Annotated in this window: 115 protein-coding genes, 2 tRNA genes and 1 pseudogene (1 of these 118 only partly in view); 77 read left to right on the plus strand and 41 right to left on the minus strand. The window is 52.2% G+C overall.

What is annotated here, in order from left to right:
- Both JQ822_RS02920 and JQ822_RS02925 read left to right on the plus strand, forming a co-directional pair.
- Positions 1 to 220 carry the end of a YcbK family protein gene (locus JQ822_RS02920; protein WP_135322495.1) on the plus strand. 329 nt of this gene lie to the left of the window's left edge, so the window shows 220 of its 549 coding nt (coding positions 330-549); the start codon falls outside the window, past its left edge; the stop codon is at positions 218 to 220.
- A gap of 27 nt (positions 221 to 247) precedes the next feature.
- Positions 248 to 895, plus strand: a complete 648-nt coding sequence (locus JQ822_RS02925; RefSeq protein ID WP_213132201.1) for an MBL fold metallo-hydrolase — start codon at positions 248 to 250, stop codon at positions 893 to 895.
- Positions 896 to 1,016: 121 nt separating this feature from the next.
- Here JQ822_RS02925 and JQ822_RS02930 read toward each other — a convergent pair whose 3' ends face one another.
- Entirely contained in the window at positions 1,017 to 2,030 is a 1,014-nt protein-coding gene (locus tag JQ822_RS02930) for a phage integrase (protein ID WP_213132202.1), read from the minus strand.
- 115 nt (positions 2,031 to 2,145) lie between these two features.
- On the minus strand, positions 2,146 to 2,445 hold the full coding sequence (locus JQ822_RS02935; RefSeq protein ID WP_213132203.1) for a helix-turn-helix domain-containing protein: 300 nt from the start codon (positions 2,443 to 2,445) through the stop codon (positions 2,146 to 2,148).
- A gap of 122 nt (positions 2,446 to 2,567) precedes the next feature.
- On the opposite strand from JQ822_RS02935, the gene JQ822_RS02940 reads away from it, so the two are divergent.
- The 13 genes and pseudogenes from JQ822_RS02940 to JQ822_RS03000 all read left to right on the plus strand — a co-directional run bounded on the left by JQ822_RS02940 (position 2,568) and on the right by JQ822_RS03000 (position 10,722).
- The gene (locus tag JQ822_RS02940) at positions 2,568 to 2,837 is read left to right on the plus strand and encodes a regulatory phage cox family protein (protein WP_213132204.1); all 270 of its coding nucleotides are present in this window, start codon (positions 2,568 to 2,570) and stop codon (positions 2,835 to 2,837) included.
- Between the two features lie 4 nt (positions 2,838 to 2,841).
- Positions 2,842 to 3,081: a hypothetical protein gene (locus JQ822_RS02945; RefSeq protein ID WP_213132205.1), complete on the plus strand. Its 240-nt coding sequence runs from the start codon at positions 2,842 to 2,844 to the stop codon at positions 3,079 to 3,081.
- Between the two features lie 5 nt (positions 3,082 to 3,086).
- Positions 3,087 to 3,356: a DUF4761 family protein gene (locus JQ822_RS02950; protein ID WP_213132206.1), complete on the plus strand. Its 270-nt coding sequence runs from the start codon at positions 3,087 to 3,089 to the stop codon at positions 3,354 to 3,356.
- Positions 3,353 to 3,625 carry a hypothetical protein gene (locus tag JQ822_RS02955; protein ID WP_213132207.1) on the plus strand — a complete coding sequence of 91 codons (273 nt, stop codon included), beginning with the start codon at positions 3,353 to 3,355 and terminating at the stop codon, positions 3,623 to 3,625. The genes JQ822_RS02950 and JQ822_RS02955 overlap by 4 nt, the downstream gene beginning before the upstream one ends.
- Positions 3,626 to 3,963: 338 nt before the next feature.
- Entirely contained in the window at positions 3,964 to 4,365 is a 402-nt protein-coding gene (locus JQ822_RS02960; RefSeq protein WP_213132208.1) for a hypothetical protein, read from the plus strand.
- Between the two features lie 4 nt (positions 4,366 to 4,369).
- Complete coding sequence (locus JQ822_RS02965; RefSeq protein ID WP_213132209.1) at positions 4,370 to 4,951, plus strand: 3'-5' exonuclease; 582 nt, start codon at positions 4,370 to 4,372, stop codon at positions 4,949 to 4,951.
- Positions 4,948 to 5,874: a DNA adenine methylase gene (locus tag JQ822_RS02970; RefSeq protein WP_213132210.1), complete on the plus strand. Its 927-nt coding sequence runs from the start codon at positions 4,948 to 4,950 to the stop codon at positions 5,872 to 5,874. Before JQ822_RS02965 ends, JQ822_RS02970 begins: the two co-directional genes overlap by 4 nt.
- Positions 5,874 to 6,815, plus strand: coding sequence for a DNA cytosine methyltransferase (locus JQ822_RS02975; protein WP_213132957.1), 942 nt, complete (start codon positions 5,874 to 5,876; stop codon positions 6,813 to 6,815). The genes JQ822_RS02970 and JQ822_RS02975 overlap by 1 nt, the downstream gene beginning before the upstream one ends.
- Before the next feature lie 5 nt (positions 6,816 to 6,820).
- Positions 6,821 to 9,013 (plus strand): replication endonuclease, encoded by a 2,193-nt coding sequence (locus tag JQ822_RS02980; protein ID WP_446715004.1) that lies wholly within the window; start codon positions 6,821 to 6,823, stop codon positions 9,011 to 9,013.
- Positions 9,014 to 9,400, plus strand: coding sequence for a hypothetical protein (locus tag JQ822_RS02985; protein WP_213132211.1), 387 nt, complete (start codon positions 9,014 to 9,016; stop codon positions 9,398 to 9,400). It abuts the gene before it with no gap.
- A gap of 235 nt (positions 9,401 to 9,635) precedes the next feature.
- Positions 9,636 to 9,941 (plus strand): annotated as a pseudogene (locus JQ822_RS02990) (DUF550 domain-containing protein); the annotation flags it as partial.
- 272 nt (positions 9,942 to 10,213) lie between these two features.
- A complete protein-coding gene (locus JQ822_RS02995) occupies positions 10,214 to 10,426 on the plus strand; it encodes a hypothetical protein (RefSeq protein WP_213132212.1) in 213 nt (70 codons plus the stop codon).
- The gene (locus tag JQ822_RS03000; RefSeq protein ID WP_213132213.1) at positions 10,426 to 10,722 is read left to right on the plus strand and encodes a hypothetical protein; all 297 of its coding nucleotides are present in this window, start codon (positions 10,426 to 10,428) and stop codon (positions 10,720 to 10,722) included. The genes JQ822_RS02995 and JQ822_RS03000 overlap by 1 nt, the downstream gene beginning before the upstream one ends.
- 41 nt (positions 10,723 to 10,763) lie before the next feature.
- On the opposite strand, the gene JQ822_RS03005 is transcribed toward JQ822_RS03000, so the two are convergent.
- Genes JQ822_RS03005 through JQ822_RS03015 form a run of 3 tightly spaced genes read right to left on the minus strand, consistent with a single transcriptional unit; the run spans position 10,764 to position 13,934 of the window.
- Entirely contained in the window at positions 10,764 to 11,030 is a 267-nt protein-coding gene (locus tag JQ822_RS03005; protein ID WP_213132214.1) for an ogr/Delta-like zinc finger family protein, read from the minus strand.
- A 46-nt stretch (positions 11,031 to 11,076) separates the two neighbouring features.
- Positions 11,077 to 12,129: a phage portal protein gene (locus tag JQ822_RS03010; protein ID WP_244848752.1), complete on the minus strand. Its 1,053-nt coding sequence runs from the start codon at positions 12,127 to 12,129 to the stop codon at positions 11,077 to 11,079.
- 23 nt (positions 12,130 to 12,152) lie between these two features.
- On the minus strand, positions 12,153 to 13,934 hold the full coding sequence (locus JQ822_RS03015) for a terminase large subunit domain-containing protein (protein ID WP_213132216.1): 1,782 nt from the start codon (positions 13,932 to 13,934) through the stop codon (positions 12,153 to 12,155).
- A 159-nt stretch (positions 13,935 to 14,093) separates the two neighbouring features.
- Between JQ822_RS03015 and JQ822_RS03020 the strand changes: the two genes are divergently transcribed.
- The 24 genes from JQ822_RS03020 to JQ822_RS03135 all read left to right on the plus strand — a co-directional run bounded on the left by JQ822_RS03020 (position 14,094) and on the right by JQ822_RS03135 (position 32,012).
- Positions 14,094 to 14,921 (plus strand): GPO family capsid scaffolding protein, encoded by an 828-nt coding sequence (locus tag JQ822_RS03020; RefSeq protein ID WP_342344224.1) that lies wholly within the window; start codon positions 14,094 to 14,096, stop codon positions 14,919 to 14,921.
- Between the two features lie 63 nt (positions 14,922 to 14,984).
- Positions 14,985 to 16,067: a phage major capsid protein, P2 family gene (locus JQ822_RS03025; RefSeq protein ID WP_213132217.1), complete on the plus strand. Its 1,083-nt coding sequence runs from the start codon at positions 14,985 to 14,987 to the stop codon at positions 16,065 to 16,067.
- Between the two features lie 2 nt (positions 16,068 to 16,069).
- Positions 16,070 to 16,777, plus strand: a complete 708-nt coding sequence (gpM, locus tag JQ822_RS03030) for a phage terminase small subunit (protein ID WP_213132218.1) — start codon at positions 16,070 to 16,072, stop codon at positions 16,775 to 16,777.
- The gene (locus JQ822_RS03035; protein ID WP_213132219.1) at positions 16,774 to 17,016 is read left to right on the plus strand and encodes a hypothetical protein; all 243 of its coding nucleotides are present in this window, start codon (positions 16,774 to 16,776) and stop codon (positions 17,014 to 17,016) included. The genes gpM and JQ822_RS03035 overlap by 4 nt, the downstream gene beginning before the upstream one ends.
- Positions 17,017 to 17,096: 80 nt before the next feature.
- Positions 17,097 to 17,288, plus strand: a complete 192-nt coding sequence (locus JQ822_RS03040) for a hypothetical protein (RefSeq protein ID WP_213132220.1) — start codon at positions 17,097 to 17,099, stop codon at positions 17,286 to 17,288.
- A 96-nt stretch (positions 17,289 to 17,384) separates the two neighbouring features.
- Entirely contained in the window at positions 17,385 to 17,837 is a 453-nt protein-coding gene (locus JQ822_RS03045) for a head completion/stabilization protein (RefSeq protein ID WP_213132221.1), read from the plus strand.
- Complete coding sequence (locus JQ822_RS03050) at positions 17,834 to 18,352, plus strand: phage tail protein (RefSeq protein WP_213132222.1); 519 nt, start codon at positions 17,834 to 17,836, stop codon at positions 18,350 to 18,352. The genes JQ822_RS03045 and JQ822_RS03050 overlap by 4 nt, the downstream gene beginning before the upstream one ends.
- A complete protein-coding gene (locus JQ822_RS03055) occupies positions 18,339 to 19,070 on the plus strand; it encodes a hypothetical protein (protein ID WP_213132223.1) in 732 nt (243 codons plus the stop codon). The genes JQ822_RS03050 and JQ822_RS03055 overlap by 14 nt, the downstream gene beginning before the upstream one ends.
- Positions 19,067 to 20,203, plus strand: coding sequence for a DUF2586 domain-containing protein (locus JQ822_RS03060; protein WP_213132224.1), 1,137 nt, complete (start codon positions 19,067 to 19,069; stop codon positions 20,201 to 20,203). Before JQ822_RS03055 ends, JQ822_RS03060 begins: the two co-directional genes overlap by 4 nt.
- Complete coding sequence (locus tag JQ822_RS03065; RefSeq protein ID WP_213132225.1) at positions 20,203 to 20,655, plus strand: phage protein; 453 nt, start codon at positions 20,203 to 20,205, stop codon at positions 20,653 to 20,655. Before JQ822_RS03060 ends, JQ822_RS03065 begins: the two co-directional genes overlap by 1 nt.
- Positions 20,656 to 20,937: a phage holin family protein gene (locus JQ822_RS03070; protein ID WP_213132226.1), complete on the plus strand. Its 282-nt coding sequence runs from the start codon at positions 20,656 to 20,658 to the stop codon at positions 20,935 to 20,937. It abuts the gene before it with no gap.
- A 13-nt stretch (positions 20,938 to 20,950) separates the two neighbouring features.
- Entirely contained in the window at positions 20,951 to 21,217 is a 267-nt protein-coding gene (locus JQ822_RS03075) for a putative phage tail assembly chaperone (RefSeq protein ID WP_213132227.1), read from the plus strand.
- A gap of 17 nt (positions 21,218 to 21,234) precedes the next feature.
- The gene (locus JQ822_RS03080) at positions 21,235 to 21,405 is read left to right on the plus strand and encodes a DUF6890 family protein (RefSeq protein WP_213132993.1); all 171 of its coding nucleotides are present in this window, start codon (positions 21,235 to 21,237) and stop codon (positions 21,403 to 21,405) included.
- A 2-nt stretch (positions 21,406 to 21,407) separates the two neighbouring features.
- Positions 21,408 to 23,396, plus strand: a complete 1,989-nt coding sequence (locus JQ822_RS03085; protein WP_213132228.1) for a phage tail tape measure protein — start codon at positions 21,408 to 21,410, stop codon at positions 23,394 to 23,396.
- Complete coding sequence (locus tag JQ822_RS03090; protein WP_213132229.1) at positions 23,393 to 23,719, plus strand: DUF2590 family protein; 327 nt, start codon at positions 23,393 to 23,395, stop codon at positions 23,717 to 23,719. Before JQ822_RS03085 ends, JQ822_RS03090 begins: the two co-directional genes overlap by 4 nt.
- Positions 23,719 to 24,909: a baseplate J/gp47 family protein gene (locus JQ822_RS03095; RefSeq protein WP_213132230.1), complete on the plus strand. Its 1,191-nt coding sequence runs from the start codon at positions 23,719 to 23,721 to the stop codon at positions 24,907 to 24,909. Before JQ822_RS03090 ends, JQ822_RS03095 begins: the two co-directional genes overlap by 1 nt.
- A complete protein-coding gene (locus JQ822_RS03100) occupies positions 24,902 to 25,522 on the plus strand; it encodes a hypothetical protein (RefSeq protein WP_213132231.1) in 621 nt (206 codons plus the stop codon). Before JQ822_RS03095 ends, JQ822_RS03100 begins: the two co-directional genes overlap by 8 nt.
- Positions 25,522 to 27,624 (plus strand): phage tail-collar fiber domain-containing protein, encoded by a 2,103-nt coding sequence (locus JQ822_RS24300; RefSeq protein ID WP_244848683.1) that lies wholly within the window; start codon positions 25,522 to 25,524, stop codon positions 27,622 to 27,624. The genes JQ822_RS03100 and JQ822_RS24300 overlap by 1 nt, the downstream gene beginning before the upstream one ends.
- A 3-nt stretch (positions 27,625 to 27,627) precedes the next feature.
- Entirely contained in the window at positions 27,628 to 28,182 is a 555-nt protein-coding gene (locus JQ822_RS03110; RefSeq protein ID WP_213132232.1) for a hypothetical protein, read from the plus strand.
- A gap of 75 nt (positions 28,183 to 28,257) precedes the next feature.
- Entirely contained in the window at positions 28,258 to 28,527 is a 270-nt protein-coding gene (locus JQ822_RS03115) for a hypothetical protein (protein WP_213132233.1), read from the plus strand.
- A gap of 2 nt (positions 28,528 to 28,529) precedes the next feature.
- Complete coding sequence (locus JQ822_RS03120; protein WP_213132234.1) at positions 28,530 to 29,246, plus strand: hypothetical protein; 717 nt, start codon at positions 28,530 to 28,532, stop codon at positions 29,244 to 29,246.
- A 12-nt stretch (positions 29,247 to 29,258) separates the two neighbouring features.
- Positions 29,259 to 29,738 (plus strand): glycoside hydrolase family protein, encoded by a 480-nt coding sequence (locus tag JQ822_RS03125; protein ID WP_213132235.1) that lies wholly within the window; start codon positions 29,259 to 29,261, stop codon positions 29,736 to 29,738.
- A 10-nt stretch (positions 29,739 to 29,748) separates the two neighbouring features.
- Positions 29,749 to 30,303, plus strand: a complete 555-nt coding sequence (locus tag JQ822_RS03130; RefSeq protein WP_213132236.1) for a baseplate complex protein — start codon at positions 29,749 to 29,751, stop codon at positions 30,301 to 30,303.
- Positions 30,300 to 32,012: a hypothetical protein gene (locus tag JQ822_RS03135; protein WP_213132237.1), complete on the plus strand. Its 1,713-nt coding sequence runs from the start codon at positions 30,300 to 30,302 to the stop codon at positions 32,010 to 32,012. Before JQ822_RS03130 ends, JQ822_RS03135 begins: the two co-directional genes overlap by 4 nt.
- 597 nt (positions 32,013 to 32,609) lie before the next feature.
- Here the strand turns inward: JQ822_RS03135 and JQ822_RS03140 are convergent.
- From JQ822_RS03140 to pncB, 5 genes are all read right to left on the minus strand, one after another.
- On the minus strand, positions 32,610 to 33,140 hold the full coding sequence (locus tag JQ822_RS03140) for a hypothetical protein (RefSeq protein WP_213132238.1): 531 nt from the start codon (positions 33,138 to 33,140) through the stop codon (positions 32,610 to 32,612).
- A 215-nt stretch (positions 33,141 to 33,355) separates the two neighbouring features.
- Positions 33,356 to 34,546, minus strand: a complete 1,191-nt coding sequence (aspC, locus tag JQ822_RS03145) for an aspartate transaminase (RefSeq protein ID WP_213132239.1) — start codon at positions 34,544 to 34,546, stop codon at positions 33,356 to 33,358.
- Positions 34,547 to 34,729: 183 nt separating this feature from the next.
- The gene (gene ompF / locus JQ822_RS03150) at positions 34,730 to 35,803 is read right to left on the minus strand and encodes a porin OmpF (RefSeq protein WP_213132240.1); all 1,074 of its coding nucleotides are present in this window, start codon (positions 35,801 to 35,803) and stop codon (positions 34,730 to 34,732) included.
- A gap of 618 nt (positions 35,804 to 36,421) precedes the next feature.
- The gene (asnS, locus tag JQ822_RS03155) at positions 36,422 to 37,822 is read right to left on the minus strand and encodes an asparagine--tRNA ligase (protein ID WP_135322491.1); all 1,401 of its coding nucleotides are present in this window, start codon (positions 37,820 to 37,822) and stop codon (positions 36,422 to 36,424) included.
- A 165-nt stretch (positions 37,823 to 37,987) separates the two neighbouring features.
- Entirely contained in the window at positions 37,988 to 39,190 is a 1,203-nt protein-coding gene (gene pncB, locus JQ822_RS03160) for a nicotinate phosphoribosyltransferase (RefSeq protein ID WP_213132241.1), read from the minus strand.
- A gap of 265 nt (positions 39,191 to 39,455) precedes the next feature.
- Here pncB and pepN point away from each other — a divergent pair, with 265 nt between their 5' ends.
- On the plus strand, positions 39,456 to 42,068 hold the full coding sequence (gene pepN, locus JQ822_RS03165) for an aminopeptidase N (protein WP_213132242.1): 2,613 nt from the start codon (positions 39,456 to 39,458) through the stop codon (positions 42,066 to 42,068).
- A gap of 45 nt (positions 42,069 to 42,113) precedes the next feature.
- Here pepN and ssuB read toward each other — a convergent pair whose 3' ends face one another.
- Genes ssuB through ssuE form a run of 5 tightly spaced genes read right to left on the minus strand, consistent with a single transcriptional unit; the run spans position 42,114 to position 46,365 of the window.
- Positions 42,114 to 42,881, minus strand: a complete 768-nt coding sequence (gene ssuB, locus JQ822_RS03170; protein WP_213132243.1) for an aliphatic sulfonates ABC transporter ATP-binding protein — start codon at positions 42,879 to 42,881, stop codon at positions 42,114 to 42,116.
- Positions 42,878 to 43,669 carry an aliphatic sulfonate ABC transporter permease SsuC gene (ssuC, locus tag JQ822_RS03175; RefSeq protein WP_213132244.1) on the minus strand — a complete coding sequence of 264 codons (792 nt, stop codon included), beginning with the start codon at positions 43,667 to 43,669 and terminating at the stop codon, positions 42,878 to 42,880. Before ssuC ends, ssuB begins: the two co-directional genes overlap by 4 nt.
- 11 nt (positions 43,670 to 43,680) lie before the next feature.
- Positions 43,681 to 44,826: an FMNH2-dependent alkanesulfonate monooxygenase gene (gene ssuD, locus JQ822_RS03180; RefSeq protein ID WP_213132245.1), complete on the minus strand. Its 1,146-nt coding sequence runs from the start codon at positions 44,824 to 44,826 to the stop codon at positions 43,681 to 43,683.
- Entirely contained in the window at positions 44,823 to 45,797 is a 975-nt protein-coding gene (locus tag JQ822_RS03185; RefSeq protein WP_213132246.1) for a sulfonate ABC transporter substrate-binding protein, read from the minus strand. Before JQ822_RS03185 ends, ssuD begins: the two co-directional genes overlap by 4 nt.
- A complete protein-coding gene (gene ssuE / locus JQ822_RS03190) occupies positions 45,790 to 46,365 on the minus strand; it encodes an NADPH-dependent FMN reductase (RefSeq protein ID WP_213132247.1) in 576 nt (191 codons plus the stop codon). Before ssuE ends, JQ822_RS03185 begins: the two co-directional genes overlap by 8 nt.
- 243 nt (positions 46,366 to 46,608) lie before the next feature.
- Between ssuE and pyrD the strand changes: the two genes are divergently transcribed.
- Together pyrD and zapC are read left to right on the plus strand one after the other, a co-directional pair.
- A complete protein-coding gene (gene pyrD, locus JQ822_RS03195) occupies positions 46,609 to 47,619 on the plus strand; it encodes a quinone-dependent dihydroorotate dehydrogenase (RefSeq protein ID WP_213132248.1) in 1,011 nt (336 codons plus the stop codon).
- Positions 47,620 to 47,784: 165 nt separating this feature from the next.
- Complete coding sequence (gene zapC, locus JQ822_RS03200; protein WP_213132249.1) at positions 47,785 to 48,327, plus strand: cell division protein ZapC; 543 nt, start codon at positions 47,785 to 47,787, stop codon at positions 48,325 to 48,327.
- Here the strand turns inward: zapC and JQ822_RS03205 are convergent.
- A complete protein-coding gene (locus tag JQ822_RS03205) occupies positions 48,324 to 49,433 on the minus strand; it encodes a YcbX family protein (RefSeq protein ID WP_213132250.1) in 1,110 nt (369 codons plus the stop codon). The two genes, zapC and JQ822_RS03205, sit on opposite strands and share 4 nt — an antisense overlap.
- A gap of 98 nt (positions 49,434 to 49,531) precedes the next feature.
- Here JQ822_RS03205 and rlmKL point away from each other — a divergent pair, with 98 nt between their 5' ends.
- The 6 genes from rlmKL to rmf all read left to right on the plus strand — a co-directional run bounded on the left by rlmKL (position 49,532) and on the right by rmf (position 57,456).
- The gene (gene rlmKL, locus JQ822_RS03210) at positions 49,532 to 51,640 is read left to right on the plus strand and encodes a bifunctional 23S rRNA (guanine(2069)-N(7))-methyltransferase RlmK/23S rRNA (guanine(2445)-N(2))-methyltransferase RlmL (RefSeq protein ID WP_213132251.1); all 2,109 of its coding nucleotides are present in this window, start codon (positions 49,532 to 49,534) and stop codon (positions 51,638 to 51,640) included.
- A 12-nt stretch (positions 51,641 to 51,652) separates the two neighbouring features.
- A complete protein-coding gene (locus JQ822_RS03215; protein ID WP_213132252.1) occupies positions 51,653 to 53,560 on the plus strand; it encodes an ABC transporter ATP-binding protein in 1,908 nt (635 codons plus the stop codon).
- A gap of 14 nt (positions 53,561 to 53,574) precedes the next feature.
- Complete coding sequence (gene pqiA, locus JQ822_RS03220; protein ID WP_196209199.1) at positions 53,575 to 54,828, plus strand: membrane integrity-associated transporter subunit PqiA; 1,254 nt, start codon at positions 53,575 to 53,577, stop codon at positions 54,826 to 54,828.
- Positions 54,829 to 54,832: 4 nt separating this feature from the next.
- Complete coding sequence (gene pqiB / locus JQ822_RS03225; protein ID WP_213132253.1) at positions 54,833 to 56,470, plus strand: intermembrane transport protein PqiB; 1,638 nt, start codon at positions 54,833 to 54,835, stop codon at positions 56,468 to 56,470.
- Positions 56,470 to 57,033, plus strand: a complete 564-nt coding sequence (pqiC, locus tag JQ822_RS03230; RefSeq protein WP_135322476.1) for a membrane integrity-associated transporter subunit PqiC — start codon at positions 56,470 to 56,472, stop codon at positions 57,031 to 57,033. The genes pqiB and pqiC overlap by 1 nt, the downstream gene beginning before the upstream one ends.
- Before the next feature lie 255 nt (positions 57,034 to 57,288).
- A complete protein-coding gene (rmf, locus tag JQ822_RS03235; protein WP_003035871.1) occupies positions 57,289 to 57,456 on the plus strand; it encodes a ribosome modulation factor in 168 nt (55 codons plus the stop codon).
- 107 nt (positions 57,457 to 57,563) lie between these two features.
- Here rmf and fabA read toward each other — a convergent pair whose 3' ends face one another.
- Together fabA and JQ822_RS03245 are read right to left on the minus strand one after the other, a co-directional pair.
- Positions 57,564 to 58,082, minus strand: coding sequence for a bifunctional 3-hydroxydecanoyl-ACP dehydratase/trans-2-decenoyl-ACP isomerase (gene fabA / locus JQ822_RS03240; protein WP_135322474.1), 519 nt, complete (start codon positions 58,080 to 58,082; stop codon positions 57,564 to 57,566).
- Between the two features lie 68 nt (positions 58,083 to 58,150).
- Complete coding sequence (locus JQ822_RS03245; protein ID WP_213132254.1) at positions 58,151 to 59,911, minus strand: AAA family ATPase; 1,761 nt, start codon at positions 59,909 to 59,911, stop codon at positions 58,151 to 58,153.
- A gap of 185 nt (positions 59,912 to 60,096) precedes the next feature.
- On the opposite strand from JQ822_RS03245, the gene matP reads away from it, so the two are divergent.
- A complete protein-coding gene (matP, locus tag JQ822_RS03250) occupies positions 60,097 to 60,549 on the plus strand; it encodes a macrodomain Ter protein MatP (RefSeq protein WP_213132255.1) in 453 nt (150 codons plus the stop codon).
- 98 nt (positions 60,550 to 60,647) lie between these two features.
- Here the strand turns inward: matP and ompA are convergent, their stop codons facing one another.
- Positions 60,648 to 61,706 (minus strand): porin OmpA, encoded by a 1,059-nt coding sequence (gene ompA / locus JQ822_RS03255; protein ID WP_213132256.1) that lies wholly within the window; start codon positions 61,704 to 61,706, stop codon positions 60,648 to 60,650.
- Positions 61,707 to 62,061: 355 nt separating this feature from the next.
- The gene (sulA, locus tag JQ822_RS03260) at positions 62,062 to 62,571 is read right to left on the minus strand and encodes an SOS-induced cell division inhibitor SulA (protein ID WP_213132257.1); all 510 of its coding nucleotides are present in this window, start codon (positions 62,569 to 62,571) and stop codon (positions 62,062 to 62,064) included.
- 216 nt (positions 62,572 to 62,787) lie between these two features.
- Here sulA and JQ822_RS03265 point away from each other — a divergent pair, with 216 nt between their 5' ends.
- Positions 62,788 to 63,402 carry a TfoX/Sxy family DNA transformation protein gene (locus JQ822_RS03265; RefSeq protein ID WP_213132258.1) on the plus strand — a complete coding sequence of 205 codons (615 nt, stop codon included), beginning with the start codon at positions 62,788 to 62,790 and terminating at the stop codon, positions 63,400 to 63,402.
- On the opposite strand, the gene yccS is transcribed toward JQ822_RS03265, so the two are convergent.
- Positions 63,380 to 65,533 carry a YccS family putative transporter gene (yccS, locus tag JQ822_RS03270; RefSeq protein ID WP_213132259.1) on the minus strand — a complete coding sequence of 718 codons (2,154 nt, stop codon included), beginning with the start codon at positions 65,531 to 65,533 and terminating at the stop codon, positions 63,380 to 63,382. The genes JQ822_RS03265 and yccS overlap by 23 nt on opposite strands.
- A gap of 18 nt (positions 65,534 to 65,551) precedes the next feature.
- Entirely contained in the window at positions 65,552 to 65,998 is a 447-nt protein-coding gene (locus tag JQ822_RS03275; protein WP_213132260.1) for a YccF domain-containing protein, read from the minus strand.
- Positions 65,999 to 66,123: 125 nt separating this feature from the next.
- Between JQ822_RS03275 and helD the strand changes: the two genes are divergently transcribed.
- Positions 66,124 to 68,178 (plus strand): DNA helicase IV, encoded by a 2,055-nt coding sequence (gene helD, locus JQ822_RS03280; protein WP_213132261.1) that lies wholly within the window; start codon positions 66,124 to 66,126, stop codon positions 68,176 to 68,178.
- Between the two features lie 31 nt (positions 68,179 to 68,209).
- On the opposite strand, the gene mgsA is transcribed toward helD, so the two are convergent.
- Together mgsA and csgI are read right to left on the minus strand one after the other, a co-directional pair.
- A complete protein-coding gene (gene mgsA, locus JQ822_RS03285) occupies positions 68,210 to 68,668 on the minus strand; it encodes a methylglyoxal synthase (protein WP_135322465.1) in 459 nt (152 codons plus the stop codon).
- Positions 68,669 to 68,761: 93 nt separating this feature from the next.
- Positions 68,762 to 69,424 (minus strand): curli synthesis inhibitor, encoded by a 663-nt coding sequence (gene csgI / locus JQ822_RS03290; protein WP_213132262.1) that lies wholly within the window; start codon positions 69,422 to 69,424, stop codon positions 68,762 to 68,764.
- 172 nt (positions 69,425 to 69,596) lie between these two features.
- Here csgI and JQ822_RS03295 point away from each other — a divergent pair, with 172 nt between their 5' ends.
- Positions 69,597 to 70,010 (plus strand): CoA-binding protein, encoded by a 414-nt coding sequence (locus JQ822_RS03295; protein ID WP_213132960.1) that lies wholly within the window; start codon positions 69,597 to 69,599, stop codon positions 70,008 to 70,010.
- A 73-nt stretch (positions 70,011 to 70,083) separates the two neighbouring features.
- On the opposite strand, the gene hspQ is transcribed toward JQ822_RS03295, so the two are convergent.
- Together hspQ and rlmI are read right to left on the minus strand one after the other, a co-directional pair.
- Positions 70,084 to 70,401, minus strand: a complete 318-nt coding sequence (gene hspQ / locus JQ822_RS03300; protein WP_005123508.1) for a heat shock protein HspQ — start codon at positions 70,399 to 70,401, stop codon at positions 70,084 to 70,086.
- A gap of 57 nt (positions 70,402 to 70,458) precedes the next feature.
- On the minus strand, positions 70,459 to 71,649 hold the full coding sequence (rlmI, locus tag JQ822_RS03305; RefSeq protein WP_213132263.1) for a 23S rRNA (cytosine(1962)-C(5))-methyltransferase RlmI: 1,191 nt from the start codon (positions 71,647 to 71,649) through the stop codon (positions 70,459 to 70,461).
- A 94-nt stretch (positions 71,650 to 71,743) separates the two neighbouring features.
- Here rlmI and yccX point away from each other — a divergent pair, with 94 nt between their 5' ends.
- A complete protein-coding gene (yccX, locus tag JQ822_RS03310) occupies positions 71,744 to 72,025 on the plus strand; it encodes an acylphosphatase (RefSeq protein ID WP_213132264.1) in 282 nt (93 codons plus the stop codon).
- Here yccX and tusE read toward each other — a convergent pair.
- Together tusE and yccA are read right to left on the minus strand one after the other, a co-directional pair.
- Complete coding sequence (gene tusE / locus JQ822_RS03315) at positions 72,022 to 72,351, minus strand: sulfurtransferase TusE (protein ID WP_213132265.1); 330 nt, start codon at positions 72,349 to 72,351, stop codon at positions 72,022 to 72,024. The two genes, yccX and tusE, sit on opposite strands and share 4 nt — an antisense overlap.
- An 88-nt stretch (positions 72,352 to 72,439) precedes the next feature.
- Positions 72,440 to 73,099 (minus strand): FtsH protease modulator YccA, encoded by a 660-nt coding sequence (gene yccA / locus JQ822_RS03320; protein WP_003035917.1) that lies wholly within the window; start codon positions 73,097 to 73,099, stop codon positions 72,440 to 72,442.
- 271 nt (positions 73,100 to 73,370) lie between these two features.
- On the opposite strand from yccA, the gene JQ822_RS03325 reads away from it, so the two are divergent.
- From JQ822_RS03325 to JQ822_RS03350, 6 genes are all read left to right on the plus strand, one after another.
- On the plus strand, positions 73,371 to 74,999 hold the full coding sequence (locus JQ822_RS03325) for an ABC transporter substrate-binding protein (protein WP_213132266.1): 1,629 nt from the start codon (positions 73,371 to 73,373) through the stop codon (positions 74,997 to 74,999).
- A gap of 143 nt (positions 75,000 to 75,142) precedes the next feature.
- A tRNA-Ser gene (locus JQ822_RS03330) sits at positions 75,143 to 75,230 on the plus strand.
- 523 nt (positions 75,231 to 75,753) lie between these two features.
- Positions 75,754 to 76,590, plus strand: a complete 837-nt coding sequence (locus JQ822_RS03335) for an alpha/beta fold hydrolase (RefSeq protein WP_213132961.1) — start codon at positions 75,754 to 75,756, stop codon at positions 76,588 to 76,590.
- A gap of 213 nt (positions 76,591 to 76,803) precedes the next feature.
- Positions 76,804 to 77,814 carry a LacI family DNA-binding transcriptional regulator gene (locus JQ822_RS03340; protein ID WP_213132267.1) on the plus strand — a complete coding sequence of 337 codons (1,011 nt, stop codon included), beginning with the start codon at positions 76,804 to 76,806 and terminating at the stop codon, positions 77,812 to 77,814.
- A gap of 140 nt (positions 77,815 to 77,954) precedes the next feature.
- Positions 77,955 to 79,406 (plus strand): Na+/H+ antiporter NhaC, encoded by a 1,452-nt coding sequence (gene nhaC, locus JQ822_RS03345; protein WP_213132268.1) that lies wholly within the window; start codon positions 77,955 to 77,957, stop codon positions 79,404 to 79,406.
- Positions 79,407 to 79,418: 12 nt separating this feature from the next.
- Complete coding sequence (locus JQ822_RS03350; protein ID WP_213132269.1) at positions 79,419 to 80,630, plus strand: MalY/PatB family protein; 1,212 nt, start codon at positions 79,419 to 79,421, stop codon at positions 80,628 to 80,630.
- A gap of 95 nt (positions 80,631 to 80,725) precedes the next feature.
- On the opposite strand, the gene JQ822_RS03355 is transcribed toward JQ822_RS03350, so the two are convergent.
- The 7 genes from JQ822_RS03355 to dsbA form a co-directional block, all read right to left on the minus strand.
- A complete protein-coding gene (locus tag JQ822_RS03355; protein WP_213132270.1) occupies positions 80,726 to 83,848 on the minus strand; it encodes an efflux RND transporter permease subunit in 3,123 nt (1,040 codons plus the stop codon).
- Between the two features lie 28 nt (positions 83,849 to 83,876).
- Complete coding sequence (locus tag JQ822_RS03360; protein ID WP_213132271.1) at positions 83,877 to 85,034, minus strand: efflux RND transporter periplasmic adaptor subunit; 1,158 nt, start codon at positions 85,032 to 85,034, stop codon at positions 83,877 to 83,879.
- 165 nt (positions 85,035 to 85,199) lie between these two features.
- The gene (locus tag JQ822_RS03365; RefSeq protein ID WP_213132272.1) at positions 85,200 to 85,766 is read right to left on the minus strand and encodes a Slp family lipoprotein; all 567 of its coding nucleotides are present in this window, start codon (positions 85,764 to 85,766) and stop codon (positions 85,200 to 85,202) included.
- A 228-nt stretch (positions 85,767 to 85,994) separates the two neighbouring features.
- Positions 85,995 to 86,300, minus strand: coding sequence for a chaperone modulator CbpM (gene cbpM / locus JQ822_RS03370; RefSeq protein WP_213132273.1), 306 nt, complete (start codon positions 86,298 to 86,300; stop codon positions 85,995 to 85,997).
- The gene (gene cbpA / locus JQ822_RS03375; protein WP_213132274.1) at positions 86,300 to 87,220 is read right to left on the minus strand and encodes a curved DNA-binding protein; all 921 of its coding nucleotides are present in this window, start codon (positions 87,218 to 87,220) and stop codon (positions 86,300 to 86,302) included. Before cbpA ends, cbpM begins: the two co-directional genes overlap by 1 nt.
- A 260-nt stretch (positions 87,221 to 87,480) precedes the next feature.
- Positions 87,481 to 87,813 carry an EmrE family multidrug efflux SMR transporter gene (locus JQ822_RS03380; RefSeq protein WP_213132275.1) on the minus strand — a complete coding sequence of 111 codons (333 nt, stop codon included), beginning with the start codon at positions 87,811 to 87,813 and terminating at the stop codon, positions 87,481 to 87,483.
- A gap of 165 nt (positions 87,814 to 87,978) precedes the next feature.
- Complete coding sequence (gene dsbA / locus JQ822_RS03385) at positions 87,979 to 88,602, minus strand: thiol:disulfide interchange protein DsbA (protein ID WP_213132276.1); 624 nt, start codon at positions 88,600 to 88,602, stop codon at positions 87,979 to 87,981.
- A 380-nt stretch (positions 88,603 to 88,982) separates the two neighbouring features.
- Between dsbA and JQ822_RS03390 the strand changes: the two genes are divergently transcribed.
- The 7 genes from JQ822_RS03390 (at position 88,983) to agp (ending at position 95,389) form a co-directional block, all read left to right on the plus strand.
- Positions 88,983 to 89,345, plus strand: a complete 363-nt coding sequence (locus tag JQ822_RS03390) for a copper resistance protein (protein WP_213132277.1) — start codon at positions 88,983 to 88,985, stop codon at positions 89,343 to 89,345.
- Between the two features lie 48 nt (positions 89,346 to 89,393).
- On the plus strand, positions 89,394 to 91,274 hold the full coding sequence (locus tag JQ822_RS03395; protein WP_213132278.1) for a protein-disulfide reductase DsbD family protein: 1,881 nt from the start codon (positions 89,394 to 89,396) through the stop codon (positions 91,272 to 91,274).
- Complete coding sequence (locus tag JQ822_RS03400; RefSeq protein WP_213132279.1) at positions 91,271 to 91,894, plus strand: DsbA family protein; 624 nt, start codon at positions 91,271 to 91,273, stop codon at positions 91,892 to 91,894. The genes JQ822_RS03395 and JQ822_RS03400 overlap by 4 nt, the downstream gene beginning before the upstream one ends.
- Entirely contained in the window at positions 91,884 to 92,390 is a 507-nt protein-coding gene (locus JQ822_RS03405; protein ID WP_213132280.1) for a protein disulfide oxidoreductase, read from the plus strand. Before JQ822_RS03400 ends, JQ822_RS03405 begins: the two co-directional genes overlap by 11 nt.
- A gap of 137 nt (positions 92,391 to 92,527) precedes the next feature.
- Positions 92,528 to 93,295 (plus strand): sulfite exporter TauE/SafE family protein, encoded by a 768-nt coding sequence (locus JQ822_RS03410; RefSeq protein WP_213132281.1) that lies wholly within the window; start codon positions 92,528 to 92,530, stop codon positions 93,293 to 93,295.
- 57 nt (positions 93,296 to 93,352) lie between these two features.
- A complete protein-coding gene (locus JQ822_RS03415; protein ID WP_213132282.1) occupies positions 93,353 to 94,060 on the plus strand; it encodes an ArsR/SmtB family transcription factor in 708 nt (235 codons plus the stop codon).
- A gap of 87 nt (positions 94,061 to 94,147) precedes the next feature.
- Complete coding sequence (gene agp / locus JQ822_RS03420) at positions 94,148 to 95,389, plus strand: bifunctional glucose-1-phosphatase/inositol phosphatase (RefSeq protein WP_213132283.1); 1,242 nt, start codon at positions 94,148 to 94,150, stop codon at positions 95,387 to 95,389.
- A 37-nt stretch (positions 95,390 to 95,426) separates the two neighbouring features.
- Here agp and JQ822_RS03425 read toward each other — a convergent pair whose 3' ends face one another.
- Positions 95,427 to 95,654 carry a YccJ family protein gene (locus JQ822_RS03425; RefSeq protein ID WP_096757610.1) on the minus strand — a complete coding sequence of 76 codons (228 nt, stop codon included), beginning with the start codon at positions 95,652 to 95,654 and terminating at the stop codon, positions 95,427 to 95,429.
- Between the two features lie 20 nt (positions 95,655 to 95,674).
- Positions 95,675 to 96,271, minus strand: coding sequence for an NAD(P)H:quinone oxidoreductase (wrbA, locus tag JQ822_RS03430; RefSeq protein WP_135322407.1), 597 nt, complete (start codon positions 96,269 to 96,271; stop codon positions 95,675 to 95,677).
- A 385-nt stretch (positions 96,272 to 96,656) separates the two neighbouring features.
- Here wrbA and JQ822_RS03435 point away from each other — a divergent pair, with 385 nt between their 5' ends.
- Together JQ822_RS03435 and rutR are read left to right on the plus strand one after the other, a co-directional pair.
- On the plus strand, positions 96,657 to 96,830 hold the full coding sequence (locus JQ822_RS03435; RefSeq protein WP_135322406.1) for a general stress protein: 174 nt from the start codon (positions 96,657 to 96,659) through the stop codon (positions 96,828 to 96,830).
- A 211-nt stretch (positions 96,831 to 97,041) separates the two neighbouring features.
- Positions 97,042 to 97,680 carry an HTH-type transcriptional regulator RutR gene (rutR, locus tag JQ822_RS03440; RefSeq protein ID WP_213132284.1) on the plus strand — a complete coding sequence of 213 codons (639 nt, stop codon included), beginning with the start codon at positions 97,042 to 97,044 and terminating at the stop codon, positions 97,678 to 97,680.
- Here rutR and JQ822_RS03445 read toward each other — a convergent pair.
- Positions 97,677 to 98,072: a lysozyme inhibitor LprI family protein gene (locus JQ822_RS03445; RefSeq protein WP_213132285.1), complete on the minus strand. Its 396-nt coding sequence runs from the start codon at positions 98,070 to 98,072 to the stop codon at positions 97,677 to 97,679. The genes rutR and JQ822_RS03445 overlap by 4 nt on opposite strands.
- A gap of 58 nt (positions 98,073 to 98,130) precedes the next feature.
- Positions 98,131 to 102,093: a trifunctional transcriptional regulator/proline dehydrogenase/L-glutamate gamma-semialdehyde dehydrogenase gene (putA, locus tag JQ822_RS03450; RefSeq protein WP_213132286.1), complete on the minus strand. Its 3,963-nt coding sequence runs from the start codon at positions 102,091 to 102,093 to the stop codon at positions 98,131 to 98,133.
- A gap of 422 nt (positions 102,094 to 102,515) precedes the next feature.
- Here putA and putP point away from each other — a divergent pair, with 422 nt between their 5' ends.
- The 5 genes from putP to phoH all read left to right on the plus strand — a co-directional run bounded on the left by putP (position 102,516) and on the right by phoH (position 108,857).
- Entirely contained in the window at positions 102,516 to 104,024 is a 1,509-nt protein-coding gene (putP, locus tag JQ822_RS03455; protein WP_213132287.1) for a sodium/proline symporter PutP, read from the plus strand.
- Positions 104,025 to 104,239: 215 nt separating this feature from the next.
- Positions 104,240 to 105,073 carry an iron uptake transporter permease EfeU gene (gene efeU / locus JQ822_RS03460; RefSeq protein ID WP_213132288.1) on the plus strand — a complete coding sequence of 278 codons (834 nt, stop codon included), beginning with the start codon at positions 104,240 to 104,242 and terminating at the stop codon, positions 105,071 to 105,073.
- Between the two features lie 60 nt (positions 105,074 to 105,133).
- On the plus strand, positions 105,134 to 106,261 hold the full coding sequence (gene efeO, locus JQ822_RS03465) for an iron uptake system protein EfeO (RefSeq protein ID WP_213132289.1): 1,128 nt from the start codon (positions 105,134 to 105,136) through the stop codon (positions 106,259 to 106,261).
- A 5-nt stretch (positions 106,262 to 106,266) separates the two neighbouring features.
- Entirely contained in the window at positions 106,267 to 107,550 is a 1,284-nt protein-coding gene (gene efeB, locus JQ822_RS03470; protein WP_213132290.1) for an iron uptake transporter deferrochelatase/peroxidase subunit, read from the plus strand.
- A 518-nt stretch (positions 107,551 to 108,068) separates the two neighbouring features.
- A complete protein-coding gene (gene phoH / locus JQ822_RS03475) occupies positions 108,069 to 108,857 on the plus strand; it encodes a phosphate starvation-inducible protein PhoH (RefSeq protein WP_213132291.1) in 789 nt (262 codons plus the stop codon).
- A 192-nt stretch (positions 108,858 to 109,049) separates the two neighbouring features.
- Here the strand turns inward: phoH and JQ822_RS03480 are convergent.
- A tRNA-Ser gene (locus JQ822_RS03480) sits at positions 109,050 to 109,137 on the minus strand.
- A 236-nt stretch (positions 109,138 to 109,373) separates the two neighbouring features.
- On the opposite strand from JQ822_RS03480, the gene ghrA reads away from it, so the two are divergent.
- The 4 genes from ghrA to JQ822_RS03500 all read left to right on the plus strand — a co-directional run bounded on the left by ghrA (position 109,374) and on the right by JQ822_RS03500 (position 112,423).
- Positions 109,374 to 110,312 carry a glyoxylate/hydroxypyruvate reductase GhrA gene (gene ghrA / locus JQ822_RS03485; RefSeq protein WP_213132292.1) on the plus strand — a complete coding sequence of 313 codons (939 nt, stop codon included), beginning with the start codon at positions 109,374 to 109,376 and terminating at the stop codon, positions 110,310 to 110,312.
- A 211-nt stretch (positions 110,313 to 110,523) separates the two neighbouring features.
- On the plus strand, positions 110,524 to 111,261 hold the full coding sequence (locus JQ822_RS03490; RefSeq protein ID WP_213132293.1) for a phosphatase: 738 nt from the start codon (positions 110,524 to 110,526) through the stop codon (positions 111,259 to 111,261).
- Positions 111,262 to 111,284: 23 nt separating this feature from the next.
- Positions 111,285 to 111,839 (plus strand): TorD/DmsD family molecular chaperone, encoded by a 555-nt coding sequence (locus tag JQ822_RS03495; RefSeq protein WP_213132294.1) that lies wholly within the window; start codon positions 111,285 to 111,287, stop codon positions 111,837 to 111,839.
- A gap of 101 nt (positions 111,840 to 111,940) precedes the next feature.
- The gene (locus JQ822_RS03500; protein ID WP_213132295.1) at positions 111,941 to 112,423 is read left to right on the plus strand and encodes a DUF1097 domain-containing protein; all 483 of its coding nucleotides are present in this window, start codon (positions 111,941 to 111,943) and stop codon (positions 112,421 to 112,423) included.
- A gap of 54 nt (positions 112,424 to 112,477) precedes the next feature.
- On the opposite strand, the gene csgG is transcribed toward JQ822_RS03500, so the two are convergent.
- A complete protein-coding gene (csgG, locus tag JQ822_RS03505) occupies positions 112,478 to 113,311 on the minus strand; it encodes a curli production assembly/transport protein CsgG (RefSeq protein WP_213132296.1) in 834 nt (277 codons plus the stop codon).
- Between the last annotated feature and the right edge of the window lie 19 nt (positions 113,312 to 113,330).

Below are 113,330 nucleotides of genomic sequence, written 5' to 3' on the forward strand. Positions count from 1 at the left end.
CTATCGTTCCGTTGATACCAACAACGAACTACGCGCGCGCAGTCGCGGTGTGGCAAAGAAAAGCTACCACACCAAAGGGCAGGCAATGGATTTCCACATTGAAGGCGTTGCATTAAGTAATATTCGCAAAGCTGCGTTATCTATGCGTGCAGGTGGTGTAGGATACTACCCACGCAGTAACTTTGTGCATATTGACACCGGGCCAGCACGGCACTGGTGAGCCATAGCTTAATGAAACAGGAGCTGTATGAACTATCGTATTATTCCGGTCACTGCATTCGCTCAGAACTGCTCGCTGATCTGGTGTGAGCAAACGCGTCTGGCCGCGCTGGTCGATCCCGGCGGCGATGCCGAGAAAATCAAACAGGAAGTGGATGCCAGCGGTTTGACGCTCATGCAGATCCTGCTCACGCATGGTCATCTTGACCACGTAGGGGCGGCCTCTGAACTGGCGCAGCATTATGGCGTACCGGTCATCGGCCCGGAAAAAGAAGATGAGTTCTGGCTGCAGGGTCTGCCCGCGCAGAGCCGCATGTTTGGTCTGGGAGAGTGCGAGCCGCTGACCCCCGATCGCTGGTTAAATGAAGGCGATCGCATCAGCGTCGGCAACGTGACGTTACAGGTGTTGCATTGCCCGGGTCATACTCCGGGGCACGTGGTCTTCTTTGATGACCAGTCAAAGCTGCTGATTTCAGGCGATGTGATTTTCAAAGGTGGGGTAGGACGTAGTGACTTCCCGCGTGGGGATCACAGCCAGCTGATCGATTCGATTAAACGCAAGTTATTACCCCTGGGTGATGACGTGACGTTTATTCCCGGTCACGGCCCGCTTTCTACGCTGGGTAATGAACGCCAGCATAACCCGTTCCTGCAGGATGAAATGCCGGTCTGGTAAATGAAAGTCAGATAAATGAAAAAGGCCGCAGCAGCGGCCTTTTTAGTGGTAGGTAACATGGGCTTTCAGCGGTGCAATGCGGGTTTGCGCGGCACACAAGACCACTGAAAGCCATAATAAACTACCCCACCGTGGACACTGTGTGGACGCTCTGGGCGCTGGCACCACCCCTCAACGGATTGAGTGAAACAGCATCCTGTAAATACTCTGGGGCGAAGTGCGCGTAGACCATTGTCTGCTCTATTCGCGAGTGTCCCAGTATTCTCTGCAACGTGATAATACTTCCCCCGTTAATCATAAAGTGAGTTGCGAAACTATGGCGCAACGCATGCGTTGCCTGTCCGGCTGGCAGATCCGGTTTTACCTCTTTCAGGGTGTGCCTGAATTCCGGATATGCAGCATCAGAGAACAGAAAGCCTCTTTTGTTTTCGGCAATCAGTTTTGCCACCTCGGCAGATACAGGAACGGTGCGCGGTTTGTTCGTTTTCGTTTTAACGAACGTCACGCGGTTCTGTATTATGTGTTCTGCTTTAAGTTTCGCAGCCTCACCCCATCTTGCGCCGGTACTCAGACAGAGAACGGCAATCTTTTTGTTATCGCCGTCCAGCCGGGAAAGCAGTAGCGCGATCTCGTCCTGGGTGAGATAGCCAGTTTCTGGTTTCTCTTCTTTCAGTCTTTTTGTGCCCCGTATGGGGTGCTCACCGAAGAATAGTTCAGCCTCAATCAGTGCCGTAAACATGCCGCTGATACAGGTCAGATCGCGGTTTATGCTAGAGGGCTTTACGCCCTGACCTCTCCGTGCCGCCGTGTATTGGCTAATCAGGGTCTTCGTTATCTGAAACGCACATGGATCACCGGTAATTCTGGAAAAAATCTCGATTTTGCCCAAGTTAGATTTTCCATGCTCTTCGTGTTTACCTTTCAGATCCCACCAGATTTTTGTTAGCTCTGACAGATGCCGCTTATCTGTCGGCTTAGACAACCACTCTTTATCATGGTGGTTGTACTGCGTGTGTTTCTCAAAGGCTACCGCCTCGCTTTTCTTGTCAAACTTCCTGCGGATGCGCTTTCCGTTACGCCCGGCAGGTCTAATGTCCACTTCATATCGACCATCATCGAGTTTCTTGATTGTCATCAGAAAGCCCTCAGATTGGTTCGTTTACTTCTTTTTCTTAGCTTTTCATGCTTGTCATTCGAAAATTTTGTAACTAATAACAGGCACTTGTAATACATGTAATCGCGGTGAATTTTCAGCCAGTCTTTTGGCCGGAGTGCTGCGAGGTTGTTACATCTTGCCCATAGTGTGCGAGTGCCGGTGCGATTTGTCCGGACTCTGGAGATATTTGATCGGTCATAAACCACAACGTGTATTTCATGAAGCGCGGGTGTTGCAAGATTTTCATAGTTACATCCGTTGGAGGGGTTGTTCTTCCGCTTTCGTAGTACGTCAGCGAACTGTAAGGAACACCTGAAATTTCAGCAAATTGACGCCGATTTAGTCTTTCCGACTCTCGAATAAGCCCCAGCTTCTCACCTATTGATGTTGACATGTTATCGAAATCCTCTAATATTCACGTAATTCTCTAACTTAATGTGTGATGTTCTAATGTTCATTAAGGCACATTAGAGGACATTGAAACCCATTAGTTAGATCTAGATGAGAGGTTAACAGATGAGTAAGCAAATTGTCAGTACTACGGATGCCGTGCCTTGCCAGGAGTTTGCCCGTTTGATTGGCAAATCGTCAGCGGCTGTAAGGGGCATGATCGAAAAGGGCAAACTTCCCGTAGTGGAGATGACTGATCCTCAATCCACATCAGGCCGTGCAGGTGAATACTGGGTTTATCTTCCTGCATGGAACAACGGCATGAAACTGGCCTATGAAAGCCGCCCGAAAGAGATCCGCGAAGGCTGGCTGATGTGGCTGGGGTTAGGGGCGTAAGAATATGCACACGTTTAACAACTCTACTGAAGCGCAGCAATACGCACAGAACGTCAGCCAGGCCGCTGACGATCTTCTTTCGGCATTCAAAGGTGGCGAGTACAAAACAGCCATTGCCGTACTTGACTGGATGAAAGAAGCCGTAGCCGTCAATGCTTGCGTAATCATCGGGCCGATTGAAGGTGAATCACCTTGCAGTCAAAGCCCATCTTTTCCGGTTCGTTATTTAAAAATTAAGGATTAATAGATATGAATCAATTTAACCGAAAGTATTCAAAAAATGGATCGCATTCTGGATTCATCAAAACAGAATCAAAAGAACAGAAACACGCGGCGGTACACATTGACGAGCACACCACTATTTACCGTGGTTTTACCATTCAGCGCTGCCCGCGCGATAACCGCACTTTTAAAACACCGTACACCGTAACATGCAATGGTCATTATTATGGCCGTGACTTCACGTTAGCTGAAGCATTCCGCACTGTTAATAAACTGCATACGGAGGCCAGAAAATGAAAAAAGAATTAGCAGTAATTCATAATTCCCTGTTGGAAAGTTTTTATTTTAATAATGAAGCTAAGCCAGCCCGCAAGGATATGAATTTTAAACTCATGCAGGAGGGTATGAATCACCTGTTTTTTGTTGCTCAGTGCACAGGCGATGAAGAAGCAATGCAGTCGCTTGCAAGTGCCTGCGATGAACTCCACGCAGGAAACATCCCAGAACCATTGATGTGCTATGGGATGGAGGGTGCAACGTGTTCACGCTCAACCAACTATTATTAGGTCCAGCGATATGGCTGGCAGTTTTAATAATCCTGCTTACATTATTTTTGACTGCACTGGATAGATTCTTTTATCCGCACATTCATTACTGGTGCAGGATGAAAGAGAATTTAAAAATCATCATCAGCGTTGCATTTGGCGTAACGATATTTACGTTTCTTTCATTTGAATTGATGTTGCGAACAATAACTACCACAACATAACCAGCAGTTAGTAAACAGTTTCATTTATTCCGCATGTACATGCGGTGGGTTTTTACGCCCTGAATTTAGCAGGGCGCTTATTTAAATACCGTTTAAACACGATTTTCAAATAAGCGAATAACGAGAGGACCGATTGTGGATAGCAGGGGGAATAAATCAAAGCCCACGCCGCAATCGGGCTTTAAGCAATTTCAGGAACAGCGCAACAAACTGCGCGCGCAGCTCGATGCGCAGCGCCTGGGCGACACAGAAAGACGGTTTAACGCGCTGGGTGAAACACAGCGTAAAGCGCTTTACCTGCTGGCGAACGCTGCCGCAGCGGAGAGTGGTTTACCAGTGCTGACGCGCTCACAACTGAGGCGGGATTTCGCGGCATTCACCCGCGAAGAACAGAACACCATTCTGCTGGGCATTAAGCGCCTGGCGGAACTATCGGCGGCAATGCCGTGGTGCTGGCCAGATTACGAAGGACTGGCAGCAGACCGAATCATTGATCGCCACATCGCCAGCGATGGCAAACCTAATCAACAAGGTTAATCAAATGAACAACGTCATGATCGATATTGAAGCCCTGGACACCAAACCAACTGCCGCAATTGCCTCAATCGCAGCGGCATTCTTTGATCCGTTAACGGGAGCGGTTGGCGATACATTTTACACGCGAGTAGACATTGAAGATTCCGCGCGATTTGACGGCACCATTGGCGCATCCACTGTTAAATGGTGGTTGAGACAAAGCGCCGCAGCTCGTGCAGAACTCACATCTAACGATGCGAAAGGCATTTTCCCGACGTTGCTGGATCTGAATGCCTTTATCAATGGGGCTGACGATGCAAAAAGCGTGAAGATTTGGGCGCGCGAAACGGACTACGACCTGCCGATCATCTACTCCGCCATGCGTACTTTTGACATAGCACCGTGCTGGAGTTTCTGGAATGTGCGGGACGTGCGAACCGTGCACGAAATGGTGCTGATACTGCAAGGCCACGCATCAAGCCGCCTCGTTAGTGATGTTGCGCATCAGGCGTTATGTGACGTGCTTAACCAGATAGCGCAGCTAACTGACAACATCCGTACAATCTCTATGGATGGCGTAGCTAAAGCAATAGAGGCGTCATTATGATCCGCTCCTTCCTGAAATGGCCGGGCGGTAAAGCTCGCGTTATGCCGGAACTGGCTAAGCACCTCCCTGCTGACTATTGCCTGGTTGAGCCGTTTGTTGGCGGTGCAACCGTCTTTCTCAATACTAACTATCCCCGCTACGTCCTGGGCGACATTAACCCGGACTTGATAAATACATACCGTATAGCGAAGAACACCCCCGAACTTCTGATTGATGCCGCGTGGAATCTCTTTGAGCGCCACAACAGCAAAGCTGACTACATCTCTATAAGGGCTGAATTTAACCGTCTACGCAGCAATATCGTACTGACCCTCAAGTCCGAGGTGCAGCGCGCCGCTGCCTTTCTCTATCTGAATCGCCATTGCTTTAACGGCGTTGTACGCTACAACCTTAAAGGCGAATTCAACACGCCATATGGCCACTACAAAGCGCCATACTTCCCCGAACCGGAGATCCGCCAGTTCTCTGAAAAGGCTAACGACACAAAAACCACCTTTCTGTGTTGCTCCTTTGAAAGCACCATCCAGGCAAATCTGGTTACAGGTCCGGTTATCTACTGTGATCCGCCATATCTGCCGGCCTCAGAAACCAGCAATTTTACCGAATACTACGGCGGCTCATTTGGCGCAGACCGTCACCGCCAGTTAGCTGCCGCGCTGGTTAACGCAACAGATTTTGGTTGCCGCGTCATTTTGTCCAATAGCGACACCCCAGCTACCCGTGACATTTACCGCGCTTTCACCATGCACGAAATTGCCGTTAATCGCTCAGTCAGCGCCAACGGCAAACGCGGCAAGGCTGGCGAAGTGATCGCTTTTCGGAACGCCAGCGGCATGGATTGCCCGCCTGATGGTTGCCACTATTGCACCAGCCAAAAAAAATGCGCCGCGCTTTACTCCTCGGCTCGCGAAAGGGCTGTGTAATGGCTGCGCTCGCTTACTACAACGAAATCGATCTCTTTGCAGCGCAGTGGCTGCGCAATCTCATTGATGCAGGGCACATCGCGCCCGGCATTGTTGATACCCGTTCAATTGAGGATGTAACCCCCAATGACCTTAAAGGCTTTACTCAATGTCACTTCTTTGCCGGGATCGGTGTCTGGTCATATGCCCTGCGCCTCGTGGGCTGGCCGGACGATAAACCAATCTGGACTGGATCCTGCCCATGCCAACCTTTCAGCCCGGCAGGCAAAGGAAATGGGTTTGCTGACGAGCGGCACTTATGGCCCGCCTTCCATTGGCTCATTGGGCAGTGCCGCCCTGTCATTGTTGCTGGCGAGCAATCTGGAAGTGCTGACGCGAATGTCTGGATCGACCTTGTACAAACTGACATGGAAAGTCTGGGCTATGCCTTCGGGGCGGTCGCGTTTCCGTCTGCGGGGGTCGGCGCGCCGCACATCAGGGACAGAGCTTACTGGGTGGCCGACACCAGCGGCGAACGAATTTTTACCCAGAGATTTGGAGAGGCTGCAAGCCCGCAGGCAGGAACTGGCGAAGAAGAACGGGAACAACGGTTTTGGCTTAACCTTGGGGCAGGGAGTGGCGTTACTGGCGGGGTGGCCAACACCTGCCGCGAGGGACTGCAAGGGTGGGTATTTGGGTGGGAGGATGCGCAACGGGAAGCTATCAACGGACACGCTGGATGTGACGGCACAGATCGCGGGTGCGGCCCGGTTAACGGCTTCTGGCGATCTGCTGACTGGCTTCACTGCCGGGATGGAAACTGGAGGCCAGTTAAACCCGGACTTAAGCCGCTGGTTGATGGGGTTGCCGGACGAGTGGGAAAAATCCGCGCCTACGGGAACGCGGTAAACGCTTACGCCGCTGCTGCATTCCTCTCTGCGTATCTTCAGTCGGTGGCATAACAGTGATCCCTGCATCATTCGGCTACGGCCTGCCGCCACAACCGGAAATACAGCCCGACTATAACGGCAACCATCACGCCATTAAGGGCTGGCAGCGCACTGCATTTTCACGCGGTGCGCCGCGTGATATCTCCATCACTGAACGTAAATTGTGGGAAGTTAACAGCGAAGACCACGACTACCGCGCCCAGTTTCTCCACGGCCTGCCGGATTATCTGGCGGGCTATTTTGGCGAGCGTTACACCCGCATTTTTAAGGCCAGCAAGGCCGGTCGCCGTCATGCCAATATGTTTTTACGCACAACACTGGGTAAAAATATATTGCCACGCCTGCGCCACGTCACGAACACCTACCGCCGTGACCATTCCGAGCTTTCGCCGTTCCGCCATAATCTTGAATCCCTGCCATCTTATGACCGGGCACAGATAAAAGACTTTGCCTGGCGTGTGTCTGCGTATCTGGGGGAATGCTTCCATAGCTTCATAGATCGCAATTTTGATAACGCAGTAGCCGATGCCGAAGAACTGGAGCGCCGCGCCATTGTCTGTTGGGCCGCACTGGCCAATGAAGCAAAGGACTGCGGCACTGTGCCGCCGTACTGGTATGACTGGTGCCAGAGCACACTGACACCTCGCAAGGCTGAGTGCGGATTACTGCGCATGCTCTCGCCACGATGGTGGCAGGGTCGCATAAAGCGCCGCCGCGACACCATGCGCGAGCATCTGGCTATTTCCGTTGGACAGGTGCAGCGCGCCGCCTCTGCGTATGTCTCGCGCAGTACACTGAACGAATGGACCGAACAAAAGCGCCGTAACCGCGAATTCTTCAAAAAGTTTGAACTGGAGAATGACGAAGGCCAGCGCTTTGACATGATGGATTTAGTGGCGCGTAGCGTGGCCAACCCTGCGATCCGCCGCCATGAGTTGATGGCCCGCATGCGTGGCTTTGAAGACCTTGCTAATGAGCAGGGCTGTGTAGGCGTCTTCTACACCATAACCGCGCCGTCACGCTATCACAGCACCCACAGCAAAGGCGGTTTTGTTGAACAGTGGAACGGCTCCAGCCCGCGCGATACGCAGCGCTATCTGTGCGGCGTATGGGCGCGCATTCGCGCAGAGCTGAAGCGTAACAAGATCAGCACGTTCGGTTTTCGCGTCGTCGAGCCACATCACGACGGCACACCACACTGGCACCTGCTGTTGTTTATGCGCCCGGAACACCGGGAAGCGATGACCGGCATTATGCGCACCCACGCCTGCCGCGAAGATGCCAGTGAACTGACGAGCGAAGACGCCCGCAACGCCCGTTTTGATGCTGAGCTGATTGATCCGGAGAAGGGCACAGCAACAGGCTACATTGCGAAATACATCTCTAAAAACATTGATGGATACGCGCTGGACGGGGAAGCGGCCGACGAAACAGGCGAAAACCTTCGCGACATGGCGAAGCATGTTTCTGCGTGGGCATCGCGCTGGCGCATCCGTCAGTTTCAACAAATTGGCGGCGCACCGGTCACTGTCTGGCGCGAGCTGCGCCGCCTGCGTGACGTTACCCTTGCCGATCAGCGTATGGATGCAGTGTTAGCGGCGGCAGACGTGGGCGACTGGGCGGCATATGTGCACCATCAGGGCGGGCCGCTGGTACTGCGCCGGGATCTGGTTGTTCGTCTTACCTACAAAATCACCGAAATGGGCAACGAATACGCGGAGGACGTCCAGCGCGTTGACGGTATCTATTCACCACTCTCTATTGGGTCAGAAGTCTGCACCCGCACCACCACCTGGAAAATGGTTCCCAAAGCCGCCGCGCCAGCGGAGGCGGGTTTTTCTGGCGGCAACGCCGCCCCTTGGAGTTCTGTCAATAACTGTACGGGGGTTAAAAACCGCTCAACGGGCGATCATGCGCCACCAGAGCAAAAAACACGCGTTATGCGGGTAATTCAGTCGGCAGAAAGCCAGGGAATATCCATAACGCGGGCACAAGCCGAGTCATTAGCACGCGGCGCTCGATTAAGAGAGGGAAAAGTCATTTACCAGGTAACACCTGGCGGCGGTCTTCGTCAGCAATTACCGGGTAAATCGGAACGCCTGGCAAGCGCAATGCGCAGGGCACAGAAGCGCGGTGGAGTGTCGCCGCAAGAGGCTGGCCGGGATCCGGTTGGCCACTGGAAGAAAATTACACAGCAAGAGGTTAATTAAGTGGAAAACAATAAATTACCAGAGTTGCGAGTGAGAGAAATCGCCTATTCAGGATGGGATAGAGAGAACTGCACCTCACAAGAGGCGGCAGCACTGGGAAAAGAGGTGCTGGAGTTGCGGGAATTAAACAGCGAGCACACTGATTTCATTATGCCTTCCCGCATTTCAAATATTGAGCACCGCACCCCACTGGAGATTGAGGGTATGTACAGAGCAATGATGCGCCAAATGTTCGCCCGCGCTGGATTGCGACTACATGACCGCCAGGAGCCGGAAGAGGATTCGACCTTACCGCCTCCAGATGAATTTACCTGTAGTGAATGCGGATGTGTAACCGATGATCCAGAAGGGCGTCATTACTGCCGTGAGGATAATAGCAATGATTAATAGCCCGTTAACAGATGCAGATTTAACAGAAATACTATCCGGTGTTGTTGATGGCGTAACGCCAACATTGCAGGAAATATCAATGGCGCACGAGCTACGGGAACGCCGTAAGGCTGATAGCGCGGAGGCTATCGGCTACATTATTGAGTCGATCTATGAAGGGGGCGATGGTCGCGATATTGATTATTACGAGTCGGACTTAAAGGGGCTACCAATAGGAACCAAAGTCTACGCCGCCACGCAACCAGCACCAGAACGTGAGCGCATTCGCCGTGAACATGCCGAATGGTCGGATGCCACTTTCGGCAATGTTGGCCCTATTGGGCCACTGAAGCACCTCAGCAAAGAAGCGCTTGAAGCGGCCGCAGAACCCAATGACCTGAGCGAATGGGCTGATATGCAATTTCTGCTGTGGGATGCTCAGAGACGTATGGGGATTTCTGACGAGCTTATCACCAGGGCTATGATCGAAAAGCTAGCTGTGAATAAACAGCGCCATTGGCCGGAACCGCAAGACGGCGAGCCGAGAGAACACGTCAAAACACCATTTGCGCAGAGCATTGAGGATTTAGCCCGCGACCCGCGCAAAGTGGCGGATGAGCTAAAGCAGAAAATGAAGCCAGCACCAGAAGTGATCCACTGCTATCACTACCATGCCGAAATGGTGAAATACACCCGCGCGGGATACATCGGTACAACTAACAAGGTGCGTGACCGCGCATCATACCAGGGCCTTATGATTTTGATTGGCGAAGCCAATGATTGCACCGTTACCGCGATCTGTTCGCTTAGCTATCTGGGGGAGTCAGTGGAATGATTACTTATATTGCAATCTACCTGATCGGCTCTTTTATCAATTATGGGTTGGTGAGCCGCTACCACCCTGAGCGCGATTTCACTAGCTGGCTGCTTGGTTTTGCTTTATGGCCATTATGGTGGGTTATTCTGATCGCCTGTTACACCTTTCAGGGTGTCGTTCTTTTCTTTAATGGTTACGCAGAGCTGTGCCGCAAAGGGAGGTCGTAATGTCTAAATATATGATCAACCAGCGCCAGCCATTCCACCCCGCAAGCGGCCCCAGAATACCGGCAATGAAACCGCGCGTGATGGTGCAGATTCCGATTGAAGAGTATCAGCTCACTCTGAGCAGAACGCTCACACGTGAAGATATAGAGTTTATATTGCGTAGCGGACTGGGTGGTTACTGCAGCCACGAGTGCAGCGATGAAAGGTTAAGGGTTATGGATAAGCTAATTTTAATGCTGCGCGAGTTAGACCGATTCGAGCGGCAAACATCATTTGTCGGCGGGCGCGATTTTTAACCCGGAACCAGAAAGCAAAAGCCCCGCATCGCGGGGCTTCTTCATACTGCGGCAGGCTGAAGCAGGTCCAGCGCCATTTGTCGCTGCGCACCGCTAAGGGAACCCAGCAGGGCTTTTAGCAGGCTGTCACCGGTTTTCGCGCTGGGGCTTAGGGTGTGCGAAAAAGTGAGATTCATTACGAAGGTGTGACCGCATTCAACCTCTGAGCAGGCAAGATAAACGTCAGAGAACGTCTTATCCTTCCATACGGTTTTTTTAATGATGCACTTCGCGCCACACTCCGGGCAGTTGACCTTTAAAACTCGCATATTGCAGCGCCTTTTTGAGTTTCTTCGCCGCGATTTTAGCATGTTATTACTCACTGATACCCCCTGAGCCGCTGTTATCCTTACTATCAAGAGATAAAAAATGCAGGTGAAGCGATGGCGGAATATCTGGATCGTCGTTTACCGCCCGCATGAGGCGCCGCTGCACCGGGGCGACCTCGTCATGATGGTATGTGGCGCGAGTTTTTACCGGATCTCCCAGTCCACCCGCTGATGCCGGGATAATGCCAGCCAGGCCAGCCGGGAACCGGTGAGCGTTCAGAATGTCCTGGGCGCTGATGTTCTTGATGTTGGCGAATTCGTCCTTTGCGGAAATATCCCCCATTTCAATAAACTTGATGCCGTCTGGTCCGCCGTTCGGGATGTTGACCAGCACCGTGCGGAAGTTGCCGATCCCCTTGCTGCTTTCGAGCTGCTTTGCAATTTCCTCTTCCACTTCATCGGTCATGTTGGGATCGTTGGTGTAGAGGATGCCGCCCATGTGCGCACCATTGTGATAGTAGCGACGGCGAAAGATGGTCGCCTCACTGTTGAGCAGGGCGGAGTGAACCCCGCCGATATAATCCGGCAGGCCATAAACCTGCTGCTGCGGGTCGTATTGCGCCAGAAAAATGACATCCTCCGGGCGATAAACAAGGGGATCTGTCTCCTGGAGTACAATAAATTCACCGGTTTTGCAGCGGCGCATGTAGAGTGATGGTATCGGCAGTAAGCCGACAACCTCCCGCCAGCGGTTCCGCACCTTCACAATGGCCACGTCACCGAATGTCAGAAAATCAAAGATAGCTGCGCTCATGCGCTCATGCGTCAGTCCCCCGGACAGATAGCCAGACAGCACCATATTACTGCGGGCGTAGAGTATGCCGCCGTGTTGCCCGTTCAGGTTGGGGAGCTGCGCCAGCGCCAGCCGGTTGATCGGTGGCGTGTAATGCCCGTCATCGTCGTCATGCACCAGGCCGGAATAGTCCGTTCCGGTTGTCAGGATCGGTTCTGGCTTGCTGAAGGTAATAATACTCATCTTGCGATCTGAGTCGCGGCCCGCAGTACGCGCTGGCGCGGCAGGGCGCGCAGCCTGCTGCATGTTTCTGGGTTTATTTTTCTTGCTCATGCTGCGTTTAACAGCCTCCATCGGGATTTGGGTTTGTTCTCGTACTCCAGCGGCTCGTTATCTATGGCGTGAGAAATAGCCCAGAAGTCGTCAGCATGGCCGGTTTCAATGCTGCGGTCCGCAACAAAGGTCATTGCGTTGCCACTTTTCGTCGTGGTGCGCCGTATGGCCATAAATGCGGCCGGGATCTCTGTGTGCTCCTGGTCCCATTCAATGCGCTGGCTTTCGATAACGTCGCACGCCTTAAGTACAAGGCGGTTTTTGGTCTCCACGCCGTAATGAATGGCGGTGGCACGGTTGCGCGCGAATGCCTGAATGCTTTCAAAGACGCCCTGACCAATGCCGGTAACGTCGACGCCGATATAAGCCACGTTATACCGCCCGAAAACCTTCTTAATCTCCGCCGCCTGGTAGCGAAAATTCATTCCCTGCCAGTGATGCACCTCCAGCACCCTGAATCGCTCACCGGCAACCAGCGGCGGGGCGATAACCACCAGTGTGGAAGTATCGCCGCTGCGCGCCGGGTCATAGCCTAACCAGACTTCTCTGTTGCCGAATGGCCGCGCCGCTTTAGGGTCAAAGTCCTGCCAGGTTGCCGTGTCAACGGCGCAGCGCTCCAGATCGGAGAAAGAGAACACCGCATCCTGGCTGTCAACGAACTGACACATAAACAGCATGGCAAACACATAGGCGTTATACCGGTTGCGCAGCTTGTCGATACTGGCCAGGTTGAAGCCGCCCGCGATGGCGTCTTCCAGTGTGACGACATAGCGCCACTGTCCATCAGGGCAAAGTCTGCCGCCGTCGCGCAGCTCGTCAAATGACGGGAATTTAACAGCCTGGCGCTTTTTGTTGCCGCGCCGCCAGTCGTCACCCGTCCAGAACGCGTAAGCCTGATGTGTTTTGGCTGATGGCGTGGAAAAGTAAGTGATGCGCCATTTGTCGTGTGTGGCCATTGCGCTGGCCACATCGTTAAGATGCTTAAAGTTAGGCACCCAAAAATATTCATCGCAATACAGGTGTCCACTGTACGACTGTGCCGTGTTCTTGTTGGTGGACAGGAAGCGCAGTTCCGCGCCGTTGCTCAGTCTGATCGGGTTGCCGGTCAGTGTGATGCCGAAATACTTCTCTGCAATATTGACAATGTAGCTGCGGAAATACTCCGCCTGTGGTCTGGACGCGGAAAGGAATATCTGTGGATCGCCGGTCAGCACGGCATTCTCAAAGGCCTCGAATGCGCAGTACCACGTAAAGCCGATCTGGCGGCTCTTCAGTATGTTGCGGACTGCCTGACCGATATTGGCGCGCATGTGCTTCTGGTAGCCAAAAAGGTTTTCATCGGCCCAGGCGTCGAAATCTTCTTTTGTCAGTCCGGAAACGTCGTTTTTCCGGTATTTCCGCTTCTTGCGTGGTTCACCGTCCGGATCGGCATCCTCATCAGTACCACTACCGGACCGCGCGCCTTTGGCTTCTGCCAGTTTCTCTTTATGTTTGTTGGCCTGCGCGCGCAGCTTGGTGGCATGAGAAATGAGGATATCCATTTCCCGCAGCTCCAGATCGGTTTTACCGTCCCTGCTGGCCAGTAGCTGGTAGCGCCGTTCTATCGCCTCTTCTGTGGTTTCATAACTGAGCAGATCGGCCCAGTTAAATTTCTCCGCCCAATAGTAGATCATCCGCGCGCCGGGCAGATTAAGGTCACTGGCTATTTCTTTCGGCGTATGACGTCGCAGGTATAGCGACTTCGCAACGCCTATTAATTCTTCTGAATATTTTCCCATGCGGATAATTATGCCGCTTATTTTGGCGTTATTTTTAAAATAACTTCTCCTGTATTCGGTTTTGGGCTGATATCCGAATTAATAAGAATTCATCTTGTCGTAAGCGTTAAAAATAACATCTATTATCCTTCCTGTTGATTAGGTAAGCCGGAGGAAATAGTGTCTCAATTAATGACGCGCTGGCTTTGTATTTGTCAGGAAGGGCCAACGGTAGACAATCGCCTTATTAAGCGCGAATGGATTATTGAGGCGGCAGAGCTTTACGACTCATCCGTTTATACGGCGGAGATCTGGCCCGAACACGAAAGATGGTATGGCTCATTGGGGCACGTACTGGAAGTTAAGGCGGAAGAGGACGGTGAGGGGATAATGCGCCTTTATGCGCGTCTTTGTCCGGAACCAAATCTGATTCACGCCGTTAAAGGCGGTCAACTGGTGTTTAGCTCTGCGGAGTTTACCCCAGACGGAGACTGGCGCGGAACGGGCAAGAGTTATCTGGAAGGGTTGGGTGTAACCAACTCACCGGCCAGCGTCGGAACCACTCGATTGCAGTTCAATAAAGGGGCCAATTCACGCTTTGGCGATTACAGAGCTATCGCTTTTGATGAGTTGGCCGAAATAACTGAAAAGGATAAAAATTTGCCTGCTGATAAAAGTAAACAAACGTGGCGCAGCCTGTTTAACCTCAAAGAACGTGATCCAAAGCGTAACTTTGCAGACAATGGCAGCGGCGGCGAGCAAACGCCATCCAGCGACGATAAAGTGAACGCGCTGGCGGAAGTGGTGGACGAAATTGAATCGACAATTACCTCCCTGAATGACGCCGTTGATAAACTTAAAACGGTCATGGATACAAAGGAATTTGCCGATCTGCGTGAGAATCTCCCTCAAATTCTGTCGAACTTTAAAAAGATGGAAGAGCTGATCACCAAGGAACCGGATAAGAATCCGGCTGGCGGTTCCAATAAGGATTTTCAGTTCCTTTAATTAATAAAACTGAATACGAGTTTAATTACTTCCGTATTTATATAAATACGGACAGGGGTTTTTATGGCCTTTTTAAACCAGCAAGCCAGAGAGTTTATGAACTCATACTGTGCGGGCCTGGCAAAAGCCAACAACGCGACGGATACGTCGAAGTTTTTCACCCTCTCTAACCCGGTTGAAACGCAACTGCGCAAAGCGCTGATCGAGTCCTCCGCATTCCTGAAGGATATTTTTTGCGCTGACGTGGATCAGCTTAATGGCCAGGTTGTCGCAGTGGGTAATAACGCACTGTTTACAGGCCGTAAGGCGGGCGGGCGTTTTATTCGTACCGTAGGTGTTGATGGTAACACTTATCAACTGGTTGAAACGGATTCCGGCGCGGCACTGCCGTGGGATCTGCTGTCTACCTGGGCGAACGCGGGCGGCACGGATAAAGAGTTCTTCAAGCTGGTCCAGCAGGCAACAAACGAAGCCTTTGCGGCGGATATGTTGCGCATTGGCTTTAACGGCCTGTCCGTGGCTCCAACTACCGATCCAGAAGCTAACCCGAACGGCGAAGACGTCAACATCGGCTGGCAGGAAATTGTCCGCAAATACAATGGCGGCTCACAGATTGTTATTGATGACGTGACGCTGGGTAAGGGCGGTACTTATGCCACTCTGGACTCGATGGCCGCAGATCTGGTCAATACGCTGATTCCGCCGCAGTACCGCAATGATCCGCGCCTGGTTGTGCTGGTTGGTAGCGACCTGGTCGCCGCTGAGCAATACCGACTCTATCAGGAAGCGATTACCCCAACAGAAAACCTTGCCGCGCAGATGCTGAGCAAGACTGTTGCAGGTCGCAAGGCGTTTGTGCCGCCGTTTATGCCGGGCAAACGCATGGTCGTGACCACGCTGAAAAACCTCCATATCTACACGCAGCGCAATACCCGCCAGCGTAAGACGGAGTTTGTGGAAGACCGCAAGCAGTACGAAAACAAATACCTGCGTAACGAAGGTTATGCGGTTGAGTATCCGGAGCTGTACGCGGCATTCGACGAAAGCCATGTAACCATCGGCGAAGTTGGCGAGCCAGTGCTTGAAAGCATGGCGGAAAGTCTGGAAGAGATCGCCGAAAACAGCGCGCCGGTCGCGGAGGTTTAACAATGCTGTCTCCCGCCCAGAAACACAAAGAGCGCGTCATGCTGTCGCAGGCGCTGGCCAGGCATCAGCCGGTTACATCCGGTCACAGCCTGCACGTGCAACTGCGTGAACTGGAGCGGGACATTGCAGCGTTACGTACGCAACCGCGCACCTGTGACCGCGTGGAAATGAAGCGCACCATATTGCTGCCAAAGTGGCTACCCACTGCGCAGCAGTACCTGGATGCTGGCGAGGTTTACCAGAATCTGGTGTTTTCGTGGTGCATTGTCTGGCTGTTTGACGTGGAAGAGTTCGATCAGGCGCTGGACTGGGCTGACATAGCCATCAGTCAGGGACAACAGACACCCGATCGCCTTAAGCGAACGTTTACCGCCTTTGTGGCCGACTCAATTTTTGCATGGGCCGCAACCGCCACCGAACTGGGGGAGAGCGTGGAGCCGTATTTCTCCCGCACCTTCCGGAACGTGGCAGAAAAATGGCGGCTCCATGAAGAGATTTCCGCCAAGTGGTACAAGGCGGCGGGTCTTTTGCTGCTGCGTGATGACGCAGGCGCGCCGCGCGCCACCGCAGTGGACGATGTTGACACGCTTAAGAAGGCTGACGCCTTGCTTGAGAAAGCTGCAGCCTTTCACCGCGCCATTGGCGTGGGAACAATGAGAAAGCAAATTGCCGCCCGGATCAGGGCGCTGGAAAGTGGAAAAGCAGAATGAAGCGTAAAGGGTTATTTGAAGCCATCGGCATGATTTTTGCGGGGATCTTACTCCTTGCTCTGCTCGTGGCTATATCCATTGGTCTGGTTTATGGCTTTATCTGGGTCTGGTCGTGGGGCGTGACGGTTGCCGGGTTTGCCTCTCTGGCCATTCCGGTGACATGGAAGCTGGCATTTATTATCTGGCTGTTTATCGCCCTTGTCAGGCTGATATTTTGGCGAAAACGGCAAGATAAATAGCGGCTACCGCAAGCCAGTGTATGCAGGCAGAAACAACGAATACCACCGGCGCATTTCGCGCCATCCATCAGGAGATTCACATGTCTAAAGAATTTAAGTACCCGCTGGGTATCGTTGTAAAAGCAACAATCAGTGGTGAAAAAGGCCATATCAAAGGCCGCGCCGAGTACACGAATACCGAAAATCAGTATTACGTCCATTTACTTGCCGCAGATGGCCGCGCCATTGATCGCTGGTTTGATGAAAGCGAACTGACGCAAGCAGAACTGTAACGACTACCGACAGCCGGGCGGTCGCGGTGGAGATGAATCACTCTGGTGCATTGCATCGTGGAAACCGGTCAGACCGCCTTTTTCGGGAGCTTAAGCATGTTTAGCGGAACACCCATTGATTACCAGGACGCCACATTAACAAATGATGGGTTCTGGCCAGATTTGAGCCTGAAAGAGTTTCAGGAACAGCGCAGTATTCCACCCGATATTGATGCCGGGACGGTTGGCCAGGCACTGATAACCGCTGCGGGTGAGGTCAACAGTAAATTGCAGTCAGTCAGTGACAGCAACATTGGCAGCGGGTACGCAACCGCCGCCGCTGTGCCGGGGATCGTTATCGACGGCACTAACCTGCTGTGTGGCCAGTACAAAAAAGCGGTCTACGCGCTGGCAAAAGCCGATCTGATGGGGGAGTTTGCCAGCATTGGCAGGCGCGAGTCACACCCAGGGCAGGAAAGTGCGGACACGCGCAACGGGCTGATCGCGGAAGCATCAATGGTTATTCGCGCAGTTAAGGGACTGCCGCGCGCAACGGTGAGAATGATATGAGCACAGCACAATCACGGCTGGATTCACTGACAGCATTCTTTACCGACAATCTGCCGGAACGGGCAATGATGGCGTTTACATCCGAAATGGATGATCTGCAGGTGATACCCGCCCAGAAGAATCTGGGGCTGAATCAGTACCGGTTATCCATCCTCAAATATGACGCCATTTTTACCTGGGAGCGTTTCCCGTACCGGATATGTGATCCGCGCCTGCTCTTTGCGCTACTGACGGCATGGTCAGACGAAGAGACGCAGAACTTAATGTCACAGGTTGGCATTTCAGAGAGTGAGCCGGACTGGGATATTTCCCTTGATACGCAGGAATACGCCACTGTCGCGTTAACGGTGCCGCTGGCTGAGGAGTTGTGCATTGTCCAGGACGAAGACGGGGTGATTCCGTTTGATAGTAAGCGCTGGTCACTCGTTGATCCGCAGGTCTGGACCGCCACGGGCGGCACGGTATTTGGTGCTGGCATGGCTGGTGCGCCGGTAGTGCCTGATGATCGAGTTTAAAGGCGAGATTAGCCGGACGCAGCTTAAACAACTGCGTAAGGCGCTGGCGGAGCTGGCGCTGCCTCCCGCAAAACGTCAGCGCCTGTTGTGGCGTCTGGCCAAATATGGCGGGATTGCTGCCGCAAAGCGCCACGTCAGGCAGCAGGCCAGCCCGGACGGGCAGGCATGGGAAAAGCGCAAAACGAAGCGCAAAGGCAAGATGCTGCGCGGCATGCCAAAGCATTTGCATATTCGCGATCTGAAGCAGCAAAGCGCTGTGCGTATTTATCTTCAGGGTGGTGCATACCGTAACGGAGCCAAAAAAGTACCCGCGGGCATTGTGGGCGGCGCGCAGCAAAATGGCATGAGCGCCACCATAAGCAGGCGGCAGGTAACGCGCAGTACGCAGGCCGCAGCGGAACGTGATGAACCGTGCACGATTCGCCAGGCTAAACGCCTGCGGAGTCTGGACTACAAAGTCAAGAAGGGTAAGCGCTGGCGAAAGCCCGGATACAAAGAGATCCAGGAGAAGCTGACGAAGGCGCAGGCTGGCCTGATCATCAACAAGCTGACGACTGAAGAGGGCAAGCCCCCCAAAGCGTCATGGGCGGTCACACTCCCGCCACGCCAGTTTCTGGGCATGAGTGATGAAGAGTTTAACAACGCGCTGGCGCGCCAGCTTCAGGCCATAGGCTACGGCTGGGACGTCAAAGCGCAGGATGTGAAGGGGAAGGTATGACATGGCCCGCCGTGGTTGTCGATCAGGCTAATTTATTGCAGGGGTCGTCAACCAGTATTGAAAATAAGGTGCTGTTTGTTGGCCATGCCAACACCAACACCGGGAAACTGATTTCCCTGAATGCGCAAACGGATTTTGATGAAGTGTTCGGGGAGGAAGACCACGAACTTAAGCGCGGTGTAATGGCGGCAATGAATAACGCCACCTCCGACTGGAGCGCATGGGCCGCAATCCTTGCGCCGGATGATACCGATCCGGACGACTGGGTTGATGCTGTGATCGCCTCGCAAAAAACAGCGTCATGCGCCGGGATTGTCTTTAGTGGTGAGTTTTCCGATCCGGAGATTATCAACACCGCCGCTACGTTGCGCACCACGCTGATTAATACCTACAGCCGTTGGTGCTGGATGGTGATGTCTGTTAGTGGTCCGCAGGATGCTGAATCATGGGATGACTATATCGTCCGCATGACGGCTTTGCAGGATGGTATTGCAGCCTATTCGGTGCAGCTCGTACCACTCCTGTGGAAAAACGATCCGGGCGCGCTGGCCGGTCGTCTGTGTAAGTCCTCCGTCACCGTGGCGGACAGTCCGGCGCGTGTGGCAACGGGGCCGCTGGTCAGTATCAGTCAGTCCACGCTGCCGGTTGACGGCACAGGCAAAGAGATTGAGCTGTCGCACCTTCAGGCGCTCAATGAGGCGCGCTTCAGTGTGCCGATGTGGTATGTCGATTACGATGGTTGCTACTGGGCCGATGCGGTAACGCTCGATGTTGAGAACGGGAATTACGGCATCATTGAAAATGTCCGCGTAACGGACAAGGTATGCCGTCAGGTGCGCCTGAAAGCCATCCCCAAAATCAAAAATCGCTCACTGAACAGCACACCAGGCAGCACCGCCGCAAATGAAACCTACTTTGCAGGCGTGATGCGGGATATGTCAAAGAGCGTCACCATTGACGGTGTCCAGTTCCCCGGAGAAGTGCAACCGCCGCTGGATGGCGACGTCACGATCTCCTGGGTGGATTCAAGCCATGTAAATATTTATCTGGTTGTGCGCCCGTACAACTCCGCAGCGGTTATCAATGTCACCGTTGCGCTGGATACCAGCATTACCACTACGGAGGCCGCATAATGGCGCAGCGTATTTCGGGTCAGTCAATTGATGTTTATATCGGTACCGAACTGGTCCACCTGGAAAAAATCGGCCTGGACATTACCGACAATACCGCCGCCGCTTCCACGCGCGGTGTGCCTGATGGCTGGGTCGCTGGCGATGTTTCCGCATCCGGTGATATCGAGATCAGCACCAAAGAGTTTAAAAAAATTATCTCTCTGGCGTCTTCTGCCGGTTCTTATCGCAGCATCCCGGAACAGGATCTGATGTTCTACGGCGAAGCGGGAGACGAAGAGTTGAAGATTGAAGCCTTTGGCTGCAAGTTCCTGATCACCACACCGCTGGATAACGATCCAAAGGGCGGCAGTATTCTGACGCATAAATTTAAGTATCTGGTGACAAGTCCGGATTTCGTGAAAATTAACGGCATCCCGTATCTTGAATCGGAACTGGTTAATAAGGTGGCGTAATTGCAGTCAACAGCGAAAGATATTCTTTTGTTGTTATCGGTAGGCGCATTTATTCAGATTGGTAAGTTACTTAACAATCACGAAAAGATTACACCGGGGCTATTTATCGGGCGCGTAATTCTGGGGTCGTTTTTGTCCCTGTCTGCGGGCGCTATTCTGATTAAATACCCCGACGCCTCACCGCTGGCAATATGCGGGGCAGGTTCCGCAATGGGTATCGCCGGTCATCAGATTATTGAAATCTGGATCCGGCAAAAATTTAAAGTCGATAAAACAAATTAACGGGAATTAAAAAATGGATAAAGCAAAGGGTATTATTCTGGCTATTGCCGGGAAAGATATTGCCTTCAACCCAAATGAGGTTGCATATAACAAGTTCATCAATGAAATGCAGATGGACAATAAAGTTGCACCCGCGCACAGCTACTTAATGCGCATTGTCTGCAAAGAGGATAAAGAGGCACTGGGCGAAATTCTCCGCCATCCCGGTGCCGCGCTTCAGATTGTTGGCGAGGTCAACAAAGAGTACGCACCGCAGCTTGAAATTTTCGTAAAGAAATAAGCGCCCGCCTGGCATCCGTGGAGCGCAACGGCTTAGAGCAGTACATGCAGTTGCGCCGCCATTATCTGCCAGGCCAGCCAGACACAACGGAAAATCTGGCCGCAGCTATCTGGCTGGATAACCGCTACTGGCAGAACATGAAAACCACCATTGCAAACGGCATCGCCCTGGCATTCAACGGATCGTAAGCGTGAAAGAACTCGACTTTACCATTGCACTGATCGACAAGGTGACGCGCCCGCTTAAGCAGATTGAAGGCTCAATGATGGGCTTTGGCAAAGTGGCCAAGCAGTCGTTTCTGGATATTGGCGCGGGGGCGATGGTGGCATGGGGCGCTATTCAGTCCGCTGAAGGTTTAATGTCTCCGGCGCTGGAAATGCAGCAGGAAATGAAGAAAGCCGCCGCTATGGGCGTGGATGACACCGCGCTGAAGCAGGCGCATGACGACGCGCTTAACTTCAGCATGGCCTACGGCAAGAGCGCAACGGAGTTTGTGCAGTCCACGGCGATGATTAATTCTTCCATCAACGGCCTGACCGATCAGGAGTTACCCAAAGTGACCTATGCGGCCAATCTGATGGCCGCAGCGGTGGGCGGCTCAACGGAAGAGGCTTCCGGCTTTTTCCGTCAGATGTTTGGCCAGTTCGCAACCTACGCGGACAGCATGGGCAAGTCTAAATTTGCGGAAGAGCTGACCGGAAAAATGGCCTATATGAAACAGGCTTTCGGTACATCGATCGCGGATATGCAGGACATGTTGCAGGGGGCGCACGGTGCGGGAACGTCGCAGGGCGTTGGGCTTGATGAGCAGTTCGCCGTGCTGGGCCAGCTTCATAAGACAATGGGCAATGAAGCCAGCGGATCCTATGAGGCGTTCATGCAAAGTGCGACCAGCGGCATGCAAAAGCTCGGACTGGCAGCAACAGACAGTAGCGGCAAGCTGCTGCCTATGATGACCTTGCTTCAGGAGATTCAGGGCAAGTACGGCAAAAGCATTGAGGGCAACGCCAAAGCGCAAGCCGATCTGAATGCCGCCTTTGGTTCCGGTGCGCTGGTTGTCTCTCAGCTTTATGGCAATACGCAACAGCTTGAAAATTCGATGCGTGAGCTGGGCGGCAGTGACAGTATGCGCCGCGCAATGGATATGGCCGCAGCACAAGCCAGCACCATGGACCGACTGAATAAAACCTATGACGCCATCAGGATCACCATTGGAGAAACGCTGCTACCGGAATTCAATAAGCTGGCCGGAGGCGCAGAAGATACTGCGAAAGAATTTGAGCGTTGGATGACGTTATTTCCCAATATCGCACATGTTATTGGTCTGGTCGCTACAGCGGCCATCGCATCAGCGGGCGCGTTTGCCGTCTGGAAGGTATCGGCGGGACTGCTCAAGGCAGCATTATGGCCGCTAAATCTGGTTATTAAGATGCTCACTTTCAGCATGACAGAGGCAACCATTGCCGAGCGTCTGATGGCAATTGTCACTAATGTTTGCGGCTTCCTCATGAAGCTGTGGCGCGGAGAGGTCACACTTACAACTGCTGTTACGTGGCTTTTCAATACGGCATTGGACGCCTGTGCCGCAGCTATGACTGCAATTGACTGGCCAATACTTCTGGCCGTTGTTGCTATTGCTGCGCTCGCCTTTGGCGCATACGAACTCTATAAGCACTGGGATGAACTGAACGCCGCGATAGCCAATACCGCAGTCTGGCAGGCACTGGTTGCTGCCGCTAACTGGGTCGGTGAGTCTTTCGCCGGTCTCTGGCAGTGGATCGTCCAGGGCTGGGACTGGCTGGTTGCCGCCTTTGGCAATTTCTCGCTAACGGGCGTATTCACCTCAATGATTGAGTCAATCAAAGGGTTGTTCTCAGGGCTTTGGGAGTGGATTAAATCCAGTTTTTCCGGCGCATGGAACTGGATAGCAGAAAAGCTAAATAACATTCCGGGCATCAATCTGGATGTGTCAGCGCCTGCGCCACCGTCGCCAGTGTCAAATACGCTGTCAACCGGAACAGATTTACAGGGCGTTGCACCAGGTGGGATTAACGGGCAAATAAATAACAATAAATCAGCCGTTGATAAAAGTAAGCACATTGGACAGGTAAATATTTACCCACAACAACCACTGACGCCAGCGCAATTAATGGAATGGCAGGAGGTACAACCGTTATGAGTGAGATTCTCTATGTTGATTTATTAATTGAAAATGGCGACTTTGTTCTTAATTCAGGTAATGAGCCAATACTCTGCAATAACGACCAGAGTATTGCACAGGACATTGTGCACTCCATTATTGAGAGCGGCCTTGCTACCGCATTAGTTAAAGAGCGTAGCCCAACAATGCGTGGCGATATTTTTACGCAAATGGAATTGCTGGTTGAAAGTGATGAACGAATTATTCCCGGCTCAGTAGTCATCAATGAAGAGTCGGAAGGGCGGTTATGGGTGACGGCTTCGACTTATGATTTTGGCAACGTATCGGTAACGGTGGATTAATGGCGACAAATGATATTCCACAGGTAGATTTCGAAGAGGTCTTAGAAGGCGCCGGAATGCCGGTCACACCTGATGAAGCGAACGCCGAGTTTGAAAAGGCCGTTGAAGCACAGGGGATGATCACTAACACCTCGTCAATGTCGCCTTTCTGGCGTCTGATTACCGTCATTGTCACAACGCCGGTGATGTGGATTAAGGATGCACTGGTCAACGCCATCATGCCTGGCATGTTTGTGGCCACCGCGACTGGAAAATTGCTGGACCTGCTCGCCTGGGGTTTGCGCCTTAGTCGTAAGCAGGCCACCGCCGCAAAGGGTACGATTTATTTTACCAAGCAGGATGCCACAGCGGTGGTGACAGTACCTGCGGGAACTGTCATCCAGACGGAGCGCATTAACGGCGTGATTTATTCCGTCACGGCAGATGCGGATTACACCATTGATGCCGGGTCAGACGGTGCAGAAATCCCGGTTACCGCCACCGGAACCGGGACAGCCTACGATTTAGCGCCGGGCTATTACCATATTCTGCCTACTGCGGTGGACGGTATCGCATCTGCGACCAATGACGATAACTGGCTGGTAACACCGGGGGCAGATCAGGAGAGTGACGACGAGCTGCGCGAGCGCTGCCGCAACCAGTACAACCTGTTGGGCAACTATCACACTGACGCCGTATACCGCAGCATGATAGCCAGCGTTGCCGGGCTGTCTATTGATCGCGTGTTCTTCGAGCATGACGCCCCGCGCGGCCCCGGAACGGCAAACGCCTACTTACTTCTGGACACCGGCGTTGCGTCCGATCCGTTTATCGCCGCCGTTAACACGTACATCAATGACGAGGGACACCACGGCCATGGGGATGACATGCAGTGCTTTGCACTGCCGGATACGCAGCAGGATTTGACCGTAACGCTGTATGTGGCAAGCCCCGACAACATGACCGATGGACAGCAGTCCGAGCTGAAAACCAATGCAGAAAACCTTGTTCGCTGCGCATTCCGTGAGAACGCCGATTACGACGTTGAAAAGACGTGGCCATATTCACGATTTTCATTTTCAAAACTCGGCCAGGCGCTGCACCGCAATTTTGCCGTACTGGATTCAGTCGAATTTTCGCTAACGGATATTGTCAGCGATCTGAACGTCCCGCGCCTGAATTCGCTGTCGCTGGTACTGGCCCATGACTGATTACCTGACCACGCTGGCGCAACAGCTTAAAAGCCTTAGCCTGCCGTCATGGATGAGCAAAGGCGAACCGGTAAAGCTGCTTAACGCCTGCCGCCTGTACTGGGAACGTATGGCCTTCTGGGTGCAGTACCCGCTGCGTCAGTTCAATGCACTGACCTGCGACGAGCGGATCCTTGACCTGCTGGCCTACGAGCGTGACATATCGCGAATGGACGGTGAGCCGCTTAGTCTTTATCGCAAGCGCGTGTTTTATGCGATGGATAACGCGAGGGATGCGGGAGAAATAGCGGGCTTTATCAGCATCTTTAAGCGTCTGGGGATTGGGTATGTTGAGCTTGATGAGCGCCAGCCCGATCTGGACTGGGACATTATCACTGTCAACGTCAGTGACAGCCAGCTTGCTGACAATAGCGATCTGATGATGAACATCATCCAGATGTACGGGCGAACCTGCCGCCGCTATCGCTTCCAGGTGATCACCGTTCTGCCGCTGGCAATGCGCTGCGGCGTCATCAGTGGCGAGTATCAGTATTTTCCGGCATCACTGCCGGTCGCAGCTTCCACCGCCAGGAGTCTGCAGAGTTCAACAGTTTTTAGTGCGAGAATTCAATAATGTCACAGTCAGCTATTACCACTGCCTTTGAGGGCTACCTGACGCAACAGGTTGCCAGCGGTGGTGCAGTTACGCTTGATCAGTTCATCTTTGCCAATGTTCCCGACCTCGATCCAGACGTCCCAATTGACCGCAGCGAGCAAATACCGGTTGATTACATTGTTTATCAGCAGGCCGTAACCCTGCCGGGTGTTATCAACAATAACGAAGTGGTCTACTCCGTGACCATGGGCGCTGAAGTGGGCGACTTTGATTTCAACTGGATCGGTCTGGTTAACAGCGCAACCAGCCTGCTGGGTATGGTGACGCATGCGCCGGTACAGCAGAAGTTTAAAAACGCTGATGGCCAGCAGGGTAACACGCTGACGCGCTCCTTTTTGATGGAGTATGACGGCGCAGCAACGGCGACCTCTATCACCACCCCGGCAGAGACATGGCAGATTGATTTTACCGCCCGACTGGCTGGAATGGACGATCGCCAGCGTCTGGAGAATATGGACATTTACGGCTACGGTGCGTTTTTCGGTGACGGGTATCTGGTATGGGGCAACCCAACGGATGGTTATACGATTGATGCGGGCGTTGGTTATGTTGATGGGCTGCGCGTCCAACTGAATGCCGATCAGTCCCTGAATGTGACCGCGAAGCCCATCAGTGTATATGTTGACGCTTGCTGGAAAGGCACACTAACCAGCGTCTGGAATGTGCAGCAACAAATCACACTGGCCAGCGATTTGAGCAATTACACCGATGCAGACGGAACGGCGCACTATGTCTTTGCGGTTGCCAGCATTGATGCAAATGGAGCGGTAACAGATCTGCGCCCGTCCGGCTCAAAGGATAACCAGGCACTGTCCGGCTATTTGCAGACCAAAAATAATTTAGCGGAAATAGCTGACGCTGGCGCAGAGGCGCAGGCCGAAGCCAGGGCAAACACCGGCTGCGGCACAGCAGCAACGGGAACACTTACAACGTCAACAACTGATTCCACCCTGTGGCGTGTTTTGACGGTTGGTGACCACGGGGTTGGTAATGCCGCTATCTTGGCGGTAGATACGGCTCTTTCGTCTCCTGCTGGCTATCCCTCCGGATTTTTTTTGCAGAATGGCAGTCCTGACAATAATCGCTACGGTAGCTACGGAGCAGGGGTGCATTTACTGTACACAACCAATCCTGAAGCCGGGGCATACTCGGGTAATCTATTTGTGCGTGCTGACGGCCACGTTATTGGAGAATGGTTGCAGATTAACGCTGACGGCACTATTTCGGCACAGCGTGTAAATGAGCTTTACGGAACGCTGAATAAACCAACTGCCGAAGATGTATCCGCACTGGCTTTGTCAACAGCAACATTTTCTATAGGGACTGATTTTAACGACGCGCCATCAGGTTCGACATCGTTTGTATATAACGAGGCGTTAAATGCTCCGCCAGCTAACTGTGCTGTAATCGACTGGTGGGGGCTTAGCCCTAAATCTGCTGAATACACCGGATACAGGGGGCAAATAGCTGCGGATTACGCTAACGGGCGTTTGTATTTCAGGACGTTCAACGGTGACAACAATACATCCACTCCGTGGGATCTGTTGTATTCAGGCAGGAATCCACCTGGACCGTTGGATACCGGCGCAATGCCGCTTTATCCGTCCCCCCTGACCGTTGACCTGAACACGCTGGGCGCAAGTTCGTCTGTGGGCGTCTATAGCCAACAGATGGATGTTTACGCCACGCCGGAATTGCACTATCCAACGCAGCAATCCGGTACGCTGTTAGTTACTCCCTCTGCTTATGGTTGCCAGCAGGAATATACGACTTTTAATTCGGGACAAAAATTCACGCGAGGTCTTTCAGGTAATTTTGATGGAAGCGGCCCATGGCTTCCATGGGTTCCTCAATATTCACCCGGTAATCCACCACCATCTGTAAGCAGTATTCGTATGGCTAACTACGGCATAAATGGTAGTGAGGGCGTATATGATTCGTCCCAGCGAATATTAACAGGCATATATGCAACAAATGGTTGGGACAACCCATCAACACAGGAATCCAGACAGATGCAGTACGAAATTAACGGATCTTTTTATAACGTAGCCTGGGTATAAATTATGAACCATTTTAATTGTACAAAAAGAGAAAATATCTATGTGCAACCAATTGAAAACGCCCCACCGTTATTGGTGAGTGGTTCTCTAAATGCGGACGGAGAAAATTACTACGATTTTCAAAAGACAATTACGCAGCCTTATACCTGCGTTGTAAGTACCTCAACGGGAATAGTTCGTTATATAGATGCCGACCCGTCCACTATTGCTCCGCATGTTGGGGAAAGTGTTTTCGGTATTGATGAATACCCGGAAGGCGTCACATTTGATGGTGTATGGCGATATGACGAAGGCACAGGGGAGTTTTATCAGGATGGGGAACTCGTTACTGCAAAGGTGCTGGCAGAGAATGCCGGGTTGCGAGCTAAATGCGCCGTCATTGCCACTTCAGCTATCGCAACTTTACAGGCTGGCATTGATGGAGGCCGCTCTCTGGATGGTGATACTGACCTGATGGCGTTGTGGCAGGATTATCTTTGCGACCTTCGCACAATGACGCCAGAAGATTTGCAGCAATTACCAGCCGCTTTTCCGGCGCAACCGAATTCTGTTATTTGATTTATTTACGCTACGGACAGCGTGAATTAATAAACGCAATGATGCGGAAGATATTAACTTTGTAAGGCCATTAATATGAAACCGTTATTTATTCCCGTAATTATGGGTGCTTTGCTTATGTCTGCCTGCGCCCCGCATGATTTATTACAACAGCAGGCTAACGAAAATAAAGCGCTGGCAACGCTTCATCAGGCCGAGCGTGAAGACGCAAGGGCTAATCAGACAGGTGTTGCGGCGAAAGCGGCGGCGGTTGCTGCGAGCCAGCACGCCACCGCTACGCAGCAGCAGGCCGAGGCCGCGCAGGCCAACTTTGAACAGGTAATGAACCAGAGCGGGAAAGAGTAATCATGAGCTGGCGCGATGCTGATCTTATCTTTTCTGATGCACTGCCTGCGTTAAGTTGCTCAATGGTTCCGGCACATCCCTATATTTACGGGTTGGGGCAGGAGACGGGTAACGGCAATTATCTGAGTCCGGCAAATGCCTGTCAGTATCTGGCGGGCAAGCTGGCCAGCACAGGCGGAACGTTTGACACCATCGTTATGATGGTGGCCAGCTCATCGCACAGCGAATTTATGGCAGCACTCAACGCGCTGGCTGATGTATTCCCCACACCATCATTTACCCAGACTGCGAGACTGGCGCAATCAATGGCCACACTCGCAACAGACAAGATGCAATTACCGGATAAACCGCGCAACGCACTGCCTGAAGCGCAACTGCTGTCTGTTACAACAGCCCGTACCATGTCGGCATCATCAGCCATTACAGCGGCACAAGAGGCGGCAGCAGCGCCCGCCAGTGTGGCGGATATTGAGGCGGCGATAGCCAGCTTTGCCACCACATGCCAGCAGATAGCAGAGGACGCGGCGACAGCGGCGGGGGATCTGATCGCCAAAAGCGCCAGAATTCACGCCTTCTCAATGTCGGGCGATCTGGTAACAACCGCATCAGAACTGGTTAAGGGTGTACCTGATAGCGCGGCGGGCTATACCGCCGCAATGATGTTTGTTGCGCCGGATTTATCGGCCATCAACGCAATGATTCACGATATTGGCAATTAATTGAGTACCGCTATGAAACAGCGTAACGAATCGCAAATCATCCCCTTGTTAAGACAGGAAGAAGGGATCCGCTATAACCCATATATTGACAGCCTGGGATATCCGACAACAGGCGTTGGCTTCAAACTGGGGCCATCAGGCGCGCCGTTGAGCCATTACACTTTTTCGCTGAGCGATAACACCATCAACGCCTGGTTGCAGGATAACGTAAACGGAACGCTGGCGAGCATGCAGAGCAACAGTGAAATCGCCACTGCTCTGGCACATTGTAACCAGGAGCGAAAAGACATCCTCACCAGCATGGCCTATCAAATGGGTGTTTCAGGTCTGGCGGGCTTCCACTGTGCGCTTTCTGCTATGGCGGCAGAGGACTGGGCGGAAGTTGCAACCCAAATGCTGGATAGCTCCTGGGCGCGCCAGACGCCGGAACGCGCGCAGCGTCATGCAGACGTTATGCGCTCAGGGCAGTGGCAACCGACATATGATTTTTAAGGGGTGAATTATGTCCGCAGCAAACATTAACTTAGCCCTTAACGGCGAGCCGGTCCCGCTGAAAAACCTGAAGGTGACAATATCAATGAAGTTGCCGGATAAGGATCAGTCCGGTCAGTCGTCCAGTACTACCGCATCAGAGCAGGGGACAAAGGCGAAGGAAATGCGGGTTGCGGGCATAGTGCCTTTTACCGATCCGGACAGTTTGCGCCGTATCTTCCAGATGGCTGGGGCAACAGGCAGCAATGGCGCAAAGCAGGTTTACCGCGTGGCCCATTCCACAGCCCGCGCTGTGAACTTTCGTGAGGCAGTATTTACCGGAAGTGTTGACGCGCCGGAAGATGACGGCACACAGGCCTGGGCGGTGACGTTCACATTGCGTGAGCAGGTGAGTGTTGCTGAGAAAAAAGAACAGCGCGCAGACGGCAAGGTTAACAGCAAAAAACAAACACCGGGCGGCAATGGCGGGACAGGTTCGGCTGATGCGCAGGAAAGTGAAGAGCAAATGTCATGGTTTGAGAGCAAGGTGCTCAAGCCGATAAATGACATGATAGGTGGCAAATGAAACAGATTACGCGGTTACAGCTGGCAGGCGATGAAATCAACGTTGCCGATCTTAATCTGGCTCTTGAGCTAAACACCTGCGGACGTGGTTTTATCACGGCGAGCACCCCTAAAGACTATACCGGGCAGGTTGTGCGCCTCGATGTGGGTTATCCGGATCTGTTACTTCGCTGGTTTACGGGGTATGTCGAACGTAGCCAGCCTGCGGAAAATGGAACCGTGCGCCTGTTTGTGCGGGAAATGGCGGGAGTGCTGGAAGGGGATTTGCCCTGCTCATTCCAGCATCCGACGCTGAGGCAGATTGCTGACTGGCTGCACAATCAGAGCGGCCTGACCATTGCCTTACCTGATGGTGTGAAGTATACCGACACGCCCGCGCCATATTTCACGCATTCCGGTTCAGGGCATCAGCTACTCAACGATCTGGGGAAAGCATTCAGCATCCCGGATTATATCTGGTGTCCCTTGCCGGATGGCTCAGTCTATATAGGCGAGGCTGGCAAAATGATGCTTTCCACAGCGGTGGATATCCCCGCCGAGTTTAGCCAGCAGACCGCAAACGGGAAAACCCTTACTATTCCGGTGGTTCAGTCAATCCGCCCCGGCGTGATCGTTAATGGCCAGCGCATTACCCATGTCAGGCTGTACGGCCCAATGATGGATTTAACCTGGACGCCCATCAGCGCGACTACTGGCAAACCAATGCAAAAGCCACCTTTGCGCCGCCAGATTGAACAGATTTACCCCGAACTTACATCTGGGCTTCACCTGCCGAAATTTGCCCGTGTTCAGGCTCCAGCGGAAGACACGCAGGCGGGGAATATATCTAATCCGTTCCGTCCGCGTTACGCCGTCGATCTGCAGTTGCTTGATGCTGACGGGAACCCGGCAAAAGACACTCCTGTTTATCCGGCCATCCCATTGCCAACCCCAATGGGTGGGAATGATGCTGGTGTCTTCAGCTACCCGCCACCCGGCACAATGGTGGAGATCGGTTTTGCGGATGGGCGGCAGGATCGCCCGTTTGTTCGTCAGGCCATATCACAGGGTAACAGCCTGCCGGACATTAAACCCGGTGAGCAGCTCCAGCAGCAGCGCGCCGAAGTGTCGCAGCGCGTGACAACCTCCGGTGACTGGGTGCGGCAGACTGACCAGGCGATCAATGAGTCGTCAATGTCGCGCGTCGTGAATGCTGACTCAGAGCAGCGCAGTGTGACAGAACGTACAACGACGATTAAGGCTAACGACACTTCCACCATTGTGGGCAAGTCCACATTAATGGCCGGTTCCATCCAGCACGTGACGACCGGCGATCATAGTCTGGGTGTGAAGGGCAGTTCAGTGGCCAGCATTGGCACGGATAAGACGGAGAAGATTGCAGGTAAATCAGCCGTTGATGTGGGCGGCGGCATCACGACCACAGCGAGCGGAGACATTACCGAGACCAGCGGCGGAACGCGCAGCAGCACCGCAGCGACAACGCAGCAGATCACCGCGCCAACCGTGTGGCTGGGCAGCAAGGAAGTAAACGTCACGCAACTCATGCTGGACACGCTCGACCTGCTTAACACTCTGGTTGCTGCGCTTGCGTCACATACCCACACTGAAACGGATAGCGAGACACGCCAGCCAACCAACGCCCCGGACATTACGGCGATAGCTACACAGGCCCAGGCGCTGACTGAGAAATATAAACCCATCATCGCATAAGCATTAAGCACCACACTCACAGCCCGCAAAATGCGGGCTTTTTTACGTCCTCCCCAGACGCAACCAGAGCCACCACAGCAGCCCACACAGCCACCCCATGCCAGCGCAACACCATCAAACGATCAATGCAGCAGGATGCCGCACAGCGAGCCACAGCCCACGCAACGCAATCAACCACGTGACAAAAACGGCGCTACACCGCACCCGCCTGCGCTTTTTGTGTTGAGAGTTTATTTCAGTTAGAAAATTCTACAAACCACCCCGCCAGCCCGCGCCAGCACTGGCGGTCTGTCAGAGTTCGCAAACTGAAAAGATTGAAACAGATTTCATTTTTTTTCAGTTTTAACGATCAATTCGGGAAAGTGTTAAAAACGCAACGCTATGTAAATAAAGGCTTTTAACTACTTTTTGTCACCAGAAACGATCAAATAAACGATCATTTTACATTGGCGTAAAAATCAGGAAAGGTAGGAACGGCGCGTCATGCGGGGTGTTTTGGCCAAATACAATAACTGAAAATTTTAGAGCTAAGTTGCGAAGAGTAACAAAAAGGCTCGGTCGCTGCCGAGCCTTGTTTTGCTTCTCAAGCAAGTATTGTTATAGCCTTCCCTGCTTAATTTTGAAATCAACTACACCTTCAGTTTTAAGATCAATTGTGCAGGAATATGTCATTGTTGTTTTTGCGTTAAACCCATTGGAAAATTTAACCTTATCGCCAAAATATGTTAGTTGCCCTTTTTTGCTGTCCAGTATGAATCTAGAAAATTTTTGCTCTAGTACACCATCGGTCCATTCAAAATCAAATTTTGCTGAGCGTTCAACAAGTGGAACGCATTGCACTATGGCCGCTCCGATCTCTTTGTTGAATAAGCACTGTCCATCCGTAGCTGCACAGGTTTTAACATCTTTTTCTGCGTCTGCGGTTTTGGTTGTATCGCTTTTATCACTTGAACACGATGACCAAAGCCAGCAGACGATTATTGCCAGTACCACAAGGATAAGGCATCCACCCGCAGCTTCTTTTTTCGATGGGGGAATGACAGCGGGGCTTGAGACTCCGCAATGTGGGCACGTCTTTGCGGTTGATGAAACCTCTTTTTTACATTCCTTGCAAACAGTAAGAGCCATAAGAAAATCCCTAAAAGCATAGATCATTGACTTGTTGGAAAGCAGAGATCTTGTGATTTTGTGCTTAGAGGGCAGTGTGTGAAAAACCCCGCCGAAACGGGGTTATTTTACTGATGTGGTCAATGCGTGGACATTGATAGAAATAAATCCTTTTATTTCAGTTGATTAAAAGAAAGAAATAAGCCGCAGCAGCGGCCTTTTTAGTCTTTCGTCACTTACAGTACAGCGACAATCGCTTCACACAACGGTGCCATGTTATCTGGCGTCATACCCGCCACGTTCACGCGTCCGGAAGCAACAGCATAAACACCAAATTCTTCACGCAGACGCAGAACCTGTTCTTTCGTCAGGCCGCTGAAGGAGAACATGCCGTTCTGTTTGATGATAAAGCTGAAGTCGCGGTTTGCACCTTTCTCCTGCAATGTATTCACAAACAGCAGACGCATGCGCTGAATGCGCTGGCGCATATCGGTCAGTTCCTGCTCCCAGATAGCACGCAGGGCATCATTGCTCAGAATGGTGGCGACAACTGACGCACCGTGGGCCGGTGGGTTGGAATAGTTGGCACGAATGACAGACTTCATCTGGCTGAATGCACGGTCAACGGTGTCGGCATCGGCGGCCACCAGCGTACAGGCGCCTACGCGCTCATTGTACAGACCAAAGTTCTTGGAGTAAGAGCTGGCGACAATAAGCTCTTTGTGCAGAGCTGCGAATGCGCGCAGGCCTTCGGCATCTTCTTCCAGACCACGAGCAAAACCCTGATAAGCGAAGTCGAACAGCGGCAACCAGCCTTTTTCGACCGACAGCTGCGCCAGCGTTTGCCACTGCTCCAGCGTAGGGTCAATACCGGTTGGGTTATGGCAGCAGCCGTGGAACAGCACCACGTCACCCGCCTGTGCTTCACTGAGGCTTGCCAGCAGTGCATCAAAGTCTAAGGAATGGTTTGCCGCGTCGTAATAATTGTACTCACGTACTTCCAGACCGGCGGAGTTAAAGACGCTCTTATGGTTCGGCCAGCTTGGGTTACTCACCCATACGCGTTGAGCTGAGGTGTTTTTTGCCAGAAAATCAGCAGCCACACGCAGTGCACCTGTACCGCCAGGGGTTTGTGCTGTACGCGCGCGTTTGTCGTTAATCAGTGCGTTACCTTTACCAAACAGTAATTCCTGAGTGCAATGACCAAACTCCGGAATACCGTCAATGCCAAGGTAGTTTTTGGTGGTTTCATTTTCCAGTATATATTGCTCGGCTTTCTTCACGCTGGTTAACACCGGCGTTTTGCCTGTCTCATCTTTATATACACCGATCCCGAGGTTTATTTTCCCTGGGCGGTCATCGGCACGAAACAAATCAGCCAGGCCCAAAATTGGGTCGGCAGGAGCGGCGGTAATGTTCTCAAACATGACGAGGTTCCATTGTGGTTACAGAAGGGAAGTCCGCTATCAGGTTAACGGGAGATTTACAAAATGCCAACCGTTAGTGACGAAAAGCCGGGGTGTTTTTTAAAGACGCAAGAATCCGCTGGCGGATATAAAAAAACAGGACCGAAGTCCTGTTTTTAAGGCATATAACAAAGAGGTCTGCTATTAGAACTGGTAAACGATACCAACAGCAACGGTGTCGTCAGAGCCTACACCCAGTTTGTTGTCGGAATCGATCTGGTTGATGATGTAATCAACATAGGTGGACATGTTTTTGTTGAAGTAGTAAGTCGCACCCACTTCGAAGTAGTTCACCAGATCTACGTCACCGATACCTTCGATGTCCTTACCTTTAGATTTGGTATAGGCGATGGACGGACGCAGGCCGAAGTCGAACTGATACTGAGCAACCAACAGCACGTCTTCAGTTTTGTTTGCATAACCGTTGGAGATACGGGTTGCGTTATGGGTTTCGCTGTAGTTCGCTGCCAGGTAGATGCTGTTAGCATCGTACTTCAGGCCGGTTGCCCACTGCTCAGCTTTGTCGCCGTGACCACGCAGAAGCGGATTCTGTTGTGCATCGGTACGGTCAGCAGCGCCGTATGCACCCACGATACCAAAGCCTTCGTATTCATAGCTGATAGAACCGCCAACGCCGTCGCCGTTAGAACGACGAACGTCATCACGCTCGTTTTTGCCCAGGTACTGTACAGCGAAGCTCAGGCCTTCAACCATACCGAAGAAGTTGGAGTTACGGTAAGTTGCGAGGCCGCCGTTACGCTGAGAGAAGAACTGATCGGAAGCTGCAGTATCACCACCGAATTCTGGCAGCATATCGGTGTAACCCAGTGCATCGTATACGACGCCGTAGTTACGACCGTAATCGAAAGAGCCTGCATCGCCAAATTTCAGACCAGCAAAGGCCAGGCGGGTTTTGTTGCCGTCCTGCGCGTTTGAGCCTTCAGCGTTGTTGCCGGCAAAGTTGTATTCCCACTGGCCGTAACCGGTCAGGTCGCCATTAATCTGAGTTTCCCCTTTGAAACCAAGACGGGCATAGGTCTGGTCGCCGTTGCCACCGTAGCTATTTTCACCGTTGTGCTTGGAAAAATAGTGCAGACCTACTGCTTTACCGTACAGGTCTACTTTGTTGCCATCTTTGTTATAGATTTCTGCAGCGTTAGCTGCCCCGGCTACCAGCAGAGCAGGGATAACCACTGCCAGAATATTGCGCTTCATCATTATTTATTACCCTCATCGGTTTTTATATGACACCTGCCACTGCCGCCAATAAATTCCGTCAATCAAAATTTACGGAACTATTGATGAGAGTTTGGTGTCTTTATGTGTCTGACAGGCATCTTTCCATTCAAACTAGCGTTTCGCTACCGTCAAAGTGCTACAAATATAAAGATTTGGTTTCAAAAAGAAAAAATGTGTAACAAATTGTTATTTTTATGCAACTTTGTGAACAACTTCAAATTTCAGCTGTCGCTGCGCTATAAATCACCGAATTCATTTCTATTTATATGATTTTCTTATATTTAATCTGCATAACGGATCTTTTCTGCGCAGATGCTGGAAAGATCGTCGTTTACAGTTGACTATTTTTAGCCGTCCAGAATGCCGTGCAAATGGTTAAAAATTGTTCTATTTAGTCAGAAAATGCTAATCCACAATAAAAGTGCTGATTATTTTTTGTGCGCAAATGTTGCAGCGAAATATTACGTAACAGGAAGGAAGATGGATGGGGTTGCATTCAGGTTGAATTGCGCGTCGGCATAAGTGAAGGTCGTTGCCTGGGCGATGGATATAAAAAAGGCCAGCAATGCTGCTGGCCTTTGGATGAATCATTCAGAATTAGAAGCTGGCGTTACGCGGTGTACGCGGGAACGGAATAACATCACGCACGTTTTGCACGCCGGTGACGTAAGCGATCAGACGCTCAAAGCCCAGACCGAAACCGGAATGCGGAACGGTACCGTAGCGACGCAGGTCGCGATACCACCAGTAATCTTCCTTGTTCAGACCCATCTCCAGCATGCGGGCATCCAGCACGTCAAGACGTTCTTCACGCTGAGAACCACCGATGATTTCACCGATTCCCGGCGCCAGAACATCCATTGCGGCGACGGTTTTACCGTCTTCGTTAAGGCGCATATAAAACGCCTTGATATCTTTCGGGTAGTTTTTAACAACTACTGGTGCTTTAAAGTGTTCTTCGGCGAGGTAGCGCTCGTGCTCAGAAGACAGGTCAACGCCCCAGTAGACCGGGTTCTCGAATTTTTTACCGCATTTTTCCAGAATGCTTACTGCGTCGGTGTAATCCACCTGCGCGAAGTCAGCCTCAATGAAACGCTCCAGGCGTGAAACCGCGTCTTTGTCGACACGTTCAGCGAAGAACTTCATGTCGTCTGCACGCTCTTCCAGTACGGCTTTGAACGCGTACTTCAGCATGGCTTCAGCCAGGCCCGCAACATCGTTCAGATCGGCAAAAGCGACTTCCGGCTCCAGCATCCAGAACTCAGCCAGGTGGCGGCTGGTATTGGAGTTTTCTGCACGGAAAGTCGGGCCAAAAGTATAAATTTTGGACAGGGCGCAGGCGTAGGTTTCGCCGTTCAACTGGCCGGAAACGGTCAGGAACGCTTCTTTACCGAAGAAGTCTTTGTCGAAATCGACTTTCCCCTGATCGTTACGCGGCAGGTTTTCCAGGTCCAGCGTCGAAACGCGGAACATTTCACCCGCACCTTCGGTGTCTGAAGCGGTGATCAGCGGAGTCGATACCCAAAAGAAACCCTGCTCGTGGAAAAAGCGATGCAGCGCCTGTGCCAGCGTATGACGTACGCGCGCGACTGCACCAATCATGTTGGTACGTGGACGCATATGCGCCACTTCACGCAGGTACTCAATGCTGTGACGTTTTGCTGCCATTGGGTAGGTATCAGGATCGTCAACCCAGCCGGTCACTTCAACCTCGGTGGCCTGAATCTCAAAGCTCTGTCCCTGTCCAGGAGACGCAACGACTTTACCCGTCACGATAACCGAGCAGCCCGTCGTCAGACGTAATACGTCTTGATTGTAATTGGGCAGAGAATTATTGATGACGGCCTGTACAGGATCAAAGCAGGAACCGTCATAAACGGCGAGGAAGGAGATGCCAGCTTTTGAATCTCGGCGGGTACGCACCCATCCGCGCACGGTGACTTCGCTGTCAACGGCTACGCGGCCCTGGAGTACGTCGGCTACAGGCACTACGCTCATAATAGTCTCTCTGTTAATAGTCGGATATATAAACACATGTCCACCCGTAATGGGGGGATACCTATGTTACCTGGCATCTGCAATCAGACAAGCAGAATTCGTAGCTGGAGTGAAAGATTTCGGAAATAAATACGAAAAGGGAGCCGAAACGACTCCCTGGGGTGATTAACTGGCTTTTTTGATATGCGGAAGGTCGAAGGCTTTGCGCAACGCACGGACAAACGCTTTATCGTGGCAAATGGTTTTACCCGGACTGTCGGATAGCTTCGCCACCGGTTTGCCGTTGCATTCAACCAGCTTGATAACGATATTCAGCGGCTTGACCTGAGGAATATTGCAGGTCAAACGCGTGCCGATACCAAAACTCAGCTGCACGCGAGAAGAGAAGTGGCGATAAAGTTCAATCGTTTTCTTCAAATCAAGATTATCGGAGAACACCAGCGTTTTGCTGAGTGGATCGATACCCAGCTTTTCGTAATGCGCGATGGCTTTTTCACCCCATTCCACCGGATCGCCAGAGTCATGGCGCAGACCCTGATAGCGGGTCGCAAACTCAACGCCAAAATCGCGTAAAAATGCATCCATGGTGATGCAGTCGGTCAACGCAATGCCAAGCTTGTCGGGATATTCGTTCAGCCAGGCGGCAAGCGCGACGCGCTGGCTGGTGGCAAGCTCAGGGCTAATTTGCTGATGCGCCTGGAACCATTCATGCGCCTGGGTTCCCATTGGGGTTAATGACAGGCGGCGGGCAAGATCGTAGTTACTGGTGCCAACAAACCACGGCTCTTGCTGAAGACGTTGAACAATAGCCTGCTGTACTTCACGCGAAAAACGCCGACGCGTACCGAAATCCATCAGATGGAAGCGGGACATATCGATATCTTTCGTTAAAGCAGAGAATTCGACTAGTTTGCTTTCCAACTCATCGAGTGCCTGTGGGACGCCTGATTCAGGCGAACGGTAACGGTGCGCCAGCTCGCTAATCACCGCCAGCAGCGGGACTTCCCACATGATCACTTCACGCCACGGGCCGGTTAAGCGAATATTCAACTTACCGTTATCGTTGGTAACGCACACCTGTTGCGGGTTATAGCGAAAATCGCGTAACCAGTTCAGGTAGTCGGCTTTAAAGAAGGGCAGGCCGGAGAGCCACTGGTACTCGTCCTCCTGCAGTTGCAGGTGCTGCATAGCATTCACCTGCTCGCGAATAGAATCGGCATAAATACCGAGCAGGTCATCGCCACGGCAGCGAAATTCAGCCGCTACTTGTACATCATAGTAGTGGTGAAAAACGGCTTGCTGCATATGCAACTTATAAGCGTCTGTATCCAGCAGCGAGTGCAGAACAGGAGAAGCGAATTGTGTCATAGGTGCGCAGTAGCATCCTCTCACGGGAGCGTTTAGTACAATAAACAACTAAGAAAACCGCTGGAGTATACCCTGTTTAGCGATTTATTGAACCCCGATCACACCATAAGCTGTCTTTCTGGTCGAGGGCAATTCGTGCCTCGTGTTATACAAATGTAGCAAAAAGGGTGTTTGTACCTGAAAAGATGAACATTCTGCGTAGCGCGATTTACGCAACAGGAATAGACTGAACCCGAGACTCTACCAAAGATGCTAAAGGTTTTTTATGACACAACAGCCACAAGCCAAATACCGCCACGACTATCGTGCGCCGGATTACCAGATTACTGATATTGACTTGACCTTTGACCTGGATGCTGAAAAAACCGTGGTCACTGCCGTGAGCCAGGCTGTCCGTCATGGTGCGTCTGATGCTCCTCTTCGCCTGGATGGCGAGGATCTGACCCTGGTGTCAATCCACGTGAACGACGAACCGTGGACAGAGTATAAAGAAGAAGAGGGTGCTCTGGTCATCAGCCACCTGCCGGAACGTTTTACGCTGCGTATCGTGAATGAAATAAGCCCAGCAGCTAATACTGCACTGGAAGGACTGTATAAGTCCGGCGACGCGCTATGCACGCAGTGCGAAGCAGAAGGTTTCCGCCATATTACCTGGTATCTTGACCGCCCGGATGTGTTGGCGCGCTTTACCACCAAAATTATCGCCGATAAAACCCAATACCCGTTCCTGCTTTCCAACGGTAACCGCGTTGCACAGGGGGAACTGGATAATGGTCGTCACTGGGTGCAGTGGCAGGATCCGTTCCCGAAACCGTGTTATCTGTTCGCGCTGGTGGCCGGTGATTTCGATGTCCTGAGCGACACCTTTACCACCCGTTCCGGGCGTGAAGTAGCGCTGGAGTTGTATGTCGATCGCGGCAATCTGGATCGTGCACCGTGGGCGATGACCTCGTTGAAAAATTCCATGAAATGGGATGAAGAGCGTTTTGGTCTGGAGTATGACCTCGACATCTACATGATTGTCGCGGTCGACTTCTTTAATATGGGCGCGATGGAGAATAAAGGTCTGAACATCTTTAACTCCAAATACGTGCTGGCGCGTACCGATACCGCCACCGATAAAGATTACCTCGATATTGAGCGCGTCATTGGTCACGAATATTTCCACAACTGGACCGGCAACCGCGTCACCTGTCGCGACTGGTTCCAGTTGAGCCTGAAAGAAGGCTTAACCGTGTTCCGCGATCAGGAGTTCAGCTCCGATCTCGGTTCTCGCGCGGTAAACCGAATCAGCAATGTGCGCACCATGCGTGGTCTGCAGTTTGCCGAAGACGCCAGCCCGATGGCGCATCCTATCCGCCCGGATCAAGTTATCGAAATGAACAACTTCTATACCCTGACGGTGTACGAAAAGGGTGCAGAAGTGATTCGTATGATCCATACCCTGCTGGGTGAGGCAAATTTCCAGAAGGGAATGCAGCTCTATTTCGAACGCCATGACGGCAGCGCGGCGACCTGTGATGATTTCGTGCAGGCGATGGAAGATGCATCCAACGTCGATCTCTCGCATTTCCGCCGCTGGTACAGCCAGTCCGGTACGCCAGTTGTGACCGTGCGTGATGACTATAATCCATCAACTGAACAGTACACGCTGACAATCGGCCAACGTACGCCAGCCACGCCGGATCAGACCGAAAAACAGCCGTTGCATATTCCTTTTGCCATTGAGTTATATGATAACGAAGGCAAAGTAATCCCGTTGCAAAAAGGCGGGCATCCGGTGAATTCCGTGCTCAACGTTACCCAGGCAGAACAGACCTTTGTCTTTGATAACGTCTACTTCCAGCCGGTTCCGGCGCTGCTGTGTGAATTCTCTGCACCGGTGAAACTGGAATATAAATGGAGCGATCAGCAACTGACTTTCCTGATGCGCCACGCTCGTAATGATTTCTCACGCTGGGATGCGGCGCAAAGCCTGCTGGCAACCTACATAAAGCTCAACGTTGCCCGCCATCAGCAGGGACAACCGCTGTCGCTGCCGGTACACGTGGCCGATGCGTTCCGCGCGATTCTGTTGGACGAGAAAATCGATCCGGCGCTGGCGGCAGAGATCCTGACGCTGCCTTCGGCGAATGAGATTGCTGAGCTGTTTGAGATTATCGATCCGGTGGCGATTACCGAGGTGCGCGAGGCGTTAACCCGCACGCTGGCGGCTGAACTGGCGGATGAATTCCTCGCCATCTATAACGCTAATCATCTGGATGAGTATCGCGTTGAGCATGGCGATATTGGCAAACGTACGCTGCGTAATGCCTGTCTGCGCTTCCTGGCCTTCGGCGAAACGCATCTGGCAGATACTCTGGTGAGCAAGCAATACCGCGAAGCCAATAATATGACCGATGCGCTGGCGGCCTTGTCTGCAGCGGTAGCGGCGCAGTTGCCGTGCCGCGATGCGCTGATGCAGGCATATGATGACAAGTGGCATCATGACGGTCTGGTGATGGATAAATGGTTTATCCTGCAGTCTACCAGCCCGGCGGACAATGTGCTGGAAACGGTACGTGGCCTGTTGCAGCATCGCTCCTTTAGCATGAGCAACCCGAACCGTATCCGATCTTTGATTGGCGCTTTCGCGGGCAGCAACCCGGCGGCGTTCCATGCGGAAGATGGCAGCGGTTATCAGTTCCTGGTCGATATGCTGACCGAGCTGAACAGCCGTAACCCGCAGGTGGCATCACGTCTGATTGAGCCGTTGATCCGCTTAAAACGCTATGATGCCAAACGCCAGGCGAAGATGCGTGCGGCACTGGAACAGCTGAAAGGTCTGGAGAATCTCTCTGGCGATCTGTTCGAGAAGATAACCAAAGCATTAGCCTGATAATGTTGCCGGATGATGATGCAATTGCGTCACCATCCGGCATTATCAGCCGTGTCGACGTACGGCCTGCTCGGTATACCCCCTTTGCATCACCCGATTCAACACTTCCGCTTCGAGTTCCGCCAGGCGCACTGAACCCATCCGCCGTGGACGCGGGATATCTACCGTTAAATCCAGACCGATTTTCCCGTCCTCAATCAGCAATACGCGATCGGCCATCGCCACGGCTTCGCTGACGTCATGGGTGACCAGCAGTACGGTAAAGCCGTGTTCTTGCCACAGAGAGACAATCAAATCCTGCATCTCAAGGCGGGTTAAGGCATCCAGCGCGCCGAGGGGTTCATCCAGCAACAGCAGCCCGGGACGATGAATCAATGCACGTGCCAGCGCCACGCGCTGTTTTTGTCCACCGGAAAGGGCGGCAGGCCATTCCAGCGCCCGATTTTCCAGCCCAACGGAAGTCAGCGCATCACGGGCAGCATCTTGCCAGTTGCTTTTCAGACCCAGGCCTACGTTATCAATAACCGATTTCCACGGCAGCAGGCGCGCATCCTGGAACATCATCCGCGTATCGTCCTGAATATCCGCCAGCGGTGTGATTCCGGCGAGTAATTCTCCTGCGTTGGGTGATTCCAGACCGGCCAGCAAACGCAGCAATGTGCTTTTTCCGCCGCCGCTGCGACCGACCACGGCGACAAATTGCCCTGCCGGAATGTGCAAATCTAACTGATTGAGCACCGTATTGGTGCCGTAGCGTTTCGTCACGCCGCTAAGCAGTAGCGGTGTTCCCTGATTTAAACGAGCGGTATTCATACGGTGGCCTCCTTCGCATGGTAAGCCGGGTTCCAGCGTAACCAAATACGTTCCAGTAATTGCGCGCTGACGTCGGCAAGCTTGCCAAGCAGGGCGTAGAGAACAATGGCTACCACCACCACATCCGTTTGCAGAAACTCGCGGGCATTCATTGCCAGGTAGCCGATTCCAGCATTAGCCGAAATGGTTTCCGCGACGATAAGTGTCAACCACATCAGCCCGAGGGCAAAACGCACGCCAACCATAATTGAGGGCAGGGCGCCGGGGAGGATCACATGGATAAACAGCGAAATACCGGATAACCCATAGCTGCGTGCCATCTCCACCAGCCCACGATCGATATTACGGATCCCATGCCAGGTGTTGATGTAAATCGGGAATAAGGTGCCCAGCGCGACGAGAAAGATCTTGGCGGATTCATCAATACCGAACCACAAAATCACCAGCGGGATCAGCGCCAGATGCGGGACGTTACGCAGCATCTGCACCGAGGTGTCCAGCAGGCGTTCGCCCCAACGTGACAGACCGCTTATCAGTCCCAGCGTCAGGCCAATCGATCCGCCGATGGAAAAGCCGATCGCTGCCCGCCAGGAGCTGATTGCCAGATGCTGCCAAAGCTCGCCGCTGACGGAAAGCGTCCAGAAGGCTTCCACCACGCCTTGCGGAGAGGGCAGAATGCGGGTGGACAGCCAGCCCATGGACGATGCCAGCTGCCAGACTGCCACCAGGCCGAGCGGTAAAAACCACGGAGCAAGGCGCAGTAACCACCTGTTTTTCGGCGTTGCCATCATCGGGCTCCTCAGCTTTGCGCGACTTTACGTGGGATAAATTCGTTCGCCACCGCCTCGCCTTGTTGATGCAGGCGCTGCGGCTGCGGAATTTCTGGTATTGCGACATCCAGATGCGGGAACAACAGCTCACCGACTTTGTACGCCTCTTCCAGATGCGGATACCCGGACAGCACAAAGCTGTCGATACCCAGCGCGGCATACTCGTTAATCCGAGCCGCGACCGTAGGACCGTCCCCGACCAGCGCCGTACCGGCTCCGCCGCGCACCAGTCCTACGCCAGCCCACAGGTTCGGGCTAATTTCCAGTCGGTCGCGCCTGCCGTTGTGCAGCGCCGCCATTCGCTGCTGACCCACAGAGTCGGTTCTTGCGAAGGCGGCCTGGGCTTTGGCAATGGTGTCGTCATCCAGATGGGCAATCAGGCGATCCGCTGCCTGCCACGCCTCTGCGGTAGTTTCGCGCACAATCACGTGCAGGCGAATACCAAAGCGGATCTTGCGCCCGAGCGCCGCCGCTTTGGCCCGCACCTGTTCAATCTTCTCTTTTACCTGTTCAGGCGGCTCACCCCAGGTCAGATAGAGATCAACCTGCTCGGCGGCAAGATCCTGCGCCACGTCGGAGGAACCGCCGAAGTACAGCGGAGGGTGGGGCTGTTGCACAGGCGGGAAAAAGAGTTTTGCCCCACGGACGTGGACGTGCTTACCGTTGAAATCCACCGTTTCGCCTTGCAGCAGGCGCCGCCATACCTGAGTGAATTCAGCGGAGGCTGCATAACGTTCGGTGTGATCGAGGAATACGCCATCGCCCGCCAGCTCCTGCGGATCGCTGCCCGTCACCAGGTTAAACAGCGCGCGGCCGTTGGACAGTCTGTCGAGCGTTGCGGCCTGGCGCGCCGCAACCGTAGGCGACGTTACGCTGGGGCGCAGCGCGACCAAAAATTTTAACCGCCGGGTGACCGGGATCATGGAGGCCGCCACCAGCCAGGCATCTTCGCAAGAGCGACCGGTTGGGATCAGGACGCCGGTAAACCCCAGACGATCGGCCGTTTGGGCGATTTGTTGCAGATAGCCGTGATCGACCGAGCGTGAACCTTCCTCTGTCCCCAGATAATGACCGTCACCGTGCGTGGGTAAAAACCAGAACATATTCAGACTCATAATTTTGCTCCTGCCTGTTGAGTGGGCTGCCAGATACGCTGGCGAATATCGATTTTTTTCGGCAACAACCGGTTGTCATAAAACAGATTGGCGGTTTGTTGCTGCAGTGCGGCAACAGAGGCGCTGACGGGGGTAATGGTGGTTGGCGGGCGATGGTCCAGATAGGCTGCAATCACCGGCTCAGGCAGCCCCATGGTTTTAGCCAGCAGGGAGATGCTCTGCTGACGTTGACTGAGGGTTAAGGCATCGGCCTGGCTAAAGGTGTCTAACACGCCCAGAACAAAAGCGCTGTTTTTCTCGGCATAAGGGCGCGCGGCGAGGTAAAACGAACCGGTCTGTTTGAGGTCGGTACCGTCTTTCAACACGCGTACGTCACCTTGCAGCAACGCGGCGGAGTAGTATGGGTCCCAAATTGCCCACGCATCAACGTTTCCTTGCTGGAAGGCCGCCCGCGCATCGGCCGGAGTCAGATACGTCGGTTGAATATCGGTAAATTTCAGCCCGGCCTGTTGCAGCGCACGGAGCAGTAAATTGTGGGCGCTGGACCCTTTCTGGAAAGCGACTTTATGTCCTTTAAGCTGCGCGACGTTTTGGATCGGGCTATTTTTTGGTACCAGAATCACCTCGGCCTTCGGTTTGGGCGGCTCAACGCCAACGTAAACCAGATCGGCCCCGGCTGCCTGGGCAAAAATCGGTGGAATATCACCGGTGCTGCCCAGATCGATGCTGCCGATATTTAGCGCCTCCAGCATTTGCGGCCCGGCAGGAAACTCAATCCATGATATTTTTGTCTGCGGGTAGCGTTTTTCCAACAACTGATGGCTTTTAGCCAGCACCATGCTGACGCTCCCTTTCTGATAGCCAATGCGCAGAGTGCCTGGCGCGGCATCTGCGGCGTGAACTTGCGTCGACAAAGACAGTAGTCCGGTCAGCGCCAGCCACGGGGTATGACGTTTAAGTAAATTAAGCATGGGCGGCACCTCTCAGGGCATTCAAGTGCAAAAGCTGGATATCGCGGCGCTGCAAAGCCTGCCAGAAGGTGTCGAGCGCACTGTCCAGGCGCAGTTGCAGGTTCGGCGTAAATTGCGGCTTATGCTGATAATCAATGACCTGCGAATCATCGGCGAAAACGCCGTGCAGGATTTCCTGAGCCTTCAGTGCGCTGAGGACGGGTTTCAGGGCGTAATCGACGGCCAGCAAATGTGCCACGGTGCCACCGGTCGCCAGCGGCAATACCACTTTGCCCTCCAGCGCGCGTTCAGGGAGTAGATCGAGCAAGGTTTTCAATGCGCCGGAATAGGCCGCTTTGTAGACCGGCGTGGCGACAATCAGTCCGTCGGCGGCCTGCAGTTGTTCGATAAACGTCTTCAGTGCCGGGCTGTCGAAGCGTGCATAGATCAGATCGTCGGGCTCAAAATTGTGCAGATTCCAGTGATAGATGTCGACATCCTGCCCGTTCAGTTTTTCTCGTGCATATTCCAGTAAGGCGCTGGAGCGAGAGGGGAAGCGTGGGCTGCCTGCCAGAGTGATAACGCGCATATTGACAATCTCTCCTTATAACCAATTGTTCGTTTTTATTTAACATTGATAACAATTTGTGCAGTCTGGCAGAGAGGTTTTGTTTATCGAAATGATTTATGCGGGATAGAAAAGCTGAAAAATGCATAAAACGAGGACCGGAAAGAAAACGTTTGCTTTTTATTGCCGCAGGTCAATTCCCTTTTTGTTCGCGATCGCACATAATACGCCCCCGGTTTGCACACCGGGAATCCAGGAGAGTTCATGTACTACCCCTTCGTTCGTAAAGCCCTTTTTCAGCTCGATCCAGAGCGCGCTCATGAATTGACATTCCAGCAATTACGTCGCATTACGGGCACGCCGCTCGAAGCGCTTGTCCGCCAGAAAGTACCGGCAAAACCGGTTACCTGCATGGGGCTGACGTTTAAAAACCCGCTCGGTCTTGCCGCCGGGCTGGATAAAGATGGGGAGTGCATTGATGCACTCGGTGCAATGGGATTCGGCTCGATTGAGATAGGCACCGTGACGCCGCGTCCTCAACCGGGTAACGATAAGCCGCGTCTGTTCCGTCTGGTTGACGCAGAAGGGTTGATCAACCGCATGGGCTTCAATAACCTGGGTGTTGATAACCTGGTCGAAAACGTTAAAAAATCGCATTTTGACGGTATTCTGGGGATCAATATAGGTAAGAACAAAGACACCCCGGTAGAGAATGGCAAAGATGACTATCTGATTTGTATGGAAAAAGTCTACGCTTATGCCGGTTATATTGCGGTTAATATCTCCTCACCAAATACCCCAGGGTTACGCACGCTACAATACGGCGAAGCGCTGGACGATCTGCTAACGGCAATTAAAAATAAGCAAAATGATCTGCAAGCGATCCACCATAAATATGTTCCGGTGGCGGTAAAGATCGCCCCGGATCTTTCTGAAGAAGAACTGATCCAGGTCGCCGACAGTTTAGTTCGTCATAATATTGATGGTGTAATTGCCACAAACACTACGCTCGATCGCTCCCTGGTACAGGGAATGAAAAATTGCGATCAAATGGGTGGTCTGAGCGGTCGACCGTTACAATTAAAAAGCACCGAAGTTATTCGCATGTTGTCCCGGGAATTAAAAGGACAATTGCCGATTATCGGGGTTGGCGGTATCGACTCAGTCATCGCTGCGCGTGAGAAAATAGCCGCAGGGGCTTCCCTGATTCAGATTTATTCCGGCTTTATTTTTAAAGGCCCGCCGTTGATTAAAGAAATCATCACCAATATCTGAATACGACCTTAATCACAAACCAGGGCTTTATTTCTTGCCCTGGTTGTTTTATATTCCTTTACTGTTGCTTATTTAAACATTCTGAGCTTTTATTATTAGGGCAATAAACGAAGCGGCAAAAGGATACTGTCGTAACGACGATGATTTAGGAATGGAGAGATACTGATGCGAATTAAACCCGACGATAACTGGCGCTGGTATTATGATGAAGAGCACGATCGTATGATGCTCGATTTAGCCAATGGCATGTTATTTCGCTCGCGTTTTGCGCGCAAAATGCTCACTCCTGATGCATTCTCTCCGTCCGGTTTTTGTGTTGATGATGCTGCGCTTTATTTTTCTTTTGAAGAAAAGTGCCGCGACCTGGATTTAGTCAAAGAACAGAAAGCGGAGCTGGTGCTCAATGCGCTGGTGGCTATTCGATATCTGAAACCGCAAATGCCAAAAAGCTGGCACTTTGTGGCACACACCATCAACTGGTCACCGGCAGTGGGTGATGCTGCCTGCGTATATTTAAGCGATACCGAAGAACAGGTTAATCTGTTAGTGGTTGAGCCGGGTGAAAATGCGGCCCTGTGTCTGCTGGCACAGCCGGGAGTAGTTATTGCCGGGCGCACCATGCAGCTTGGCGATGCCATTAAAATCATGAATGACAGACTGAAACCGCAACTCCCTGTCGACAGTTTCAGCCTTGAGCAAGCCGTTTAACTCTCCAGCCTGACTGCTGTCTTTGGCACACAGCTGCAGCAAAGAATCGTCCCGTCATCGCCAATCGCTGATTTTTTCAGCGGGCTGACTTCGCCTTCTACCAACCGAATCCGGCAGCATCCGCAGATCCCCGCCCGGCAAGAGTAGGGAACCCGGATCCCCTGATTTTCCAGTTGCTCCAGTAACACCTGCTGATTATTTCCGCGAAAGGTTTGTCCCTGCCAGTCAATAAGTACGCTGGCATCAGGTTGCTGCTGCGCGGCGACGGTATCATCAGATTCCGCCGCGCCGTACGCTCTGGCGGGCCCGGTTGCCAGAATTTCAACCTCATCGCCAACGCGGATCACGCCGCTGTTGCGGGCAATCAGATTCTGACCGAAATCGACATCGCCGTTATCCGCCGCAGTGCGGAAGGTTTGCAGCGTGGCCAGCGGCTCGCCGGACGGGTGCTTTTGGCCTTTTTCAGGGCTGACGGTAGTGAAAATACAGCGGCTACAGGGTTTCGCCACATCAAAAATGACCTCGCCGATACGAATCACCTTCCAGGTGTCCTCTTCCCACGCGGCGGCCCCGGTGACTACCAGATTGGGGCGAAACTGCTCCATTTTGATACTGGCCGGGCAGCGCTGTTGCACATCGCGCAGCGACGCTTCGTTAGTCAGAAGATAAGGAAAGCCATCAGCGAACGAGAGCGGTACGCCATTATGGCGCTTTACCCGACGCGTCAACTGTGGACCAACCCAGCGCAACTGCACATCACGGGAGAAAAAGCCGCTGAGCCACTGATTGATCGCCGCAGGCGCAATACGCGCCGTAAAGTGGTTTCCCCAGACTTCCGTTGGCGCATCCTGGGTGGCGAAGTCGGCAAAGCGGACCAGCGCGCTGCTGCCGTCGGGCGCAGTTAAGTGCAACCCATCGTGCAACGGGGAAGGGGTAAAACGAACCATCTGTGGGAACTGCCGGGCAGTGATGAACGTTCCGTCGGGTTCGGTAACCATAAAGATGCGATCAAAGGCCAGACCACTCACGTCTGCCAGGGCGTGCGTTAGCCCAATACCACGCATTGATTTAACCGGATGAACAAAAAGTCGGGTTAACGTTACCACTGTACAGTCCCTCGAATGAAAATAAGCCTTCAACTTTATGACAAGGGCGTGAGATTAGCTATAATGCGCAGCAATTTTATTGGAGTAAAAGTGACATTATGAATTCTCTGTTTGCCAGTACGGCCCGTGGGCTGGAAGAGCTGTTAAAAACTGAACTGGAAAACCTCGGTGCCGCGGAGTGCCAGGTGGTTCAGGGTGGGGTCCATTTTAAGGGCGACACGCGGCTTGTTTACCAGAGCCTGATGTGGAGCCGCCTGGCCTCGCGCATTATCCTGCCGATGGGAGAGTGCAAGGTCTATAGCGATCTTGATCTGTACCTCGGCGTTCAGGCAATCGACTGGACAGAGATATTTAATCCTGGTGCGACGTTTGCTGTGCATTTTAGCGGCCTGAACGAAACCATTCGCAACAGCCAGTACGGCGCATTAAAAGTAAAGGATGCAATTGTCGATGCCTTTACGCGTAAAAATATGGCGCGTCCGAATGTGGATCGAGAATCCCCGGATCTGCGCATCAACGTCTGGCTGAACAAAGATACCGCCAGCATAGCCCTCGATCTGAGCGGCGATGGTCTGCATCAGCGCGGTTATCGCGATCGCGCCGGTCAGGCGCCGATTAAAGAAACGCTGGCTGCAGCCATCGTGATGCGTTCCGCCTGGCAGCCGGGCACACCGCTGCTCGATCCGATGTGTGGTTCCGGTACGCTGCTGATTGAGGCCGCGATGTGGGCAACCGATCGTGCACCAGGCCTGCACCGTGGCTACTGGGGTTTTAACGGCTGGGCGCAGCATGATGAAGCCGTCTGGCAAGAAGTTAAAGCGGAAGCTCAGGTTCGTGCGCGCAAAGGGCTGGCGGACTATACGTCGCATTTCTACGGCTCCGATAGTGATGCCCGGGTGATTGAAAAAGCGCGCAGTAATGCCCGCCGCGCAGGCATTGCCGATCTGGTGACGTTTGACGTCAAAGATGTGGCGAAACTGAGCAATCCGCTACCGAAAGGACCGTATGGTACGGTTATCAGCAACCCGCCATACGGTGAACGTCTGGATAGCGAGCCGGCGCTGATCGCCCTGCATAGCCTGTTGGGACGCACGATGAAAAACCAGTTTGGCGGCTGGAACCTGTCGCTGTTCAGCGCCTCTCCTGATTTGCTCAGCAGCCTGCAATTACGTGCTGATAAGCAGTTTAAAGCCAAAAACGGCCCGCTGGACTGCGTACAGAAAAACTATCACGTTGCAGAAACGACCGCCGACAGCAAACCTGCAACGGTGGCGGAAGACTATGCCAACCGTCTGCGTAAAAATATTAAGAAGCTGGAAAAATGGGCGCGCCAGGAAGGTATTGAATGCTATCGTTTGTACGATGCTGACCTGCCGGAATACAACGTCGCGGTCGACCGCTACGGCGACTGGATCGTGGTTCAGGAATACGCACCACCGAAGACGGTTGATGCCCAGAAGGCTCGCCAGCGTCTGTTCGACATTATTGCCGCTACGCTGTCAGTGCTGGAGATCGCGCCGAATAAACTGGTGCTGAAAACCCGTGAACGGCAGAAAGGGAAAAACCAGTATCAGAAGATGAATGAGAAGGGTGAATTCATTGAGGTTAGCGAGTATAACGCGCGCCTGTGGGTTAACCTGACCGACTATCTTGATACCGGTCTGTTCCTGGACCACCGTATTGCACGCCGAATGCTGGGCCAGATGAGTAAGGGTAAAGATTTCCTCAATCTGTTCTCTTATACCGGTAGCGCCAGCGTACATGCCGGGCTCGGCGGTGCACGCAGCACCACCACGGTCGATATGTCTCGCACTTATCTTGAGTGGGCGGAACGTAACCTGCGACTCAACGGGCTGAGCGGTCGTGCGCACCGTTTAATTCAGGCTGACTGCCTGGGCTGGCTGCGCGAAGCCAATGAACAGTTTGATCTGATTTTCATCGATCCGCCGACCTTCTCTAACTCTAAACGTATGGAAGACTCATTTGACGTGCAGCGCGATCACCTGGCGTTGCTGAAAGATCTGAAACGTCTGCTGCGTAAAGACGGCACGATCATGTTCTCCAACAACAAACGTGGATTCCGTATGGATCTCGACGGTCTGGCTGCACTGGGATTGAAAGCACAAGAAATCACCCAAAAAACGCTTTCCCAGGACTTTGCCCGTAACCGTCAGATCCACAACTGCTGGCTGATTACCGCAGCCTGAAAGGAAAAATAAATGTCATTAATCAGTATGCATGGTGCATGGCTGTCGTTCAGCGATGCACCGCTTCTTGATAATGCTGAACTGCATATCGAAGATAACGAGCGCGTCTGCCTGGTGGGTCGTAATGGCGCGGGCAAATCGACGCTGATGAAGATCCTCAACCGTGAGCAGGGTCTTGACGACGGGCGTATTATTTATGAGCAGGATCTGGTTGTGTCGCGTCTGCAGCAGGATCCGCCGCGCAACGTGCAGGGTAGCGTCTACGATTTCGTCGCCGAAGGGATTGCAGAACAGGCGGTTTACCTCAAGCGTTACCACGATATCTCGCATCTGGTGATCACCGATCCGAGTGATAAAAACCTGCAGGAACTGGCGAAGGTTCAGGAACTGCTGGATCACCACAATCTGTGGCAGCTGGAAAACCGTATTAATGAAGTACTGGAACAGCTTGGCCTCGAAGCCGATATGGAGCTGGCATCGCTGTCCGGCGGCTGGCTGCGTAAAGCGGCGCTTGGCCGAGCGTTAGTCAGCAATCCGCGCGTATTGTTGCTGGATGAACCGACGAACCACCTGGATATTGAAACCATCGACTGGCTGGAGGGGTTTCTGAAAACCTTCAACGGAACGATCATTTTCATTTCCCACGACCGTTCGTTTATTCGCAATATGGCAACACGTATTGTCGATCTCGATCGCGGTAAGCTGGTGACCTATCCAGGGAACTACGATCAGTACCTGCTGGAGAAAGAAGAAGCGCTGCGGGTAGAAGAGTTACAGAATGCGGAGTTTGATCGCAAACTGGCGCAGGAAGAAGTCTGGATCCGCCAGGGCATCAAAGCGCGTCGTACCCGTAACGAAGGCCGTGTGCGTGCACTGAAAGCGATGCGTCGGGAGCGTGGCGATCGCCGTGAAGTGATGGGTACCGCGAAGATGCAGGTTGAAGAGGCGAGCCGCTCGGGCAAAATCGTCTTTGAAATGGAGAATGTTGACTACCAGATTAACGGTAAACAGCTGGTGAAAGACTTCTCGGCGCAGGTACAACGTAGTGACAAAATTGCGTTAATTGGACCTAACGGCTGCGGTAAAACAACGTTGATCAAGCTGATGTTAGGTCAGCTACAGGCCGATAGCGGGCGTATCCATGTTGGTACGAAGCTGGAAGTGGCCTATTTTGACCAGCACCGTGCGGAGCTGGATCCGGATAAAACCGTCATGGATAACCTGGCGGAAGGTAAGCAGGAGGTGATGGTCAACGGTAAACCGCGCCACGTGCTGGGCTACCTTCAGGACTTCCTGTTCCACCCTAAACGGGCGATGACACCGGTGCGTGCGCTCTCTGGCGGAGAACGCAACCGTCTGTTGCTGGCACGTCTTTTTCTGAAACCCAGCAATCTGTTGATTCTCGATGAACCAACGAACGATCTCGACGTCGAAACGCTGGAACTGCTCGAAGAGCTGATTGATGGTTATCAGGGCACCGTTTTGCTGGTCAGCCACGATCGTCAGTTTGTTGATAACACGGTTACCGAGTGTTGGATTTTCGAAGGCGGCGGCAAAATTGGTCGTTATGTCGGCGGTTACCACGATGCGCGTGAGCAGCAGTCACAATATGTAGCGTTTAAACAGCCAGTCGCGAAAAAAACAGAGGACGTAGCGGCCCCTAAAGCAGAAATTGTAAAACGCGGTACCAGCAAACTAAGCTATAAACTACAGCGCGAACTGGAGCTGCTCCCTCAACAGCTCGAAGAGCTGGAAGCTAAACTGGAAACGTTACAGGCTCAGGTTGCTGACGCCGCCTTTTTCAGTCAGCCGCATGAGCAAACACAGCAGGTGCTGGCTGATCTGAGTAACGCAGAACAAGAACTTGAGCAAGCCTTTGAGCGCTGGGAGTATCTTGAGTCTTTAAAGAATGGCGCATAATTAAAGGAGCGCATATGTGCGAACATCACCATGCCGCGAAGCATATTTTGTGCTCGCAGTGTGACATGCTGGTGGCATTACCGAGCCTTACGCATGGTCAGAAAGCGGCATGTCCGAGATGTGGCACGACATTAACCGTTGCGTGGGACGCGCCAAGGCAGCGTCCTACCGCTTATGTTATTGCAGCATTGTTTATGCTGCTTTTATCTAACCTCTTCCCTTTTGTGAACATGAATGTCGCTGGGGTAAGCAGCGAAGTGACGTTGCTGGAAATTCCCGGTGTGCTGTTTTCGGAAGACTACGCCAGCCTCGGTACCTTCTTTTTATTATTCGTACAGTTGGTTCCCGCTTTTTGCTTGTTCACCATCTTACTGCTGGTGAACCGGGCTGAGATGCCCTGGCGACTCAAAGCGTGGCTGGCGCGTATTCTGTTTCAGTTAAAAAGCTGGGGAATGGCAGAAATCTTCCTCGCAGGCGTGCTGGTAAGCTTTGTTAAACTGATGGCCTATGGCGACATCGGTGTGGGCAGCAGCTTCATACCGTGGTGCCTGTTTTGTGTCCTCCAGCTGCGCGCTTTTCAGTGTGTCGATCGTCGCTGGCTCTGGGATGATATCGCCCCTATGCCGGAGGTTAAGCAGGTCTTAAAACCCGGCGTTCCCGGTATCCGACAAGGGCTACGTTCATGCTCTTGTTGTACCGCGATCCTTCCCGCTGATGAACCGGTCTGCCCGCGCTGTCAGACAACGGGTTACGTGCGTCGTAAAAACAGTCTGCAATGGACGCTGGCACTCCTGTTCACCTCGATCATGCTTTATCTGCCCGCCAATATTATGCCGATCATGATTACCGATTTGTTAGGGTCAAAACTGCCGTCAACGATTATTGAAGGCGTTGTTTTAATCTGGAGCGAAGGTTCTTACCCGGTGGCGGCTGTCATCTTTATAGCCAGTATTCTGGTGCCGACGTTAAAAATGATCGCGATTGCCTGGCTGTGCTGGGATGCCAAAGGGCACGGCAAACGCGACAGCGAGCGCATGCACCTGATTTATGAAGTTGTGGAATTTGTCGGTCGTTGGTCAATGATCGATGTTTTTGTTATTGCGGTACTCTCTGCGCTGGTGCGCATGGGAGGGTTAATGAACATTTATCCTGCAATGGGTGCATTGATGTTTGCTTTAGTCGTCATTATGACAATGTTTTCTGCGATGACGTTTGATCCACGTCTGTCGTGGGATCGTGAACCAGAACCAGGCCATGAGGAGTCCTGACAGCATGGAATCTAAAAGTGGGGAAGCCAAAGTGCAAAAGGTAAAAAACTGGTCGCCTGTGTGGATATTCCCAATCGTCACTGCACTCATTGGCGCATGGGTCTTGTTTTATCATTACAGTCATCAGGGGCCGGTCGTCACGTTAATTACGACCAATGCTGAAGGTATTGAGGGTGGCAAAACAACAATCAAGAGCCGCAGTGTGGATGTCGGCGTTGTCGAGAGCGCAACGCTGACTGACGATTTGACTCATGTGGAAATTAAAGCGCGTCTCAACTCTGGTATGGAAAAGCTGCTGCATAAAGACTCGGTCTTTTGGGTGGTGAAGCCGCAGGTAGGACGTGAGGGTATCAGCGGCTTAGGCACGCTGTTGTCCGGGGCTTATATTGAACTGCAGCCGGGGAACAAAGGCAGCCAGCTCACCAATTATCAACTGCTGGACTCTCCACCGCTGGCGCCGCCAGATGCGAAGGGGATCCGCGTGATTTTGGACAGCAAAAAAGCTGGCCAGCTCAGCCCGGGGGACCCGGTGTTGTTCCGCGGGTATCGCGTGGGGTCAGTTGAGACTAGCACTTTTGATGCGCAAAAACGCTCAATCAGCTATCAGCTCTTCATCAATGCGCCTAACGATCGCCTGGTCACCAGTAACGTACGTTTCTGGAAAGATAGCGGCATTGCCGTAGATCTCACCTCGGCGGGGATGCGCGTGGAGATGGGGTCACTTACCACGTTGTTCGGCGGCGGGGTCAGTTTTGATGTGCCTGAAGGTTTAGAACAAGGCCAGCCGGTCGCACAACAGTCTTCGTTTAGCCTCTATGACGATCAAAAAAGTATTCAGGACTCGCTATATACGGAACACATTGATTACCTGATGTTCTTCAAGGATTCGATTCGAGGATTGCAGCCCGGCGCGCCGCTGGAGTTCCGCGGTATTCGCCTCGGTACGGTCAGTAAGGTGCCTTTCTTTGCACCGAATATGCGTCAGGTCTTCAATGATGATTACCGTATTCCGGTGCTGGTGCGTATTGAACCTGAACGCCTGAAGGCACAGTTGGGTGAAGACACCGATGTGGGTGCCCACCTGGCCGAGTTGCTCAAACGCGGACTGCGAGGATCATTGAAAACGGGGAACCTGGTAACCGGCGCGCTGTATGTCGATCTCGATTTCTACCCGAAAGAACCACCGATTACGGGCGTACGCGAATTTAATGGTTATCAAATTATCCCGACCGTGAGCAGTGGCCTGGCGCAGATACAGCAGCGTTTGATGGAAGCACTGGATAAGATTAATAATCTACCACTGAATCCGATGATCGTGCAGGCGACCACTACGCTTTCTGAAAGCCAGCGCACGATGAAGCATCTGCAAACCACGCTGGATAACATGAATAAAATAACCGGTAGCCAGTCGATGCAGCAACTGCCGGCAGATATGCAGAACACGCTGCGTGAACTTAATCGTAGCATGCAGGGCTTCCAGCCAGGTTCCGCGGCCTATAACAAGATGGTGGCGGATATGCAGCGTCTTGATCAGGTTCTGCGTGAGCTGCAACCGGTACTGAAAACGCTGAACGATAAGAGTAATGCGCTGGTGTTTGAAGCGAAGGACAAAAAAGATCCAGAGCCGAAGAGGGCGAAATAATGAAAAAGTGGCTAGTGGTGATGATGGCGGTCTGGCTGACGTCATGCAGCTCCAACGGGGAGAATAAAAGCTATTATCAGCTCCCCATCGCGCAGGGGGGCGTACAGAGCACCGCCAACCAGGGTAACCGTCTGCTGTGGGTTGAACAGGTTGCGGTACCGGATTATCTGGCGGGTAATGGCGTGGTGTACCAAACCAGCGATGTGAAATACGTCATTGCCAACAGTAATCTCTGGGCCAGCCCGTTAGATCAACAGTTGCGCAATACGCTTGTCGCCAACCTCAGTACACAGTTGCCTGGATGGGTCGTTGCCTCTCAGCCGCTGGGCAGCACGCAGGACACACTCAACGTGACGGTGACCGGATTCCATGGTCGCTACGATGGTAAAGTCATTGTCAGCGGTGAATGGTTACTGAATCATCAGGGGCAGTTGATCAAGCGTCCATTCCACATCGAAGCCGTGCAGACGCAGGATGGCTATGATGAGATGGTGAAGGTTTTGGCTAACGCCTGGAGCCAGGAGGCGACGGCTATCGCTCAAGAGCTGAAACGCATTCCTTAAGCTTAAATAATTGTAAATTCCACCGCCTTCGGCTCAGCGCCCAGGCGGTTTTTTTTATTTTTTTCTCGGTTGATATAACTGTTCTGACTCATAATTCTTGTACAAATGATTTATCGGGTAGCTCACATATATGACACTGGCGTGAATTTTGCGCATTGACGAGTCTGAGGTTTCGGGGTATTCGTTTAGTGTGATTGCACACTTAGTAATCACTGTTTTCTTTTCCACCAGACCAAAAAATGAGGGAAACGAGGCATGAAGAGACAAAAACGAGATCGCCTGGAACGGGCACATCAACGTGGATATCAGGCCGGCATCGCCGGACGCTCAAAAGAAATGTGTCCCTATCAGACGCTGAATCAAAGGTCATACTGGCTGGGAGGCTGGCGAGAAGCCATGGGGGATAGGGTGTTAATGGCCTGATTCTGTCTCTTTAAATAAAAGAAACCTCCGCATGCGGAGGTTTCGCCTTTTATTCAGCCTGATCATACGCTTTAGCGTCAACCTCAGGCGTTCTACGCGGTCCTTTATTAGAACGCAGACGTATCCTGGAAAAGGCCCACTTTCAGATCGTTCGCTGTGTAGATCAGACGACCATCAACCAGCACTTCACCATCCGCCAGACCCATGATCAGGCGGCGGTTTACGATACGTTTGAAGTGAATGCGGTAAGTGACTTTCTTCGCGGTCGGCAGAACCTGACCGGTGAATTTCACTTCGCCCACGCCCAGTGCGCGGCCTTTACCTTCGCCGCCCAGCCAGCCGAGATAGAATCCAACCAGCTGCCACATGGCATCCAGACCCAAGCAGCCTGGCATCACCGGATCGCCGATAAAATGGCAACCGAAGAACCACAGGTCCGGGTTGATATCCAGTTCAGCTTCAACAAAACCTTTGTCAAAGTTGCCACCGGTTTCGGTCATCTTGATGACACGGTCCATCATCAGCATGCTTGGTGCAGGCAGTTGTGGGCCTTTTGCGCCAAACAGCTCACCGCGACCAGAGGCAAGAAGGTCTTCTTTTGTATAGGATTCGCGTTTATCTACCATGTTCTCTGTAAGCCTTATTTTATTGAAGCACGCAGGATAGCTAACACGTGTACGCTGAACAAGTCCGATCAGTTCGGAATAATCCAGTTCAGCCAACGCAGCGGCCATGGAAAACGGTGACGACCTTCCTGTTGCGTAGCCGTAGCAATACGCTCCTGGATGGTTTGCATCAACGTTGTCTGGCCTTCGCCATCCCACACCAGATTTAACAACAGTGGCAACGCATCGGTCACGTCATCCACCGCCCAAATTGTGAATTTCTCTTCTTCAACGGCCTGTAGCAGTGCTGGCTGTAGGCTCAGATGCCTGACGTTGGCAGAAGGAATAATCACGCCCTGAGTACCGGTTAATTCACGCTGCTGGCAGATGGCGAAGAAACCTTCAATTTTCTCGTTCAGACCACCAACAGGTTGTGCACGGCCAAACTGATCGACAGAACCCGTAATGGCGATGCTTTGATTTACCGGAACGTCCGCAAGAGCGCTAATCAATGCGCACAGTTCAGCCATGGATGCGCTGTCCCCATCGACTTCGCTGTAGGATTGCTCGAAAGTTAGCGAGGCAGAGAAGGGGATTTGCTGCTCGAGCTGCAGTTCCGACATCAGGAACGCTTGCATGATCATCATGCCCTTGGCATGAATATTTCCGCCCAGCTCGGCTTTGCGCTCAATATCGGTAAATTCGCCATCGCCAATATGCACGACGCAGCTGATACGCGAAGGTTCACCAAATGCGCGAGGATGACCCGGAAACTCAATGACCGAGAGCGCGTTTATTTGCCCAATACGCTCACCTTCGGTCTCGATAAGGATCTGCTCTTGCAAGATCTCATCCTGCATACGTTCGGCGAGGAAACCTTCGCGCCATTCCCGTTGCGCCAGCATCAGACCCAACTGCTCAGCGTTACAGGTTTCACCTTCGCAAAGAGGAGCCACTTCCTTGAGCTGTCGGGTGATCCACAGCGGGTTAAGCGGCAACGTATCCTGATCGCCGGTATAACGAACGGCCTCACGCACCAATGTCAGCCAGGCATCGGGTGCGGGATAGGGGAGATTGTTGCGTTTGGCGGTATGCGTAACCCATTGACACCACTGGGTCATGGTTTCAGCATCCACTATCTGCAAATTATCTTCAAACTCGCTATAAATAGCCTGTTCTGCTAACTCTGGCTCCATTTCCTGGAAATCTGCCAGCGATTCACGCTCACCCACTAACACCACTTTCAGTTTCAGCGGCATAGAAGGAACGGAGACAGGAAGCGGGCGGGATTCGTCAAAGGCTACCCAGTCAAAGCGCTCGTGGCTGACAATAGCTTTCAGGCGCATCCACAGCAGTGGCTGAGCTAACAATGTGCGTAATGAGATGACCAGTACGCCCCCGTTGGCCTGATGCACCAGTCCCGGTTGCAGAGTGATTTCACCGTTGAACTGACGCAAACAGCCAAACAGCTGTTCGGCTTCAACCCAGTCAGCATTGACCACCTGAGTTAAGGTCGCAAAATTGTCTTCTGCTTGTTCCGCTGCGCGGTAACGGATGGTATGACCAGAGATCTCGTAATGACCTCCGGCCAGGCTTCCGGCATCTGTGTGTAATGTACGCGCAGCCGTGGCGATAAGATTGAGATACTCAAGCTCTTCCGGTGCTTTCACCAGCATAAAAGAGGACGTTGCCCACTGCTGAAGCAGCTGCTCAAGCGCAAATTGTAAGCGTGGTTGAGTATCACTGAGTAAGGTGTTGGTTTCGTCAGTGACGTGCGGCTGTGCAAATATTTCCTGATAACTGTCGGTATCAGGAACCAGATCACGCCATGCAAGTTTCGTAATGGTCAAAGTTGATGTTTTTTAGTCTGTTGTAAAAAACGAGATTATACCGTAACCGTCAGCACTGCACACGCGGAATGCGCCGTTAAACGGGTGCGATGACGCGCGACAGTTCACAGGCTGGATATTCTTTTCTTCAGATGCCCAAAAAGCTGATATTCTGATAAGAGTTACACGGTAACATTGAGATCGCAATGAAATATCAACAACTTGAAAATCTTGAAAGCGGCTGGAAATGGAAGTATCTGGTGAAAAAGCATCGTGAGGGGGAGCTGATTACCCGTTACGTGGAAGCCAGCGCTGCCGAAGAGGCCGTTGATTTGTTGCTAACCCTCGAAAATGAACCGGTTCGGGTGAACGCCTGGATTGAAGAACACATGAATGCAGCGCTGCAAAATCGTATGAAGCAAACCATACGGGCGAGGCGTAAACGGCACTTTAATGCTGAACATCAGCATACGCGTAAGAAATCTATCGACCTGGAGTTCATGGTCTGGCAGCGCTTAGCAGGACTTGCGCAGCGGCGTGGTAAAACGCTTTCTGAAACTATTGTGCAGTTGATTGAGGATGCCGAGCATAAAGAGAAATACGCGAACAAGATGTCCACATTGAAACAGGATTTACAGGCGCTGTTGGGAAAAGAATAGCGCGATGTTGATTTCAGTGTGTTGAGTACCCGCGCTTTTCGGGTGAAAAACAGGTGAAAAAAAACCCCGCATCGCGGGGTTTTTTATAAGACGATAACTTAAGCCTGAGGCTGAGTTACAACGTCTTTGATGCCTTTAACTTCGATCTCAACACGACGATCCGGAGCCAGGCAGTCGATCAGTGCAGCGCGAGCTTTCACGTTGTCACAGGTGTTGCCAGTAACTGGGTTGGATTCGCCCATGCCACGTGCAGAGATTTTGTCAGAAGGAATACCTTTAGAGATCAGGTAATCAACAACGGACTGAGCACGTTTCTCAGACAGACCCTGGTTGTAAGCGTCAGAACCGATGCGGTCAGTGAAGCCCAGAACCACGACGGAACCGTCTTTCGGATCCAGGTTGCTCAGCTGGCTGTACATCTGATCCAGAGCCTGCTGGCCTTCTGGTTTCAGAGTTGCTTTGTTGAAGTTGAACAGAACGTCAGACTTCAGAGTGAAGTGCTTGGTCTGTACTTCTGGAGCTGGAGCCGGAGCCGGAGCAACTACTGGAGCTGCAGTTTCCTGACCGAAACGGTAAGAAACACCAACGCTCAGCAGGCCGTTATCCGGACGACCACCAACGGTGTTTGCGTCACCGATGTTGTTGGTCCACTGGTATTCCAGACGGGTAGCGATTTCAGGAGTAATTGCATACTCTACGCCGCCAGCGAATACTGGGGATACGCCAGTGTCGTGGTCTTTGAAGCCTTCGTTGTTTTTAGCGTCTGCACGCCAAACCATACCACCCAGACGGGTATAAACGTCCAGATCGTCAGTGATTGGGTAACCCAGTTTAGCGGTCAGCTGAACGCCCTGAGCTTTGAAAGCGCCGTTTTGATGAGTAGCGTCGGTGTAGCCTTTGTACGGCATACGACCTAACCAGTCGTAACCCATTTCAAAACCAACGTACGGGTTAACCTGATAACCACCGAACGCACCAGCACCCAGTTGGCTTTCGTGGGTAGGACCGGCGTTGTTAATCTGGTTGTTACCAATGTCATGGTACTGAGACCAACCCAGTTTAGCACCAGTGTACCAGGTGTTATCTTTCGGAGCGGCCTGCGCCACGGTAGCGAAACCAGCCAGTGCCACTGCAATTGCGATAGCTGTCTTTTTCATTTTTTGCGCCTCGTTATCATCCAAAATTCGCCATGAATATCTCCAAAGAGATTACACGGTTAAATCCTTCACCCGGGGACCAGTTCAATAGTTACTCTACCGATATCTGCGACTTATGCCGAGCACCCCTGGCGATGTAAAGTCTACAACGTAGTTGGAAACTTACAAGTGTGAAGTCCGTCAGGCATATGAAAAAAAAAGGCTTGTATACACAATATTTAACATTTAGGGATGAATAATTGTACTGCCAGCATCCTGAAAACCGCTTGAGACAGGCATTCAGGCTAAAAATTCATTACAACTCAAAATAAAATTAAAGCATGAAAAAAAATTCCAGGATTAATCCTAATTTTACTTAATGATACAAATTTGAGTGAATTTTTAGGCCAGAAAGCTGTCTCCCCGCAAGTGGCTGAGCGCGAACAGGACGCATAATAAACCCCATTGCGTTACCCTCATCAGCCGCCTTCACCAGTTCGGCATGTTCATCTTCCGTTAATTCTTCAGTCAGCCAGCCGATAACCACACTGTAATTGCCGGTACGCAGTGCGCGTACCATCGATTCCAGCGTATGGCAGGGAGAGAGTTGGCTAATTTGCATAACTTTCGTTAATGGAAGCCCTGCTGATTGCACCCACTCCCGGCTCAGTTTTTGCTGAGGCGTAAGCCAGAGCTGCCAGCGCGATTGCTGTCCTAACTGCTGAAGCAGGGGTAAAAGCAGCAGTTGCGTCATCATGGGCTGGTCCTCGCGATAGACTACTTCACTGATAAGCCCAGCGGTCGCGTTTTCTGAAGAAACACGCGCAATTTTGCTTGATGTGGAAGAGAACGACGAAGAGCGATTTGCGTAGCCTGAAGTGTACATAATCAATCCAGCCCTGTGAGTTACTGTATGGATATACAGTAACTCTGCTATCACTAAAGATCAACCTTATTTTCGGAAACAGACTCGCAATTTTTAGCCGTTGTGGCGGGAAAGACAAAATTCATCTTGCCCCTTGAGACTAAGTTGCCTATGGTCGTCATTAACGGAACCGTTACTGCGAATCATTCTCTTATCTTATGATTTAAAAGGACTTTTATGAAAAATCTTTCTTATGCCAGGATCTATAAATCACAAGAATATTTGGCCTCTTTAGGTACGATTCGTTATCGCTCTCTGTTTGGTAGCTACAGCCTGACGGTGGGGGAAACGGTCTTTGCGATGGTCGCCAACGGTGAGTTATACCTTCGGGCGTGTGAGCAAAGCGTACAGTACTGTGTAAAACATTCCCCCGTCTGGCTGACGTTCATAAAACGCGGACGTCCCGTGATACTTAACTATTACCAGGTGAACGATGCATTGTGGCGAAACCAACAACAATTGGTGTCTTTATCACAATATTCGTTGGACGCAGCAGTTAAAGAAAAGCAGACGCGCGTTGCGCAGCATCGGTTGAGGGAACTACCAAATATATCATTTCATCTGGAGACCCTGCTGAGCGAAGCCGGGATTAAAGATGAAGGCACATTACGTACCCTGGGTGCTCAAATGTGCTGGCTGAAGCTTCAGCAAATTAACCCGCTGCTGACGGTAAAAATTCTTTATGCTCTGGAAGGAGCAATCAGTGGAGTACATGAAGCAGCGCTCCCGGCGATTCGCCGCCAGGAGCTGGTTGAGTGGGTCAGTTCACTTACGCCTGAACCAGGGTACTAGAGGGTAATGCAGCGATTTGCTGCTGTAAGCGCCTGATTTCCGGGAGCAGCGCAATCAATAATCCAACCTGTTGTACGACCAGTGGTTCTTTACTGTCCGGACTCGGTTCAAGATGCTGAATCCGTTGCTTAAGACCTTCCAGAGCCTGGTACACGCGCTGCTCGTCAGCGGGTTGATGATGAAGCGCATCATCGACATAGCAGACGGCATCATCCAGTAAGGCCAGTACTTCCGGATTGGTCAGCTGTTCCCGGTGAGCGCCGAGGGCGGAAATGTAGCTCGTAAAGGTATGGTTGAGGCACAGCAAGCGGAATGCTGTTTCGCGCGTTTGGGCCGTAACATGAGGTTCACTCGACATGTTCGACACGACGGAGGCAAGTTCTGCATCACGGTTATGTGCATCACGGCGGGCAATTCGGTATGCCAGGCGGTTATCACGTCCCTGGTGATATTGTTCAAGGATAGCGTCCAGATAGCGGCAGTTAGCATCCGTTGCCCGTTCGATGACCCGTGGCAAATTACGGAACCGCCAGTCTGGCCAGATAAAACTGACGGCAGCCCAGGCAATAGCACAGCCAATCAGCGTATCGATAACCCTCGGTAGAGCGACCTCGAAACCTTCACCCAGCAGGTTAAAGCACAATAATACCAACAGGGTGATAAACATGGTCGCATGGGCATACTGCACGTTGCGAAAGGCAAAAAACAGCACACCGGTAATCACTAACAGGATGAGTTGCCCTTCCAGAGAGGGGACGAACCACAAAATGGGTAAACCAATCGCTATCCCGACCAATGTGCCAACAATCCTGAGTGCCAGGCGATGTCGGGTGGCGTTGTAGTTTGGCTGACAGACAAACAGACTGGTCAGCAGGATCCAGTACCCATGGTTCATACCGGTTATCTGGATAATGGCGTAACCGACACAGAGTACCAGCGACATGCGAACAGCATGGCGAAAAAGAGCAGACTCAGGGGTGAAATTGCGACTCAGACGTAACCATATATCACTGAACCCATGCGGGCTGTCATCGGCAAGCTGATTTTCAGACTCATTGCGCGATATCACCTGCGCCTGTTCGGATTCAATCGTTGCTAGCTGCGCATCGATAGCGCGCAGGTTGGATAGCAAAAATCCCAACGTGTTGAGCAGGTCTGCAGGCGCACCACTCGCGCGCATGCGCTCAAGTGCCGCATCAATATGCGTGAAGACGCGCTCAAAATGTGGATCGTGCTGGTAAGGGGTGCGCAATAAAATGCAACGTGACAGCTGTGTACAGGCTTGCCCCTGCATAGACATCAAGCGCTGGAAGCGAAACATCACGTCGCTGTGGCGAAAGTGATCGCGTAGTGTTTGGTACTGAATATGTGAGGAACTTGCGCGTTCGTGAATATCCTGTGCCACAAAATAGTAATGTAGCGTGCGGCGCGTTCCACGCTGCCCGCGGTCACCGCGCAGTCGGGTCAGCAACGAGACCTTGGTCTGGTTTAGCGTCGCCATCAGCTGTCCATTGGCCAGCGCTAAATCGTAAAGCGGAGCCTGGCTTTCATCTTCGATGTCGGGATCAAACAGACGCGATTTCAACTCAAGATAGTGCGCTAACTGCTCATAGCTGCGAGCTATATTGTCCTGCAGCGGGCGGATCGGGAACAGGAGATGCCCGGTCAAGGTCAGCAGGTTGTACCAGATTGCACCCGCAAGTAGCAGTATCGGCTGCTGATACCACTGATCGTAAAGCGACGTGCCCAGCATGGTGTAAATGGCGATGAGCAATGCGCCAAAGGCAATGGTTGCATAGCGCTGACCGAGTCCGCCAAGCAGAATAAAGCCGCTAGTAGAAAGCGTTAAGCCAATCGCAAACAGCCACGGCCATGGGAACAGCAGTTCGACTGAGGCCGAGGCAATAAAAAAGCAGACCAGCGTAATGATCAAATTGCGCAGTCGGCCTGCGAGGCGATCGTCCAGATCGGTAAGTGCGGCAGCAACCATGCCCAGCGTTAGCGGGATAGTGAGCTTTACGTCGCCCAGCCACCAGGGCAGCGCCGTTGTGCCGCAAAGCGCGATAAATATCCGCATGTAGTACAGCCAGGTGCTGTTCCAGGTGTAGCGTTTGAGCAGAGGACTTAACATAAAGGCCATCAGTCCTGGTTATTCAAAGCGGCGGCGCGCATTGGCTTCACGCGCTGCGCGAGCAACTTCTACTGACACTACCCGGCGACCGACGGGCCAGAGTGCAATCGCCGCGATTTTAAAGTTGGCAATCCCCACGGGAATACCAATAATCGTTATGCACTGGACAATACCGGAGACAATATGCATCAGGCATAGCCACCAGCCGAAGAAAATCAGCCAAAAAATATTCAGTAACGTCCCCCCGGTATTCAGGAGGACGTTTTTACCCGCCGGGTTGAGTTCATCCACATGAATGGCTTCGTTGCCATACGGAAACAGAGAAAGGCGTGTAATCTCCCAGCACGAGCGGGTTAATGGCAGGGTAAAAATCAGCACGATGCTGACCAGCGTTGCCAGTAACCAGGCTAAGGTGGTCGCGAACCCCCCGAGCACAAAATTTAAAATATTCAGAACTGTACGCATAAACCCTCGATTAACTCTGGTTTTTGGTGAATTCGGCAATTGTAACGTTTTTTTGGGCTGGAGCACGTTTTCTCTGGCGGTTACACTGATAAGTAAATCTCTTCGTGTGGATCCGCGTAAGCCTTATGGAACTGAAAGCTACTTCTCTTGGAAAACGTCTGGCGCAACACCCGTACGATCGGGCGGTTATTCTTAATGCCGGTATTAAAGTTTCCGGCGATCGTCACGAGTATCTTATTCCATTCAATCAGTTGCTGGCTATTCATTGCAAACGCGGTCTCGTGTGGGGGGAACTCGAATTTGTGCTCCCGGATGATAAGGTCGTGCGGCTGCATGGTACGGAATGGGCAGAAACCCAGCGTTTCCACCATCAACTCAACACACTCTGGCAGCAGTGGAGCCAGGAAATGAGCGATGTCGCCGCGGCTGTTTTGCAAGAGCAACTCGAGGCGATCGCTGTTCGTACCAACGAGAATAAATGGCTGACGCGCAGCCAAACCTCAGGCCTGCAACAGCAGATCCGCCGTGCTTTTGCGGCGCTGCCACTGCCGGTTAATAGGCTGGAAGAATTTGAGAATTGTCGTGAAGCGTTACGCCAATGCCAGGCATGGTTGAAGGACATTGAAGCCTGCCGGTTGCAGCACAATCAGGACTACACCGACTCCATGCTGACAGAGCACGCCGAGTTCTTCCAGCAGATCGAATCTTCGCCGCTAAATCCGGCTCAGGCCCGGGCGGTGGTTAACGGTGAGCAATCCTTACTCGTGCTGGCGGGAGCTGGAAGCGGCAAAACATCCGTTCTGGTGGCGCGCGCAGGTTGGCTACTGGCAAAGGGAGACGCGGCAGCCGAACAAATTCTGCTGTTGGCATTTGGTCGCAAAGCGGCCCAGGAGATGGACGAACGTATTCGCGAGCGACTGCATACAGAAGACATCACTGCCCGGACGTTCCACTCGCTGGCGCTGCACATTATCCAGCAGGGAAGTAAAAAAGTCCCGACGGTTAGCCAACTGGAAAACGATACCCCCGCACGTCATAAACTCTTTATTACAACCTGGCGTCAGCAGTGCAGCGAGAAAAAGGCGCAGGCCAAAGGCTGGCGGCAATGGCTAGAAGAAGAGATGCAGTGGTCAGTGCCTGAGGGTAATTTTTGGGATGACGAAAAACTGCAGCGTCGTCTGGCTCCGAGGCTGGATCGTTGGGTTAGTCTGATGCGTATGCACGGTGGGGCGCAGGCGGAGATGATTGCGAATGCGCCGGAGGACATTCGCGATCTGTTCAGTAAACGTATTAAGCTAATGGCACCGCTGCTCAAGGCATGGAAGTGTGCCCTGAAAGATGAAAATGCTGTTGATTTTTCGGGGTTAATTCATCAGGCCATCGTCATTCTGGAAAAGGGACGGTTTATCAGCCCCTGGAAGCATATTCTGGTCGACGAATTTCAGGATATTTCTCCCCAGCGTGCAGCCCTGTTAGCCGCATTGCGTAAACAAAACTCGCAGACCACGCTATTTGCCGTGGGGGATGACTGGCAGGCGATTTATCGCTTTAGTGGCGCGCAGCTTTCGTTAACCACTGCTTTCCATCAAACCTTTGGCGAGGGCGATCGCTGCGATTTGGATACCACCTACCGCTTCAATAGCCGTATTGGTGAGATAGCTAATCGCTTCATTCAGCAAAACCCGCATCAGCTCGCCAAACCGCTTAACAGCCTGACGGTCGGTGATAAAAAAGCGGTGACGCTGCTCGATGAAAGCCAGCTTGATGCGCTGCTGGATAAGCTGTCAGGATTTGCGAAAGCCGATGAGCGAATTTTGGTACTGGCGCGCTATCATCATTTGAAACCTGTCAGCCTGGAGAAGGCGGCGACCCGTTGGCCCAAGCTACAGCTTGAGTTTATGACTATCCATGCCAGTAAAGGACAGCAGGCTGATTACGTTATTATTGTCGGGCTTCATGACGGCAACGATGGTTTCCCGGCACCGGCTCGCGAGTCAATTATGGAAGAGGCTTTGCTCCCCGCGGCGGAAGATTTTCCTGATGCAGAAGAGAGAAGGTTGCTTTATGTGGCGCTAACGCGTGCGCGGCATCGGGTATGGCTGCTGTTTAACAAAGACGCGCCATCGTGTTTTGTCGATGCGCTTAAACAACTGGATGTGCCGGTCAGTCGTAAACCCTGAAAGCAGGCGGCGACAGCCGCCTGTCTGACGATTATTTGAGGCGTTCTGCCAGATAGCGGGCGTAATCCGGGATCAGGATTTCCGTTTCATCGCTGAAATTCGGCGACTGGATAATAAAATCAGCCGTCGAAACGTTGGTTGCCACCGGAATGTTCCACACCGTTGCCAGGCGTAAGAGCGCTTTGACATCGGGATCGTGAGGGACGGCATTGAGCGGATCCCAAAAGAAGATCAGCACATCAATTTTCCCTTCAGAGATCAGCGCACCTACCTGCTGGTCGCCGCCCATCGGGCCGCTCAGCATAGCGTTGACTTCCATACCGGTCGCGCGCTGGATTAAATTGCCTGTCGTGCCTGTCGCATAGAGAACATGCTGTTCCAGTAACGGCTGGTGGCGTTCTACCCAGTTCATCAACATCTGTTTACAGTGATCGTGTGCAACCAGCGCAATATGCTTGCGCGCTGGCAATGTGCGAGTCGTCAATTCCATAGTACAGCTCCCAAGTTAACCTTGCTACAGAGTACTGGAAGCACTTGACGCTGCAAGGGAAAGACAAAAAAAATGCGTATGCGAACATAAATGTTACGAAGGAGGCTGCTTCTCTGCCCATTGCAGGAAGTTATTTCGCGTTTGCGTGTCGGCCTGCCCAAACCAATATTTTAAACGCTGCTCGGTGAGCGTTTGCGATTGAGGTGGCACCCGGTCCAGCTCAGAAACCCCAGAGAGTAGCGAGCTGTCATCTGCCATCATGGTGGCAAATTGGGGTAATGAAGCATGCTTAGCCGCTTTGTTATAGCGTTCAGTCTCAAGTTCATAATCAACGATTTTCGCCGTGGACGTGATGGCCATAATATCCAGCTTGATAGGAATCGGCATGGCGCCGCCATCCAGCAGCTCCACGCGTGGGGCCTCATCGAAATGTGCCGCGTCACGTTCGTTGCCCAGGCGTGGAAGATGAAAATTAACCTGACTGACGAGTTGGGTATCAAAGCTGATAACCAGTGGGGGAGAAATATACAACCGTTCTTCATGGCTGGACAGGCGAATGGTTTTCTCGACGCGAAAAACCAGCTGATGCCGACCGTTTTCCAGCTCAATGCTTTCAGCACCGCGCAACAATGAGCTGGAGACTTTTTTTCCGTCCAGCACCAGCAGGTCAATGTCGTTTGACAGACGTAATGAGGTAGCAAAAACGGATACCGGCAAACACAGGGCAATCAAGGCTGTCACAATGCCGGCTCTCATAGGGTTCTCCTGTCCAGAAAATACCTGAGTAAGATGTATCAAAATTTTTCGACAATCATGTTTACTAACATATAGACATAATTTCCAGTTTAGCTCTCATGCGCTGGTATGGGATGAATGGTTGCAACGTCAGGTTTGTCGTACACTTTGCAAAACAGCCTGGAGGAAGATGATGAAAGAGACCGATATTGCTGGCATTTTGACATCCACCCGTACGATTGCTCTGGTAGGGGCGAGCGATAAACCCGATCGCCCCAGCTATCGCGTGATGAAATATTTGCTCGATCAGGGCTATCACGTTATTCCCGTTTCACCCAAGGTTGCCGGGAAAACATTACTCGGGCAGCAGGGTTATGCGACGCTAGCGGATGTGCCGGAAAAGGTGGATATGGTGGATGTCTTCCGTAATTCGGAAGCTGCATGGGGTGTTGCGCAGGAGGCGATTGCCATCGGGGCGAACACCTTATGGATGCAGTTGGGTGTGATTAATGAACAAGCGGCCGTGCTGGCGCGCGATGCAGGTCTGACGGTGGTGATGGATCGCTGCCCGGCGATTGAGATCCCGCGACTGGGACTGGCGAAGTAAGAACGAGCTGTCGAGGGTTGTATACGATGTTTTCCCGGCCTACAACAGTTTGTCGTAGGCCGGGAAAACGGGGTCAGTTGCGCAGTCGCGGAGCCTGAAGCTGTTTACGGATTGTCCGCGCCAGTTCATCCATCGAAGGTTGCTCAGGATGTTCTTCCTGTAGCTCACTGCTCAACTGTGCTTCCGCCAGATACGTATGTACTGGCAGGCCATTATCGTCTTCCATCACCACGTGATACCAGGGAGCGGCGCGAAGTTCGTCGTTAACCGCCAACTCATCGGGTGACGGGTCATCAAGCGAATATTCCGGGTCGATATCCACGACCACTCCAAGGTAACCTAACAGGGAATGGCGGACCTGCTGGCCGATACCGAATTTGCTGGCAATCATAGTCACCTCCCGGGAAACAGATACCCTCAATGTAAGGGCAATATTCCACTTTTCAAGTTACATGATGCGACAGGCAAACCCTTTCAGATACAGCCCTTCCGGGTAGGTAGCGATCACCGGATGATCGGCGGCCTGACGGAACTGCTCTATAAATTGTACATCACGACCTGCATCTAATGCGGCGTCGGCGATGATTTTCTGAAATAAATCGGTCGTCATCAGTCCGGAGCATGAGAAAGTCAGCAGCACACCGCCAGGATTCAGCAGCTGGATAGCCAGCATATTGATGTCCTTATAGCCACGGCAAGCGCCCATTAGCTGACTTTTGTTTTCAACAAACTTCGGTGGATCCATCACGATGACATCAAATTTCTCACCGCGATCGCGATAGGCACGCAGGAGTTTAAAGACGTCATCACGAACAAATTCAGCTTTGCTTAGATCCAGCTTATTCAGTTCGACGTTTTGTCTGGCGATGTCGAGCGCTTCCTGCGAGGTATCAACGCTGACGACCTGGCTGCATCCACCCATCAGCGCAGACACCGCGAAACCGCCGGTATAGGAGAAACAGTTCAGTACGCGTTTGTCTTGTACATATCGACGCGTTGCCAGACGGCTGTCACGTTGATCCAGGTAGTAACCGGTTTTGTGACCATGCTGAATGTCCACCAGCAGCTTCATTCCGTGCTCTTCGATCGGCAGCAAGGCTGGTGGTAGTTCGCCTGTTACTGGCCCCTGGGTCAGCTCCATACCTTCTTTTTTACGCACGGCTACGTCGCTACGGTCGTAAATCGCGCAGTCCGGGAAGACAATCTGCAGGGCGCTAATTAGTGCGGCACGCTGATATTCGGCACCGGCGCTGAGCAACTGCAATACCAGGAAGTTGCCGAAACGATCAATGGTGATACCCGGTAAGCCATCAGACTCACCGGCGATCAGACGGTAGCTGTCCAGACCGTCTTTCTTCGCCAGCCAGTCTCGCCACGTCTGCGCTTGCTGCAGGCGGCGGGTGAAAAAGTCGATATCAATAGATTCGGACTTGTCGAATGTCCAGACGCGTGCACGGATCTGCGATGCTGGTGAGTACGCGCCGCGCGCTAACCATTTACCTTGATGGTCAACAATATCGATGGTTTCACCAAGACTGGCTTTACCTTCCATACGTGCGACAGCACCGGAAAATACCCACGGGTGGCGGCGCAATAATGATTTTTCGCGCCCTTTGGCTAACACTAAACGTACACTCATAATTTGCTATTCTGTCGATTCAAAGAAATGGGCGCCATTGTCCTGAGTTTTTCGGGGATTTGCAACGCGCAACGCGATGATAAGGAGAACCGCAATGTCTAAAGTCTGCATCATTGCCTGGGTTCACGGCCGGGTACAGGGCGTGGGATTTCGCTACACCACCCAGCATGAAGCGCAACGGTTGGGCTTGACCGGGTATGCAAAGAACATGGATGACGGTAGCGTAGAGATTGTCGCCTGCGGCGAAAGCGAGCAGGTGGAACAACTGATGAAGTGGTTAAAAGCGGGGGGACCGCGCAGCGCCAGGGTAGACAGGGTTCTCAGCGAGCCTCATCGTCCTGGCGATGATTTAAAGGGATTTAGTATTCGCTATTAAATACATTTTACCGGTTTTGGCAGACCAGCGATTTTGGTTGCTTGTTTAGCCGGACCTTTCGGAAACAGACGGTAGAGATAACGGCTGTTGCCTTTGTCTTCGCCAAACTTGTTAGCCATTGCTTTTACCAACATGCGGATTGCCGGAGAGGTATTAAACTCTAGGTAAAACTCGCGCACAAAGCGCACCACTTCCCAGTGCTCAGGTGAAAGGGTAATGCCTTCGTTTTCGGCAATGGCAGCCGCCAGCGGCTCGCTCCATTCGTTAGTATCTTTTAAATAGCCTTCGCTATCGGTACTGATTTCTCTACCTTCAAAGATCAACATAATTCTTCACTGCGTTAGTCAAACTGGTGGCAGTTTACCAAAAAAGAAAGCCCCGCATAAGCGGGGCCGGATAATGCGAGTTGACAACTTAGTCGCGGCTGGCGAAGCCCAGAATGCTCAGCAGGCTGACAAAGATGTTGTACAGCGAAACATACAAGCTCACCGTTGCACGGATGTAGTTGGTTTCACCGCCACGGATGATATTGCTGGTTTCAAACAGGATAGCGCCCGAAGAAATCAGAATAAACACCGCGCTGATGGCCAGATGCAGAGCCGGCAGCTGCAGGAAAATATTGGCAACCATACCAATCAGCACCACCACGATACCTGCCATCAGCATACCGCCGAGGAAGGACATGTCTTTACGGGTCGTCAGCACATAGGCAGAGCAGCTGAAGAAGACCAGCGCGGTGCCGCCCAGCGCCATACCGATAACATCCCCCATGCCCGCAGACAGGTAGGTGTTCAGAATCGGTCCCAGAATGTAGCCCAGGAAGCCGGTGAATGCGAAAGCAGACAGAATACCGACCGGCTTATCCGCCGTTTTATAGGTCAGGAACATCAGACCATACATACCCACCAGCGTCAGGATAAGACCCGGAGATGGCAGCATCAGCACGGTGCTTGCCGTGGCGGTGATGGCAGAAAACGCCAGCGTCAGGCTCAGCAAAAAATAAGTATTGCGCAGCACTTTATGTGTGCTGAGTAGCGATGTACGGTCGCGCGAAGAACTAATAATACGATCCATGAGTCACTCTCTTATGACAGATGTAATTAATGACGGAGGATAATGAAATCACGGGTAATGACACAGCGGTTTTACCCATCTTTACGCATTTTAACCCGCCAGGCTTAAGCATTTTATTTCAGCAAAAGTGCCTGAATCAGATGTTACCACTTATTGTGTGAAAATGTCAGATCGACATCTTATAGGTAACTGAAAAATATTGCGTTATTTCCTGCATCCCTTTAAGAGTGATTACGGTGTCATCATAAAACAGAACAATAAGGTGCAGGGAATGACTCAACACAAATCGAAGGTATTTGCGTTTACGCTGTTGGCCGCCTGTGTGATATCGATAAACGACGCGGCATGGGCAGCTCATGTTCCCGCAGGAACAGCATTGGCTGAAAAGCAGGAGCTGGTGCGAAATAACGGTAGCGAACCAGCATCACTGGACCCGCATAAAGTCGAAAGCAACGTTGAGTTTAATTTAATCAGCGATATGTTCGACGGTCTGGTTGCCGTCAATCAGGATGGGTCTATTGAGCCCCGCCTGGCGGCATCCTGGGAGAATAAAGACAACACCGTCTGGACCTTTCATTTACGTCCGGGCATAACCTGGTCTGATGGTTCTGCGATTACCGCACAGGATGTTGTCTGGAGCTGGCAGCGTCTGGTTTCACCGCAAACGGCTTCACCGTATGCCTCCTACCTTGGCAACATGCACGTTGCGAACGCTGTCGATATTGCGCAAGGGGAAAAAAATCCTGCCGCGCTGGGGGTAAAAGCACTGAATGACACCACGCTGGAAATTACCCTGACGCAACCCACAGCGGCGTTCCTGGCTATGTTGGCGCATCCATCGCTGGTGCCGCTGGATAAAGTACTGATTGGTCGTTTTGGCGATAAGTGGACCCGACCAGAGCATTTTGTCAGTAGTGGGCCATACGAACTGTCACAGTGGGTGGTGAACGAGCGGATTGTCGCGGTGCGTAATGCGCACTACTGGGATAACGCGCGCACGGTCATCGATAAAGTCACTTACCTGCCCATCAGTTCAGAAGCGGCAGATATTAACCGCTACAAGGCCGGAGAAATCGATATTGTCTTTAGCGTGCCGGTGAATCAGTTCGCCCAGTTGAAAAAAACGATGGGCGATGAACTCCATGTCTCACCTCAGCTTTCGACTTATTACTATCAGTTCAATACAACCCGAGCGCCGTTTAATGATCCGCGCGTGCGCCGGGCGTTAAATATGGCGTTAGATAAAGACATCATTGCCCAAAAGGTGATGGGGCAGGGGCAACGCGCGGCGTGGGTTATCAGCCAGCCGGAAATAGGGGGAGTTCAACTGCATGCGCCGGACTATGCGTCGTGGCCGCTTGAAAAACGTATTGCTGAAGCGAAGAAACTGCTGGCTGAAGCCGGTTTTGGCCCTGAGCATCCTCTTTCATTCAATCTGCTCTACAACACCTTTGAAACGCATCAACGTATTGCGATTGCTGCATCATCAATGTGGAAGAAAAATCTGGGCGTAGAAGTGAAGCTGCAAAACCAGGAGTGGAAAACCATGCTGGACACCATGCACACCGGTAATTTTGACGTGGTGCGCTATGCGTGGATCGCCGACTATGATGATGCTTCGAGCTTTCTGAACATTTTCCGCACCGGTGATAGTGAGAACACTACCCACTACAGCAATCCCGCCTACGATGAAGCGATGAGTAACGCGGCGAAAGCAAGCTTACTGGATGAACGCGGGAAGTATTACCAGCAGGCGGAAACGCTTTTGGCCGAAGATGTACCGGCAATTCCTGTTTATCACTATGTTCGCACGCATCTGGTGAAGCCATGGGTGGGGGGATTTGCACCGGATAACCGGGGAAATTACTACACCAAAGATATGTTCATCAAAAAGCATTAAGCAGCAGAAGAGCATATTTGTGCTGAATAAACGGTCAATCTGTTGTTATTTCAGTCGATTAACAGCATTTTGACTGTTTTTCAGGCAAACGAACACTTTGGTGCTTTACAGGTCCGTTCGGGATGTTTATAGTGCGCCTCATTGGAAGCGTGGCCGAGCGGTTGAAGGCACCGGTCTTGAAAACCGGCGACCCGAAAGGGTTCTAGAGTTCGAATCTCTACGCTTCCGCCAAATTCGAAACCCCGAGCTATTAAGTAGCTCGGGGTTTTTCGTTTTATACGGCTTTAGTGGCGGCGTTTAACGTGTCTGGAGAACAAATTCAACGCGTTAATGCATCATTTCTCAGAGCACTGGCTCGCATTCGGGTCATTTTAACGCGGAATATCACACCATCCTCCGGCGTCCCGGCATGGCGTCTCGCCCTGAAGCAACCGTGCACCACTCCGATACTTCAAGCCTGGATTTACCGGGATAACATTTTTGCATTATTAAGTACATGCAATAACAATGTGGATTATATTTTTCAGATAAGTCGATGTTAGCTAATAACTATTTGTATTTAACGTTTTATTCAGTTTATACGTTATATATCCAGTAAAACCAAAATTAAAAAGTTTCTTATTTTTGCAACTATACTCACTAAGCCTTACGCAGGTTCATCCACGTTGATGTGTAACACGCCTGTAATACGTTGCGCGATCAACGCGGTATTCATGATCTTTGGCTGAAATATCCTCTCGAGGGAAATACAACTATGTCATTTGTAAAAACGAAAGATGGTGTGAACATTTTTTATAAAGACTGGGGGGCGAAAGATGCCCAACCTATCGTATTTCATCATGGCTGGCCGTTGAGTGCGGATGACTGGGATAACCAGATGTTATTCTTTCTTAATCAAGGTTATCGTGTTATCGCCATTGATCGTCGTGGCCATGGGCGCTCAGACCAGGTTAGCGAAGGTCATGACATGGACCACTATGCGGCAGATGTTTCTGCCGTTGTGGAACATCTGGATCTGCATAACGCCGTGCATGTCGGTCACTCCACAGGAGGAGGGCAGGTGGCAAGATATGTCGCCCAATACGGGCAGCCGCAAGGTCGTGTGGCGAAAGCCGTGCTTATCAGCGCGGTACCACCGCTGATGGTGAAGACTGATAATAATCCGGGGGGCACACCGCTCAGTGTTTTTGATGGATTCCGCCAGGCTCTTGCCGCGAATCGCGCGCAGTTTTATCTTGATGTGGCAACCGGACCATTTTACGGATTCAATCGGGAGGGGGCTGAGATATCAAATGGAACTATTCAAAACTGGTGGCGGCAGGGAATGATAGGGAGCGCAAAAGCACACTATGAGGGGATTAAAGCCTTTTCTGAAACCGACCAGACCGATGATTTAAAAGCCATTACGCTGCCCGTTTTGATCATGCAAGGTGATGATGATCAGGTTGTTCCTTATAAAAATGCCGCGCTTTTACAGGACAAATTGCTCGTTAACAGCATTCTGAAGATTTACCCAGGCTATCCGCATGGGATGCATACCACGCACGCCGAGGTGATTAATAACGATCTGTTGCAATTTATTCAGGCCTGAAAATATTCTGAAGTTGGGATGCGTTTTTACTCAACTTCAGAATAGAAATGATATGAGTTAAACGTATATTAATAAAGTAGACTGCTTGTTTATTTAACTAATGTTGGAATTAATTCGGGGTTTTGTTATATTAATCGAAGAAATTTGTTGGTGATATCTGCAAATAATAATTTCAGTAGTGAAATGAATAATATAAAAATTTAAGGAACTGAAATGGCGACAATAAAGGATGTTGCATTGCTGGCGAAAGTCTCAACAGCAACAGTCTCGCGTGTTATTAATCAAACTGCATGGGTTGAGCCAGTGACGCGTGAACGTGTTGAAAAGGCCATGCGCGAACTCAATTATCATCGTAATGCCGCCGCCATTGCGCTAGCGAAGCGAAGTGGTGACATGCTCGGATTATTGACGGGTAATCTTGCCGATCCCTTTTTTGCTCGCCTTGCGCGCGGTGCGGAGGAGGTCTCACGTAAAGAGCAATTTCGCCTGATGGTTTGCAGCGGTGGCCACGATGAAGGAATGGAGAAATCCGGGCTTGATTTTCTGATCAATCAAGGTTGTGAGGCTATTGTGGTTCATGCCAGTAGATTGTCCGAAAAGGAACTGTTGCGTTACGCCGCCCATTTCCCTGCCATGGTGGTCGTGAACCGCTATATTGCCGGGATGGCCAATCGTTGCGTATGGCTGGAAAACAGCCAGGCGTCGAAAACGGCCACGCTTCATTTGCTGGAGCAAGGGCACCGGTGTATCGCCTGCGTAACTACTGATTTACCGATTATCGATCGTCGCGAGCGACTGGAAGGGTATCGTCAGGCATTGACTGAATATGGCATTACGCCGGATAAAAGCTGGGTGATTAGCGTACCTTTTAACGAAGAAGGTGGGGAGCGCGCAGCGCACCAGCTTCTTAACTGTGACATTCCTTTCACCGCAGCGGTGACGTTTAACGATGTGATGGCGGCCGGTATCATGCGCATCCTTCATCAGCAGGGGATTAATCTGCCACAGAAGCTCTCTATCGTTGGGTTTGACGATGTAGTGATGGCCCGTTATCTCTACCCGGCGCTGACAACCATGCACTATCCGGTTGAGCGAATGGCACGCTGCGCTTCGCAACTGGCAATACAACTTTTTAAGGGGGTAACCCCGCAGCCCGGTATGAACAAGTTTATGGCTGAACTGGTGATCCGCGATTCCGTTCTCCCTCCCCAGGTCTCTGAGTAAGCCGTCAAGGGTATCAACTGTGATCTGGCTCAAATTATGTTGTCTCATGTAATCGCTTACATGGTGACGAACAGGCGATCACATTCAGGTAAAGGGTGTTCATCTACTCTTGAGCGACTCTACAGACAGGAGATCCATTTATGAATGCCTCTCACAATCAGAAAAAAATACTCTCATTTGGTTTAGCCGTGATCCCCATTGCCGCCATGCTACTGCTGCTGATCGTTGGCTACGGCATCATGGGGCTACGCATTGAACCCTTGTTGCTCTGTTCTGCCGCGGTAGCCGCTGGTATTGCGTGGTGGCAGGGATATACCTGGGAAGACATTATCAGTTCGGTGGTGGATAAACTCGCCAAAGCGATGCCGGTCATCATGATTTTGATCTGCGTTGGTGCGCTCATCGGTACCTGGATGTTCAGTGGAACCATACCGTACATGGTGTATTGGGGGCTCAAATTAATCAGCCCTGAATACATTCTTATCGCCGCATTCTTTTTGACCAGCGTGGTGTCCGTATGTACCGGAACATCATGGGGTTCGGCAGGAACAGTGGGTGTTGCGCTCATGGGCGTAGCCTCTGGGCTGGACGTCCCCCTGGCGGCGGCTGCCGGTGCGGTGGTTTCTGGCGCCTACTTTGGCGATAAAATATCGCCACTGTCTGATTCCACCAACTTTGCGGCGATTGTGGCGGAGACGACGCTGTTCGAACACATTCAGCATTTATTGTGGACAACCATCCCCAGCTTCCTGCTGGCCGCTGTGGTGTATCTGATTGCAGGCCATAGCAGTATGCTCGGCGATGTTGCCACACCACAGCGCGTCACGGATATTGTTAACGCCCTGGAGTCGCTGTATCACTTTAATATCATTCTGATTTTGCCGCCCGTGATTGTGCTGTGGGGGGCTATTCGCAAAAAACCGGTGATTCCTCTAATGCTGAGTGCATGCGTGCTGGCCCTGATTCTGGGTGTCGTGTTGCAGGGACTCAGTCTCAAGCAAGGCCTGGATGCGTTTATTGATGGATTCAATATCAATATGTTCCCTGTGGGAAGTGAAGGGATTATTGCGGATGTTCCACGCTTACTGAACCGCGGTGGCATGTTCTCAATGATGAGCACCATCCTTCTTGTTTTTTGTGCGTTTTCTTTTGCCGGTGCCTTAACGTTAACCGGTGCACTCAGCATTATTATCAACCGTTTACTGACGATTATTCACAGTGTCGGTCAGTTAATCGCCGCGACCATTGCAACCACGATTCTGGTTACCGGTGCCACCAGCGACGGCAAACTGGCGCTGCTGGTCCCCGCTGAACTGTTTAAAGATGCCTACCGGCGCATGGGGCTGGATACCAAAAATCTGTCAAGGACGATAGAAGATGCGGGCACCGTTATTGAACCCTTGTTGCCGTGGACCGCTGCCGGGGTCTATATGGCAACGACGCTGGGAGTGAGTACGCTGGATTTACTGCCCTGGGCTGTCCAGTGCTATTCAGCCATCTTTTTTGCCTTAATTTATGGTTTCACTGGAATGGGTATTGCCAGGCTATCCCCGATGCCTGGAAAAGAACAGACGACTGCGGCTACAGAATAGGAAAGGATGACCATGGATTTTAATAAGATTATCGATCGCCATAATACAGGCTCTCTGAAATGGGATTTTATGGCACGCTATTTTGGTAAGGAGACAAATGAACTGTTGCCGATGTGGGTGTCTGATTTTGACTTTGCCTGCCCCGATGCCGTGCAGCAGGCTTTAGCACAACGTATCGAACACGGTATTTTCGGCTACAGTGAACGCCCGCAAACGTACTATGACTCCCTCATTTCATGGTTCGCGACACGGCATCAACTGGACCTGAAGCAAGAATGGATCTGCAGCATTGAAGGTGTGGTTCCAGGGCTATCTTTACTGGTACAAATGCTGAGCCATCCTGGGGAAGGGGTGGTGGTTCAGGGACCTTATTACGGATCGTTCTCCAAAATAATATCTCTTAATGGCCGACGGTTGCTGGAAAATCCGTTATATGAAGATCCCAAAACGGGTTACAAAATGGATCTCATCCACCTTGAACGGTTATTTCGGACTGAACGTCCACCTTTGATGATCCTATGTAATCCTCATAATCCAACCGGCCGTTGTTGGTCAGCGCAGGAATTGGAACAACTGCTCCTGTTGTGTGAGGCCTATGATGTCACGGTGCTGTCGGATGAAATATGGGCCGATTTGTTACTGCCAGGCGAGCGCTTTACCTCGGTTTTGCATCTGGGAGAGCGCTGGCATTCGCGGGTTATATCCGCGACGTCTGCCAGTAAAACGTTCGGTTTATCGACATTGCGCGTTGCCAACTTTCTCATTCCGTCCCCGGCATTGCGTGAGCAATTGTTACGCCGTCTGGATGCGCATGGACTGGATGTCTTTAATGCGCTTTCTATCGAAGCAAGCACCGCAGCATGGCAACATGGAGCGCCCTGGCTGGACGAATTACTGGATTATCTGGCAGATAACCGCCGATGGTTTATTAAACAGGTTGATGAATATCTCCCGTGGGCTCGAATTGTCCCTGCCCAGGGAACGTATCTGCTGTGGATAGATTGCAAGGCACTGGGGCTGGATGATGAACAACTGAAATGGGTTATGGTTGATGTTGCCGGTATTGCACCTTCAATGGGAAATAGCTTTGGTCAGGCTGGCAATGGTTTCATCCGCCTGAACCTGGGATGTCCACGCGCATACCTCGAAAAAGCGCTGGAGGGAATGAAACGTATTGCATTTAAATCTGCAAATAACGTTCGCTCCATCGGCGAGCTTAAATAAAAAAGTTTTACCCTGCATGAATCCTTGCCGGCTTACTTAAAAAGCCGGCTGTCATTATATGAAAACGCATCTGTTGAGATGCGTTTTCGCAGGTATTAACCGCGTGGTGTTTTAAACCGGGCTAACGTGTTTTCGACGAGCACAAAGAAGACCGGGACGAAATAAATCGCCAGCACGGTCGCGGCCAGCATCCCCCCGATTACGCCGGTCCCTACCGCATTTTGCGCACCTGAACCCGCGCCGTTGCTTATTGCCAGTGGAATCACCCCCAAAATGAAGGCCAGTGACGTCATCAGAATAGGGCGTAAGCGCATTTTCGCTGCTTCCACTGCGGCTTCAAGCGGTGTTTTTCCTTCTTTTTGCATAATCTCGACGGCAAACTCCACGATCAGGATGGCGTTTTTAGCCGACAGACCCATCGTGGTGAGCAGGCCGACCTGGAAATAAACATCATTACTCAAACCACGCAGGTCGGTAGCCAGCAACGCACCGGCGATGCCAATTGGCACCACGAGCATCACTGAAAAAGGAATGGACCAGCTTTCATACAAGGCTGCCAGTGCAAGAAATACCACCACAAGCGAAATGGCATACAGCATGGGCGCCTGGTTTGTGGATAACGCCTCCTGATAAGACAGACCCGTCCATGCGTAACCGACGCCGGCAGGCAGTTTGTTCATCAGGGATGCCATAAAGTTCATCGCATCACCGCTGCTTTTTCCGGCAACCGGCTGCCCTAAAATTTCCATTGAAGGTTGCCCGTTGTAGCGTTCAAGGCGGGGGGAACCATAGGTCCATTCGGTCGTTGAGTAGGCCGAAAGCGGGGTCATGGAACCGGAGGCGTTACGCACGTACCAATGGTTTATATTGCCAGGCAACATGCGGAACGGGGTATCGGCCTGAACATACACTTTTTTAACGCGTCCCTGGTTAAGGAAATCATTGACATAACGACTACCAAACGCCGTGGAGAGGGTCTGATTAATGTCCGAGAGTGAAACTCCCATGGCTTCAGCTTTTTTTGCGTCGACATTAACATGAAACATCGGCGTGTCTTCCAGCCCGTTAGGACGCACCCCGGCAACCTCACCGGATGACTGACTGGCCAGTGCCAGGAGCTGGTTGCGGGCCTGCATCATCTTTTTGTGCCCAAGATTACCGTTATCCAGTAGCTCCATATCAAACCCTGAAGCGGTTCCCAGTTCTGCTACGGCGGGCAAATTGAACGGATAAATCACGGCGTTATTGATGGCGCTTAAGGCCACCATTGCCCGCTGAATAATGGCGGTAACCGCGTTTTCTTCCCCAACACGCTCAGACCATGGCTTCAGGCTGATAAATGCCAGACCGTTGTTTTGCCCCTGACCGCTGAAACCAAATCCGCCAACGGTAAAAACAGACGCGACGTTTTTCTGTTCTTTCGTCAGATAGTAATCCGTGATTTCGCCCAGAACCTTGCTGGTATTCACCATCGTTGAACCCGAAGGTAATTGCGCTGTGGTCATGAATACACCCTGATCTTCTTCCGGCAAAAAGGAGGTTGGGGTGCGTAAAAACAAGATAATCATGCCCGCCCCGATAACCAAATAGATGACCATGTAACGGCCTGTGCAACGTAAGAGTTTACGCGTGCTATCCGTGTAGTGCCGGGTGCACTTCTCCATGAAATGATTGAAACGGGTGAACAGGAAATGTGTTTTTGCGTTATCGCCCTCAGGCGCTGCTTTTAATAGCGTTGCACAAAGTGCGGGCGTCAGGCTCATCGCCACGAACACCGACAATGTCATAGCGGATATCAACGTGATGGAAAACTGACGGAAGATTTCACCTGTCGCGCCGCTCATAAAGGCCATTGGCATAAATACGGCGGATAACACCACGGCAATACCGACCAGCGCTCTTTGCAACTGGCCCATGGCTTTATGCGCCGCCGCTTTTGGGGACAATTTTTCCTCGCAGATAATACGTTCAACGTTTTCGACCACCACGATGGCATCATCGACTAAAAGTCCTATCGCCAGCACCATGCCAAACATCGTGAGGGTATTAATCGTAAAACCTGCGACCGACAGAATTGAAAATGTTCCGAGGATAACAACGGGAACTGCGATTGTAGGGATAAGCGTCGCGCGGAAATTTTGCAGAAAAAGGTACATGACGAGGAATACCAGAATGATTGCCTCGAGCAATGTCTGAAAAACACCCTGAATTGAAATCTCGATAAACGGGGTGGTGTCATAGGGATAAACGGTTTTCATGCTGGCAGGAAACCAGGTCGATAATCTGTCCAGCTCTTGTTTGACTGCCCGGGATGTTTCCAGCGCATTCGCGCCAGCGGCAAGCTTAATCGCAATCCCGGCGGCGGGTTTGCCGTTATACCGGGCGACCGTAGAGTAATTTTCCGCCCCCAGCTCAATTCGCGCGACGTCCCGCAGCAGAACCTGAGAACCATCTTGCTGGACTTTCAGGAAGATTTTGCCAAACTCATCGCTACTTTGCAGGCGAGTCTGAACAACAATTGACGCATTCAACTGCTGATCTGCCGACTGAGGCATGCCGCCCAGCTGTCCACCTGATATCTGATTATTTTGTATCTTGATTTGCGAAATAACGTCCTGCGGCGTGAGACTGTATTTGTTGAGTTTTTGCGGATCCAGCCAGATGCGCATGGCGTATTGCGAACCGAATAATTGCACGCTCCCCACCCCGGCAGTACGGCTAAGAGGATCTTTAATATTCGAGGCAACATAGTCGGCAATATCATATTGGCTCAGGCTGTTATTATCCGAGATAAAGCCAGCAACCATTAAGATATTGCTACTGGATTTATCAACACTGACCCCTTGTTGCTGAACCTCCTGCGGCAAAGAGGGCATCGCCAACTGCAATTTATTCTGCACCTGAACCTGAGCGATATCGGGTGATGTGCCGCTCTTAAAGGTCAGAATAATGGCTGCATTGCCTGCAGCATCGCTGGTGGATGACATGTACATCAGGCCATCAAGACCATTCATATTCTGCTCAATCACCTGAGTGACGGAATCTTCTACGGTCTTTGCATCTGCGCCTGGATAGGCGGCGTTGATAGTAATCGTCGGGGGCGCTATTTGCGGGTATTGGGCGATCGGCAGATTCATGATAGCGATCCCCCCGGTAAACATCAGAATAATCGCGAGCACCCATGCGAAAACCGGGCGCTCAATAAAAAAGTTGGCCATGAAGAGGATGTCCTTAATGCCTGGAATATTACTGTTTGGTTACGGTGTCAGGGGTATTTGGGTGCGAAGAGAGAACCCTGGCTTTTATTCCCGGACGGATCCGTTGTAATCCGGAAACAATAACCCGGTCGCCGGGGCGTAATCCGTGGGTCACTAGCCATTGGTTACCTACGGCCTGCACAGCGTTTATTTCGCGCAGTTGCACCACGTTTTCCTGGTCAAGGATCAGCGCGGTGGCTTTTCCCTGCTCGTTATGGGTAACTCCTTGTTGAGGAACCATTAAAACGTCCTGCTGGCTACCTTCATCCAACAGAGCCGTAACATACATTCCGGGTAAAATTTCACCGTCAGGATTAGGGAAAATGGCGCGCAGAGTCACGGAACCGGTGACTTCATCGACGGCGGGGTCGGAAAACTGAAGTGTACCGGTATAGCGGTAGGGTTTGCCGTTATCCAGCATCAGCTCAACTGGAATCTGGCCTTTTTGCTGGGCAATTTTTCCGCTGGATTTCTCTTCTTTCAGGCGTAAGAAGTCCTGCACGGACTGCGTTAAATCAACATAAATTGGGTCCAACTGCTGAACGGTGACCAGTGCATTTTCCTGATCCGCGGTGACCAGTGCACCAACGGTAACGGAGGATGTGCCGCTGATGCCATCAATAGGCGAGGTGACATTGGCATAATGAAGGTTAATCGTGGCCTGCTCGACGTCCGCTCTGGCGACGGCAACGTTAGCTTCAGCCTCATTAAGCTGAGAACGCGTGGTATCATAATCCTGGCGGCTGACGTAATTGGATTTTAATAAGGCTGACTGGCGCTGTAATGTTAAACGCACATTATTGGCGGTGGACAACGCTTTTGCCAGAGAGCCTTTGGCAGCGTCGAGTTTCGCTTGCAAAGGGGCGGGATCAATTTGGTAGAGAGACTCTCCTTTGCTGACTTTATCTCCCTCAATAAAATTTCGCTTAATAATTATACCACTGACCTGAGGTCTGATTTCAGCAATTTCGAACGAAACAGCTCTGCCCGGAAGCTCACTTTTAATATTTACGGAGGAGGGGGGCAGGGTAATCACGCCGACCTCGGGTTCCCTGATGGTGGTATTTTCTGAGGATTTATTATCACATGCAGTGATGATTGCAGCGCTAAAAAGTAACGGTATCAACAGTAAGTATTTTCTGTTCATAGTAATCTCTGAATAATTTGTACGTGCATATTTTTTTGTTTTGCATGAACGGGCAGGATGTCAACGATAAATAATATGAGGCGGTCAGGCATGAGAATGATAAAGCCTATTTATTTGGCAAAGAATTGGGGTGGCGAAATATAATTTCGCCATCCTGCAACTGGATTATTTCACTAGCTCCGGTGTGACTTGAGTGACGGTGTTGGCGTAGTACGGTGCGCCCCACATGGGTTCAGGCCAGAATGCGCCATAGCCGTAATCCCACATGCTATAGGTTGCGCTGACCGACTCCGTTAAATGCCAAATCTGAATACCTTGTAAGTCAACTTTAACGAAGTCGTACGGGATTTTATTGATGAACCCCGGTTCATCTCCCTGGATTATCCCTAAAATGGTGACGTAGTGGTTCCTGTAATTAACCGGATCCAGAAAGCCTTTTTGACTGGCGAGAATACGACCCTGATAGCTCGCATCTATTTGTGGTTTGGCATAACTGTTCAGCGGGAGAACCGCTATTTCCAGTAAAGAGTCATTTTTTGTGTTGATCACATTGATGATTTTGCCACCAAATCGCGCCTGCTGACCTTTATATAATCCGGGTTGGTTATGGACGGAGATAAAATCTTTTTGTATATCTGGTTGATTATTTCCTTTTATATTTTCCGGAATGGAAGCACACGCTGACAGGACGAATGTAAGGGCAAGAATCATTACGCCTTTTATTTTGTTCATTTTACTTTCCTGCTAAAAAAGACAGGTCTATAGTAAACTTTTGCTCATTATTGTCATCAAGTGCGCGGCTGATTATCTAAAAGTAATATAATTATGGCTCATGGTTATAGACGGCTTCTGGTGTACAAAATTAATCACGACTGACGAAGACAATGAGGGTAAGCACTGAATCCGTCGCTTACCCGTTGTATTTAACGTTATCAATTGAGGCGTTAATCTTCAACCGCATTACGAATGTGCGACAAAGCGCGACAAACGCTGTCGCAGCAGACGGTTTTCCTGACGCAGCTGCGCGTTCTCTTCCAGTAACGTCAGCGCAACGGCAATTCCTGGCCAGTCAAGCGCCAGTTCCTGACGTAAACGCATAGCCCGCCGTACCGTGGTTAACGCGCGATCGTCAAACAGCCAGTCGGCGCGCTCATCTTCACCCGGTTCAATCATCCCCAGCCCGACAATTTCAGTCAGTTCTTCGGCGGAAACACCGGTATGCAGGCAAAACTCGGTAATGGTAAAGGTGACAGTAATGTTAGCCATTATGCTTTCCCCCACTCTTTGCGTGGATCAAAGGTTTTCTGAGCGTCCGCCAGCTGTTGCCACAATGCGGCGCTGTTGTCGTCAGGTTTGGGTGGCATCACAATTTTGATCACTGCGTACAGGTCGCCGGTCTGTTTTTTGCTCACCAGCCCCTTGCCCTTGATGCGTAATCGCTGTCCGGCCTGGCTGCCGGGGGGGATCGTCAGCAGGATGCTCTCTGTTAGCGTTGGCACGGTGACTTTAGCGCCCAGAGCGGCTTCCCATGGGGCCAGAGGCACGACAATTTCCAGATCCTGATTGACGATATCGAACAGGGGATGCGGTGCGATATGAATCACCAGCCACAAATCACCGTTCGGGCCGCCGTTCTCGCCGGGTGTGCCCTGGCCTTTCAGCCTGATGCGCTGACCGTTGCCTACGCCGGCCGGAATTTTCACGTTCAGCGTTTTCGGGATTTCCCGTTCTACAAAGCCAAACGCATTGTATACCGGTAGGTTGTAACTGATGGTGCGCCTATGCTCAGCAAGGGTTTCTTCGAGGAACACTGCCACCTCGATTTCGATATCGTGTCCACGACTGGCGTGGTGCTGTTGTGACTGGCGAGCGCGCTGACCAAAAATAGAGGAAAAGATATCGTCAAAATCCTCGGCGCTGTAGCTCTGACCTTCTCCTTGCTGGAACTGGCGGTTGAACTGTGGATCGTTGCGGTGTTGCCACAACTGATCATATTCAGCCCGCCGCTGTTCATCGCTTAAGACTTCCCAGGCTTCTGCGACCTCTTTAAAACGCGCTTCGGCGTCGGTTTCTTTGCTGACGTCAGGATGGTATTTGCGGGCGAGCCGACGATAGGCGGTCTTGATGGTCTTGAGATCGTCCGTCGGTTTCACGCCCATGATGGCGTAATAATCCTTTAATTCCATAGTGTTATCTCGTGTGAATCAACCCATGAAGAAGGATACCCCTCGGGAAAGGCATCACCGTTAAGTTTAGGGTAATCCTGAAAAGTGCGAATGCCAACTATGAAAGGGAGCGAGGGGGGAGCATGTTTATCGTGCAGACGATATGTGTCTGATTACGGAGTGAGTCAAGCAATGTCCGCTTCTGGCTCCAGGCAGCTCGCCTGGAGAACGGTCAGTTCCGCTATGAGCTGTGAGTTCAACGGGTCGACGCAACGCTATCCTTAGTGTAGGGAGGATTTTGAAAAAATATTAATAACCAGAACCCCAGCACAAATAAGGAGCATGCCCGCGATCGCCGGGAAATCAAGCTTTTGCCCACTAACCAACCAACCCAAAAGGCTGATTAATACGATTCCAGCACCTGACCAAATTGCGTACGCAATACCCGTTGGAATGGTCGATAGCGTCTGGGCAAGAAGATAAAAAGCAGTGCAGTAGCACACGATGGTTGCTACAGATGGCCATAGGCGTGTAAATCCGTCAGAGAACTTCATCAGGGTTGTACCTATGACTTCAGCTACAATGGCCCCAGCAAGGAATACGTATGAATTCAAAATCTGACCCCATGTGACAATCTAAAGCAACTATCGTATCACAAAGGGTTAGGTGAGTTTGAACACAACACAAACGACTTTAGTTCAGTACTGAAATGCCAGATGTTGCACCACCAACAGTACCAGACGGTTTCTGTTGTGTGGTGCGCTTTGCAATATTAATAATCAGGGTTTGCTAATAAGAAAGCGGACCGTCTCCGCGTAGTTCTGGACAAAGGCATTGACGTTTTCGGAATTTAATCCTTTTGGGTTAATCATATATTTGCCGTTGATAAAGATAGCCGGCACGCCTTTCAAATCGACAGCTTTAGCCAATTCTTGTTGTTTGGCGGTCAGTGATTTCACTGCAAAGCTATTCCACGCGGCGTCATAATCACTGGCACTCACGCCTGCCTGGATAAACACATTGCGGATATCCGCAGCGGTATTAATGGACTGCTTCTTCTGAACGGCGTCAAAAAGTAAAGGCTTAACCTTATCTTCCACATTTAACAGCATGGCGACTGACCAGGCGCGCGTCATGTCCGCCCCCAGCGGGCCTAAAAAGTCGACGTGATACTCGGTGAGTTTTACCTCTGCAGGCAATGCTTTTTTCACGTTATCAGTGACTTCCAGAACTTCATCGTACTGATAGCAAGAAGGGCAGTAAAATGAGAAAAACTTCAACGCAGCAGGGGCTGACGGTACGACTTTTTCAAGCGTGATAAATTCTTTTCCATCGGTAAATGTTGCTGCCTGAGCGCTCATGGTAAACAGCAATCCGATAAGCGGGAGTAAATATTTTTTCATCTTCATGTACTCTAAATAACATATTATAAACAAACTGTGTTTATAATGAACGCGATGTCCATTACGCCGGTATTATAATAAAGTATTCATTTTTAAATGTGCTGCCCCTTACTTTGATTTACACAGATGTACCTTGTTAATCACGATTTAAAATATTTTTTTGGAATTTCCATGGCTATTCATCGAGAATACTGAAAGATAACTATCGTTATATTTTCTTGTCTGTTTTATTGGTGTGTTAATATTTTTGATAGAAATGATTCTTTGTCGTTTCACGCTCGCGCGGCGATGAGCGGCCTGCACCGACATAACTTTACAGCGTAAAGGTTGCCAAAAACTCGTCAGTAGCTAAGATAACCGCGTCAATCAGTGAGGGTTAAATGGCAAAACGTCAACGGATGGGATGGTGGTTCCTGTGCCTGGCATGTGTCGTGGTGATGGTATGCACCGCGCAGCGCATGGCGGGTCTGCACGCGTTGCAGATGAACACGCCTGCCGCTACCGTTGTTGCCAGCGCGCAAACCGAGGCTGATGACGCCTCACCCGTTACCCCTTGTGAACTTAGCGCGAAGTCATTGCTGGCTTCGCCGCCGGTGCTGTTTGAAGGTGCCATTCTGGTGCTTTGCCTGCTCTTGTCGCTACTGGCGCCGGTGCGGGCTGTTCGTCTGCCGTTTTTCCCACCGCGAGCTATCTCGCCACCCACGCTTCGGGTTCATCTCAGGTTTTGCGTCTTCCGTGAATGACAGTGCAGCCGTTGCTGACTGTTAGATAATTATTCACGGAGAAAAAATATGATGACTGTTTTCAGGCAGGCGCTGCTCTGTCTGTTATTGCTATGGCTGCCCGTGTCCTGGGCCGCTGAAATCGGCTGGCTGCGCTCACCCGATAACGACCACGCCAGCGTGCGGCTACGTGCTGATACGTCTGCGGACGGTGAAACCCGGCTGCTGCTGGATGTCAAACTGGAGGATGGCTGGAAAACCTACTGGCGTTCACCGGGCGAGGGTGGGGTCGCACCGTCTATCGCCTGGAAGGACGCAATGCCAACCGTGGACTGGTTCTGGCCCACGCCTGCGCGCTTTGAGGTCGCCGGTATTACCACCCAGGGATATCACGATAAAGTGACGTTCCCGATAGTGGTGCGCGGGACGCCACCGGCTGCACTGAGCGGCGTATTGACACTTTCGACGTGTAGTAACGTCTGCTTGTTAACGGATTATCCCTTTTCCGTGACGCCTTCCACCCAGGACCCAGCCTTTGCCCATGACTATGCCCAGGCGATGGGGCAGATCCCGCTTGCCGGTGGCCTGACGGATTCTCTGCGCGCTGGTGCGCGCGCCGGAGAACTGGTTGTTGAGGCTCAGCGCACAGGGGGCTGGTCTGAGCCTGGGCTGTATCTGGATGCCGTAGATGAGGCGGACTTTGGCATGCCGAAAATTCGCGTGGAGGGTGAAACACTCCGGGCAACGATCCCGGTGCATGACAGTTGGGGAGAGGGCGCACCGGATCTGCGCGGTAAGCCGATCACGCTGGTGTTGGCAGATAGCGGCGTTGCCCAGGAAAGCCGTCTTGTCATTGGTGACGCCCTGGTAGCGGAAAATACGGCGCTGCCTCTATGGCAGGTGGTGTTGATGGCGCTGCTGGGGGGGCTTATCCTCAACCTGATGCCCTGCGTGCTGCCAGTGCTCGGGATGAAGCTGGGCTCAATTTTACTCGTCGAGGAGAAAAGCCGTCGTCAGGTTCGCCGCCAGTTTCTTGCCTCGGTGGTCGGAATATGGGCCTCCTTTATGGCGCTGGCCGCGCTGATGACGGTGCTGCGGATGACCAATCAGGCGCTCGGCTGGGGGATCCAGTTCCAGAGCCCGTGGTTTATCGGCGTGATGGTACTGGTGATGCTGGTCTTCAGCGCCAGCCTGTTCGGGCTGTTCGAATTCCGTTTGCCTTCAACGGTGAGCACCACATTGGCGACCCACGGCGGCAACGGTCTGGCCGGACATTTCTGGCAGGGCGCGTTTGCGACGCTGCTGGCCACGCCGTGCAGTGCGCCGTTTCTGGGGACGGCGGTGGCGGTGGCGTTAACCGCTTCGCTGCCGACGCTGTGGGGACTGTTTCTGGCGCTTGGGCTGGGAATGAGCTTGCCGTGGCTGCTGGTGGCGTTGCGTCCCGGTCTGGCGCTGTGCTTACCGCGCCCGGGACGCTGGATGAATATCCTGCGGCGTCTTCTCGGGGTGATGATGCTGGGTTCAGCCATCTGGCTGGCAACGTTGCTGCTCCCGCATCTGGGCTTCGCAAGCCAAAGCTCCGCCAAAGAGAGCATCAACTGGCAGCCGCTGAGCGAGCAGGCCATCACCGACGCGCTCGCCCAGCATAAGCGTGTTTTCATCGATGTCACCGCTGACTGGTGTATTACCTGCAAGGTAAATAAATACAACGTCTTGCATAAAGAGGACGTGCAGGCCGCTTTGCGACAGCCGGATGTGGTGGCGCTGCGCGGTGACTGGACGCTGCCCTCTGAAACCATCACCGAATTTCTGAAAAAACGCGGCCAGGTTGCTGTGCCGTTTAACCAAATTTATGGCCCCGGTCTGCCGGACGGTCAGGCGTTGCCGACGCTGTTAACCCGTGATGCGGTGTTAAACACTCTGGCAGAAGCCAAAGGAGTGAATCCATGAAAATTCTGATTGTTCTGTTGTTATCTCTGTTTTCTACCGTCAGCGTGGCGAAAGAGCCAGCGCCGTTTACCCCCGAGCAGGAAAAGCAAATTGAGGCGTTAATTCAGGAAGCCCTGTTCAACGATCCTGACAGCCCGCGCATTGGGGCGAAGCAGGCAAAACTGACGCTGATTAATTTTACCGATTACAACTGCCCGTACTGTAAGCAACTGGATCCGATGCTGGAAAAAATTGTGCAGAAATATCCCGATGTGGCGGTGGTGATTAAACCACTGCCGTTTAAAGGTGAAAGTTCGGTGCTGTCGGCGCGTACCGCGCTGATGACCTGGCGCGAGCACCCGCAGCAGTTCCTGGCGCTGCATGAAAAACTGATGCAGAAAAGGGGCTACCATACTGCCGTCAGCATCAAACAGGCGCAGGAAAAATCGGCGGCGACCCCGGTTACGCTGGATGACAAAAGTATGGAAACGCTGAGTACAAACATGCAACTGGCACGACTGGTGGGCGTGCGCGGTACGCCTGCCACGATCATCGGCGATGAACTTATTCCCGGCGCCGTACCGTGGGAAACGCTGGAAGCGGTTGTCAAAGAAAAGCTGGCGGCTGCTAATGCTCAGTAAACTGCGCCGCTGGCTGCGCGAAGGACTCATCTTGCTGGCGCTGCTTGTGGGTGCCATGCTGCTGATGGACGCCTGGCGAGCGCCCCAGCCCCCCACATCTTTTGACAGTACGCCTTTGCAGACGCTGGATGGCGAAACCGTCACTCTGGCGGCGCTGAGCCAGGACAAGCCCGTGCTGCTCTATTTCTGGGCCAGCTGGTGCGGTGTTTGTCGCTTCACGACGCCGGAAGTCGCCAGATTACAGCGGGAAGGGGAAAACGTGATGACCATTGCGCTGCGCTCCGGCAGTGAGGCGCAGGTGTCTCGCTGGCTGGCGCGTAAGGGTGTGGAATTCCCGGTCATTAATGACGCTGATGGCGCACTCTCCCGCAGTTGGGAGATTAGCGTCACGCCGACGCTGGTGGTGATGTCACAAGGTCGCGTGGTGTCCACGACCAGCGGCTGGACCAGCTACTGGGGCATGAAACTGCGGCTGTGGTGGGCAAAAACGTTCTGAATATCGTGCCGGGGAAACCCGGCATTTTTTATGGCATTTCCGGTGGAGCGGGAGGGCACAGTTCGCTGCCCGACGAAGCAAACGCCGCGATTCACATCCAAAATAGGTCATCTTCATTATTTTCAGGATAGCGCAGCATGGCGATGTTTTTAGCGTTCGAACCCTCGATGGTGATAATGATTGCCGGAACCTTTGTGCTGGCAGGAATGGTGAAAGGCGTGACCGGTATGGGGCTACCCACCGTGGCGATGGGGGTCCTTGGCTCGCTTATCTCCCCGGTTACGGCAGCGGCAATGCTGTTGCTACCCTCTTTAGTCAGTAACCTGTTTCAGTTTAGCGGGGGCGGAAATACCCAGGTGTTACTGAAACGGCTGTGGCCAATGCTATTGGCGGTGGTGGTGGCGACTCTGCTGGCCAGCGTCTGGATCACCAGCGGCAACACCACCCGCACGCAGTTTGTGCTCGGCGTGGCGCTGATTGCTTACGCTATCTGGACGCTGGCAGGAAAAAAGATCCCGGTGGATCCGCAGCGTGAAAAACCACTCTCCCTGGTTATTGGATTTGTGACGGGTCTATTGAGCGGCGGCACCGGGGTGTTTGTTATGCCTGCCGTGCCGTGGATCCAGTCCCTGGGTTTTGAAAAGGATGAACTGGTGCAGGCGCTCGGGATCTCCTTTACCTTCTCGACGCTGGCATTAGCGTTTGGTTTGTGGTGGCACAATGCGTTACCCGTTCAGTCGTTGAGCTTATCCGCTTTTGCCATTGTGCCTGCGTTGATCGGTCAGTGGATTGGCTCACGCCTGCGGCGGGTGATTTCTCCTGTTGTGTTTAAACGCTGTTTTCTGTTTTGCCTGGTGGGTCTGGGCGTGGAGATGATGCTGCGTGCGGCATCATCCCCGCTGTGACTTTACGATAATTTCATGGCATCGTTAATGCAGATATTCAGGGCTAAAGGGGTCGCTATGACATCTGTTATGCTGAATGAAGAAGAGGGTGAACTGGAATCGCGGATGGCGCTTACTGCGGCGGTAATGGCGGATAAATCACGCTCGCGCATGTTGTGTGCTCTGATGGATGGCCGCGCCTGGACGGCGACGGAACTCAGCGCCGTGGCAGACGTGTCTGCCTCGACCGCCAGCGCGCACCTGGCCCGGCTGTGCGAACAACGATTTGTGGTTGCGCTCGCTCAGGGGCGACATCGTTATTTTCGCCTGGCAGGCACGGATATCGCTGAGCTGCTGGAGCGCCTGATGGGCGTGGCGTGGGCGACATCAACACCGCGAAAAATCACCACGCCGCCAGGCTTGCGACATGCCCGAACCTGCTATGACCATCTCGCTGGAGAAGTGGCGGTGAGACTTTTTGATACGCTGGTTTCCCGGCAATGGCTCACCGCGGATGGCGAAACGCTGACTTCTCTTGGTCAGGAAAAGCTGGCAGAGATGGGGATCGTTATCTCCGCTGGTACTTCCCGGCGGAAACTGAGCTGTGGCTGTCTGGACTGGAGCGAGCGACGCTACCACCCGGGCGGCGTACTCGGCGCAACGCTGCTGCGCTGGTTTACCGAGCGGAAATGGATTAAAACCGAGACAGGGAGTCGCCATGTTACCTTCACCCCGCCTGGCATCCGCAAACTCCAGAGTGAGTTCGGTATTAACGTGACGCGGTAAATGCCCCATTTTGCGAAAGCGTTCCCGGAAAAATGTCTTATTTCTGTCACACTCTGTTGTGATTAATAACAACAAGAGGTCGTAGGGATGAATAAATCGTTAATCGCCGCAGCCGTGGCAGGGGCCGTATTACTGTCACCTACCGTGCAGGCGCAGACCGCGCCGGAGGGCTATCAACTCCAGCAAGTATTGATGATGAGCCGACATAACTTACGGGCACCTTTAGCCAATAATGGCAGCGTTCTGGAGCAATCTACGCCTAAACAATGGCCACAATGGGATGTGCCGGGCGGTCAGCTCACCACTAAAGGTGGCGTGCTGGAAATCTATATGGGCCATTACATGCGTGAATGGCTGGCAGAGCAGGGGATGGTTAAATCCGGTGAGTGTCCGGCGCCGAATACGGTGTATACCTACGCCAACAGCCTGCAGCGTACGGTTGCAACGGCGCAGTTCTTTGTGACTGGCGCGTTCCCGGGCTGTGATGTTCCTGTGCACCATCAGGAAAAAATGGGCACCATGGATCCCACCTTCAACCCGGTGATCACCGACGATTCCGCGGCCTTTAGCCAGCAGGCCGTGCAGGCGATGGAAAAAGAGCGCAGCAAAATGCAGCTCAACGACAGCTATCAGTTACTTGAGCAAATGACAGACTACAAAGACTCGCCGTCCTGTAAAGAAAAACAGCAGTGCTCACTGATTGATGCCAAAGACACATTTAGTGCGAAGTACCAGCAGGAACCTGGTGTTTCAGGGCCGCTGAAAGTAGGTAACTCGCTGGTGGATGCCTTCACATTGCAATACTACGAAGGCTTCCCGATGAATGAGGTGGCCTGGGGCGAGATCAAATCTGACCAACAGTGGAAGGTGCTGTCGAAGCTGAAAAATGGCTATCAGGACAGCCTGTTCACCTCGCCGGACGTGGCGCAAAACGTCGCCAAACCGCTGGTGAAATATATCGATAAGGCGCTGGTGACGGACCGTACGAACTCGCCGAAAATCACTGTCCTGGTAGGACATGACTCAAACATTGCGTCATTACTCACGGCACTGGATTTTAAACCGTATCAGTTGCATGACCAGAACGAACGTACGCCGATTGGCGGGAAGATTGTCTTCCAGCGTTGGCATGACGGCAATACTAACCGGGATATGATGAAAATCGAGTATGTCTATCAGAGCTCACAGCAGCTGCGTGATGCGCAGGTGCTGACGCTGAAATCACCTGCGCAGCGTGTGACGCTGGAACTGAAAGGCTGTCCGATAGATGCAAATGGATTCTGCCCTATCGATAAATTCGATAGCGTGCTGAATGCGGCGGCGAAATAAAATGAAACTCCCCCGTGCGAGCGGGGGAGTTATGTTGCTAGACGTTTTTACGTTCGATAGTCTGTTCACCCCAAAAGAGTGAATCTTTGTCCGTTTTCTCAAAGGCTTTGATCAGCACTTCGTCACTGCCTTCTTCCCAAATTTTTTCCGCCAGTTTTTCGTCGTAATGGGCGACTTCAAAAATGGCCTCGGCGATTTCCGGCGATGTATTGCGCAGACGAGCCCATTCACCGACGCGATGGGCTTTCGCTTCTTGAGTTGGCATACGAATCCTCCTGTTGACGATTAGCCGTTGAGTTTTACTGCCAGGCCTGCGACATATTCACCCTGATAGCGGGCGATAGACAATTCTTCCGGACTTGGCTGGCGAGAACCATCGGCCCCGGCAATGGTGGTTGCGCCGTATGGCGTCCCGCCGCGAACTTGTGAGACGTCAAACAACTCTTGCGCGGCGTATCCAATAGGAACGATGACCATCCCGTGGTGAGCAAGCGTTGTCCAGGTTGAGGTAATGGTTTGTTCCTGACCACCGCCGGTCCCCGTCGAGCTGAATACGCTGGCGAGTTTGCCGTACAGGCCGCCAGAAGCCCACAGACCACCGGTCTGATCCAGGAAGGTGCGCATCTGACCGGACATATTACCAAAGCGGGTGGGGGTGCCGAAAATAATGGCGTCGTAATCAGCCAGTTCCTGCGGAGTGGCGACGGGTGCATTTTGTGTTTTACCGCCCGCCTTCAGGAAAATTTCAGGCTGCATGGTCTCCGGTACGCGCTTAATAATCACTTCCGCGCCATCTACCTTATTTGCACCTTCTGCGACTGCATGGGCCATGGTTTCAATGTGTCCGTACATGGAATAATAAAGCACCAGAACTTTTGCCATTTTGCACTACTCCTCGAGTTAACCGTGTCCGTAGCGATTCGCTACCTACCATTAAAGATATGACGTACGGTCAGGAGTGCAAATTTCACCATCATTTCTTTGATTTATAACAATTTTAAGAGCAATGTTTTTTTGTCGCAAACTGATACATTTTTAAGCAGGTGGGAATTACCAGTCATAAGAAAGGCTTATTGATTTCCGGTCGCGATTATTCACTAAATGCCCGCAAACCTGTTGCAGAATATTACCGTTAGCCGGTTGCCTGGTCAGTCTTCACTATGCTTAATCCCACGCAGCGAGCATCGGGCATTGCCCATAGCCTGCGTGAGGTATCACTCCTCAGTGCCTATGCAATATGATGTCTAATCAATGACGGAGGTCAGTAATGGCAAACCATCGAGGCGGTTCCGGCAACTTTGCGGAAGACCGCGAAAGAGCATCAGAAGCAGGTCGAAAAGGTGGCCAGCACAGCGGGGGCAATTTCAAAAATGACCCGCAACGCGCTTCAGAGGCAGGCAAAAAAGGGGGCAAAAATAGCCACGGCAACAACAAAGCGTAATTGCCAGGCTGTCTGTTAGAGATATTGCGACGGCTGACCGTTCAGCGACAGACGTTGCTAAGCCACCGCCGCCGGATTGTCCGGCGGTTTTTTTGTCTGCAAGGTTTAACGGTAACCCTTTCCCGTCGTGCCACCCCTTCGGAGTCGAGTTAATTTATCCATTCACCGTATGATTTGTTATGCTGACGCCCTCAGAACAAGGAGAGGGCGCATGGCTCAACGCGCAGAGAAAACAACGGGTAAACGCTCGCAAGCGGTCAGTGCTAAACGGCAGGCTATTTTAACCGCGGCGTTAAATATCTTCTCCCAGTATGGGATCCACGGAACGCGTCTTGAACAGGTTGCAGAGCAGGCGGGGGTGTCAAAAACCAATCTGCTCTATTATTACCCGTCAAAAGAGGTGCTTTATATTGCCGTTTTACGGCAGATCCTCGACATCTGGCTGGCGCCGCTGAAGGCTTTTCGTGAAGACTTTGCGCCGCTGGTGGCGATCAAAGAGTATATCCGCCTCAAACTGGAAGTCTCCCGTGATTACCCGCAGGCATCAAGGCTGTTTTGCATGGAGATGCTGGCAGGCGCGCCGCTGCTGATGGGTGAGTTGACGGACGATCTTAAAACGCTGATTGATGAGAAGTCCGCGCTGATTGACGGTTGGGTCAGCAGCGGGAAGCTGGCGCCGGTCGACCCACATCATCTGATTTTTATGATTTGGGCTTCTACACAGCATTACGCCGACTTTGCCCCACAGGTTGAGGCGGTGACCGGTGCAACGTTGCGCGATGAACTCTTTTTTAACCAAACGGTTGAGAACGTCCAGCGGATGATTATCGAAGGGATCCGCGTGCGTTAACCGGCAGGGGGTAACGGGCAGCTTAAATCCCCTTCTTCACACTGCAACAGTGAGGCGAGAAACGCTTCACGTTCGTTGGTTTTATCGGTCAGGCACTGACTGGAGATCATCGGCTGTACGCTGCCGCCTTCCGTACCTGAGCTGATTAATGCGCAGTCCGCATCCCGCAGGGTTATCCACGCCACCTGGGCCTTTTTCAGTAAATCACGCTGGGGTGGTGCAGCACGCTTCAGCGCATTTTGATACGTGTCATTCAGTTTGGCGTCGGCAAGCTTGTACTGCTCAGCGGCGCAGGTGTTCATCTCGAGTTGGGTGTTAGCACTGGCGCAGTCATCCGCCAGTGCCTGACCGCTGAGCAGCAATGCTGCACATGTCAGTACAATTCGTTTCATGTTTCTTTCTGACTCCATAAAAAAAGCTCCGTCGCCGGAGCCTTAATTAACCACACCGTTAGCCGATTGTCATCAGGCTGGCGTTTCCTCCGGCAGCGGCGGTGTTGACGCTCAGCGAGCGTTCAATGTACAGACGCTCCAGCAGGATGTTGGTTTCGCCACGGGCAAACCCTTGTACCGAAACTATCGCTCCTTCACGGGCCGCCACCGCTTCGCACAGCGCACGCAGTTGGTCGGAATCACCGTGGAAGATAACCGCATCGAACGGCTGTACGATCAGGTTGTCCGCTTTGGCAAACTGGATGCGCGCAGAAAGGGCGGCTGGCAGACGTTTTGCCAGTTCGCGGTGGAAAGCATCATCCTGCCACAGGATTAAGCTACCCACGGAGGCCACGGCAGCGACCTGGACCAGTGCGTCCTGCTCGTTATCGGCAATACACAGTACGCGCTCGCGAGGTAACAGCGTCCAGGTGTTGCGCTCGCCGGTTGGTCCTGGCAGCAAACGCTGGGTTCCGGCCTGTGCCCGTTCAGCAAACTGTTGGCACAGCGCGTGCAATGCCGGGCGATCGGCTGCCCACTCAGTGAGGGCGTCCAGTGGCTGAATCAACGCCGCCTTCAGTTGTGCATCAACCGGGTAGTCGGCATCCTGGCGAGCCAGCGTGATGCCCAGCGCATTTTCCGGACGATTAGCCAGCAGACGGTACAGATACAGCGGGCCGCCCGCTTTCGGACCGGTGCCTGACAACCCTTCCCCACCGAACGGCTGAACGCCGACGACCGCGCCAACCATATTACGGTTGACGTACAGGTTGCCCACGTGTGCCGAGCCGGTAACCTGGGCGATGGTTTCATCAATACGAGTGTGTACACCCAGCGTCAGGCCGTAGCCGGAGGCATTGATTTGCTCAATCAGATTGCCGAGGTTGCTACGGCTGTAACGCACCACGTGCAGTACCGGACCGAACACCTCTTTTTGCAGTTCATCGAAGCTTTCCAGCTCAATCAGCGTCGGCGCAACAAAAGTGCCGGTTTGCCACTCACGTGCATCATCGCTGTTCTCACGTACGGCCTGGAATACCGGACGTCCTTTGGCGCGCATGGTCTGAATGTGGCGTTCAATATTGGTTTTGGCCTCGTCATCGATAACCGGCCCAATGTCAGTGGTCAGGCGACCCGGATTCCCCATCCGGCATTCCGCCATCGCGCCGCGCAGCATTTTCAGCGTGTGATCGGCGATATCATCCTGCAGACACAGGACGCGCAGCGCCGAACAGCGCTGTCCGGCGCTGTCAAAGGCGGAGGCCAGCACATCCACCACAACCTGTTCCGTCAACGCGGAGGAGTCGACAATCATTGCGTTCATCCCACCGGTTTCCGCGATAAGCGGGATCGGACGCCCCTGAGCATCAAGACGGGTGGCGATGTTGCGTTGCAACAGCGTGGCGACCTCTGTTGAACCGGTGAACATCACGCCGCGCACGCGCTCATCGGACGTGAGCTGTGCCCCGACGGTTTCGCCCTGGCCTGGCAACAGTTGCACCACGCCCGGCGGCACGCCGGCTTCCAGTAAAATAGCGATCCCCTGAGCGGCAATCAGCGGGGTTTGTTCCGCAGGTTTTGCCAGTACGCTGTTGCCTGCGGCCAGCGCGGCGGCAATTTGCCCGCTGAAAATGGCCAGCGGGAAGTTCCACGGACTGATACAGACTACCGGGCCCAGCGGGCGGTGGGTTTCGTTATCAAAATCATCGCGGACTTGTCCGGCGTAATAATGCAGGAAGTCAACCGCTTCACGCACTTCGGCAATGGCGTTGCTAAAGGTTTTACCCGCTTCCCGAACCAGAATGCCAATCAGTTGCTGCATCTGGCCTTCCATCAGGATGGCGGCGCGATGCAGAATGGCGGCACGCTCCTGCGGCGGCGTGGCGAACCAGATCGGCGCATTATTCACGGCGCTCTGTAACGCCTGCTCTACTTCAGCAGGTGTGGCTTCGCGAACGTAGCCGACAATGTCTTTTGGCTCGGCCGGGTTAATCACTGACGTCATTTGTCCGTCAGCTACCGGATGCTCCAGAATCGGTTTCGCGTGCCATTTTTGCAGTGCGCTATTGAGCAGGGCAGAGGAGAGTGAGGCCAGGCGATGTTCGTTCGCCAGATCCAGCCCCGCGGAGTTTTCGCGTCCCTTACCGTACAGGTCGCGCGGCAGGGCAATCTTCGGATGCGGCAGGCCAGCCTGGCCTTCCTGCTGCGCCATTTTTTCCACGGCTTCGACCGGGTCGGCAACCAGTTCATCCAGCGGCAGAGTGGTGTCGGCAATACGGTTAACGAACGACGTGTTGGCACCGTTTTCCAGCAGACGACGCACCAGGTACGCCAGTAGCGTTTCATGGGTGCCTACCGGTGCGTAAATACGGCATGGACGGTTCAGTTTACCGTCCGCCACTTTGCCGGTGACCTGCTCGTACAGCGGTTCACCCATGCCGTGCAGGCACTGGAACTCGTACTGCCCGGGGTAATAGTTTTGACCCGCAAGCTGATAAATGGCCGCCAGCGTATGGGCGTTATGGGTGGCAAACTGCGGGTAGATCAGGTTCGGCACGGCAAGCAGTTTTTTCGCGCAGGCCAGATAGGAGACGTCGGTGTAGACCTTGCGGGTATAAACCGGATAGCCTTCCAGACCGTCCATCTGGGCGCGCTTGATTTCGCTGTCCCAGTATGCCCCTTTGACCAGGCGAATCATCAGTCGGCGACGGCTACGTGTAGCCAGATCAATGAGGTAATCAATCACATACGGGCAGCGCTTCTGGTAAGCCTGGATAACAAAGCCGATCCCGTTCCAGCCTGCCAGCTCAGGTTCAAAGCACAGCTTTTCCAGCAGATCGAGGGAGATTTCCAGACGGTCGGCTTCTTCGGCGTCAATATTGATGCCGATGTCGTACTGACGCGCCAGCAGGGTGAGCGACTTCAGGCGCGGATAAAGTTCATCCATTACGCGATCGTACTGCGCGCGGCTGTAGCGCGGGTGCAGCGCCGACAGCTTGATCGAAATCCCCGGCCCTTCATAAATGCCACGCCCGTTCGACGCTTTACCAATGGCGTGAATTGCCTGCTGATAAGAAACCATATAGGCCTGTGCATCAGCGGCGGTCAGCGCTGCTTCTCCCAGCATGTCGTAGGAGTAGCGGAAACCTTTTTCTTCCAGTTTACGTGCGTTAGCTAACGCCTCAGCGATAGTCTCCCCGGTGACGAACTGTTCACCCATCAAACGCATCGCCATATCGACGCCTTTACGCACCAGCGGTTCACCGCTCTTGCCGATAATACGATTGAGTGAGCGTGAGAGGCTGGCTTCGTTGTGCGTCGAGACGAGTTTACCGGTAAACAACAGTCCCCATGTTGCCGCATTGACGAACAACGACGGGCTTCGTCCAATGTGCGACTGCCAGTTGCCGTTGCTGATTTTGTCGCGGATTAGCGCATCACGGGTGGCCTTGTCGGGAATACGCAGCAGGGCTTCGGCCAGGCACATCAGCGCGACGCCTTCCTGAGAGGAAAGTGAAAATTCCTGCAAGAGTCCCTGTACCATGCCGGCGCGACCGCTGGCGGTTTTCTGGTTGCGCAGTTTGTCTGCCAACTGATATGCCAGCTTATGCGCCTGTTCAGCGATCGGTTGCGGCAGCCGAGCCTGCTCCATTAGCATCGGTACGGCGTCGGTTTCCGCGCGGCGATACGCGGCGGTGATCGCCGCACGGGAAACAGACTGCGGCAGGATCTGTTCGGCAAACTCGAGGAAAGGCTGGTGGGCTTCGTTCTGAAATGCCGCTGCGTCATCGCCTTCATTGGCTGCGCCTGCCAGCAGGGCAGGCAGCTCAGGAAGTGCATCGTCATTTTCCAGTCTTTCGAGATAATTAAAGATGGCTTGTTTGATCAGCCAGTGCGGCGTGCGATCGATTCGTGATGCGGCTGTTTTAATACGCTCGCGTGTGGCGTCGTCCAGCTTAACCCCCATCGTGGTGGTTCCCATGCCGTTTACTCCTGTTGTACTGAAATACGGAAATGATAGTTAGCGAGAAATATCTACTATGTTGCAACTTTGTGCAACCGTGTTAAATGTGACTTGGTTTGCAAGCTTGAAAATGAATGAAATGTTAATGAATGTGGTGTTTGTGGAAAGACCTGTAAAAATCGTGGGCTCTTTTTCTCTGCGGTAGTTAACACTTTTTAAAGGTGCAACCGGAAAAAGCGTGAGGGAGTGCAACCTCCAGAAAAATGCTATCTACTCGAGATTAAAATTGATGTAAATGGTGTGTTAAATCGATTGTGAATGACCATCGCTTCCGGCAGGATACGGTCGCCCAGGTCAACATAGATATCTTTGCCACGTTCCGGCAGGGTAATAAAACGGCAAGCTACGGCATTGTCGATACATAATTTTGGAGAGTTTTGATGGCTATTAGCACACCGATGTTAGTGACATTCTGTGTCTATATTTTTGGCATGCTATTGATAGGGTTTATTGCATGGCGTTCAACCAAAAACTTTGACGACTACATTCTGGGTGGACGTAGCCTGGGGCCTTTTGTCACCGCGCTTTCCGCCGGGGCATCTGATATGAGCGGCTGGCTGCTGATGGGGCTGCCGGGTGCGATTTTCCTGTCGGGGATTTCAGAAAGCTGGATCGCTATTGGCCTGATTGTCGGGGCATGGATTAACTGGAAGCTGGTGGCGGGACGCTTACGCGTACACACCGAATACAATAATAATGCCCTGACGTTACCGGATTACTTCACCGGTCGTTTTGAAGATAAAAGCCGAATTTTGCGTATTATCTCCGCGCTGGTGATTCTGCTGTTTTTCACCATCTATTGTGCTTCCGGTATTGTCGCAGGGGCGCGTCTGTTCGAAAGCACCTTTGGCATGAGCTATGAAACGGCGCTATGGGCGGGGGCGGCAGCCACGATTATTTACACCTTTATTGGCGGTTTCCTGGCAGTGAGCTGGACTGATACCGTGCAGGCCAGCCTGATGATCTTCGCCCTGATCCTGACGCCAGTGATGGTCATTATTGGCGTCGGTGGATTTGAAGATTCGCTGGAAGTCATTAAACAAAAAAGTATTGAGAATGTGGACATGTTCAAAGGGCTGAACTTTGTCGCCATCATTTCCCTGATGGGCTGGGGATTGGGTTACTTCGGACAGCCACATATTCTGGCGCGCTTTATGGCGGCAGATTCTCACCATAGCATTGTTCACGCACGCCGCATCAGTATGGCCTGGATGATCCTGTGTCTGGCGGGTGCAGTTGCTGTTGGCTTCTTCGGTATCGCCTATTTCAACAACAATCCGGCGCTGGCTGGTGCAGTTAACCAGAACGCCGAGCGCGTGTTTATTGAACTGGCGCAAATTCTGTTCAACCCGTGGATTGCCGGTATTCTGCTGTCTGCCATCCTTGCGGCGGTGATGTCGACCTTGAGTTGCCAGCTGCTGGTGTGCTCCAGCGCCATCACGGAAGATTTGTACAAAGCATTCCTGCGTAAAAATGCCAGCCAGAAAGAGCTGGTGTGGATTGGTCGCGTGATGGTGCTGGTTGTCGCGCTGGTCTCTATTGCGCTGGCGGCTAACCCGGAAAACCGCGTTCTCGGTCTGGTGAGTTACGCCTGGGCAGGCTTTGGTGCTGCGTTTGGTCCGGTGGTGTTGTTCTCCGTGATGTGGTCGCGTATGACCCGTAACGGTGCGCTGGCGGGGATGATCATTGGTGCCGTCACGGTTATCGTCTGGAAACAGTTCGCCTGGTTGGGTCTGTATGAAATCATCCCGGGCTTTGTGTTCGGCAGTATTGGCATCGTGGTGTTCAGCCTGCTGGGTAAGGCCCCTTCAGCGGCTATGCAAAAACGCTTTGCCGAAGCAGATGCGTATTATCACTCAGCACCGCCGTCGCGTTTACAGGTTGAGTAATCTGCTTATTTCTTCTACAGCCCGCCGCGTGCGGGCTTTTTTACGCCTCTGTTCGCAAAAAGACAGTAACCCTTACCAAGCTAACTGTTTACATTAAGTCATCATTCTCAAAACATTCCGCTTGAGTTTTTCTTTTCTGTAATGATAATCACTATCACTGTAATTTACTTTTCTTTTCACGAGTTGACTGAGAATAACGTTTAAGGGTACTTCGCATGTTTGTTCCATTTCTGATTATGTTGCGCGAAGGCTTAGAGGCCGCGCTGATTGTCAGCCTGATAGCCAGTTACCTGAAACGAACTCAGCGAGGTCGCTGGATTGGCGTAATGTGGATTGGTGTTCTGCTGGCGGCGGCGCTGTGCCTGGCACTGGGGATTTTCATTAATGAAACCACCGGTGAATTTCCGCAAAAAGAACAGGAGCTGTTTGAAGGGATTGTGGCGGTGATTGCCGTGGTGATCCTCACGTGGATGGTCTTCTGGATGCGTAAAGTCTCGCGCAACGTCAAAGTTCAGTTGGAGCAGGCGGTCGATAACGCCTTACAGCGCGGCAATCATCATGGCTGGGCGCTAGTGATGATGGTCTTTTTTGCCGTTGCCCGTGAAGGACTGGAATCGGTGTTCTTTCTGCTGGCGGCATTCCAGCAGGATGTGGGCATCTGGCCGCCGGTAGGGGCGATGCTGGGGCTGACAACCGCTGTTGTACTGGGCTACCTGATTTACCTTGGCGGAATCAAACTGAACCTCGGGGCATTCTTCAAATGGACCAGCCTGTTCATTCTGCTGGTTGCCGCAGGTCTTGCGGCCGGCGCGATTCGTGCGTTCCACGAAGCCGGGTTATGGAATCATTTCCAGGACGTGGCATTTGATCTGAGCAGCGTGCTGTCTACGCACTCGTTGTTTGGCACGCTGATGGAAGGAATTTTTGGTTACCAGGAAGCGCCAAGCGTCAGTGAGGTTGCTGTCTGGTTTATCTACCTGATCCCGGCACTGATTTTGTTTGCCTTACCGCCTCGTTCAGGCTCTACGGCGTCTCGTACTGCACCCTGATAACAACGCGACGCAGAAACTCATTTAGTTACAACATACTTATTTATATAGGGATAGGTCATGACGATAAACTTTCGCCGTAGTGCGCTGCAGCTGGGTATTGCTGCGCTTTTTGCATCAGCTTTTACAGCACAAGCTGCCGATATTCCGCAGGTTAAAGTCACGGTAAACGACAAACAGTGTGAACCGATGACTATCACGGTCAACGCCGGGAAAACTCAGTTCATTATTCAAAACCACAGTCAGAAAGCGCTGGAGTGGGAAATCCTCAAAGGCGTGATGGTGGTGGAAGAGCGTGAAAATATTGCGCCTGGCTTCAGCCAGAAAATGACCGCCAACCTGCAGCCCGGTGAATACGATATGACCTGTGGCCTGCTGACCAATCCGAAAGGGAAGCTGATCGTCAAGGGCAGCGCAACGGCAGATGCGGCACAGAGTAACGCCCTGCTGAGCCTGAGTGGCCCGATTACCGAATACAAAGCCTATGTGACCGCAGAAACCGCACAGCTGGTTGCGGGTACCAAAGCGTTTACGGACGCGATTAAAGCGGGGGATATTGAGAAAGCCAAATCCCTGTACGCGCCGACGCGTCAGCATTATGAACGTATTGAACCGATTGCCGAACTGTTCTCCGATCTTGATGGCAGCATTGATGCCCGTGAAGACGATTACGAGCAAAAAGCCGCCGATCCGAAATTCACCGGCTTCCACCGCCTGGAAAAAGCGCTGTTTGGTGACAATACCACCAAGGGCATGGATAAATACGCCGATCAGCTGAACAGCGACGTTATCGACCTGCAAACGCGCATCAGTGAACTGGCCTTCCCGCCGTCAAAAGTGGTTGGCGGAGCAGCAGGGCTGATTGAAGAAGTCGCTGCCAGCAAAATTAGCGGCGAAGAAGATCGCTACAGCCACACCGATCTGTGGGATTTCCAGGCTAACGTCGATGGCGCGCAGAAAATTGTCGATCTCCTGCGTCCTCAACTGCAAAAATCCAATGCTGAGCTGCTGGCAAAAGTGGATGCGAACTTCAAAAAAGTCGATAGCATCCTGAGTAAATATCGCACCAACGACGGGTTTGAAACCTACGACAAGCTGACCGACGCTGACCGCAACGCGCTGAAAGGGCCGATAACGACGCTGGCAGAGGACTTGTCGCAATTACGCGGCGTACTGGGTCTGGATTAAGCATCATGCAGCAAGATAATGAAAACGGCGTGAGTGAACCATCACGCCGACGTCTACTGAAAGGCATGGGGGCCTTGGGCGGCGCACTGGCGCTGGCGGGCGGCTGTCCGGTTGCGCATGCGCAAAAACCGCAAAGCGCGCCGGGGACCCTGTCGCCGAACGCGCGTGATGATGTGCAGCCTTTTTATGGGCCGCATCAGGCGGGGATCCTGACGCCGCAGCAGGCATCAATGATGCTGGTGGCGTTTGATGTCCTTGCCAGCGATAAGGCAGACCTTGAACGTCTGTTTCGTTTGCTGACCCATCGCTTTGCGTTTCTGACCACCGGTGGCCCGGCGCCAGAAACGCCGAATCCACGTTTGCCGCCAATGGATTCCGGTATTCTGGGAGCTTACATTGCACCGGATAACCTGACGATGACGCTGTCGGTCGGATCTTCGCTGTTCGATGAGCGTTATGGTCTGAAAACGCAAATGCCGAAAACGCTGCAAAAAATGACGCGCTTTCCGAATGACTCGCTGGATGCCGCGCTGTGCCACGGGGATTTGCTGTTACAAATTTGCGCCAATACGCAGGACACCGTCATCCATGCATTGCGCGATATTATTAAGCATACGCCGGACCTGCTCAGCGTTCGCTGGAAACGTGAAGGATTCATCTCCGATCACGCCGCGCGCAGTAAAGGCAAAGAAACCCCGGTCAATTTGCTCGGCTTTAAAGACGGGACTGCTAATCCGGACGGTACCGATGCAAAACTGATGCAAAACGTAGTGTGGGTCACGGCCGATCAGGGCGAGCCTGCATGGACGGTAGGGGGCAGCTACCAGGCGGTGAGGATTATTCAGTTTCGCGTTGAGTTCTGGGATCGCACGCCGCTTAAAGAGCAGCAAACCATTTTCGGGCGCGATAAACAGACTGGTGCGCCGCTGGGAATGCAGCACGAGCATGATGTACCGGACTATGCCAGCGATCCTGAAGGTGAGGTGATTGCGCTCGACAGCCATATCCGGCTGGCGAACCCGCGCACCAGGGCGACGGAGTCTAGCCTGATGATGCGTCGTGGCTACAGCTATTCGCTCGGTGTAACCAATTCCGGTCAACTGGATATGGGACTGTTGTTTGTCTGCTATCAGCACGATCTGCAGCAAGGGTTTTTGGCAGTACAGAAACGCCTGAACGGTGAAGCGCTCGAAGAGTATGTCAAACCGATTGGCGGCGGTTACTTCTTCGCTTTACCTGGGGTCGCAACGGCCGACAACTATCTCGGGCAATCTCTGCTCGAAGCCTGACTCCTGTGCCCCGCGCCTCTGCGGGGCAATTCCTGACAGATTGATGAACGAAAAAACTATTTTTCGTGATGTCTGCTGCGCTGAAATAATTCTGTCATCTCTCTGCAAGAGACTGTATCCGACGATAAGATGGAATTTGGTTAACAATAAGTAAAAATATTGTTGCATTGAGAATAAATTCTGTTGTACTTATAAGTAACAGCGGTAGTTCCCGGCAGTGATAGTCATTCACTATGGAGATCGCGAATGGTAATGTCCTGTATTGGACTGGTATTTCAGAGCATCGATACTCCCTTACGCGGACGCTTATCTTCCGGTAGCCATCTCGTCACCGCTAAATTCCTCTCTCTTCCACTTATCCTTGTTACTGACACCCTATACGGTGCGCGTAGCCGTGTGTGGTGTCTTATCCGAAGGCAAGCAATGGCTTACAAGGAAGCCAACCCTCAGATGTTCGTGCGCATAATCGTGCCGAAGCTGGCGCGTGTGATGTATACCTACAACTCAAGGTGCTATCCATGGGAAGACAAAAAGCAGTGATCAAAGCTCGTCGCGAAGCAAAACGTGTGCTGAGGCGGGATTCGCGTAGCCATAAGCAACGTGAAGATGAATCGGTCACCTCGCTTGTGCAGATGGGCGGCGTAGAATCGATTGGTATGGCGCGTGACAGTCGCGACGCCACGCCAGTCATGGCGCGAAATGAAGCTCAGGCGCACTACCTGAATGCTATTGAGAATAAACAGCTGATCTTCGCCACCGGTGAAGCCGGGTGTGGTAAAACCTGGATTAGCGCGGCAAAAGCAGCAGAGGCTCTGATCCACAAAGATGTGGACCGGATCATTGTCACCCGTCCAGTTCTGCAAGCTGATGAAGATCTCGGCTTCTTACCTGGAGATGTTTCCGAGAAGTTCGCTCCCTATTTTCGCCCGGTGTATGACGTACTGGTAAAACGTTTGGGGGCTTCTTTTATGCAATATTGCCTGCGACCTGAGATTGGGAAGGTAGAAATCGCGCCGTTCGCCTATATGCGTGGACGGACCTTTGAAAATGCCGTGGTCATTCTTGACGAGGCTCAGAATGTCACTGCTGCGCAAATGAAGATGTTTTTAACTCGCCTCGGGGAGAATGTGACGGTTATCGTTAACGGGGATGTGACCCAGTGCGATTTACCTGCGCATGTTAAATCCGGGCTAAGCGACGCTTTGGCCCGCTTTGAAGAAGATGAGATGGTTGGGATTATTCGTTTCAATAAAGACGATTGCGTCCGCTCGGCGCTCTGCCAGCGGACGCTTAACGCTTACAGCTGACAGGTTCTGCGTCTTCAAGGCCCGGGAAACCGGGCTTTGTTTTTATCAGCAGGAGCATTATTTTTGGTGTGCTCCAGTAAATTACCTGTGCCGTATTGAAGTCGTTATTATTTTCATCAATCCGGTTTAGGGTCTGGCCGTGCGACAGGCGAAAAAAAAGCCCGTACTTGCGTACGAGCTCTTCTTCAAATATGGCGGTGAGGGAGGGATTCGAACCCTCGATACGTTGCCGTATACACACTTTCCAGGCGTGCTCCTTCAGCCACTCGGACACCTCACCATATTGTTGTTCCTGCGTTAGCGGAACGGGCGCTAATGTAGGGGAAACACCGCCCCGGCGTCAATCTACTTTTTAAAAAAAACGTGCATTTACACAAACTTCAAGCAACATGAAGCTTAAATAAGCGAGAATTGCTTTTTTTGCCAGCATCCTAAAATTTGCTATTCTGAAGTTCCCTCGGAAAATGATGATTATAAGTGCGAGAAAGTTCCGCATAACACTGTTCAGGAGTCAATATGGAAATAATGTTCTATCACCCGACATTCGATACGGCCTGGTGGCTGAAGGCGTTGGCTAAGGCAATTCCTGGCGCAAACGTTCGTGAATGGAAGCGGGGTGATAACGCGCATGCCGATTATGCTCTCGTCTGGCATCCACCGGTTGAAATGCTGGCGGGTCGTAAACTAAAAGCCGTTTTCGCATTGGGCGCTGGCGTGGACTCTATCCTTAGCAAGCTAAAAGCCCACCCTGAAATGCTGGATGCGTCAATCCCGCTTTTTCGTCTGGAAGATACCGGTATGGGCCTGCAAATGCAGGAATATGCGGTGAGTCAGGTGCTGCACTGGTTTCGTCGCTTTGACGATTATCAGGAGCTCAAAAGCCAGGCAAAATGGCAACCGCTGCAAGAGTATACCCGCGAGGAGTTCGCCGTCGGGATTATGGGGGCAGGGGTGTTAGGGGCGAAAGTGGCTGAAAGTCTGCAAGCCTGGGGCTTCCCGCTGCGCTGCTGGAGCCGTACCCGTAAATCCTGGCCCGGTGTGGAAAGTTTTGCCGGCACCGCAGAGTTGGGGGCGTTTCTGAATCAAACGCGGGTGCTGATTAATCTTCTGCCAAATACGGCAGAAACGGTCGGTATTATTAACGCCGGTTTGCTGAATCAATTGCAGGATGGAGCGTACGTGCTTAACCTGGCACGCGGGGTTCATCTGAAAGAAGACGATCTGCTGGCAGCACTTAACGCAGGGAAGCTGAAAGGGGCCATGCTGGATGTCTACAGCAGTGAGCCGCTGCCGGAGAATAATCCCCTGTGGAAACACCCGCGCGTGGCGATGACGCCGCATATTGCCGCCGTAACGCGTCCTGCAGAAGCTGTCGACTATATCTCGCGCACAATTTTAAATCTTGAGAGTGGGAAAGCCGTAACGGGTCAGGTCGATCGCGTGCGGGGGTATTAATGTCAGCCCGGCCAGCGCCGGCTTTCGACTAAAATACCCGTCATACTTCAAGTTGCATGTGCGTTAGCTACGGTCGTTCACCCGAATCACTTACTGAAGTAAGTGATTCGGGATTTACTCCCTTGCCGCCTGCCTGCAACTCGAATTATTTAGGGTATTAATGGCGGAGATACCTGCTATCCTTGACCAAAAATGACTACAGGAGAGAGTTATGTATCCCGTTGACCTGCATATGCATACCGTCGCCAGCACCCACGCCTACAGTACCTTGAGTGATTATATCGCTGAAGCCAAACGCAAAGGTATCAAGCTGTTTGCCATCACCGATCACGGGCCGGATATGGCCGATGCTCCGCATCACTGGCATTTTATTAATATGCGTATCTGGCCGCGTGTTGTGGATGGGGTGGGAATTCTCCGCGGTATTGAAGCGAATATTAAGAATATTGAAGGCGAAATTGACTGCTCAGGTCCGATGTTTACTTCTTTGGATTTGATTATCGCGGGCTTCCATGAGCCCGTGTTCGCGCCTCATGATAAAGACACCCATACCCAGGCGATGATTGCCACGATGGCGAGTGGCAATGTACACATCATCAGCCATCCAGGAAATCCTAAATACCCTGTCGATATTACCGCCATTGCGCAGGCGGCGGCGAAATATCAGGTTGCACTGGAAATCAATAACTCCTCATTCCTGCATTCACGTAAGGGCAGTGAAGACAACTGCCGCGCGGTCGCCGCAGCGGTACGTGATGCCGGAGGGTGGGTGGCGTTAGGATCGGATTCCCATACAGCCTTTACACTAGGGGAATTTGGTGAGTGCCGTAAGATTCTGGATGACGTGAACTTCCCGGAAGACAGAATTTTGAACGTATCGCCAAAACGCCTGCTGGCGTTTCTGGAATCGCGAGGCATGGAGCCTATCGCGGAATTTGCTGAACTTTAATCGTTATTAACTGGAATACATCAATGAACGAGTTTTCTATCCTTTGCCGTGTCCTGGGATCGCTGTTTTATCGCCAACCGCAGGACCCGTTACTGGTTCCCCTTTTTACCTTGATCGGTGAAGGCAAACTGTCGGCAAGCTGGCCGCTGGAGCAAGATGAACTGCTCGCCCGCTTACAGAAAAGCTGTGACATGCCGCAGTTGGCTGCGGATTACAACGCTCTGTTTGTCGGTGAAGAGTGTGCGGTGCCGCCTTATCGCAGTGCCTGGGTAGAAGGCGCTAAAGAATCCGACGTTCGCGCATTCCTTTCTGCGCGTGGCATGCCGCTGGCGGATACGCCCGCCGATCATATCGGCACCTTGCTGCTGGCGGCGTCCTGGCTTGAAGACCAGTCTGCTGAAGATGAAAGTGAAGCGCTGGAAACGTTATTTACTGAGTATCTGCTCCCGTGGTGTGGCACGTTTCTTGGTAAAGTGGAAGCGCATGCCAGTACACCATTCTGGCGTACTATGGCGCCGCTGACGCGCGATGCACTGAGTGCCATGTGGGATGAACTGCAGGAAGATACAGAAGAGTAAGTGTGATCTTGGTCACCTTATGCTGCAACGCGATTTATCATCTTGCATAAATTGTGTGCGCGATCTCATTACCATGCCGTTTTTCTGCTAAGATGCGCGGCATGAACATACTTCTCTCTATTGCAATCACAACGGGCATTCTCTCCGGGATTTGGGGATGGGTGGCCGTTTCTCTTGGTTTACTCAGTTGGGCGGGTTTTTTAGGTTGTACAGCCTATTTTGCCTGTCCGCAGGGTGGGCTGAAAGGGCTGTGGATCTCAGCGTGTACGCTGCTAAGCGGTGTGGTGTGGGCGTTGGTGATTATTAACGGTAGTGCGCTTGCTCCGCATATGGACATCATCGGCTATGTCATAACCGGCATCGTCGCGTTCTTGATGTGCATCCAGGCAAAGCAATGGTTGCTTTCATTTGTACCGGGTACGTTTATTGGTGCATGTGCAACATTTGCAGGGCAGGGGGACTGGCGACTGGTTCTGCCTTCGTTGGCTGTGGGACTGGTGTTTGGCTATGCAATGAAGAACAGTGGATTGTGGCTGGCGTCCCGCCGCGAAAACCGAGTATCACCCTCGTTGACCAATAAATAATAAAAAGCGTGAGGTTATCCTCACGCTTTTTGCATTGTATCTTCATCGCGAGTATCAGGATTCCGGCGGTACTGATAAATGACGGTATTTAACCAGAATATCGTTATCGACCTGTTTCTTGTCCTGCAAGTCCCATAACCCGCGATCAATCCCATCATTAATCAGGAAAATGACCCCGGTTTCAATGGCTGACATCAGACAAAGCATCACCGGCTCGTTAGAGGTATAACCAATTTCACCTTCCAGAAGACGTTGGTAATCAATGAAGCGGAATACCCCAGCCTGTACTTCATAGGAAAGAATAGTCTTGCTGGTATTCACCGAAGAAAGGATCTCACCGGTGCTGACGTTAACCACACGCAGGTTTACCGCAATCTGATCAAGCTGGTATTGCGTATCTGCACCAATACCGAAATAACGCGCGCCTACTCCACCAGACTTAACATTGCTTTCATAACCGATGATAGACCCTTCTACCATAACGTTCGCGGCGGTCAGAGACTGAAGCGGAATACGGTTGTTCACTGCTACTGTGCCATTTTCCTGTGCCGCACGAATAATTTTTCGTTCGTTAAGCAAGTTCTGCAATCCCTGACGCTCCAATGGTACAAACCAGCGTGAATCCTTCAATGCGGTGACGAGCATAGCCGTGGCGCTTTGCGGTACGGCGGTTGAGAAGTTACTTGCCGGATAAGGTTTGAATTGACCCGTTTCATCCTGAATGTTGTAAACCGACACAAAGATCTTACCCGTAGGCATTGGCAGGTGCGTCAAATCTTTATAGCTTTGGGCACGGGGCATTAATGTCGGTTTAGCGGCTTCTTGTGGCGGGGCGGTTAAGCATCCGCTGAGTAAAAATACTGCAACCAAAGTAAGTAAGCGCTGCATGATTTTTTCCTTTCGTGGC

It is taken from the genome of Citrobacter sp. FP75, from assembly GCF_018342065.1.
GTDB lineage: Bacteria > Pseudomonadota > Gammaproteobacteria > Enterobacterales > Enterobacteriaceae > Citrobacter.

Coding starts and splice junctions, on each gene's coding strand:
- JQ822_RS02925 (WP_213132201.1), top strand. CDS start 248: ATGAACTATCGTATTATTCCGGTCACTGCATTCGCTCAGAACTGCTCG.
- JQ822_RS02930 (WP_213132202.1), bottom strand. CDS start 2,030: ATGACAATCAAGAAACTCGATGATGGTCGATATGAAGTGGACATTAGA.
- JQ822_RS02935 (WP_213132203.1), bottom strand. CDS start 2,445: ATGTCAACATCAATAGGTGAGAAGCTGGGGCTTATTCGAGAGTCGGAA.
- JQ822_RS02940 (WP_213132204.1), top strand. CDS start 2,568: ATGAGTAAGCAAATTGTCAGTACTACGGATGCCGTGCCTTGCCAGGAG.
- JQ822_RS02945 (WP_213132205.1), top strand. CDS start 2,842: ATGCACACGTTTAACAACTCTACTGAAGCGCAGCAATACGCACAGAAC.
- JQ822_RS02950 (WP_213132206.1), top strand. CDS start 3,087: ATGAATCAATTTAACCGAAAGTATTCAAAAAATGGATCGCATTCTGGA.
- JQ822_RS02955 (WP_213132207.1), top strand. CDS start 3,353: ATGAAAAAAGAATTAGCAGTAATTCATAATTCCCTGTTGGAAAGTTTT.
- JQ822_RS02965 (WP_213132209.1), top strand. CDS start 4,370: ATGAACAACGTCATGATCGATATTGAAGCCCTGGACACCAAACCAACT.
- JQ822_RS02970 (WP_213132210.1), top strand. CDS start 4,948: ATGATCCGCTCCTTCCTGAAATGGCCGGGCGGTAAAGCTCGCGTTATG.
- JQ822_RS02975 (WP_213132957.1), top strand. CDS start 5,874: ATGGCTGCGCTCGCTTACTACAACGAAATCGATCTCTTTGCAGCGCAG.
- JQ822_RS02995 (WP_213132212.1), top strand. CDS start 10,214: ATGATTACTTATATTGCAATCTACCTGATCGGCTCTTTTATCAATTAT.
- JQ822_RS03000 (WP_213132213.1), top strand. CDS start 10,426: ATGTCTAAATATATGATCAACCAGCGCCAGCCATTCCACCCCGCAAGC.
- JQ822_RS03005 (WP_213132214.1), bottom strand. CDS start 11,030: ATGCGAGTTTTAAAGGTCAACTGCCCGGAGTGTGGCGCGAAGTGCATC.
- JQ822_RS03010 (WP_244848752.1), bottom strand. CDS start 12,129: ATGCAGCAGGCTGCGCGCCCTGCCGCGCCAGCGCGTACTGCGGGCCGC.
- JQ822_RS03015 (WP_213132216.1), bottom strand. CDS start 13,934: ATGGGAAAATATTCAGAAGAATTAATAGGCGTTGCGAAGTCGCTATAC.
- JQ822_RS03025 (WP_213132217.1), top strand. CDS start 14,985: ATGGCCTTTTTAAACCAGCAAGCCAGAGAGTTTATGAACTCATACTGT.
- gpM (WP_213132218.1), top strand. CDS start 16,070: ATGCTGTCTCCCGCCCAGAAACACAAAGAGCGCGTCATGCTGTCGCAG.
- JQ822_RS03035 (WP_213132219.1), top strand. CDS start 16,774: ATGAAGCGTAAAGGGTTATTTGAAGCCATCGGCATGATTTTTGCGGGG.
- JQ822_RS03040 (WP_213132220.1), top strand. CDS start 17,097: ATGTCTAAAGAATTTAAGTACCCGCTGGGTATCGTTGTAAAAGCAACA.
- JQ822_RS03045 (WP_213132221.1), top strand. CDS start 17,385: ATGTTTAGCGGAACACCCATTGATTACCAGGACGCCACATTAACAAAT.
- JQ822_RS03050 (WP_213132222.1), top strand. CDS start 17,834: ATGAGCACAGCACAATCACGGCTGGATTCACTGACAGCATTCTTTACC.
- JQ822_RS03055 (WP_213132223.1), top strand. CDS start 18,339: ATGATCGAGTTTAAAGGCGAGATTAGCCGGACGCAGCTTAAACAACTG.
- JQ822_RS03060 (WP_213132224.1), top strand. CDS start 19,067: ATGACATGGCCCGCCGTGGTTGTCGATCAGGCTAATTTATTGCAGGGG.
- JQ822_RS03065 (WP_213132225.1), top strand. CDS start 20,203: ATGGCGCAGCGTATTTCGGGTCAGTCAATTGATGTTTATATCGGTACC.
- JQ822_RS03075 (WP_213132227.1), top strand. CDS start 20,951: ATGGATAAAGCAAAGGGTATTATTCTGGCTATTGCCGGGAAAGATATT.
- JQ822_RS03090 (WP_213132229.1), top strand. CDS start 23,393: ATGAGTGAGATTCTCTATGTTGATTTATTAATTGAAAATGGCGACTTT.
- JQ822_RS03095 (WP_213132230.1), top strand. CDS start 23,719: ATGGCGACAAATGATATTCCACAGGTAGATTTCGAAGAGGTCTTAGAA.
- JQ822_RS03100 (WP_213132231.1), top strand. CDS start 24,902: ATGACTGATTACCTGACCACGCTGGCGCAACAGCTTAAAAGCCTTAGC.
- JQ822_RS24300 (WP_244848683.1), top strand. CDS start 25,522: ATGTCACAGTCAGCTATTACCACTGCCTTTGAGGGCTACCTGACGCAA.
- JQ822_RS03110 (WP_213132232.1), top strand. CDS start 27,628: ATGAACCATTTTAATTGTACAAAAAGAGAAAATATCTATGTGCAACCA.
- JQ822_RS03115 (WP_213132233.1), top strand. CDS start 28,258: ATGAAACCGTTATTTATTCCCGTAATTATGGGTGCTTTGCTTATGTCT.
- JQ822_RS03120 (WP_213132234.1), top strand. CDS start 28,530: ATGAGCTGGCGCGATGCTGATCTTATCTTTTCTGATGCACTGCCTGCG.
- JQ822_RS03125 (WP_213132235.1), top strand. CDS start 29,259: ATGAAACAGCGTAACGAATCGCAAATCATCCCCTTGTTAAGACAGGAA.
- JQ822_RS03130 (WP_213132236.1), top strand. CDS start 29,749: ATGTCCGCAGCAAACATTAACTTAGCCCTTAACGGCGAGCCGGTCCCG.
- JQ822_RS03135 (WP_213132237.1), top strand. CDS start 30,300: ATGAAACAGATTACGCGGTTACAGCTGGCAGGCGATGAAATCAACGTT.
- JQ822_RS03140 (WP_213132238.1), bottom strand. CDS start 33,140: ATGGCTCTTACTGTTTGCAAGGAATGTAAAAAAGAGGTTTCATCAACC.
- aspC (WP_213132239.1), bottom strand. CDS start 34,546: ATGTTTGAGAACATTACCGCCGCTCCTGCCGACCCAATTTTGGGCCTG.
- ompF (WP_213132240.1), bottom strand. CDS start 35,803: ATGATGAAGCGCAATATTCTGGCAGTGGTTATCCCTGCTCTGCTGGTA.
- asnS (WP_135322491.1), bottom strand. CDS start 37,822: ATGAGCGTAGTGCCTGTAGCCGACGTACTCCAGGGCCGCGTAGCCGTT.
- pncB (WP_213132241.1), bottom strand. CDS start 39,190: ATGACACAATTCGCTTCTCCTGTTCTGCACTCGCTGCTGGATACAGAC.
- pepN (WP_213132242.1), top strand. CDS start 39,456: ATGACACAACAGCCACAAGCCAAATACCGCCACGACTATCGTGCGCCG.
- ssuB (WP_213132243.1), bottom strand. CDS start 42,881: ATGAATACCGCTCGTTTAAATCAGGGAACACCGCTACTGCTTAGCGGC.
- ssuC (WP_213132244.1), bottom strand. CDS start 43,669: ATGGCAACGCCGAAAAACAGGTGGTTACTGCGCCTTGCTCCGTGGTTT.
- ssuD (WP_213132245.1), bottom strand. CDS start 44,826: ATGAGTCTGAATATGTTCTGGTTTTTACCCACGCACGGTGACGGTCAT.
- JQ822_RS03185 (WP_213132246.1), bottom strand. CDS start 45,797: ATGCTTAATTTACTTAAACGTCATACCCCGTGGCTGGCGCTGACCGGA.
- ssuE (WP_213132247.1), bottom strand. CDS start 46,365: ATGCGCGTTATCACTCTGGCAGGCAGCCCACGCTTCCCCTCTCGCTCC.
- pyrD (WP_213132248.1), top strand. CDS start 46,609: ATGTACTACCCCTTCGTTCGTAAAGCCCTTTTTCAGCTCGATCCAGAG.
- zapC (WP_213132249.1), top strand. CDS start 47,785: ATGCGAATTAAACCCGACGATAACTGGCGCTGGTATTATGATGAAGAG.
- rlmKL (WP_213132251.1), top strand. CDS start 49,532: ATGAATTCTCTGTTTGCCAGTACGGCCCGTGGGCTGGAAGAGCTGTTA.
- JQ822_RS03215 (WP_213132252.1), top strand. CDS start 51,653: ATGTCATTAATCAGTATGCATGGTGCATGGCTGTCGTTCAGCGATGCA.
- pqiA (WP_196209199.1), top strand. CDS start 53,575: ATGTGCGAACATCACCATGCCGCGAAGCATATTTTGTGCTCGCAGTGT.
- pqiB (WP_213132253.1), top strand. CDS start 54,833: ATGGAATCTAAAAGTGGGGAAGCCAAAGTGCAAAAGGTAAAAAACTGG.
- pqiC (WP_135322476.1), top strand. CDS start 56,470: ATGAAAAAGTGGCTAGTGGTGATGATGGCGGTCTGGCTGACGTCATGC.
- rmf (WP_003035871.1), top strand. CDS start 57,289: ATGAAGAGACAAAAACGAGATCGCCTGGAACGGGCACATCAACGTGGA.
- fabA (WP_135322474.1), bottom strand. CDS start 58,082: ATGGTAGATAAACGCGAATCCTATACAAAAGAAGACCTTCTTGCCTCT.
- matP (WP_213132255.1), top strand. CDS start 60,097: ATGAAATATCAACAACTTGAAAATCTTGAAAGCGGCTGGAAATGGAAG.
- ompA (WP_213132256.1), bottom strand. CDS start 61,706: ATGAAAAAGACAGCTATCGCAATTGCAGTGGCACTGGCTGGTTTCGCT.
- sulA (WP_213132257.1), bottom strand. CDS start 62,571: ATGTACACTTCAGGCTACGCAAATCGCTCTTCGTCGTTCTCTTCCACA.
- JQ822_RS03265 (WP_213132258.1), top strand. CDS start 62,788: ATGAAAAATCTTTCTTATGCCAGGATCTATAAATCACAAGAATATTTG.
- yccS (WP_213132259.1), bottom strand. CDS start 65,533: ATGTTAAGTCCTCTGCTCAAACGCTACACCTGGAACAGCACCTGGCTG.
- JQ822_RS03275 (WP_213132260.1), bottom strand. CDS start 65,998: ATGCGTACAGTTCTGAATATTTTAAATTTTGTGCTCGGGGGGTTCGCG.
- helD (WP_213132261.1), top strand. CDS start 66,124: ATGGAACTGAAAGCTACTTCTCTTGGAAAACGTCTGGCGCAACACCCG.
- mgsA (WP_135322465.1), bottom strand. CDS start 68,668: ATGGAATTGACGACTCGCACATTGCCAGCGCGCAAGCATATTGCGCTG.
- csgI (WP_213132262.1), bottom strand. CDS start 69,424: ATGAGAGCCGGCATTGTGACAGCCTTGATTGCCCTGTGTTTGCCGGTA.
- JQ822_RS03295 (WP_213132960.1), top strand. CDS start 69,597: ATGAAAGAGACCGATATTGCTGGCATTTTGACATCCACCCGTACGATT.
- hspQ (WP_005123508.1), bottom strand. CDS start 70,401: ATGATTGCCAGCAAATTCGGTATCGGCCAGCAGGTCCGCCATTCCCTG.
- rlmI (WP_213132263.1), bottom strand. CDS start 71,649: ATGAGTGTACGTTTAGTGTTAGCCAAAGGGCGCGAAAAATCATTATTG.
- yccX (WP_213132264.1), top strand. CDS start 71,744: ATGTCTAAAGTCTGCATCATTGCCTGGGTTCACGGCCGGGTACAGGGC.
- tusE (WP_213132265.1), bottom strand. CDS start 72,351: ATGTTGATCTTTGAAGGTAGAGAAATCAGTACCGATAGCGAAGGCTAT.
- yccA (WP_003035917.1), bottom strand. CDS start 73,099: ATGGATCGTATTATTAGTTCTTCGCGCGACCGTACATCGCTACTCAGC.
- JQ822_RS03325 (WP_213132266.1), top strand. CDS start 73,371: ATGACTCAACACAAATCGAAGGTATTTGCGTTTACGCTGTTGGCCGCC.
- JQ822_RS03335 (WP_213132961.1), top strand. CDS start 75,754: ATGTCATTTGTAAAAACGAAAGATGGTGTGAACATTTTTTATAAAGAC.
- JQ822_RS03340 (WP_213132267.1), top strand. CDS start 76,804: ATGGCGACAATAAAGGATGTTGCATTGCTGGCGAAAGTCTCAACAGCA.
- nhaC (WP_213132268.1), top strand. CDS start 77,955: ATGAATGCCTCTCACAATCAGAAAAAAATACTCTCATTTGGTTTAGCC.
- JQ822_RS03350 (WP_213132269.1), top strand. CDS start 79,419: ATGGATTTTAATAAGATTATCGATCGCCATAATACAGGCTCTCTGAAA.
- JQ822_RS03355 (WP_213132270.1), bottom strand. CDS start 83,848: ATGGCCAACTTTTTTATTGAGCGCCCGGTTTTCGCATGGGTGCTCGCG.
- JQ822_RS03360 (WP_213132271.1), bottom strand. CDS start 85,034: ATGAACAGAAAATACTTACTGTTGATACCGTTACTTTTTAGCGCTGCA.
- JQ822_RS03365 (WP_213132272.1), bottom strand. CDS start 85,766: ATGAACAAAATAAAAGGCGTAATGATTCTTGCCCTTACATTCGTCCTG.
- cbpM (WP_213132273.1), bottom strand. CDS start 86,300: ATGGCTAACATTACTGTCACCTTTACCATTACCGAGTTTTGCCTGCAT.
- cbpA (WP_213132274.1), bottom strand. CDS start 87,220: ATGGAATTAAAGGATTATTACGCCATCATGGGCGTGAAACCGACGGAC.
- dsbA (WP_213132276.1), bottom strand. CDS start 88,602: ATGAAAAAATATTTACTCCCGCTTATCGGATTGCTGTTTACCATGAGC.
- JQ822_RS03390 (WP_213132277.1), top strand. CDS start 88,983: ATGGCAAAACGTCAACGGATGGGATGGTGGTTCCTGTGCCTGGCATGT.
- JQ822_RS03395 (WP_213132278.1), top strand. CDS start 89,394: ATGATGACTGTTTTCAGGCAGGCGCTGCTCTGTCTGTTATTGCTATGG.
- JQ822_RS03400 (WP_213132279.1), top strand. CDS start 91,271: ATGAAAATTCTGATTGTTCTGTTGTTATCTCTGTTTTCTACCGTCAGC.
- JQ822_RS03405 (WP_213132280.1), top strand. CDS start 91,884: ATGCTCAGTAAACTGCGCCGCTGGCTGCGCGAAGGACTCATCTTGCTG.
- JQ822_RS03410 (WP_213132281.1), top strand. CDS start 92,528: ATGGCGATGTTTTTAGCGTTCGAACCCTCGATGGTGATAATGATTGCC.
- JQ822_RS03415 (WP_213132282.1), top strand. CDS start 93,353: ATGACATCTGTTATGCTGAATGAAGAAGAGGGTGAACTGGAATCGCGG.
- agp (WP_213132283.1), top strand. CDS start 94,148: ATGAATAAATCGTTAATCGCCGCAGCCGTGGCAGGGGCCGTATTACTG.
- JQ822_RS03425 (WP_096757610.1), bottom strand. CDS start 95,654: ATGCCAACTCAAGAAGCGAAAGCCCATCGCGTCGGTGAATGGGCTCGT.
- wrbA (WP_135322407.1), bottom strand. CDS start 96,271: ATGGCAAAAGTTCTGGTGCTTTATTATTCCATGTACGGACACATTGAA.
- JQ822_RS03435 (WP_135322406.1), top strand. CDS start 96,657: ATGGCAAACCATCGAGGCGGTTCCGGCAACTTTGCGGAAGACCGCGAA.
- rutR (WP_213132284.1), top strand. CDS start 97,042: ATGGCTCAACGCGCAGAGAAAACAACGGGTAAACGCTCGCAAGCGGTC.
- JQ822_RS03445 (WP_213132285.1), bottom strand. CDS start 98,072: ATGAAACGAATTGTACTGACATGTGCAGCATTGCTGCTCAGCGGTCAG.
- putA (WP_213132286.1), bottom strand. CDS start 102,093: ATGGGAACCACCACGATGGGGGTTAAGCTGGACGACGCCACACGCGAG.
- putP (WP_213132287.1), top strand. CDS start 102,516: ATGGCTATTAGCACACCGATGTTAGTGACATTCTGTGTCTATATTTTT.
- efeU (WP_213132288.1), top strand. CDS start 104,240: ATGTTTGTTCCATTTCTGATTATGTTGCGCGAAGGCTTAGAGGCCGCG.
- efeO (WP_213132289.1), top strand. CDS start 105,134: ATGACGATAAACTTTCGCCGTAGTGCGCTGCAGCTGGGTATTGCTGCG.
- efeB (WP_213132290.1), top strand. CDS start 106,267: ATGCAGCAAGATAATGAAAACGGCGTGAGTGAACCATCACGCCGACGT.
- phoH (WP_213132291.1), top strand. CDS start 108,069: ATGGGAAGACAAAAAGCAGTGATCAAAGCTCGTCGCGAAGCAAAACGT.
- ghrA (WP_213132292.1), top strand. CDS start 109,374: ATGGAAATAATGTTCTATCACCCGACATTCGATACGGCCTGGTGGCTG.
- JQ822_RS03490 (WP_213132293.1), top strand. CDS start 110,524: ATGTATCCCGTTGACCTGCATATGCATACCGTCGCCAGCACCCACGCC.
- JQ822_RS03495 (WP_213132294.1), top strand. CDS start 111,285: ATGAACGAGTTTTCTATCCTTTGCCGTGTCCTGGGATCGCTGTTTTAT.
- JQ822_RS03500 (WP_213132295.1), top strand. CDS start 111,941: ATGAACATACTTCTCTCTATTGCAATCACAACGGGCATTCTCTCCGGG.
- csgG (WP_213132296.1), bottom strand. CDS start 113,311: ATGCAGCGCTTACTTACTTTGGTTGCAGTATTTTTACTCAGCGGATGC.